Source organism: Pseudaestuariivita sp. (assembly GCF_052825805.1).
Genome location: NZ_JBRBVB010000015.1, coordinates 1 through 112,203, shown reverse-complemented (window position 1 = coordinate 112,203; position 112,203 = coordinate 1). Strand labels below are relative to the sequence as shown.

Annotated in this window: 102 protein-coding genes, 1 tRNA gene and 1 other RNA gene (1 of these 104 only partly in view); 39 read left to right on the top strand and 65 right to left on the bottom strand. The window is 64.3% G+C overall.

Annotation, left to right across the window (positions count from 1 at the left end):
* Positions 1–691, top strand: partial view of a 1-acyl-sn-glycerol-3-phosphate acyltransferase gene (locus ACU0B3_RS16580; protein ID WP_446261988.1) — the 3' portion only. 203 nt of this gene lie to the left of the window's left edge; 691 of the gene's 894 nt are visible here — the last part of the coding sequence; its start codon lies off the left edge, out of view; the stop codon is at positions 689–691.
* A 78-nt stretch (positions 692–769) separates the two neighbouring features.
* On the opposite strand, the gene ACU0B3_RS16575 is transcribed toward ACU0B3_RS16580, so the two are convergent.
* The 7 genes from ACU0B3_RS16575 to phnC all read right to left on the bottom strand — a co-directional run bounded on the left by ACU0B3_RS16575 (position 770) and on the right by phnC (position 7,219).
* On the bottom strand, positions 770–1,984 hold the full coding sequence (locus ACU0B3_RS16575) for a glycerophosphodiester phosphodiesterase family protein (RefSeq protein ID WP_446261987.1): 1,215 nt from the start codon (positions 1,982–1,984) through the stop codon (positions 770–772).
* A 67-nt stretch (positions 1,985–2,051) separates the two neighbouring features.
* A complete protein-coding gene (locus tag ACU0B3_RS16570; RefSeq protein WP_446261986.1) occupies positions 2,052–2,540 on the bottom strand; it encodes a GNAT family N-acetyltransferase in 489 nt (162 codons plus the stop codon).
* 4 nt (positions 2,541–2,544) lie between these two features.
* Positions 2,545–3,159: a chloramphenicol acetyltransferase gene (locus ACU0B3_RS16565; RefSeq protein ID WP_446261985.1), complete on the bottom strand. Its 615-nt coding sequence runs from the start codon at positions 3,157–3,159 to the stop codon at positions 2,545–2,547.
* The gene (gene phnE / locus ACU0B3_RS16560; RefSeq protein WP_446261984.1) at positions 3,159–4,484 is read right to left on the bottom strand and encodes a phosphonate ABC transporter, permease protein PhnE; all 1,326 of its coding nucleotides are present in this window, start codon (positions 4,482–4,484) and stop codon (positions 3,159–3,161) included. The genes ACU0B3_RS16565 and phnE (ACU0B3_RS16560) overlap by 1 nt, the downstream gene beginning before the upstream one ends.
* Positions 4,481–5,356: a phosphonate ABC transporter, permease protein PhnE gene (gene phnE / locus ACU0B3_RS16555; RefSeq protein ID WP_446261983.1), complete on the bottom strand. Its 876-nt coding sequence runs from the start codon at positions 5,354–5,356 to the stop codon at positions 4,481–4,483. The genes phnE (ACU0B3_RS16560) and phnE (ACU0B3_RS16555) overlap by 4 nt, the downstream gene beginning before the upstream one ends.
* Positions 5,357–5,426: 70 nt before the next feature.
* A complete protein-coding gene (gene phnD / locus ACU0B3_RS16550; RefSeq protein ID WP_446261982.1) occupies positions 5,427–6,344 on the bottom strand; it encodes a phosphonate ABC transporter substrate-binding protein in 918 nt (305 codons plus the stop codon).
* A gap of 59 nt (positions 6,345–6,403) precedes the next feature.
* Entirely contained in the window at positions 6,404–7,219 is an 816-nt protein-coding gene (gene phnC, locus ACU0B3_RS16545; protein WP_446261981.1) for a phosphonate ABC transporter ATP-binding protein, read from the bottom strand.
* A 278-nt stretch (positions 7,220–7,497) separates the two neighbouring features.
* On the opposite strand from phnC, the gene ACU0B3_RS16540 reads away from it, so the two are divergent.
* From ACU0B3_RS16540 to ACU0B3_RS16530, 3 genes are all read left to right on the top strand, one after another.
* Positions 7,498–7,725 carry a hypothetical protein gene (locus tag ACU0B3_RS16540; protein WP_446261980.1) on the top strand — a complete coding sequence of 76 codons (228 nt, stop codon included), beginning with the start codon at positions 7,498–7,500 and terminating at the stop codon, positions 7,723–7,725.
* A gap of 636 nt (positions 7,726–8,361) precedes the next feature.
* Entirely contained in the window at positions 8,362–9,693 is a 1,332-nt protein-coding gene (locus tag ACU0B3_RS16535) for a DUF6538 domain-containing protein (RefSeq protein WP_446261979.1), read from the top strand.
* A 255-nt stretch (positions 9,694–9,948) separates the two neighbouring features.
* On the top strand, positions 9,949–10,833 hold the full coding sequence (locus ACU0B3_RS16530) for a DNA adenine methylase (RefSeq protein WP_446261978.1): 885 nt from the start codon (positions 9,949–9,951) through the stop codon (positions 10,831–10,833).
* Here ACU0B3_RS16530 and ACU0B3_RS16525 read toward each other — a convergent pair.
* The 4 genes from ACU0B3_RS16525 to ACU0B3_RS16510 form a co-directional block, all read right to left on the bottom strand.
* Positions 10,830–11,855 (bottom strand): hypothetical protein, encoded by a 1,026-nt coding sequence (locus ACU0B3_RS16525; RefSeq protein WP_446261977.1) that lies wholly within the window; start codon positions 11,853–11,855, stop codon positions 10,830–10,832. The two genes, ACU0B3_RS16530 and ACU0B3_RS16525, sit on opposite strands and share 4 nt — an antisense overlap.
* A 1-nt stretch (position 11,856) precedes the next feature.
* Positions 11,857–12,999: a hypothetical protein gene (locus ACU0B3_RS16520; protein ID WP_446261976.1), complete on the bottom strand. Its 1,143-nt coding sequence runs from the start codon at positions 12,997–12,999 to the stop codon at positions 11,857–11,859.
* Positions 13,000–13,802: 803 nt separating this feature from the next.
* Positions 13,803–15,212: a hypothetical protein gene (locus ACU0B3_RS16515; protein ID WP_446261975.1), complete on the bottom strand. Its 1,410-nt coding sequence runs from the start codon at positions 15,210–15,212 to the stop codon at positions 13,803–13,805.
* Positions 15,213–15,224: 12 nt separating this feature from the next.
* The gene (locus tag ACU0B3_RS16510) at positions 15,225–17,591 is read right to left on the bottom strand and encodes a hypothetical protein (protein ID WP_446261974.1); all 2,367 of its coding nucleotides are present in this window, start codon (positions 17,589–17,591) and stop codon (positions 15,225–15,227) included.
* A gap of 686 nt (positions 17,592–18,277) precedes the next feature.
* Here ACU0B3_RS16510 and ACU0B3_RS16505 point away from each other — a divergent pair.
* Positions 18,278–21,349, top strand: coding sequence for a hypothetical protein (locus ACU0B3_RS16505; RefSeq protein ID WP_446261973.1), 3,072 nt, complete (start codon positions 18,278–18,280; stop codon positions 21,347–21,349).
* 285 nt (positions 21,350–21,634) lie between these two features.
* Here the strand turns inward: ACU0B3_RS16505 and ACU0B3_RS16500 are convergent, their stop codons facing one another.
* The 5 genes from ACU0B3_RS16500 to ACU0B3_RS16480 form a co-directional block, all read right to left on the bottom strand.
* A complete protein-coding gene (locus tag ACU0B3_RS16500) occupies positions 21,635–22,048 on the bottom strand; it encodes a DUF6634 family protein (RefSeq protein ID WP_446261972.1) in 414 nt (137 codons plus the stop codon).
* Positions 22,048–24,162 (bottom strand): AAA family ATPase, encoded by a 2,115-nt coding sequence (locus tag ACU0B3_RS16495; RefSeq protein WP_446261971.1) that lies wholly within the window; start codon positions 24,160–24,162, stop codon positions 22,048–22,050. The genes ACU0B3_RS16500 and ACU0B3_RS16495 overlap by 1 nt, the downstream gene beginning before the upstream one ends.
* 126 nt (positions 24,163–24,288) lie before the next feature.
* Positions 24,289–25,251, bottom strand: coding sequence for a hypothetical protein (locus ACU0B3_RS16490; protein WP_446261970.1), 963 nt, complete (start codon positions 25,249–25,251; stop codon positions 24,289–24,291).
* A gap of 133 nt (positions 25,252–25,384) precedes the next feature.
* Complete coding sequence (locus ACU0B3_RS16485; RefSeq protein WP_446261969.1) at positions 25,385–25,843, bottom strand: hypothetical protein; 459 nt, start codon at positions 25,841–25,843, stop codon at positions 25,385–25,387.
* A gap of 354 nt (positions 25,844–26,197) precedes the next feature.
* Positions 26,198–27,403 carry a plasmid recombination protein gene (locus ACU0B3_RS16480; RefSeq protein ID WP_446261968.1) on the bottom strand — a complete coding sequence of 402 codons (1,206 nt, stop codon included), beginning with the start codon at positions 27,401–27,403 and terminating at the stop codon, positions 26,198–26,200.
* A gap of 743 nt (positions 27,404–28,146) precedes the next feature.
* Here ACU0B3_RS16480 and ACU0B3_RS16475 point away from each other — a divergent pair.
* A complete protein-coding gene (locus tag ACU0B3_RS16475; protein ID WP_446261967.1) occupies positions 28,147–28,347 on the top strand; it encodes a hypothetical protein in 201 nt (66 codons plus the stop codon).
* Between the two features lie 233 nt (positions 28,348–28,580).
* Here the strand turns inward: ACU0B3_RS16475 and ACU0B3_RS16470 are convergent.
* The 6 genes from ACU0B3_RS16470 to mgtE all read right to left on the bottom strand — a co-directional run bounded on the left by ACU0B3_RS16470 (position 28,581) and on the right by mgtE (position 33,488).
* A tRNA-Ser gene (locus ACU0B3_RS16470) sits at positions 28,581–28,670 on the bottom strand.
* A 199-nt stretch (positions 28,671–28,869) separates the two neighbouring features.
* Positions 28,870–29,724 (bottom strand): glutathione-dependent disulfide-bond oxidoreductase, encoded by an 855-nt coding sequence (gene yghU / locus ACU0B3_RS16465; RefSeq protein ID WP_446261966.1) that lies wholly within the window; start codon positions 29,722–29,724, stop codon positions 28,870–28,872.
* Between the two features lie 64 nt (positions 29,725–29,788).
* Complete coding sequence (locus tag ACU0B3_RS16460) at positions 29,789–30,154, bottom strand: hypothetical protein (protein WP_446261965.1); 366 nt, start codon at positions 30,152–30,154, stop codon at positions 29,789–29,791.
* An 86-nt stretch (positions 30,155–30,240) separates the two neighbouring features.
* Positions 30,241–31,338: a redox-regulated ATPase YchF gene (gene ychF / locus ACU0B3_RS16455; RefSeq protein WP_446261964.1), complete on the bottom strand. Its 1,098-nt coding sequence runs from the start codon at positions 31,336–31,338 to the stop codon at positions 30,241–30,243.
* Between the two features lie 198 nt (positions 31,339–31,536).
* Positions 31,537–32,097, bottom strand: a complete 561-nt coding sequence (locus ACU0B3_RS16450) for a 5-formyltetrahydrofolate cyclo-ligase (RefSeq protein ID WP_446261963.1) — start codon at positions 32,095–32,097, stop codon at positions 31,537–31,539.
* On the bottom strand, positions 32,094–33,488 hold the full coding sequence (gene mgtE, locus ACU0B3_RS16445; RefSeq protein WP_446261962.1) for a magnesium transporter: 1,395 nt from the start codon (positions 33,486–33,488) through the stop codon (positions 32,094–32,096). Before mgtE ends, ACU0B3_RS16450 begins: the two co-directional genes overlap by 4 nt.
* Positions 33,489–33,543: 55 nt before the next feature.
* Here mgtE and guaD point away from each other — a divergent pair, with 55 nt between their 5' ends.
* The gene (gene guaD / locus ACU0B3_RS16440) at positions 33,544–34,857 is read left to right on the top strand and encodes a guanine deaminase (protein WP_446261961.1); all 1,314 of its coding nucleotides are present in this window, start codon (positions 33,544–33,546) and stop codon (positions 34,855–34,857) included.
* 254 nt (positions 34,858–35,111) lie between these two features.
* Here guaD and ACU0B3_RS16435 read toward each other — a convergent pair whose 3' ends face one another.
* From ACU0B3_RS16435 to ACU0B3_RS16425, 3 genes are read right to left on the bottom strand one after another with little or no spacing between them, the layout of a single operon-like run.
* Positions 35,112–35,552: a CAP domain-containing protein gene (locus ACU0B3_RS16435; RefSeq protein WP_446261960.1), complete on the bottom strand. Its 441-nt coding sequence runs from the start codon at positions 35,550–35,552 to the stop codon at positions 35,112–35,114.
* 14 nt (positions 35,553–35,566) lie between these two features.
* Positions 35,567–36,364, bottom strand: coding sequence for a histidinol-phosphatase (hisN, locus tag ACU0B3_RS16430; protein ID WP_446261959.1), 798 nt, complete (start codon positions 36,362–36,364; stop codon positions 35,567–35,569).
* A 30-nt stretch (positions 36,365–36,394) separates the two neighbouring features.
* A complete protein-coding gene (locus ACU0B3_RS16425; RefSeq protein WP_446261958.1) occupies positions 36,395–36,763 on the bottom strand; it encodes a helix-turn-helix domain-containing protein in 369 nt (122 codons plus the stop codon).
* Between the two features lie 279 nt (positions 36,764–37,042).
* Here ACU0B3_RS16425 and ACU0B3_RS16420 point away from each other — a divergent pair, with 279 nt between their 5' ends.
* Positions 37,043–38,005, top strand: a complete 963-nt coding sequence (locus ACU0B3_RS16420; protein ID WP_446261957.1) for an NADPH:quinone oxidoreductase family protein — start codon at positions 37,043–37,045, stop codon at positions 38,003–38,005.
* Positions 38,006–38,322: 317 nt separating this feature from the next.
* Here the strand turns inward: ACU0B3_RS16420 and ACU0B3_RS16415 are convergent, their stop codons facing one another.
* Positions 38,323–39,201, bottom strand: coding sequence for a LysR family transcriptional regulator (locus ACU0B3_RS16415; RefSeq protein ID WP_446261956.1), 879 nt, complete (start codon positions 39,199–39,201; stop codon positions 38,323–38,325).
* A gap of 125 nt (positions 39,202–39,326) precedes the next feature.
* Between ACU0B3_RS16415 and ACU0B3_RS16410 the strand changes: the two genes are divergently transcribed.
* The gene (locus ACU0B3_RS16410) at positions 39,327–39,542 is read left to right on the top strand and encodes a DUF1127 domain-containing protein (protein WP_446261955.1); all 216 of its coding nucleotides are present in this window, start codon (positions 39,327–39,329) and stop codon (positions 39,540–39,542) included.
* A 253-nt stretch (positions 39,543–39,795) separates the two neighbouring features.
* Entirely contained in the window at positions 39,796–40,578 is a 783-nt protein-coding gene (locus tag ACU0B3_RS16405) for a Bax inhibitor-1/YccA family protein (RefSeq protein WP_446261954.1), read from the top strand.
* 153 nt (positions 40,579–40,731) lie between these two features.
* Here ACU0B3_RS16405 and ACU0B3_RS16400 read toward each other — a convergent pair whose 3' ends face one another.
* From ACU0B3_RS16400 to ACU0B3_RS16355, 10 genes are all read right to left on the bottom strand, one after another.
* Positions 40,732–41,226, bottom strand: a complete 495-nt coding sequence (locus ACU0B3_RS16400; RefSeq protein ID WP_446261953.1) for a GNAT family N-acetyltransferase — start codon at positions 41,224–41,226, stop codon at positions 40,732–40,734.
* Between the two features lie 139 nt (positions 41,227–41,365).
* On the bottom strand, positions 41,366–41,533 hold the full coding sequence (gene rpmG / locus ACU0B3_RS16395) for a 50S ribosomal protein L33 (RefSeq protein WP_446261952.1): 168 nt from the start codon (positions 41,531–41,533) through the stop codon (positions 41,366–41,368).
* Positions 41,534–41,660: 127 nt separating this feature from the next.
* Positions 41,661–42,051, bottom strand: an RNA gene (gene rnpB, locus ACU0B3_RS16390) — RNase P RNA component class A.
* Between the two features lie 11 nt (positions 42,052–42,062).
* Complete coding sequence (locus ACU0B3_RS16385; RefSeq protein ID WP_446261951.1) at positions 42,063–42,680, bottom strand: N-acetylmuramoyl-L-alanine amidase; 618 nt, start codon at positions 42,678–42,680, stop codon at positions 42,063–42,065.
* Positions 42,681–42,760: 80 nt separating this feature from the next.
* On the bottom strand, positions 42,761–43,477 hold the full coding sequence (locus ACU0B3_RS16380) for a hypothetical protein (RefSeq protein ID WP_446261950.1): 717 nt from the start codon (positions 43,475–43,477) through the stop codon (positions 42,761–42,763).
* A gap of 66 nt (positions 43,478–43,543) precedes the next feature.
* Complete coding sequence (gene gatA, locus ACU0B3_RS16375; RefSeq protein ID WP_446261949.1) at positions 43,544–45,028, bottom strand: Asp-tRNA(Asn)/Glu-tRNA(Gln) amidotransferase subunit GatA; 1,485 nt, start codon at positions 45,026–45,028, stop codon at positions 43,544–43,546.
* Positions 45,028–45,315 (bottom strand): Asp-tRNA(Asn)/Glu-tRNA(Gln) amidotransferase subunit GatC, encoded by a 288-nt coding sequence (gatC, locus tag ACU0B3_RS16370; protein ID WP_446261948.1) that lies wholly within the window; start codon positions 45,313–45,315, stop codon positions 45,028–45,030. The genes gatA and gatC overlap by 1 nt, the downstream gene beginning before the upstream one ends.
* Positions 45,316–45,353: 38 nt before the next feature.
* Positions 45,354–45,992, bottom strand: a complete 639-nt coding sequence (locus ACU0B3_RS16365; protein WP_446262267.1) for a ceramidase domain-containing protein — start codon at positions 45,990–45,992, stop codon at positions 45,354–45,356.
* A 95-nt stretch (positions 45,993–46,087) separates the two neighbouring features.
* Positions 46,088–46,957, bottom strand: a complete 870-nt coding sequence (locus ACU0B3_RS16360) for an SMP-30/gluconolactonase/LRE family protein (RefSeq protein ID WP_446261947.1) — start codon at positions 46,955–46,957, stop codon at positions 46,088–46,090.
* 47 nt (positions 46,958–47,004) lie between these two features.
* Entirely contained in the window at positions 47,005–47,676 is a 672-nt protein-coding gene (locus tag ACU0B3_RS16355) for an HAD-IA family hydrolase (protein WP_446261946.1), read from the bottom strand.
* Between the two features lie 122 nt (positions 47,677–47,798).
* Here ACU0B3_RS16355 and glmU point away from each other — a divergent pair, with 122 nt between their 5' ends.
* From glmU to ACU0B3_RS16335, 4 genes are read left to right on the top strand one after another with little or no spacing between them, the layout of a single operon-like run.
* Positions 47,799–49,178 (top strand): bifunctional UDP-N-acetylglucosamine diphosphorylase/glucosamine-1-phosphate N-acetyltransferase GlmU, encoded by a 1,380-nt coding sequence (glmU, locus tag ACU0B3_RS16350; RefSeq protein ID WP_446261945.1) that lies wholly within the window; start codon positions 47,799–47,801, stop codon positions 49,176–49,178.
* Positions 49,178–50,995 (top strand): glutamine--fructose-6-phosphate transaminase (isomerizing), encoded by a 1,818-nt coding sequence (gene glmS, locus ACU0B3_RS16345; protein WP_446261944.1) that lies wholly within the window; start codon positions 49,178–49,180, stop codon positions 50,993–50,995. Before glmU ends, glmS begins: the two co-directional genes overlap by 1 nt.
* Positions 50,996–51,005: 10 nt before the next feature.
* A complete protein-coding gene (locus ACU0B3_RS16340) occupies positions 51,006–51,560 on the top strand; it encodes a pyridoxamine 5'-phosphate oxidase family protein (protein ID WP_446261943.1) in 555 nt (184 codons plus the stop codon).
* Entirely contained in the window at positions 51,557–52,231 is a 675-nt protein-coding gene (locus tag ACU0B3_RS16335) for a DNA alkylation repair protein (RefSeq protein WP_446261942.1), read from the top strand. The genes ACU0B3_RS16340 and ACU0B3_RS16335 overlap by 4 nt, the downstream gene beginning before the upstream one ends.
* A gap of 136 nt (positions 52,232–52,367) precedes the next feature.
* On the opposite strand, the gene ACU0B3_RS16330 is transcribed toward ACU0B3_RS16335, so the two are convergent.
* Complete coding sequence (locus ACU0B3_RS16330) at positions 52,368–52,925, bottom strand: hypothetical protein (protein WP_446261941.1); 558 nt, start codon at positions 52,923–52,925, stop codon at positions 52,368–52,370.
* 75 nt (positions 52,926–53,000) lie between these two features.
* Here ACU0B3_RS16330 and moaA point away from each other — a divergent pair, with 75 nt between their 5' ends.
* On the top strand, positions 53,001–54,017 hold the full coding sequence (gene moaA / locus ACU0B3_RS16325; protein ID WP_446261940.1) for a GTP 3',8-cyclase MoaA: 1,017 nt from the start codon (positions 53,001–53,003) through the stop codon (positions 54,015–54,017).
* Positions 54,018–54,246: 229 nt separating this feature from the next.
* Here the strand turns inward: moaA and ACU0B3_RS16320 are convergent, their stop codons facing one another.
* The 6 genes from ACU0B3_RS16320 to ACU0B3_RS16295 form a co-directional block, all read right to left on the bottom strand.
* The gene (locus ACU0B3_RS16320) at positions 54,247–54,930 is read right to left on the bottom strand and encodes a glycosyl transferase (protein ID WP_446261939.1); all 684 of its coding nucleotides are present in this window, start codon (positions 54,928–54,930) and stop codon (positions 54,247–54,249) included.
* Positions 54,931–55,136: 206 nt separating this feature from the next.
* Entirely contained in the window at positions 55,137–56,300 is a 1,164-nt protein-coding gene (locus ACU0B3_RS16315; RefSeq protein WP_446261938.1) for a M20 aminoacylase family protein, read from the bottom strand.
* Positions 56,301–56,303: 3 nt separating this feature from the next.
* A complete protein-coding gene (gene argE / locus ACU0B3_RS16310) occupies positions 56,304–57,473 on the bottom strand; it encodes an acetylornithine deacetylase (protein ID WP_446261937.1) in 1,170 nt (389 codons plus the stop codon).
* Entirely contained in the window at positions 57,470–57,850 is a 381-nt protein-coding gene (locus ACU0B3_RS16305; RefSeq protein WP_446261936.1) for a bleomycin resistance protein, read from the bottom strand. The genes argE and ACU0B3_RS16305 overlap by 4 nt, the downstream gene beginning before the upstream one ends.
* Positions 57,851–57,856: 6 nt before the next feature.
* Positions 57,857–59,689, bottom strand: a complete 1,833-nt coding sequence (locus tag ACU0B3_RS16300) for an ABC transporter ATP-binding protein (protein WP_446261935.1) — start codon at positions 59,687–59,689, stop codon at positions 57,857–57,859.
* Between the two features lie 69 nt (positions 59,690–59,758).
* Positions 59,759–60,376 (bottom strand): glutathione S-transferase family protein, encoded by a 618-nt coding sequence (locus ACU0B3_RS16295; protein ID WP_446261934.1) that lies wholly within the window; start codon positions 60,374–60,376, stop codon positions 59,759–59,761.
* Between the two features lie 318 nt (positions 60,377–60,694).
* Here ACU0B3_RS16295 and ACU0B3_RS16290 point away from each other — a divergent pair, with 318 nt between their 5' ends.
* The 4 genes from ACU0B3_RS16290 to ACU0B3_RS16275 all read left to right on the top strand — a co-directional run bounded on the left by ACU0B3_RS16290 (position 60,695) and on the right by ACU0B3_RS16275 (position 65,214).
* Positions 60,695–62,419 carry a peptide ABC transporter substrate-binding protein gene (locus tag ACU0B3_RS16290; RefSeq protein WP_446261933.1) on the top strand — a complete coding sequence of 575 codons (1,725 nt, stop codon included), beginning with the start codon at positions 60,695–60,697 and terminating at the stop codon, positions 62,417–62,419.
* 86 nt (positions 62,420–62,505) lie between these two features.
* Positions 62,506–63,132: a LysE family translocator gene (locus ACU0B3_RS16285; RefSeq protein ID WP_446261932.1), complete on the top strand. Its 627-nt coding sequence runs from the start codon at positions 62,506–62,508 to the stop codon at positions 63,130–63,132.
* Between the two features lie 5 nt (positions 63,133–63,137).
* Positions 63,138–64,205, top strand: a complete 1,068-nt coding sequence (locus tag ACU0B3_RS16280) for an ABC transporter permease (protein ID WP_446261931.1) — start codon at positions 63,138–63,140, stop codon at positions 64,203–64,205.
* Positions 64,198–65,214, top strand: a complete 1,017-nt coding sequence (locus tag ACU0B3_RS16275) for an ABC transporter permease (RefSeq protein WP_446261930.1) — start codon at positions 64,198–64,200, stop codon at positions 65,212–65,214. Before ACU0B3_RS16280 ends, ACU0B3_RS16275 begins: the two co-directional genes overlap by 8 nt.
* Before the next feature lie 159 nt (positions 65,215–65,373).
* Here ACU0B3_RS16275 and ACU0B3_RS16270 read toward each other — a convergent pair whose 3' ends face one another.
* The 3 genes from ACU0B3_RS16270 to ACU0B3_RS16260 all read right to left on the bottom strand — a co-directional run bounded on the left by ACU0B3_RS16270 (position 65,374) and on the right by ACU0B3_RS16260 (position 69,957).
* The gene (locus ACU0B3_RS16270) at positions 65,374–66,666 is read right to left on the bottom strand and encodes a DUF3422 family protein (protein WP_446261929.1); all 1,293 of its coding nucleotides are present in this window, start codon (positions 66,664–66,666) and stop codon (positions 65,374–65,376) included.
* Positions 66,667–66,846: 180 nt separating this feature from the next.
* Positions 66,847–68,364, bottom strand: coding sequence for an NAD(P)(+) transhydrogenase (Re/Si-specific) subunit beta (locus ACU0B3_RS16265; protein ID WP_446261928.1), 1,518 nt, complete (start codon positions 68,362–68,364; stop codon positions 66,847–66,849).
* 12 nt (positions 68,365–68,376) lie between these two features.
* The gene (locus ACU0B3_RS16260) at positions 68,377–69,957 is read right to left on the bottom strand and encodes a Re/Si-specific NAD(P)(+) transhydrogenase subunit alpha (RefSeq protein WP_446261927.1); all 1,581 of its coding nucleotides are present in this window, start codon (positions 69,955–69,957) and stop codon (positions 68,377–68,379) included.
* A 194-nt stretch (positions 69,958–70,151) separates the two neighbouring features.
* Here ACU0B3_RS16260 and ACU0B3_RS16255 point away from each other — a divergent pair, with 194 nt between their 5' ends.
* Positions 70,152–70,904: an SDR family NAD(P)-dependent oxidoreductase gene (locus tag ACU0B3_RS16255; RefSeq protein WP_446261926.1), complete on the top strand. Its 753-nt coding sequence runs from the start codon at positions 70,152–70,154 to the stop codon at positions 70,902–70,904.
* A 503-nt stretch (positions 70,905–71,407) separates the two neighbouring features.
* Here ACU0B3_RS16255 and ACU0B3_RS16250 read toward each other — a convergent pair.
* Together ACU0B3_RS16250 and ACU0B3_RS16245 are read right to left on the bottom strand one after the other, a co-directional pair.
* Entirely contained in the window at positions 71,408–72,196 is a 789-nt protein-coding gene (locus ACU0B3_RS16250) for a gamma-glutamyl-gamma-aminobutyrate hydrolase family protein (RefSeq protein ID WP_446261925.1), read from the bottom strand.
* A gap of 128 nt (positions 72,197–72,324) precedes the next feature.
* Positions 72,325–74,454 carry a malate synthase G gene (locus ACU0B3_RS16245; RefSeq protein ID WP_446261924.1) on the bottom strand — a complete coding sequence of 710 codons (2,130 nt, stop codon included), beginning with the start codon at positions 74,452–74,454 and terminating at the stop codon, positions 72,325–72,327.
* A 246-nt stretch (positions 74,455–74,700) separates the two neighbouring features.
* Here ACU0B3_RS16245 and ACU0B3_RS16240 point away from each other — a divergent pair, with 246 nt between their 5' ends.
* The gene (locus tag ACU0B3_RS16240; protein ID WP_446261923.1) at positions 74,701–75,990 is read left to right on the top strand and encodes an O-acetylhomoserine aminocarboxypropyltransferase/cysteine synthase family protein; all 1,290 of its coding nucleotides are present in this window, start codon (positions 74,701–74,703) and stop codon (positions 75,988–75,990) included.
* Between the two features lie 53 nt (positions 75,991–76,043).
* Here the strand turns inward: ACU0B3_RS16240 and ACU0B3_RS16235 are convergent, their stop codons facing one another.
* A complete protein-coding gene (locus tag ACU0B3_RS16235) occupies positions 76,044–76,715 on the bottom strand; it encodes an SIMPL domain-containing protein (RefSeq protein WP_446261922.1) in 672 nt (223 codons plus the stop codon).
* Between the two features lie 191 nt (positions 76,716–76,906).
* Between ACU0B3_RS16235 and ACU0B3_RS16230 the strand changes: the two genes are divergently transcribed.
* Positions 76,907–79,696 (top strand): hypothetical protein, encoded by a 2,790-nt coding sequence (locus tag ACU0B3_RS16230; protein WP_446261921.1) that lies wholly within the window; start codon positions 76,907–76,909, stop codon positions 79,694–79,696.
* Between the two features lie 111 nt (positions 79,697–79,807).
* Here ACU0B3_RS16230 and hppD read toward each other — a convergent pair whose 3' ends face one another.
* Complete coding sequence (hppD, locus tag ACU0B3_RS16225; protein WP_446261920.1) at positions 79,808–80,911, bottom strand: 4-hydroxyphenylpyruvate dioxygenase; 1,104 nt, start codon at positions 80,909–80,911, stop codon at positions 79,808–79,810.
* A gap of 130 nt (positions 80,912–81,041) precedes the next feature.
* Here hppD and ACU0B3_RS16220 point away from each other — a divergent pair, with 130 nt between their 5' ends.
* Together ACU0B3_RS16220 and ACU0B3_RS16215 are read left to right on the top strand one after the other, a co-directional pair.
* On the top strand, positions 81,042–81,497 hold the full coding sequence (locus tag ACU0B3_RS16220; RefSeq protein WP_446261919.1) for an Lrp/AsnC family transcriptional regulator: 456 nt from the start codon (positions 81,042–81,044) through the stop codon (positions 81,495–81,497).
* 15 nt (positions 81,498–81,512) lie between these two features.
* Positions 81,513–83,444 (top strand): cation:proton antiporter domain-containing protein, encoded by a 1,932-nt coding sequence (locus tag ACU0B3_RS16215; protein ID WP_446261918.1) that lies wholly within the window; start codon positions 81,513–81,515, stop codon positions 83,442–83,444.
* 281 nt (positions 83,445–83,725) lie between these two features.
* Here ACU0B3_RS16215 and ACU0B3_RS16210 read toward each other — a convergent pair whose 3' ends face one another.
* The 5 genes from ACU0B3_RS16210 to ACU0B3_RS16190 all read right to left on the bottom strand — a co-directional run bounded on the left by ACU0B3_RS16210 (position 83,726) and on the right by ACU0B3_RS16190 (position 88,717).
* Entirely contained in the window at positions 83,726–84,238 is a 513-nt protein-coding gene (locus tag ACU0B3_RS16210) for a CarD family transcriptional regulator (protein ID WP_446261917.1), read from the bottom strand.
* Between the two features lie 236 nt (positions 84,239–84,474).
* Positions 84,475–84,813, bottom strand: a complete 339-nt coding sequence (gene fdxA, locus ACU0B3_RS16205; protein WP_446261916.1) for a ferredoxin FdxA — start codon at positions 84,811–84,813, stop codon at positions 84,475–84,477.
* A 36-nt stretch (positions 84,814–84,849) separates the two neighbouring features.
* A complete protein-coding gene (locus ACU0B3_RS16200) occupies positions 84,850–85,251 on the bottom strand; it encodes an RNA-binding S4 domain-containing protein (protein WP_446261915.1) in 402 nt (133 codons plus the stop codon).
* 3 nt (positions 85,252–85,254) lie between these two features.
* Positions 85,255–88,158 carry a helicase-related protein gene (locus tag ACU0B3_RS16195; protein ID WP_446261914.1) on the bottom strand — a complete coding sequence of 968 codons (2,904 nt, stop codon included), beginning with the start codon at positions 88,156–88,158 and terminating at the stop codon, positions 85,255–85,257.
* A gap of 22 nt (positions 88,159–88,180) precedes the next feature.
* Positions 88,181–88,717 (bottom strand): tetratricopeptide repeat protein, encoded by a 537-nt coding sequence (locus ACU0B3_RS16190; protein WP_446261913.1) that lies wholly within the window; start codon positions 88,715–88,717, stop codon positions 88,181–88,183.
* 121 nt (positions 88,718–88,838) lie between these two features.
* On the opposite strand from ACU0B3_RS16190, the gene ACU0B3_RS16185 reads away from it, so the two are divergent.
* From ACU0B3_RS16185 to ACU0B3_RS16150, 8 genes are all read left to right on the top strand, one after another.
* Positions 88,839–89,129 (top strand): SCP2 sterol-binding domain-containing protein, encoded by a 291-nt coding sequence (locus ACU0B3_RS16185; protein WP_446261912.1) that lies wholly within the window; start codon positions 88,839–88,841, stop codon positions 89,127–89,129.
* Positions 89,129–90,112: an alpha/beta fold hydrolase gene (locus ACU0B3_RS16180; RefSeq protein ID WP_446261911.1), complete on the top strand. Its 984-nt coding sequence runs from the start codon at positions 89,129–89,131 to the stop codon at positions 90,110–90,112. Before ACU0B3_RS16185 ends, ACU0B3_RS16180 begins: the two co-directional genes overlap by 1 nt.
* A 47-nt stretch (positions 90,113–90,159) precedes the next feature.
* Positions 90,160–91,164, top strand: a complete 1,005-nt coding sequence (locus tag ACU0B3_RS16175; RefSeq protein ID WP_446261910.1) for a ligase-associated DNA damage response exonuclease — start codon at positions 90,160–90,162, stop codon at positions 91,162–91,164.
* Entirely contained in the window at positions 91,161–92,048 is an 888-nt protein-coding gene (locus ACU0B3_RS16170; protein WP_446261909.1) for an alpha/beta hydrolase, read from the top strand. The genes ACU0B3_RS16175 and ACU0B3_RS16170 overlap by 4 nt, the downstream gene beginning before the upstream one ends.
* Positions 92,045–93,634, top strand: coding sequence for an ATP-dependent DNA ligase (locus tag ACU0B3_RS16165; RefSeq protein ID WP_446261908.1), 1,590 nt, complete (start codon positions 92,045–92,047; stop codon positions 93,632–93,634). The genes ACU0B3_RS16170 and ACU0B3_RS16165 overlap by 4 nt, the downstream gene beginning before the upstream one ends.
* A gap of 36 nt (positions 93,635–93,670) precedes the next feature.
* Entirely contained in the window at positions 93,671–94,090 is a 420-nt protein-coding gene (gene fosX, locus ACU0B3_RS16160; RefSeq protein WP_446261907.1) for a FosX/FosE/FosI family fosfomycin resistance hydrolase, read from the top strand.
* A complete protein-coding gene (locus ACU0B3_RS16155; protein WP_446261906.1) occupies positions 94,087–94,896 on the top strand; it encodes an amidohydrolase family protein in 810 nt (269 codons plus the stop codon). The genes fosX and ACU0B3_RS16155 overlap by 4 nt, the downstream gene beginning before the upstream one ends.
* Positions 94,897–95,145: 249 nt before the next feature.
* On the top strand, positions 95,146–96,978 hold the full coding sequence (locus ACU0B3_RS16150; RefSeq protein WP_446261905.1) for a M3 family oligoendopeptidase: 1,833 nt from the start codon (positions 95,146–95,148) through the stop codon (positions 96,976–96,978).
* A gap of 148 nt (positions 96,979–97,126) precedes the next feature.
* On the opposite strand, the gene ACU0B3_RS16145 is transcribed toward ACU0B3_RS16150, so the two are convergent.
* The 5 genes from ACU0B3_RS16145 to ACU0B3_RS16125 form a co-directional block, all read right to left on the bottom strand.
* Complete coding sequence (locus ACU0B3_RS16145; RefSeq protein ID WP_446261904.1) at positions 97,127–97,840, bottom strand: alpha/beta fold hydrolase; 714 nt, start codon at positions 97,838–97,840, stop codon at positions 97,127–97,129.
* Between the two features lie 112 nt (positions 97,841–97,952).
* Positions 97,953–98,570: a hypothetical protein gene (locus ACU0B3_RS16140; RefSeq protein WP_446261903.1), complete on the bottom strand. Its 618-nt coding sequence runs from the start codon at positions 98,568–98,570 to the stop codon at positions 97,953–97,955.
* Between the two features lie 564 nt (positions 98,571–99,134).
* A complete protein-coding gene (locus tag ACU0B3_RS16135; RefSeq protein ID WP_446261902.1) occupies positions 99,135–100,013 on the bottom strand; it encodes an alpha/beta hydrolase in 879 nt (292 codons plus the stop codon).
* The gene (locus ACU0B3_RS16130) at positions 100,013–101,356 is read right to left on the bottom strand and encodes an MFS transporter (RefSeq protein WP_446261901.1); all 1,344 of its coding nucleotides are present in this window, start codon (positions 101,354–101,356) and stop codon (positions 100,013–100,015) included. Before ACU0B3_RS16130 ends, ACU0B3_RS16135 begins: the two co-directional genes overlap by 1 nt.
* 328 nt (positions 101,357–101,684) lie before the next feature.
* On the bottom strand, positions 101,685–102,425 hold the full coding sequence (locus ACU0B3_RS16125; RefSeq protein ID WP_446261900.1) for an alpha/beta hydrolase: 741 nt from the start codon (positions 102,423–102,425) through the stop codon (positions 101,685–101,687).
* Between the two features lie 136 nt (positions 102,426–102,561).
* Here ACU0B3_RS16125 and ACU0B3_RS16120 point away from each other — a divergent pair, with 136 nt between their 5' ends.
* The 3 genes from ACU0B3_RS16120 to ACU0B3_RS16110 are packed head-to-tail and all read left to right on the top strand — an operon-like array spanning position 102,562 to position 104,282.
* Positions 102,562–103,380: an ArsR/SmtB family transcription factor gene (locus tag ACU0B3_RS16120; protein ID WP_446261899.1), complete on the top strand. Its 819-nt coding sequence runs from the start codon at positions 102,562–102,564 to the stop codon at positions 103,378–103,380.
* Between the two features lie 55 nt (positions 103,381–103,435).
* A complete protein-coding gene (locus ACU0B3_RS16115) occupies positions 103,436–103,879 on the top strand; it encodes an SRPBCC domain-containing protein (protein WP_446261898.1) in 444 nt (147 codons plus the stop codon).
* Between the two features lie 4 nt (positions 103,880–103,883).
* Positions 103,884–104,282, top strand: coding sequence for an MAPEG family protein (locus tag ACU0B3_RS16110; protein WP_446261897.1), 399 nt, complete (start codon positions 103,884–103,886; stop codon positions 104,280–104,282).
* A 254-nt stretch (positions 104,283–104,536) separates the two neighbouring features.
* Here the strand turns inward: ACU0B3_RS16110 and ACU0B3_RS16105 are convergent, their stop codons facing one another.
* Positions 104,537–104,782 (bottom strand): hypothetical protein, encoded by a 246-nt coding sequence (locus tag ACU0B3_RS16105; RefSeq protein ID WP_446261896.1) that lies wholly within the window; start codon positions 104,780–104,782, stop codon positions 104,537–104,539.
* A 146-nt stretch (positions 104,783–104,928) separates the two neighbouring features.
* Between ACU0B3_RS16105 and ACU0B3_RS16100 the strand changes: the two genes are divergently transcribed.
* On the top strand, positions 104,929–106,086 hold the full coding sequence (locus tag ACU0B3_RS16100; protein WP_446261895.1) for an MFS transporter: 1,158 nt from the start codon (positions 104,929–104,931) through the stop codon (positions 106,084–106,086).
* A 103-nt stretch (positions 106,087–106,189) separates the two neighbouring features.
* Complete coding sequence (thrS, locus tag ACU0B3_RS16095) at positions 106,190–108,172, top strand: threonine--tRNA ligase (protein WP_446261894.1); 1,983 nt, start codon at positions 106,190–106,192, stop codon at positions 108,170–108,172.
* A 46-nt stretch (positions 108,173–108,218) separates the two neighbouring features.
* Here the strand turns inward: thrS and ACU0B3_RS16090 are convergent, their stop codons facing one another.
* A complete protein-coding gene (locus ACU0B3_RS16090; protein ID WP_446261893.1) occupies positions 108,219–108,533 on the bottom strand; it encodes an ArsC/Spx/MgsR family protein in 315 nt (104 codons plus the stop codon).
* A gap of 213 nt (positions 108,534–108,746) precedes the next feature.
* Here ACU0B3_RS16090 and ACU0B3_RS16085 point away from each other — a divergent pair, with 213 nt between their 5' ends.
* Positions 108,747–108,953: a cold-shock protein gene (locus tag ACU0B3_RS16085; protein WP_446261892.1), complete on the top strand. Its 207-nt coding sequence runs from the start codon at positions 108,747–108,749 to the stop codon at positions 108,951–108,953.
* 26 nt (positions 108,954–108,979) lie between these two features.
* Here ACU0B3_RS16085 and ACU0B3_RS16080 read toward each other — a convergent pair whose 3' ends face one another.
* A complete protein-coding gene (locus ACU0B3_RS16080) occupies positions 108,980–109,888 on the bottom strand; it encodes a LysR family transcriptional regulator (RefSeq protein ID WP_446262266.1) in 909 nt (302 codons plus the stop codon).
* A gap of 94 nt (positions 109,889–109,982) precedes the next feature.
* Here ACU0B3_RS16080 and metF point away from each other — a divergent pair, with 94 nt between their 5' ends.
* Positions 109,983–110,855, top strand: a complete 873-nt coding sequence (metF, locus tag ACU0B3_RS16075) for a methylenetetrahydrofolate reductase [NAD(P)H] (RefSeq protein WP_446261891.1) — start codon at positions 109,983–109,985, stop codon at positions 110,853–110,855.
* Positions 110,856–111,021: 166 nt separating this feature from the next.
* Here metF and cobS read toward each other — a convergent pair whose 3' ends face one another.
* A complete protein-coding gene (cobS, locus tag ACU0B3_RS16070; protein WP_446261890.1) occupies positions 111,022–111,777 on the bottom strand; it encodes an adenosylcobinamide-GDP ribazoletransferase in 756 nt (251 codons plus the stop codon).
* On the bottom strand, positions 111,774–112,203 hold a 430-nt coding region (locus ACU0B3_RS16065), incomplete at its 5' end, for a nicotinate-nucleotide--dimethylbenzimidazole phosphoribosyltransferase (RefSeq protein ID WP_446261889.1). The genes ACU0B3_RS16065 and cobS, both read right to left, overlap by 4 nt.

Here is a 112,203-nt window from a genome sequence, read left to right as displayed (position 1 = left end):
ATCCGGCTTGTCCCGGATCCCGACGGCCGGTCCCGCGCTGATCGTGGCCAACCACCCGACGGGGATCGCGGATGGGATCGTGCTCCACACCCTCATTTCTGCGCGCCGCAAGGACGCGTTCTTCTTCGCAAACCACGATATCCTGCGCCTATTTCCGCAGATGGCGGACATGATCGCGCCCGTCGAGTGGCGCCGGGAGAAACGCAGCCACGGCAAGACACGGCAAACCATGGCGTTCACGCGGCGCGCCATCGAGGCTGAGCGCATCGGCGTCATCTTCCCGTCGGGCCGACTGGCCAAGCGGCGCGGGACGCACCTCGAAGAGCGGCCTTGGATGGCTTCGGCGGCGATGATCGCGCGCAAGTTCGACCTGCCTGTGATCCCCGTGCGCATCAGCGCGCACAATTCCGCGCTGTTTTACGCGTTTGACAAGCTGCACCCGACGCTGCGGGACATCACCCTGTTCCACGAGACAATGAACAAGCGCCGACACCACTTCTCGGTCACCATCGGGGAGCCCGTCGCGGCGTGTGATCTTCCGCGGTCTTCGGAGGCCGCAATCGCCGAATTGAAGGCCCGCGTGCTGAGCCTTGGCGGCGACGCGTCGCGGATCGCGGCCTTTGGCGGCGTGCGGCGTGACACAGCGCCTCGCGAGCCGCTGTCGATCAGAGCGCGCAGGGGCTGGGCGTAATCGTCTTCTCGCGTTTCGGCACGAAAACGCCCCCATCCCGCGCGGGATGAGGGCGCCTGTAACTGGGTAGCCTGGGGCTTACTCGAGACCCATGCAGTTGGCGTAATAGGTCACGGTTGCGGGCCAGTCGGAGAAAATCCCCTCGACACCGACGTCCTGAGCGAGCGCATCGATGTAGTCGTACATCACGCCGTCGCTGGAGGTGATGTCGCCGATGGACTGGTAATACCAGCCGCCGCCGCGCACGAGTGGGCCGGAGCGTTCGATGGTCCAGGTGACGATCTTTAGGTCTGCCGCCTTGGCCTGCACGGCCAGCTCGGAGGGAACGATCTCTTCGCCATCGAGCGTCACGAGCATCCAGGTCGGCGGGGCAATGTAGTTCACGCCCATCGCCTTGAGCTCTTCCATGGTGTTCGGCCAGGTGGCCGGGTCCATGGGCGAGTAGCCCTCGATGTTGTATTCGTCCATCAGGTAGACGGCCTGCGCGCCGAACTCGGGCTCGGCCTCGATCCAGTAGAGGACGTCCTCGAGGTTGAAGCTCTGCAGCCAGACGTCCGCTGCCGGGATGCCGGCGGCCTTGTATTCGTCCACCAGCTTTTGCGCGTAGTCTTCCTGGCTGAACCCGTTGAAGGGCATCTCGACCGAAGGAGACTTGAGCTCGGGGGTGAACTTGGCACCCAGCGATTTGAAGAGCTCGATGGACTCGGCGTGGGTCATGATCGTGGCCGGCTCGGCGGAATAGAGGTCCGTGCGCCAATCCGCGGTGCCGCCAAGATAGGCGTCCACGGTGGTGGCCGAGCGGTCGGCCGCGTCCATCTTGGGCGTCAGCGTGCGGTATTCGTCGAGGGTGATCTCGGAGGTGCGGCACTCGGCGCCGGCCTGCGTGTCACCCTCCGCCGGCGTAAAGGGCGTGACACAGGTCGAGGCCAGCGGCGTGGCAAGGATGTCGGTGGTCGTGTGCAGATCGTTCTGCGCGTGGCGGCAGACCAGCTCGAGATCCTTGGTAAAGGTCACGTCACATTCGAGGATGCCTGCGCCCATCCGCGCGGCCGCGACGTTGGATTCGACGGTGTGCTCGGGGAATTGCATCGGTGCGCCCCGGTGCCCGATGGAAAAGAGCGACGGTGCAGCCTCCTGCGCCGAGCAGGACATCAGTTTGTCCTTGAGCGGGCCATCGGCCATGCGGTCGATCAGGTAGAGCGGGCGCGGGCCGTAATCGACACGGTCGATGGATTGCGCGAAAACGGGTGCGGCGGCCAGCGCGGCCGTCGCAATCAGACAAGTGCGAAGCATTGGAAAGTCCCCAGGTTACGGATGCGCTCACAGTCGCGTGAAAGTGCAAAGCCTGCATGACGCGGGCTCAAAGCTTTTGTGACGGCGCCCTTGCCTTGGACCCGGTTTGGCCAGTCTCGGGGGACCACTGCCAGAACCAGCGCTCGGCGGTCTCGTCCACAAGGCGGAACCCGGCACGCTCGTAGAAGCGGCGCGCCGCGACGTTGGTCGTCAGCCCCCGCACCCGCAGCGGCAGCTCGGCCTTGCGCGCCGCGTCTTGCCTGAGGCGCAACAGCGCCGTTCCGACGCCTTGGCCCTGGGCTTCGGGATCGAGGTAGAGCTTGGCAATTTGGTGGTGGTTCGGCGCGCGGACGGTCTGAATGACGCCGAGCGCGGCGCCGTCCCGCATGACCATCTCGTGACCTGCGAGGTCGAGCGTCTCGGGGCATGCCGAGGGGCGCCAGTTGCCCCAGAGCGCTTCGGCGTGCGCGCGGATGCCGATCTCTTCGAGCTCGAGGATGCGGCGCCGATCACCGTCGGCAGCGCGCCTGAGGTGGAACTCTGGCGAAATTGGCACCGCGTCACCCCCCATATCTGTCGAGGAAGACTTTGGCCTCCAGCGTGCGAAAGTCCTCCAGCGCTGCGCGCAACGCATCGTGCGGCCAGTCCCACCAAGCCAGTGCGATCAGGCGCTCGGCGATCTCGGGAGGCTGGCGCAGGCGCAGCACCTTGGCCGGCGTTCCGGCGACGATGGTGTAGGGCGCGACGTCCTTTGTCACGACCGCGCCCGCCGCGACGACGGCACCGTGGCCCAGCGTCACCTCAGGCTTGATCATCGCGCCCGCGCCGATCCAGGTGTCGTGCCCGATATGGGCGGTACGTGAGCGGCGGTGCGCAAAGAAGGCCGCATCGCGCGCGGCATCGTCCCAGTAGTCGTCGGAGCGGTAGAGGAAGTGGTGGCAGGAAGCCGTGTGCAGCGGGTGATCCGTTGCGCCGATGCGGGCGAAGGCGGCGATGTTGGAGAATTTGCCGATCTGCGCGTTGGCGATGTCGGCATAGCGGTCGCAGTAGGAATAGTCGCCGAAGGCCGAATTGTTCACCCGGCTGCCCTTCCCGATCTCTACGTAGGCGCCAAACGAGCTGTCGGTGATCTCACACTCGGCGTGGACAAAGGGCTCCGGGCCAAGCCGTGCCATCACTCCTTGCGCCCGATGAGCTTGCCCCGCAGCCAGCCCGAGAACCAGTCCATGAACATCACCATCAGGACGATGAGCACGATGTAATAGGCGACCTCCTCCCAGTCCTTCTGGGTCTGGATCGCCTGCGTCAGCATCAGGCCGATGCCGCCGCCTGTGATCGCGCCGATGATCGTGGCCGAGCGGGTGTTGGATTCCAAGAAATAGAGGATTTGCGCCAGGAGCACCGGCACCACCTGCGGGATCACGCCAAAACGGTAGCGTTGCAGCGGCTTGGCGCCGGTGCTTTCCACGCCCTCGATCTGCTTGCCATCGACGTTTTCCAGCGCTTCGGAAAAGATCTTGCCGAAAGTGCCGGTGTCGGTGATCAGGATGGCGAGCGTGCCGGTCAGGGGACCGGGGCCAAAGGCGCGGGCCAGCACCACCGTCCAGATCAGCGCATCCACACCGCGTACGAAGTCGAACACCCGCCGCGTCGCCGCGCGCAAGAGCATCAGCGGCGAGAAGCGCTTGGCCGCCAGAAACGCCAGCGGCAGGGCCAGCATCGCCGCGCCCATCGTGCCGAGGAAGGCCATGAGCAGCGTCTCCCCGATCGCCCAGACCACATCGTTGTGGCGCCACATGGCGTTGTTCCACCAGTCATAAATGGCGCCCGTGACGTTGCTGCGCGCCGGATCCAGCCGCTCGCCAAAGAGGATCGTGCCCATCCCGTGGCCGTGATAGGGGCTGTCGAGCGTGAACCAGAAGAGCTCCCATCCCGGGAAGTAGTTGAACACTTCGGTCCGCGCGCCCGTCAGGGTGATGCGGCCTTCGGGTGTGGTGATGCCGATACGGCGGTTCGAGGCGCTGATCCAGTCAGGTACATCCTCGGGCAGGTTGCTGACCACGCTGCGGCCCTCGGCCTGCACCTCGATCAGGGGGAAATCGGGAAGTTCGATCTCGGTCCGGTTCTCCGGCAGGTAGCGCACGATGTGGCCGCCGCCGAGGTCGATGGTGAGGATGTCGTCGCCGCTCACCCATGCGGGGCGCTGGCCTTCGGGATAGCGGCCCTTGCGCTCGCCCTCGACGGCATAGCTGATCTCGCCCGAGCGGTTGTCGCGGGTCACGTGCACCTTGTGGGACCAGCTGTCCGACACCAGCGTGACGGCGTTCTCCATGCTGGCCCGCTGCGCCAGACCCGGCAGGTCGAACGCAAAGAAGATGTAGACCAGGTAAGCGAGGATCACTGTGGGGATGGCAAAGCCGAAGAAACGCTTGCGCGCGAAGAGCCTCGTGGCCTCGTCCTTGGTCGTGTCGAGATCGCGGCTCAGATCAGCGGTTGTCATTGTGCCTGCCCCTCGGTCAGTCGGTTGCGGTAGTGGCTCGAGAGCTGGTCAAAGAAGACGATGGTCCCGAACAAGAGGATGAAGATCGCGGCGGCCTCGTCAAAACGTCCCGGCCCCCAGGCCATCGCGTTGCGCAGCTCGTAGCCGATGCCCCCTGCCCCGACAAAGCCGAGGATGGCCGAGGCGCGGATGTTGATCTCGAAGCGCAAGAGCGCGTAGCTGACAAAATTGGGCGCCACCTGCGGCAACACGCCCAGCAGCATCCTCTGCGACCATCGGGCTCCGGTCGAGCCCAGCCCTTCGATGGGCTTGAGGTCGGCGTTTTCGGAGACTTCGGAAAAGAGCTTGCCGAGCGCGCCGGCGGTGTGGATCGCGATGGCGATCATCGCGGGCACCGGCCCGCCGCCGAGGACAAAGATCAGCACCAGCGCGATCACGATTTCAGGCACCGCGCGCATGATGTCCGAGATGCGCCGGAAAAGCGGGATCAGGCGCGGCCATCTGGCCAGCCCCCGCGTGCTTAAGAGCGCCAGAAACAGCCCGCCGATGGCCCCGATCAGGGTGGAGACGGCCGCGATGTTGATGGTCTCGAAGAGCGCGGGAAAGTATTTCACGATCAGCCCGGGCAGATCGGCGCGTTTCTCCCACGCCTCGGACAGGACATCGGCTGGATAGTCGCCGATCTGGTGGATGCCGTCCCAGAACCCGCCCGCGTTGCGGTCGTCGGCGATGTTGAAACCCGACACCATCAGCACGACAAAGATCAAAAGCGCCAGACCGCTGTAAAGCCACCGGCGCTGCACCTGCGCCATGTAGCTCGATTGAATCGCGCCCACATCCTGCGGCGCCGTGCCAAGCGTTGCGTCAGCCATGCCCCATTCCCCCGAATGCAAAAAATCCGGCAGCCCCAAGGGGAGCTGCCGGAGACGTCATGAAAATGGCTTAGCCGCCGATCTTGGCCTTGCGGGCCTCGACGATGGAAACGTAGGTGTCGTGGGTGACGGGCTGGAAGCCGAGCGTTTCGCCAGCGGCGACCGCATAGGCGCAGTCTTCGTCGCGCTCGTGCAGGGTGTCCATCAGCTCGGTCATGGTGGCGCGCACGTCTTCGGGCAGCGCCTTGCGCAGAACGATGGGGCCCTCGGGGATGACCTTGGATTTCCAGATCTGCTGGAGCTCGTTCATGTCGATCAGGCCGGCATCCACGGCCTTGCGCAGCGCGCCCGAGTTGTAGCCGTCTTCCCAGTTGCCCTGGCCGTCGGCCCAGGTCACGCCGGCGTCGATGTCACCGTTGTTGACCGCGACGATGGTCTGCTCGTGGCCGCCGGTGAACTTCACTTCGCCGAAATACTCACCGGAGTCCATGGTCACGCCGTCTTTGTACTGCGGGATCTCGATAGACGGGATCAGGTAGCCCGAGGTCGAGTTCGGATCGCCAAAGCCAAACACTTTGCCTTCCATGTCGTCGAGCGAGGTGATGCCGCTGTCGACGCGCGCAAAACCAATCGAGTGATAGCCGACGGAGCCGTCGAGGTTGACCTTGATCAGCACCGGCTCGACCGCGTCCTCGTCTTGCAGGAAGGTCGCGGCATAGGCGGACGCGCCGAGCCATGCCATGTCGATGGAGCCGCCAAGGAGGCCCTGGATCACGCCGTTGTAGTCAGCCGGGGCAAACAGCTTGGTTTCCACGCCGAGCGCCTCGCTGGTGTAGTCCTGCAGGCAGGAATAGGCGTTCAGACGGTCTTGCGCGTTCTCACCGCCCAGGATGCCGATGCGGAATTCGGTGATGGCGTGGCCGTCGGCCAGCGCGGCGGAGCTCAGGGCAGTCGAGGCGGCAAGCGCCAGGGCGAGGGTCTTTTTCATCGTCATCTCCCATGGATATGATGAAGGTGGCCCGCGGGACCCGCGGGTGGGTAACTGGCTCAGACGAAGGCTTCGGCTTTGCGAACCTCGGGTCTGTCCAGCGTTTCAATTTCGGTGGAGGTGGCGGCCTCGGAGAAATCCGCGCCCGCGCCGTAGATGTCGCGCGCCACGCCGGTGGTCAGCTGCGCGGGCGTGCCGTCGAACACGATCCGCCCGTCGCGCATCCCGATCACCCGGTCGCAATAGCGCCGCGCTGTATCGAGCGTGTGCAGGTTGGCGATGACCATACGCCCGTCCTGCTCGTGGATGTCGCGCAGGCTCTGCATCACCACCTGCGCGTTCATCGGATCGAGGGAGGCGATGGGCTCGTCTGCCAGGATGATCTTGGGGTCCTGCATCAACGCCCGCGCAATCGCCACGCGCTGCTGTTGCCCGCCCGAAAGCGCCTCTGCGCGTTTAGGGGCCTGCTCGGCGATGCCGAGTCGATCGAGGATCTCGATGGCCTTGTGGATGTCTGCCTGCGGGTAGAGATTGAACATCGTCGCAAGCGTCGAGCGCTTGTTCAGCGTGCCGTGCAACACGTTGGAGACGACGTCCATGCGCGGCACCAGATTGAATTGCTGGAAGATCATCGCACAGCGTGACTGCCAGTCCCGCTTGGCCGCGCCCTTGAGCGCCGTGATCTCTTCACCATCGAAGGTGATCGAGCCGTCCGATGCGTCCGTCAGCCGGTTGAGCATCCGCAGAAGCGTGGATTTACCAGCACCCGACCGCCCGATGATCCCGATCATCGTCGGTCTGTCTACCGAGACATTGGCCGTATCCACAGCCGTCTTGTCTCCGAACCGCTTTGTCAGCGCGTCGATCGTCAGCATATCGCCCCCATGTTTGGAGGCCCGATTAAGCCGGGTGCGCTACAGCTTTGTGACCGTTACGATTCAAGTTTTTTGCAATCTCACGACGTTTTTGTGACAGCGCGCATGTTTCGGGCATTTGGCACCAGGCGGGATTTTTTCGCGGCTCATGTCATAAAACCGTTACAAAGCGACTCTCTCAACTCTAGGCTGGAGGCATGATTCCACGTCGCGTCCTTACTTTGGCCCTTGCGGTTCTCGCACTCTCAAGCGTCTTGCCGATCCAAGCGCGCGCCAAGATGTCCGACGTGAGCTGCGATGACAGCGCACGCATGATGTCGATGCTGACCGACGTTCTGAATGCCGAGCGGCAAGGCATGGGCTTGCGCGATCCCGAGACGATGCTGGAAGTCTGGGTCTCGCGCAAAAACGGCGAATGGCTGATCGTGCAGACCTATGCCAACGGCACATCCTGCATCGTCGCCATGGGGGAACACTGGGAAGCCATCCCAGCCGGCCCTGCCTGAAGCCCCCCCCACGAAGTTGCCGCAGATCATGCAAGGGTGTCCGCCATTCACGCACGGCGACCGTTGGTGTCTTACAAGCAACGCACTAATCCTCGCTGACGGCAAAGACGATCGCCACGCCCGTTTGGCCATCGCAAGGTCGCCGCGCTGGTGGAACGGAAAGAGCGATATCACCCGATCCTGGAGCGCCCTTTCCCCAAAAGGCAGGCCCATGCCTAACGCGATGCTTTGGTGAACGCCGCCAAGACGGGTGCGAGCCGGTCCAGCCATCGACCACAATAGGGTCCACGCTGTCTGCACACTATGATGGTTACGACCGTACCTGCTGTCGTCGCAGTAGCTGTATCAGAGCCACCGCGGGTTCATGTAAGTCTGACGGTGCATCAGGAAGTTATCGAAACCTCAGGGAAAAGGCTGATTTTTAACAATCAGATGCTCGAAGCAGGTCGCTCGATGAAATTGTGGCGGAGACGAAGGGATTCGAAAGCACATCTGCAAATCTATATAAATCCTATGATAACAGATGCTTATGGTATTTTCAGCAAACGCTGTTCTTCTGAATGTGTGTAGCAAAATGTGGAGCACGATTTGGCACTTTCAGAAACCTGACATAGCTCGGCTTGGAAGGAGATTTCCATGGCCGGGCTCGTATTGCGGAATGACAAATGCTGGCATCTCAGGATGCGCGTCCCTCGCCGGTATAGGACGGTCGAGAAACGCGGCGAGATCACCCGCTCGTTGAAGACGGGCTGTCGCAAAGAAGCCCTCGTACGGATGCCCGCAGCCGAAGCAATTGTCCTAGCGGATTTGGATGCGCGCCTTGCTGTTGGTACGGCCCGTAACGATTACGACACGGAACTTTTCTCTGCCGCTGTGGCCATGGCCGCCACGCGGGGCGTTCAGTACAAGCCGGCCGTGGAGGTTGCTCAGGAGCCGCTCGAGCAAATCCTGTCACGCCTGGATCAGATCGGATCGAAAGACGGACAGGAGGTCGCCAAGGCGCTTCTCGGCGGGGTCGAGGCACCGAGTCTGATGCTCTCCGAACTCGTCGCCGAGATCGAACGCATCTCCGCCCATGATAACCGTTTCAAAAGCGTAGAACAGATGCGTCTCTGGCGAAATCCGCGGCTGCGCGCGGTCGCCAACTTGACAACCGCAATTGGAGAAGACCGACCCGTCCTCTCAATCGATGCCGCTGCCGCACGCCGTCACAAGCAATGGTGGCAGGCGCGCCGCGCGAAGGAGGGCCAATCTCATGAGACGGCGAACAAGGACTTTTCTAACATGGGTTCGATGCTCGCTCGATACTATGACAGCCTCGATTTTCCGGATCCGCCGCAACCCTATTCGCGTATCTCGATCGTCGACAAGCATGCCCCTAAGAAACGCAAATCTGAGATCCCGGTCGCATGGATCCGTGACCGATGGCTGAAACCTGGGGCATTCGACGGGCTCGAGCCCGAAGCTCGTGACGTCCTTCTGATCTCACTCGAAACAGGGTGTCGTCAGTCAGAGATCTACAATCTCCCACCGGCTGGAATTGTACTAGATGCGCCGGTCCCACACATTGAAATTGCGTTCGAGACAGGTCCGCATCGGAGAGAGGTAAAAAATGTCGCCTCCCTGCGGCAAATGCCGCTGGTCGGCCTCGCACTCGCCGCAGCGCGCAGGCACCCACAAGGCTTCCCGAAGTACCGCGGGAAGAGTAGCTACTCGGCAGAGGTGAACGGGTTCCTCCACGACAACGGCCTGGTGCCGCCCAAAGGCTATACGGCAGGTGGTCTACGGCATACTTGGGAGAGTCGCTGGAAGATGCAAGACCTGCCTTCCGATGACCGCGCTGAAATGATGGGCCATTCTGTCGGCGCAGCAAGAAACCGTGAGGTCTACGGTGATTCTATGAGCCTTGTGAGGAAGCGGGTGCTAATGCTGCGAGTGGCATTCGAAGTGCCCGAACATCTCGCTTGATGGGCGGAGAGCAGTCGTTCGCTGCGCAAGACATGAACGTCGGTCAGACGCAGGAAGCAGTCATGCAAAGTGAGGCCAGCAGAACTCAGCGAACCTGAGAGTTGGTCAGACGCAAAGTGACCTTTGGTGTGTGCGAACTTGCACTGAGGCTTTAGGGAGTTTTTGATCAGAGCCCCGTAGACCTTTCGAGGCCAAGCGGAGGCGTCATCCACGTGAGAGCTTTCGCACGAACGTTGCAGTCGATAAGAGAACGAAATGTCAAGGCTTCCAGTCACCAAGATCCCAAAGGACCCTAACCGCTCAACGCAAAACGCGGTTTCCCCGTTCCGTTACCCGGGCGGCAAGGGTTTCATGTCGGCCTTCTTGAAGCAGCGAATGCAGTTACTCGAAGCGCCGACAAATCGGGTTTTGGCAGAACCGTTCTGTGGTGGAGCAGGCGCAGCCTTGATACTACTAGCGGACGGTTTCGCGGACCAAATCATGCTTAATGACGCCGATTTGCGTATCTTCTCGGCATGGCATGCAATCTTGGAAGAGCCTGAGCGCTTCGTCGCAAAGCTGCGAAAAGTGAGCCTCGATATGCAAGAATGGTATCGGCATCGCGACTTGGTTGCTGGATTCTCTGACAACAAATACGACTTCGATGTGGGGTTCTCAACGTTCTACATGAATCGCACAACCCGGTCTGGGATCATTATGAATGCTGGACCTATCGGCGGGTACGATCAGCGCGGAAAATGGAAGCTGGACGCACGATTCAACGTCGAGCGCCTAGCCAACCAAGTGGAATGGCTTGCCGCGAACCGGAACCGGCTTGAACTGTCGAACATGGACGCTTTGTCTTTCATCGACCGTGTGCGGCGCAAACCCACATCGGATAACACAATGTTCTTCATCGACCCCCCATATGTCAAAGCTGGTGGTCGCCTCTATTTCGACGGCATGAGTGAAGCGAAGCATGTCGCCTTGTCCGATATCCTGACGAGCGGAACCGTCAAGCGTTGGGTTCTCACCTACGACGATGCACCACTGATCAGGCAGTTGTACAGGTCGCAGACATGTTCAAATATATCAGTTAATTACAGCCTTCAATCGAAGCGCCGCGAGAATGAAATACTTGTAGAGCCGAATTACCTTTAAGCGAGAGCGGTTGCGCGGAAATCGCTCAACCAAGCAAGAACTTGTGGCATGTTCTCGGACTCATCGATTTCGACACCGTCTCTGGCAAGGGCTTGTCCAAGAACTGCGTTTTTTGGCAAACGTGTACGGTCGAGAAGCGCGCCGTGTATCACGTGCTCATTGTTCCACTGATCCTCGTCTGCGACACGGAATGGAATCAAGGTTGCATAACTGACGTTGCCGCGATGCGGGTCGTCCATATAGTGCCTTTCAAATAGTTTTGAGTGCGTACTTACTGGTTTGCCTGGCCAATTATGGCCGCTGGCAACTTGCGCAAAATAGAACAGAATCGGTGGTGGGCGAACGTCGATCTGCCAAGAAATCACGTCGACACCCCCATCCTTTTCTTTCGGTGGTGTGTACCTTCCTGGAGCGTCTCTCGTCTGGAATCCAGCGCCTCGCGCCTCCGCTCTTTTGAGAGTAGCAATGATATCGGCTTTGTCAGTGCGCGGCCATCCAATGCTTGCGGCGCTTCCACTGGCTAAACCGGCCATCGCAAAGGTCGAGAGAACCTGAAAAACCCTATTCCGGAGCCGCTGTATCAACTCGTCTGTAACTTCGAAATCAAAGAGACTTTTCTTGGTCAAATGAGTTGTGACCAGGCAGGTTAGGTAGGGCGTAAATCTGTCATCCTGCCAATCTTCTACCAAGACCAACTCCTCCGCGTCGTCTCCCAGACGAAAGGGATATGCACTGTCACAGTCCTTGAGCCGAAAATCGACTTCATTTTCAATACGCTCTCGAACTCTCTCTTTTTCCGCGTCAATTCTTGCGATGTTTCCGGCATCATCGTATCCGAGATCATCGGTGTCGTCGTCAGGTTGATCATCTTCAAGGGCCTCAAATTGCTCTTCGATGGCCGCATCAAGCTCGTCCAGTCTTGCGGTACGAAACTCGTTGAAGAAAGCAACAAGCTCCAACCAGTCCACCAAGACATGATCATCGGCGTTCAAGCCGGGCGTCACTACGGGTTCAATCGCCATGTCATTCTTCACTAAAGTCTTCAAAATCAGCCATTTGGCTATCAACTGTAGCCTTGATGACCTGAATCCGTTTCGATGCCGACGCAACTATTTCCTGAAGCTCAGATTGGGTTCCGGGGTCAAAGCCATCTAAGGTTTCTAAAGCCAAACGAAGTTGGCCATTCGCTTCAACAACGTGTTTTGAGAACCGTAAGTCCTTTGGTGTTGCAGTGATCAACGCATCTTCAAGGTGGCTAGTTTGTTCAAGCACCTTGGTTCCGGACTTGGACTTCAGGACTTCCCGCACTCGACCCAGATCAGGGTTCTGGCTGCGCACCACAGGTTGGACTTCACGTTCTTTCGAGCCGTACAGCCAAGTCAGGACATAGCCCAGTTTTTCGTGGTATTCTGGAGTGACTGGGTTTTTTGAAGGGTCTTGATCCCTCTGCGGCCGAGGCATGCCGAGGTAGTCGGTGAACTCACTATACGACAAGCCCGTGTACAGGTGGGAAAAGCTGAAAGCTCGTTTGTACCGGTCGTCCATGTGGAAGACTTCGAGATCTTCTGCCTGCATCAATACATAGTAAGCCGTTACCATCCTGTGAATGGTTGCGTGTTTGTCACCCATTCGCGCCGCTATATCGACAAGCTTCAATGGCCTCTCTTCGTTGGCCTGAGAATCCAGCCACCTTGCCGCAAAAGTAGCTTTTGCAAAAGCGTCCCAAGCCTGCGGGCCGTTGATATGTTTGAACCCAATTAGTTCACGGGCGTCCTCTTCGTGCTCCACACGATAAACTAGGATGTTGTCCATGGTGGCCCGAACCTCGTCGTCGAATTCCGGTGCCGTTAGTTTTGCGTGCAGTGCCAACTCTTCATTTCGAAGAGCTTTGAGTGCGGCTAGCCTTCGATTTCCCTCAAGGACGACCAGTTTGCCGTCTCGAACAACAACCACAAGCGGTTCAATATTTATGTAACCGCTCGTGCCGATTGATTGAACCAATTCGGAAAGATCTGCAGTTCGGGCCAACTCAGCCACAATAGCAAGGTCAGTATCTTTGTCGGGGCGCTTGTCGGGTGTGAAGCGTGGATTTTTCGTGTCGAAATCTAAAAGTTCGACGTCAACCAGTTCTGTCTTTTTGACACCTACGATTTGATCCCAGTCCATAGAGCTTCCGTCCCTTATACCGGTTCGTTATGCCGAATCTCGGTGCGCGCACCAGCTTTAGTGAGCTTAAGGACGGGCGTCTAGCAGCGCGTGTCCGCGGGAACGGGCAAGAGCCATGCATCATGCAGCGAGATTGCCGCCGACGACCGCCGCTTAAGGGCAAACTACCTGACGGAGAAGGCGTTGCCGAAACCTGTGTCGTGCTGCCTCTTGTCGGGTCGTGGCGGAAGTCGGCTTCCCGCATGATACGCAGGTGGACCATGTCAGCTTCAGAGCCCGTTGCTGACATTGAGGCTAAGAGCCCACTTCGATCGATGCTGCAGAAAGCACAAACTTCCGCTTCGAGTGTTTCATATGGGGCTGGCCCCTCTGCTTGCCCCCGTTCCAAGTCGCAATAAAACGGCCGTGATAAGATAGGCAGCCTCTTCCGAGGGACTATTCTGGATGAGTGCACCATGTGCCACGACCTGAGGCGTCCCGCTATCGCTTGTGATCGCTCCGACAAAGAGATGCCTTCCCGCGCTCGGCGCCGTTAGTCCCCCCGTGACGTAAGCTTGCGCCATGCGAAGAGCTGGTTCGACTGACTGCCGTGTCAGCGACTGCTTTGAGGCTCGGTCAACAGCTCGGGCCTGAGGATAAGATCAGAAATTATTAGAACAATACTCCTACCACTTGTCGAAGTGGTAGACACTGTCCGGTCAATTCGGGGCAACGTCACTTTGCCGCGCTGGCGGTGTTGGACTGGTTCTAAGCTCATCTGTTCGCACGGAACGCCCGCAACCCGGAGGCTGTAAGCGCTGGCGTCAGGCGGACCGCAGGCTATCTTGCAGGTCCACAGCAGCCTGGCGGTACCAAGCGGTAGCGCGGCGCGGCACCACGTAGGCGCGGAAGCGGCGCGCACCGGTCAGGTTCTGCAACTCAGCATGGGCGTCGGGCGCTTGCATGGCGAAATCCACGGCGACCTCGTCGGCCAGTGGCGGCATGCGCCAGCGGTAGACCTCGGCCTCCGCCATGCGCGTGGCCTCGGGTTTGCCGCCCACGGGCACCAGAAAGGCCGGCGTCCGCCCGGGCATGTAGAGCACTGTCCAGGCGGTGACCCGGGCCAGCGTCTCTTCCCGCTGGGTCGGGGTCATCTCGTTGCCGCCGGGCGCCTGTGGAGATTGCCGCCCGCGCAACAGCCCCAACAGGATCGCGCATAGGATAATCAACGCTTCGTTGGTCAGCGCAAAGCCCACTGCGGGACCGGTAACGTCCAGGATGTCCTGGTCGGGCTCGTCCCAACCTAGGGCCAGCCAGCCCAGGATCTGCCAGGACTGGCGGAAGGATGACCGCACAGCCGTGTCCAACCCATCCTCCGTCGCTATCGGAGAGACGGTTGGCAACCCGGGTGGCGCGTCGATCATCGCCACGATGGCCCGCAGGTCGGTCACCACGGCACTGGACGGGCAGGTGAAAACCGCTCCGGTGCTGGGATCAGTGAATTCCCCTTCAAACTGCGCAACCAAGCCGTTGGCCCAGCCTCGCAAGTCGCGCGCCCGGCGGTCGCGAGTCAGGGCGTCTGCGTCGCGCAGCAAGGTGCGCAGCATCGCGTCGTCGGCCCCTGCGGGTACCACGGCCATGTCGAAAGCATCATCGGCCAGCGCCTGGGCAATATCGCGCCGGGTCGCGGCTTCCCCCTGAAGGCGATCGGCCAGGCGTGTGCGCGGGCCTGGCCCGGTCTGCACCGCAGGACCGTCGCAGGAATCGCCATTGTCGTATTCGGTCTGACGCCGTTCGATCATCGTCACGGACAGGTCGTCGAAGCCCGTACTGATCTGCGCATAACGATCCGCGAAGTCTCTCAACGGGCCGGTCACAGTGGTCGCGGACTGGGCAGTCCGCACGCGCGCGACCTCTTCGTCCAGACCCAACGTCCAAGTCCAGAAACCGGTGGCGAGCGTCGCCGACAGCAGCGTCATCGATAGCCCCAGCGACAGCCAGAGCATGCGCCGCAGGGTGCCCTCAATTCGGTCGCTGGCTTGCATCCAGAACCCACTCAGCAAGGCTTGGATCATGGAGGAAATGAGGAAGGCCACGGCATAGGCCACCCGAGGATCCTGATCCCATGCGGCGTTGAGGATGAACCCTAGCCCGAGCCCGGTACCGACGAAGCTCGCAAGGTTAGTCAGAACGAAGGCACCCCAAAGCGCTGGCTTGAAGAACGTCTTTGTCATGATCGGGCCCTTTCAATTGGCGTCACTAGAAGCGTTGAGACCGGCGCGGAAGCTGGTCAGGATCAGGCGTTCGACGTCCCGCGCGTGCGTGCCGTCGGCGGGCCGGTCGATATCGGGGCTGCCGATTACAACCATAGCGACTTGCGACACGCCTCCGCAGGTCGCGTGCACAATTGCCATCCGGTCGCGCACCCCAGTGGGAGTCGTCGCCTCGGACGTTCCGGTCTTGCCGAACAGGCTATGCGCGTCGCAGCCCATCTCGATCAGGGGCTCACGCAGGCGGTAGAGCGTCCCGCCTGACCGGTGGATCGCAGCGCCCAGCGCTTCGGCCAAGCGGACGCGCTCGTTGCCGCTGAAGCCAGTTTCCGGGGCGGGCAGCGACGGCAGGTCGACCGAGGCTGCGTGCAGCGACGGGCCGGGGACGGACCCGCTATCTTCGGCCGCGGCCACCAGGGTCGCGAAGGCGCGCATCGCGCCTTCAGGGCTCATGCCCAAGGCAGTTCCCGTGGCAAGCGCGCGGCGCAGCTGCGCCTCGGTGCCGTAGGATGGGACATGTCCGCCCAGCGCTTCAAGCCCCGCGACGACGGTGTCTGTCCCGGCCACTCGGATCGCTTCGGCGAAGGCGGTGTTGAGGCTGCGGCCCACAATCACCGGTAAGGTCACCATCGCGCCCGGGGCGTCGCATGCCATGCCACGCTGGCCCCGGTCGCGAATATTCGCCCAGTCTCGGCGGCAGATCAGATCAACGCCGCTATGGATAAGCGCGGGCAGGGCCAACGCTTTGGCAAGGCTCGCGATCGCACGTTTGGGCGTGCCGCGCACAGCGTCCCCTGGCGCCGCCCCAGCTGCGGCCACCAGCGGACCGTGCCACAACCCGTGACGCGAGGCAGAGAAGGCAGTGATCGGCATCGCATTCGCGTCGATGCGTGCGATCGCAGCCAGGACGTCCAACCTCTCTTCGCCCTCAATGCAGTTGGTCGCGCAGAGACCCGTGGCCAGGCGGGGGGCGATGTCACGCCGAAGCGCTCCGATTTCGGCTACTAGCAGATCTTGGCCGTCGCGCGACATCTGCGTGCGGATCGGGCCAGTCGCCGCGGACAGACCCGCGGCATCCGCCAGCACAATCCCGAGCCCGGGGGGCGATATCAGCGCCTGAGTGCCGACGGGAAGTTTGTAGGCGTCGATCTCGGCTAGCGCGACCGTCGCCTGGGCTGGGGTCAGGACGCCGTCATGCAGCCCAGCTTGGACGCAGCGATTGCGTGCCCTCTGTTTCACCCATTCTAGGCGATCTTCCGCTTGGATCTGGTGCGCTTGCGTCGCATCCGGGCCCGGCAGGATAATATGCTTCTTCGCAGCCGCGGCGAGCAAGCACAGGTGGCCATCGCCAAGATCTTCGAACCCGTCGACCCCGAATACGGCCTGCGGCAGGATACCCCCTGCCAGCGCGAGGCCGGCCCTTGGACCGGAGAACTCGATCGCGGCGGGCAGGCCGCGAGTGACGAAATCCCGGATCTGGGCATCCGACAGCGTGCCGGTGGCGAGAAGGGCAGCATCGCGCAGCGTGGCAAGCTTGTCGCCTACACCACGGCTTAGTGCCTGTTCATCGCCGGCGACTTCGTAGGCACTTACGAAGCCGCTGGAACCGCCGATGCGGTCGCCCGTGGCAGCGCCCTTCGCGGCGCGTGCAAGGCCTGTGAGGTTGATCCCCCCGAGCGTCCCGCCCCCCGTCGATGCCCCCTCGACCACGGCGATGATTCGCGCATAGCGATCCACCTGATCGGGCGGCAGAGCCGCAGTTACCAGGCTGGGCGTAAAGCGGTTTGCGGTTCGGTCACCGGGCGCGCCGCATCCAGCCTTCTTGGGGCCGTAGCCGAGCAGCGCGTCGTTCCTGTCGAGAACCGGCACAAAGGTCGCACAGTCGAGACTGTCGAGCCGTGTACGCGGCCCTTCGTCTGCGAGCGGAGCGCTGGTCACGATGGCCGCGAAGATACGCCCGGTCGTCCCCGGCGCAACGTAAGCGCCCGCCGCGAGAGCAGTTGAACCCACCATAAGAGACAGCGCCGCGACCCGAACAGGATTACGGGAAAGGCGCAGGATACCCCGCGCAGTCCCGTCCACTAGCCGCAATGGGCCGGTCAGCGCGGCGCGGACGCCACCCAGCCGGGGCATGGCAGGGCGCGTGAAAAGGCCGCGCCTCCTAGCGCGCCTGCTGCGCCGGGCTTCGCGGCGGATCCTTTTTTCCTCGTGGCGCAGAAACTGGGCGAAGATCTGGTAGATCCGTACGAGCTCCGTGTCGGGCCTATTTCGCGAGATCGCGTCCCGGAGTTCTGCTGCGACACGGGCTTGCGCGCGCAGGTTCTTGATCATGTCATCGTCCATCAAGGATCACCTCCGGGCATGGTTGGTGAGTTGCCGCTGACGGGGTGGTGGAGTTGCGCAATGCGCGACTTGCAGAGAGTGTTCGTTGCGCCACCTTCGGCTCCGGCAGAGCCCCGCAGGATCGCGACTGCGACAGCCTCGGTTGCCTGGGGTGCAACGAAGCTGCCAGTGACCTTTCCGGCGACAGGTAGAGCCGCGACCGCAAGAGCAGTAGCAACCGCCGCGGCGCGGGCGCCCCCCGAAGAGGCCAGCTTGCCAGCCCCAGCCCGGCCGCGATCTCGAAAGACAGGATCTTCCCTGCAATGTCTTTGCGATAAAACGCGCGATACACCTCGGCCGCGTCCCGGGCAGCCTCATCGCCGTGCCGGAAAGTGTCAGGGTTGATGTCCCTCGGCGGGCTCCACGCTTCCGCAGTGGTGAAGAAGGTCTTTTTCGGACTTGCCATGACTTCCCCCTCGTCATCGGGCACCGCCGGAGCGCGGCACCCTTACAAAGGAAACAGTCTTGGGGAGAATGACCTATAGGCCTCGGATATCGAACGGTTCTTCACGACAGCGAAAGGCTGTTGTGAACGTGAGGACCGAAGCCTAATGTTTTGCAAGAAAGGTGAACGACAGCGGAGCTAATGCGACGTACCGAGGTTGGAAGTCTCGTACAGCTAATGCTTAATAAATCGTTAAGATCAGATGAGTTACGTCGAAGTATTTTTGTACCATATCGCAGTTGTGAAAAACGTGCGAACCAAGATACCTACAAGGCTGGCGGCGAAGCTCCGTTGTTCACCGAGCCAGATCACAAACCTTCGCACGAATAAAAGGCCAGAAAGTAAACTCCGCGAGCAACTGAACTCTATGAAGTGTGAAGATTTCGTGGCAGTTATGGGCTACGAGGATCTGCTCGGTGAACCACTCCCACCTAATCCCCGCGAAGATGCGCGAATCGCCTGCCTTCTCGATGCCGCTGACCAGCAGTCCTACGCCCGCCAGATCCGTGCCATTGGCGTCGCGCTGAAACCCGAAATCGAGACGGAGGTCAACTGCTTTCTTGAGAAGATAGCTCGCGAAGAAAGAAGCGCCCAGGCACTGCGGCTTGTCCACCATAAAGATGAGCTCTCGCGCGAGGTTGTCCTTCACGAGACTGAGATGGCCAAGCTACGAGAGATCGTGGCCGCGCTCGCGCCCAAGCGCGGCCGCGCCCGCGGCGTCGTCGTGGAGTCGCGTGCCCATTTCGGAGGCCGCTTCCTTATTCATCATCTGCCCGCCGTCAAAGATTTCCAGGCGCTCTATCCCGGTGGCGTCTGGCACGTCAGGGCGGACCGTTTGTTGACCCTCGACGAGCCCGCTGACGCGCCACGCCTAGCCGATGAACTGGAGGGACTGCTCCGCGAAGTCCAAGATCCCATCTCCGGATCCGGGAGCTACAACCCCCGGGTACTTCTCAAAAGCTTGGCCAGCCAACGCCAACTGCTCGTCGTACACAATCTCTCGGCCCTTCCGCCCATCGAGGGAAGGCCACACTCGGCCTTCGCCGTGATCGAACGCCTCTCGAGCCTAATTTCCTCGGAATTGCCCAACACAAGTCCCGTCCCATTGCTAGTCAACGAATGGCCCCGGAGCATCCGCCTCGCGGCGGATCGATTCAATACCCTGAAGCTCGACCCCCGGATCACCTCAGGCGAAGCCCGAGACTACTTCGACAAGATGCTGAATCACTACCGGGGCGAACGCAGAATGGCTGGCGAAGGGCCACTCTGCGACGAATTGCTGTCGAACGACTGGCCGCGGAAAAAGCGCATCGACTGGCACTACCATGAGATCGGCAGGTTGCCGGATCCCGAGAATAGTGGCACGGGGGAGCGTGCCGTCACGCCTGCTTCAGTCCGCTTCAGGGCAATCTGCCTGTCAAATGCCCGCAACTTCAGCTGCCACGACGCCACACAGGGGTTTAATCGCATGGTGGGGCCTGGATTGCTCGGCAAAGTCCCGGAGGTCGAGACCATCAATGAAGACATCGTGGCTTTGCTGCAGTCCGGCACGCTAACTGAACCCGAGGTGGACGCGCTCCGCCTAATCTCAACTGGCGTATACTTTTTCTCCAAGGGAATGCTTGAGCGTCTTTGGGTTGCTCGCGGGGACGACAAACGGCTTCACGCTATTAAGATACACGGTTCGCTCGATTTCGTTTCCCACATGAGCGGGCGCGACGACGCATTCGTTATGTCACAAATAGTACGCGCAGCGATCCAAGACGAATGGATTCAGACGGATTCCCACACGCGTACGCAATGGCATGCTGCCATCGCTCACGATCTGGCCAAGGCATTTCACGACGATCAATCGCTTCGGTATGGGCCAGCTGATCCCCGCGACGAATTTCCAGTTCAACCGCCTTGGAATGATGGTCGCATACTCTTTGCTACAGAGGCGGTCCGGCACTACGTACGTGCTTTTCAATCCCACCCGGATGGTGAACCTGACCATGTCCACTCAGCCCACAAAATTTATAGGGAGTTAGGCGAGTCCTTCGATACGGACCGGTCTGACGATCCAAAGCCTCGGAGTCTGAAGACTTTGTCGCGCGCTACCGGGCAGTACCGCTTAAAGATCGAACTGCTTGGTCTACTATCGAAAAACGGCGACGCGATGAATCCTGAACCTGCGCTTGGGCTCAATCCGATCAACGTAGCGTATTATCACCTTGAGGTCGGTAAGACCTATGCCGTCCTCCTCAACCTTCAGAATTCGCAGAAAGCCTTTGAGCGCGGCCTTGAGATCGTCGGCGAAGACCAATGCCTGACTTGCGCTAGGGCTAGGCTCATGTTGTTCAGTCATCAAATCACGTCTTTTCTTGAGGCTGGTGCCTTCAAACAAGCGCTTGCAGTGCAATTGAGAATGCGCGGCGATATCGAGCGACTTAAAAATATGGGCGGTGATCCAAACGTGCTATCACGTGAGAGGGCGCGCCGAATAGCTCGCCTCGCAGCCATCCTTACTGCGAAGTCACGCAGTGCCCAGAGTATTGTGACTGGTAAGACGTTCCGCGCCTGGGCGATCCAGCTCTTTCGCGTGCTATGTGATGACGAGATGGTTCCGCGCTTGCAAGGCGAACGGGCGCTAGGCTTCCTCGATGCCCTTATCGAGCCGGCGGCGGCCGAGTTGGCCCGCAGTTCGACTATAGATATCATGGAGCAGACCGAAGCTTGGATCCTATGCGAGCAGCTCCAGTCCACCTCTTTAGATGTAGGAAATCAGTTCCAGAACTTGGCCTTCGAGACGCGGCGCGCCCGCATCGTGCGTCGCTCGGCCGTCAGCACCGGAGGGCCACAAGTGGCAGAGGCCATCCTCGACCGGGTCGGAATCGCGCTGGGACGGTTTGGAGGAAGCGAAAAGGAGTTCAAGGAATTTCAGATAGAGAGCGCAGCGACACTGATCTCCCTCGGTCGGCCACGATACGCCCTTGCAGCCTACGCTCTGCCGGCGCGCGACCAACTCGAAGGAACCTCTGCGGAGGCGCTTAAACGTCGGTTGCAAGCAGTGATTGACCGCGCCAGTTCCGAGCTCGATCGAAACTCTGGGGATGCGGCCCCGTTTGTTGGGGCCCCCAATTACCGGGAGCTCTACATAAAGACGACTAATGGGCAGGATCCATTCTATTCCCTACCTCTTCTACCCCCCGAGCGGATACTCGCGATGCGGTTGGCCGAGATCGTCGCCCACTCTGCAGAATCTAATCCGAGCCATGCGCTGGGGGAAGACTAAAGGTTTGGCGCCCGAATTAGGTGCAGCTGGGTATAGCCCAACGAAATGAGCGGAGGTTCAAAGCTTGAGACCGAAGGGCGGCTTCGTTCCACAGATCATGAGTTCGAACTACCTCGGGTTTTTGACTTGCAGCGAATGTCAGTATTGCGTGTGCTACCGCAGAAATAGCGGCCATTAGCGGAGGGCAGCTCTAAGCAATTCCTGCTTTGGGGGGCAGGACAGACAGTCGATGTTCTGCGGTTGATCTAATGGTGCCAGGGAGCCCGTGGGCTCACCTGTCCTTCATCAATGAGCTTGTTTTCCAAGTTCCCGTTCGACGATTAATCGGATGTGGCCCAAATGGGCGATGGCATCGGCTGGCGACAGGAATTGCTCGGCCATCACGGCAGCCTTCGGGTTTGCTTCGGTTTCAAGGCTGTCTCGGAACCCCGCTGCCAGTCGGTACCAACGGCTGGACGTCCTTGCGCGGGTGCCTTGCAGATCGATCTGCCAGATCGGGCTCGTGGTGATCCATCGCCTACCGAGGCGCGGATGGCCGGAGACCTGACCAACGAGGCGCAGCAGGCCCATTGGGTCGACCGCGATGGTGTAGTCCGACAGCTGCGGTGCGGAGGATGGATCGTCGGGGACCGGATCGATGAGCCAGCCGTGCATGCGGACGAGATGGTCGTAGCTTTGGAATAGGCGCGGGTCGAGCATCAAGGCGCCTCCAGGATAGGGCGATCTACCTCATCGCGTTTGAGGAGCCTTAGCAGTTCGTCACCGTCGAGTTCCCGGTGCTCGATAAGTGCGTCGGCAACGCGCTCGACGAGGTCTCGGTTGGCTTCAACAACGGAGATTGCGCATTCCTCGGCCTCCCGCAGACGCCGTTCGACACGGTCCCGCAGTTCGTCCGGCATCCGGTGGCGATCCCCGGGGGCCACTTGGCTGTAAAGTAGAGACGGGCCAAATCCGTACTTCTGCTCCAAGTCGATTGCGAGGTCGGTGGCGCCGCCGAGATCAGAGTGTTCGCTTCCGCCCGAACCCGTCGAGAACGTACCAAGGATAACCAGTTCTGCCGCGCGCCCGCCAAACCGCATGGCGAGTTCGCGATCAGCCATGTCCGGGGTCATGACCGGGGGGACTGGCGAGTCGTAGCCTCCGCCAATCGCGCCCACGAAGATCCGATGTCCGGGTTTGAGTCCGAGCATATGTGCCACAACGGCGTGACCAGCCTCGTGGATTGCCTTCCTTCGGATATGCTCGAGGTCGGGCTTTGACACGCGTTGATCGACAGCGGAGAGCACATGGCAGAGCGCGAGCGGTTCCCGCGCCCGCCGCGCTACACCTTTAGCATCGCGGGCGATGGCCGCGATGTCCGCCCCCGACAGGCCGACAAGCCGAGGAGCCAGGTCGCGAAGTGGGTGCTTGTCCGTTCCGAGATGTCCAGCCAGGATGGCTGAGATACCGTTCTTGTCCGGGAAGCCGATTGCAAACTTCCTGTCGAACCGACCTGCGCGGATAAGGGCGGGATCAATGACGCTGAGATGGTTGGTGGCGGCCACAACGATGACGCCTGGCGCATCATTTAGCTTGGTCAGCTGTTCCAGAAGTCCGTTGACCACCGAATGCATGTAAGTCGAGAAGTTTCTTTCGGCCCCCCGTCGTGTAACGAAGCTGTCGATCTCATCGATAAAGAAAACGGAAGGCGCGTTGGCGATGGCGCGGTTCACATTCGCGTTCATTACCCGGAGATAATCGCCCAGATGTCCGGCCTGCTGGGCCTCGGCGTAGGAGGTGGCTACGAAGGTCGCGCCCGCGCTCCCGGCGAGGGCTTCCGCGATCATAGTCTTGCCCGTGCCGGGCGGCCCATGGAGAAGAATACTGGCGGAGACGTCAGCCCAGTCAAGTTGGTCGGCCTGCCACTCCCGGACATCCTCGACGAGGTGCCTTAGCTCGCCAGTGACCTCGGGCAGCCCGCAGACGTCGTCCAGAGTGCGGCGCAGTGCAGGCAGCGCGGGGACGCGAGCGGCGGCGATGCGGTCCGCGACGTCCAGCGTCGTTGACCCGTGGAAAGCATGATTGACGACCGGCCATGGTAGCCCGCCAATCCCGCCGTTACCGGACAGTCGGGCCCGGATTTCCGCCTCCGCAACCTCGCCGGTCGCGCTGTGGGTCGCAGCAAGGAGAGCAATGACGGTATCGCTGTCGAGTTCCGGCCAAGTGACGTCATTGACCGTAAGCATGCGGCCGCCCTCGGAGAGGTCCGATGGATCCGTTGCAAGGGCGACGACGCCGAGGCCTTTCGCCAGCGCCTCGTCGAGGCCTTCCCGAAACTTCTCCCTCGGGTCGGTCTTGACGAACGCACTTGCTGACTCGACGCAAACGAGTGCGACATGGTCCGGATATTTTTCGCTCCCTGGCATGAGCGCTTCCCAGACAAACGGCAGCACGAAGCCCAATGGATCCTCCAGCCGCTCCCGCAGTGCGGAGTCCGCCACGCGGATGAGAGTAACGCCCGGTGGATAGGGACCGATGTCCGGGTCGCAGTCCGGGAACCAACGCGCGAGTTGGATGGCGCAGAGGAGGTCCGTCAGCGGTGGGTGCAACGCCTGGCGCACGGCGGTGCCGTCGATGGCCGTGGCGTAAGGATCGACGCCGGATTTGATCGTGTCTGCGATGTCCTCCGGCGTCATGTTGGACGCCGTCGGTACACCTCGTCCAGAGATCGCGACCAGGCGCGCGATGTCGGGAAGCCGTGCCGGGCGCGGCGCGTTGTCCGCGCCCCAGGATTTCGCAAGCGCGTCGCAGTGATCTTCGCGATGGCGATCCATGATCGCCTTAGTCAGGCGATGGGTGAGGGCCCGGGTCCGGGCATGCGAAGAGAACGTGCTGGCGCACGTGTTCAATGATGATGGAGACATGGAGACGGGTTCCGAGAGAAGGGTGGAGGTGATGGATTAGTCGGAATTGTCCGGGATCGTAGCGGGGGCCGGATGCCGCTCAGCGATATCGTCGAGGAGACGATGGATCGTCGGCAGAGCTTCAGGCCGGTATATTTCCGATTTGACGGCAATGGCGTCGCCGAAGAGGTGTTTCGGCACGACCCACTCCGGGTGCCGAGTCTTCAGGAAATCATGCGCGGTTTGTTCCTGCGTCCGGGCGAGGTACTTGGTCCGCATGGGGTGATACCGCAGAACCTCCGTGTGGACATCGGGCTCGATCTTCAAGTCGCGGCGAAGGCGATCAAGGTGCCGATGGCTGTGCCCGAGTTTGACAACGGGAAGTCCGGGCAGGTCGATCCGAAAGACGTAGATCCCGGATGATACCGGGCCTTTCTTAGGCCCGCATTCCGGACACGCGCATTGGCCGACGCGCATATTGCCGATGTGTGCTTCGTGTTCGACCCCGCACTCGTGGCGGTAGATTGCGTAGCCTTGCTGGCTCGGTGAAGTCTCTAGGAAACTCCAGCCGTGGGCTTCGGCTTCATTCGCATATCGACTATGTCGGCACTGGACGCAGTCGACGTCGACAAGCCCTTGTTCCACCTTGAGCATCTGGCCAAGTTGCAACCGCACTGTGTGGCCGCAGGAGAGCTGCCAGATACGGTAATGCCGATCTCCCTCGGGATCGTTTGAAATCATTCGGGCACCGATACGCTCGGCCGCAATTTTATAGGGTTTTTGGACGCAAGAACGGCATTCGATGCGGTTTCCGAGAACGACATTGGTCCGGCGGAGAAGAGGTTCGCCGCACGTCCGGCATCCCAGCACGAGTGTCTGCCTTTTCTCGCCGCCTAGGCCCAACACGACGAACCCCTTCTGATCCGCGGCCTCGCGACAGTTGTCTTGGATGTCGCCCAAAGTAAGCGGTGGATAGGTCCCTTTGATCTTGAAGGGATAAGTCATGGTAGTCTTTGGCATGCAGGGGCCTCACGTAGAAGGCAGTGATCGTCGTTCTGAGCCGGAACGACGGCACTTGTTCGAGGATGGGTTCGGGTTTGAGGTCAGCCGCCTCGCTAGGGCTCGGCCGACCTCATCGGATCGTTGACCGGCGTCAGGCTGCCTTGCGCACCGACATCAGCTCCAGGTTGGCGGCATGGACGTGCAGGAGGCACCCCGTTTGCTGTAGGATTTCCGCCAGCTCCAGGTCCTGCTTCCACACCGGCTTGGTGTCCTGCAACAGGGTCGCGGACCGCATGCGGATGTCGGACACTTCCGGCATAGCAGGGGGCAACATCGCCTGCAGATGATGTCCCGCCACGACGATCCGGTCATCAACATCCGTCATCAGCTCGAGGTCCTGCAAGGCCTCTGCACAGCTCGCCCAAGCACAGGCCGCCTCATGGGCAAGGTCTGCTCCCTCAGCATTGTCCTGGGACAACCGGCTCGCGTGCAGCTCCCAATCTGCCCGCAAGGCAACTTCGAACAGCCCGTTGGCCGTTTTAAGCGCGACGCGGTCCGACGCTTCGAGTTTTGCCGAACCGGACAAAGTGGTAGTGACTTTCTCAGCCATAGTGATCTCCTGATAGATCGTTGTGGTCAGCGTGAGGGATGGAGTTGCCGCTCCGTCCCTCACGTGATATACAATTAATTTATAAACCTATAAAGTCAAGGCCCTCTCAGTGGGAAAAGTTGGACGACCAGCAAAAGAGACCGAGCAGATGTCGCTGAGGCTGCATGTGGACACCATAGCTGCATTGGATGATCTGCGAAAAATGGAACCGGACCTACCGTCCCGGCCTGAAATGGTTCGGCGGATCATCGATCTGCATCTGAAGACAGTTTCACAGAACGCATCCGCTGAATAACCATCTGACGACGATGCGGGTCTGAGGCCCTGAGGCCCGACTTCTGCTTCAGCAATCGTCTATGACTGATCCATCTGAGTGCCGTCGACGATGATGGATTTTGCTTCCTCGCGAGCCGCCTTCGGCAGATCTGGACGACGCAACCAAGTGCTCATCTTCTTAATCATGACGTCGAACTTTCGGAGCCTCTCAGTAAGGAAGGCCTCGCGTCTAAGGTATCTTGTAAGCACCTTCCTTAGCTGTGAGACCACCGGTTGCGGTGCAAGCTGGGTCCAACGACTGTTGTTCATCGTGATCACCCCGTCTTCAAGCCGGGCAGTCCCCTGGGCGATCTCGTCCAGAACGGATGCGACGGCTTCCAGGCTAGCCTCTGCCTCGGCTGATTTTGCCGAAGCTGCGGACGCCGCTTTTTCTACCAGCTGTTCGCGCGTCTCCACGGCCTTGGTCCGACTCTGCAGATGAGCCCGTGCTTCCTTTAACTTCCCCGCCAGCTCGGACTGTGCCGCTTTCTTCTTTGCCAACCGGATCTCGTAAGTCGCGAGCCTCTTGGTCTCGCGTTCGTTCAACTCCTCCCGATCGCGGAGCTTCTGGATGTGGTGCTCCGTCTTCTCGATGGACGCCTTGAGATCGACCGCCTTCAGCTCAAGCGCCTCAATAGCGGCCTCCCGCTCCGCAATCTCCCGCGGAAGATCCTCATGTAACTGCTTCACCGATCGATTTAGCGTGTCCGCATAGTCCGCCCCGGCGGCAATCCGATCCCACTTCCGATGACCACGCTCGATCTCCGGGCAGACGGCACTCATCACCTCAGCTGTCAGGTCCTGAAGATCGGACAGCACCGTGGACGTCGCAACCTTGCTGACGGGCACGCCATCATCCGTGTAGGCCCGCAGCTCGAAATGGGCGTGGATCGTGGTTTCGTCCAGGTGAACGACGAGTCCTTCCAGCGTCGTGCCCAGCTTCCGCGCGATGGCATCGGCAAGCTCATGGAACGCGCCGTCCTGATCAATCGCGGGCAGGAGGTCGAAGACCTTCGCGGCCTCGAAACCGAACGTGATGATCCCGGTCGTCACGATGGCGGCATTGGATTTCAACGCACGCTTCGCGTCGGCACTTTCTCGAAGGCGTTCGATTTCGTTGCGGATCTCTGGTAGCGGTCGAGGCTCGACCAGCGCGCGATTGAAGACGGTCCGCTCGCAGTCGACATAGTTGGGCTGGCGCCCAATACGGTAGTCATGTCGACGCTGCCCATAGGCTCGGGACATTGATTTCGCCTTGATCCGGACGGAGGCCGCCCAGGGGTTCGAGTCTGCCGTTTCGCTCTTTGAGTCTGTCATAGACTGAGGATCGATGATCGACTTGAAAGTCCCGCTAGCCAAGTCGGACCGGATACGCGTTCTGATGTGGATAACCCCGGCATCGTTGCTGCGTGGTGGAGCGGCGCAACGCTCCCCGGACGGGATTGTCTTCTGCCTTGGGCCTCCCGCCAAGGGTGTCTCCAACCCTGCTCAATCCCGTCCGGTTTCGATGAGGATTACGTGACCCTGCAGAACGACGCTCAAACAACGCTTGAACCTACTAGCCATAACCAAATTTCCGAGTGGAAATTTGGTTATGGCTCTCCGGCGAAGGGGCCCGCTGCGCGCCCCTTTCGAAACCCCCGACCGAAGGGGAACACCCCTTTCGAAACCCCTCGGAGGACCTCGGTCACCTTTGTTCCCGAAGCCCCCGACCAGCAGCCTGCTGAACCCTTTCGCCTCCGGCCTTGATTTTGTTTTTTGTTTATTTTTGCAGGAGCGAGAGAGGTTGCGGCAGGCGCGGCGCCCCATCGGCACCCTACATTGCGCGGCCCCACCATTCCGCAAACGCCGTCGCCCGGTTTAGGCTTCCCGACAACGTCTCCTTGGGTCGGGGCCAATACATGTGGATAACCCGGCGCATCTCCGAATCCGGCGCATAGGTCAGCTGAAACACGGCACTCTCGCCGCGGCTGGAACCGACACGACGCATGACCTCACGCGACCAAATCAGGGCGGACACCCTCACTCTCGCCAGGGTCGAGGACGGTTTGCGCAAGGTCGCCATCCTGGTGGAAGCTGATCAGACCTACATCCCGATCTTCGAGCGGCTTCTTCAAGAGAGAGATGCCCTGCTCAAACACCGTGATCTGATAGCTGCCGCAAAACTTTGGGCTGGACGTTCAGCGTAAGCGCCACAACCGGACCCATGTTCTCCACGCATACCGTCCCACCAAACACGACGGGGGGGCTCATCAAACGCGCAGCGTGTCCTGTTTGCTACAGGAAGACGTGGCGGCCTTGGTAGAAAGACATGTGTAGCAAAATGTGTAGCAAAATTCCTGAATTCGCGGGGCCACAGAACGTGAAGTCCTGGAAAATTCATATACGTCAATGGCTTGATGGAATTCGGCCTGTGCCATGGTGGCGGAGACGAAGGGATTCGAACCCTCGAGACGGTTTCCCGCCTACTCCCTTAGCAGGGGAGCGCCTTCGACCACTCGGCCACGTCTCCACCTGCGGAAATATCTGCTAAGCCTATGACATGCAACAGGTTTACTGTACCCGCAACTGCGGAGCCCTAAATCCCTGTTTTCGTTGGTTTTCGCAGGCAATTGCGCCGGTTCGTTGGCGTGTTGACACCAAACGGACGCAGCGCGTGTCACGCTGTGTCCGTTTTACGTCCTGCCAAGTCGAAGGACACACGGTGCAACTCAGCCGCCGATCTTGTCCTGCGTTTGCGTGTCGAAATCGGAGGCGGCGTGGCGTTCGTGGAGTTGCGTCGAAGGCTCCCCGGAGACGCGGTTGACCATGCGGCCGCGCTGGACGGCGGGGCGGGCGTCGATGGTCTTGGCCCAGCGCATGACGTGGGTGTAGCTGGTCACGTCGAGGAATTCCGCGGCCTCGTAGAGCCGTCCCAGCACGAGCTGCCCGTACCAGGCCCAGATCGCCATGTCGGCAATGGAATAACTGCCGGCCATCCACTCGTTTTCGGCCAGATGTCGGTCGAGAACGTCGAGCTGGCGCTTGGTCTCCATCGCGAAGCGGTTGATGGGATATTCCCACTTTTCAGGGGCATAGGCGTAGAAATGACCAAAGCCGCCGCCCAGATAAGGCGCGCTGCCCATCTGCCAGAAGAGCCAGTTCATCATCTCGGTCCGGTCCCGGCCTTCGGGGATGAAGGCGCCAAACTTCTCGCCCAGATGCAGCAGGATCGAGGCGCTTTCAAAGACGCGCAGCGGCTCTGCGCCGGAGCGGTCCATCAGCGCGGGGATTTTCGAGTTCGGATTCACCGCGACAAACCCGGAGCCAAACTGCGCGCCCTCGTTGATGCGGATCAGCCATGCGTCGTATTCGGCGTCGTGCCCTGCAGCGAGCAGCTCTTCGAGGAGCACCGTCACCTTGACCCCGTTCGGGGTCGCCAGCGAGTAGAGCTGGAACGGGTGCGCGCCCACCGGCAGCTCGGCATCGTGCGTCGCGCCCGCGATGGGGCGGTTGATGCTGGCAAAGGTGCCGCCGGAGTCGGCCTCCCAGGTCCAGACCTTGGGCGGGGTGTAGGTGTCGGTCATCGGGCGCTCCTTTTGCTTGGGTAAGACTATAGGTCACCTGTGGGCGAAAGGAACGCCCCGCCCGTCACACATGCGGCACGCCGCGCCCCTGGATCATGCCCATCCGGCGGAGCAGGCCAAAGACGGCCCACCAGGCATCCGTCTGCGCCTCTTCGAGCGCGTCGTCCTCGGCATAGCCGAGAAAGATCACCTCGTCGGCCTGCGTGGCATCGAGCAGCGCGCAAGGCATGTCGGCGCGGGTCAGGAGCAGGGTGCCGTTCAGGAACACCAGCGCGTCGACAGCGGCGATCCGATCATAGAGCGGACCGATCAGCGGGTCGAAACCCGAAACAATCACGGTCGGTCCGGGCTTTTTACCGCCAATACGGTGAACAATCGCGGGGCGCAGCGGGATGCAATCCATCGCGGCGTCGATCTGAATGCCCATCATCTTGGGTCCTCCTTCTATCTCAAAGGAGGTGTACGCCAGACCCGTTAATCAAGCATAACGAGTAATAATAAGCGTTAAGGCAAGTTTTAGTTATTGAATAGGAAGTGCAGGACGTCGCCGTCCTTGACGATGTAGCTCTTGCCTTCGGCGCGCATCTTGCCGGCCTCTTTGGCGCCCTGCTCGCCGTTCAGAGCGACGTAGTCGTCGTAGGCGATGGTCTCGGCGCGGATGAAGCCTTTTTCGAAATCGCCGTGGATCACGCCCGCGGCTTGCGGGGCGGCGGTGCCGGCGCGGATGGTCCAGGCGCGGGCCTCCTTGGGACCGGCGGTGAAGTAGGTCTCAAGTTTGAGCAGCTGGTAGCCCGCGCGGATCAGACGGTCGAGGCCGGGCTCTTCGAGGCCCATCTCGCCGAGGAACATCTCCTGTTCGTCGGCGTCGAGCTGGCTGATCTCTTCCTCGATGCGGGCGGAGATGATGACGTGGGCGTTGCCTTGCGCGGCGGCCATCTCGGCCACGGCGGCGGAGTGGGCGTTGCCCTCCCCCGCCTCTTCCTCGGAGACGTTGCAGACATAGAGGACGGGCTTGGTCGTCAGAAGTTGCAGCATTTTCCACTGCTTGGCGTCTTCGGCATCGACCTCAACGGTGCGGGCGGGCTCGCCGTTCTCGAGCGCGGCCATCGCCGCCTTCATCAGGCGTTCCTGCTGGACGGCCTCCTTGTCGCCGCCGCGCACCTTGCGGACGATGTTCTGCAGACGCTTTTCGAGGCTCTCTATGTCGGCGAGCATCAGCTCGGTTTCGATGGTTTCGGCGTCCGCGACGGGGTCTACGCGGCCTTCGACGTGAGTGACGTCGCCGTCCTCGAAGCAGCGCAGGACGTGGGCGATGGCGTCGACCTCGCGGATGTTGGCGAGGAACTGGTTGCCGAGGCCCTCGCCCTTGGACGCGCCTTTCACGAGGCCGGCGATGTCGACGAAGGTCATGCGCGTGGGGATGACCTCGCGGCTCTTGGCGATCTCGGCCAGCGTGTCGAGGCGGGCGTCGGGGACGGCCACGTCGCCCACGTTGGGTTCGATGGTGCAGAACGGGAAGTTGGCGGCCTGCGCTGCAGCCGTTTTGGTCAGTGCGTTGAAAAGCGTGGATTTTCCGACATTCGGAAGTCCAACGATGCCCATTTTGAAACCCATGACCGGTCTCCCGTTATGCCTGCGCTCGGCTCCTAAAGGGCCGGGGCGCAAGGTGCAAGGGTGGGGGTTGGTCCGGTGGTTTTTGACCCGACACGCGCTCGCTTCAATCACTGGCGCCGCCTGACGGGAAACGTCAGACCGCGCCGTCCCACCCCCCTGGGGCGGCGCGATTGCGCCACGCCGCGGGACGGCGCGTGCTCAGCGCGGCAGGTCCAGCACCCGCACTTCAGTCACGATCATGTCGAGGGGCTGGTCGGTGGGCTCCATCGGCAAGGCAGTGGCCTCTTGCGCATCCCAGGCAAATCCGATGGCGAGGACGTGGCCGCGAGAGCGGAGCCCTTCGAGCGTGCGGTCGTAGAAGCCGCCGCCATAGCCGAGGCGGTCGCCGGATGCGGTGAAAGCCACCAGCGGAACAACTACGATTTGAGGCGTCAGCCAATCGTCGACCTCAGGCACTTGCGCACCGAAGGGGCCGTCGCGGAGCGCGCCGTCCGGGGTCCAGCGGCTGAATTTGAGCGGCTTGCCTTCGGCTTCGATCACCGGGACGGCAACGGGGCCGTGCGCGGCGTGCTCGGCCATGGCCGGCAGCGGGTCGATTTCCGCGCGGATGGGCATGTAGCCCGCGAGCGGCACGGACCGGTGACCGGCCAGCACTTCGGAGAGGCGCGCGGCGGGTGACGGGTGGCCGGCATCGCGCGCGGCCTTGCGCCGGACAAAGGCGGCTTTGCGCGCGGCGGCTTTGGCCTCTGCGAGGCTCACAGCAGCACGATTACCGCAAGGCCGAGGAATGCGAAGAAGCCGACAACATCCGTCACGGTCGTCACGAAAGCGCCGGAGGCAAGCGCCGGGTCGACTTTCAGCTTTTCGAGGATGATCGGGATGCCGGTGCCGGCAAGGCCCGCGACGACAAGGTTAATGACCATGGCCGTCGCGATCACATAGCCAAGGGCCGGAGAGCCGAACCAGACCATGCCCACGATTCCCATGACGACCGCAAAGACGACGCCGTTCAGGAGGCCCACGATGCACTCTCTTCGGATAACCCGCCAGACGTTGGCCCCGGTGAGGTCCTTGGTCGCGAGCGCGCGCACGGCCACGGTCAGCGACTGTGTGCCGGCGTTGCCCCCCATCGACGCGACGATTGGCATGAGCACGGCAAGTGCAACGACCTGCGCGATGGCGGCCTCGAACTGGGCGATCACGAGGCTGGCGAGGATGGCCGTGACCAGGTTGACCGCCAGCCAGGGCAGACGCTGCTTGGTCGTTTCCATCACGTTGTCCGACAGGCTCGATTCCTCTCCCACCCCGGCGAGGCGCAGGATGTCCTCCTCGTGCTCCTCGTCGAGGACGATCATCGCGTCGTCGATGGTGATGGTACCGACGAGCCGCTCTTCCTCATCGACCACTGGCGCGGAGATCAGGTGGTACTGGTTAAAGGCATAGGCCACGTCGGCCTCGTCCTGCGTCACGCTCATCACGTGGAACGTGCCCTCGACGATGTCTTTCAGGAGGACCTCGCGGCGGGAACCCATGAGCTTGCCCAGGGTGACGTTGGCCACGGGCTTCATCCGCGGATCGACCAGCGTGATGTGGTAGAACTGCTCGGGCAGATCGTCCGAGGCGCGCAGAAAGTCGATCGCCTCCCCCACGGTCCAGTGGTCGGGCGCCATGACAACCTCGCGCTGCATCAGGCGGCCGGCAGAGGTCTCGGGGTAGCTGAGCGATTGCTCGACCACCGCCCGGTCGTCGTCATCGAGCGCATCGAGGATGGCCTCCTGCTGCGGCTCCTCGAGGTCTTCGAGCAGGTCCACGACGTCGTCGCTGTCAAGATCGCGCACCGCCTCGACCAGCACTTGCGGCGACAGGACCGCGAGCACTTCCTCGCGGATGTTCTCGTCGAGCTCGGTCAGGATCTCGCCATCGAACTCCTTGCCATAAAGCGCGATCACCTTTTCGCGTTTCGGCGCGTCGATCTGCTCGAGGAGGTCGGCGATGTCGGCTGCGTGCAGGTCCTCCATCGCGGTGACGAGGCTGTCGCGGTCGCCCGCCTCGACGCAGGCCAGGATCGTGCCGACGTCCTCGCGCGAGAGGGCGTAGTCCTGTTCGGGGGTCTCGGTCTCTGCCTCGGTCTGCAGCTTTGTCTCGGCCATCTTGCCCCCCTTACGGTGCCTCGCGTATGCCTCGATCAGCATGCGAGGGACAGATATGTCGAAGCTCCTGATCGGTCAAACGCTCGAAGCGCTGGCGGACCCATTCGAGGTGCCGCCCGAGGCGGCGTTCCGCCATCGCGCCCGCGGCGGCGTGCTGATTTCAGAAGGCCGGATCGCGGCGGTGGACGAGGCCGATGCTCTGCGCGCGCGCGCCTCCGAGGTGGTCGATCACGGCGACGCGCTGATCCTGCCGGGCTTTGTCGACGCGCATGTACACTATCCCCAGACGCGGATCATCGCGAGTTGGGGCAAGCGCCTGATCGACTGGTTGGAGAGTTATACCTTTCCCGAGGAGGCGCGGTTCGGCGATTCCGCCTATGCGCGGGCGGTGGCGGGCGATTACCTGGACCTCGCATTGGCGCACGGGACGACGACGATGTGTTCCTACGGCACGATCCATCCGGGCAGTGTCGAGGCGCTGTTCGAGGCTGCGGATGCGCGCGGGATGCGGGTGCTGGCGGGCAAGACCTGCATGGATCGCAACGCGCCCGAGGACCTGCGGGACACGGCGCTGAGCGCGTATGACGACAGCAAGGCGCTGCTCGAGCGGTGGCATGGCGTCGGTCGGCTGGGATACGTGATCACGCCGCGGTTTGCGCCGACCTCGACGCCGGAGCAGCTGGAGGCGCTTGGCGCGCTCTGGGCGGAGCACCCGGGCTGCCTGATGCAGACGCATCTGAGCGAGCAGGTGGAAGAGATCGCCTGGGTGCGGGAGCTTTACCCCGAGGCGCGAGACTACCTCGATGTCTACGAGCGGTTCGGTCTTTTGGGCGCGCGCGGCGTTTACGGTCATGCGATCCATCTGGAGCCTCGCGAGGTCGACCGGCTGGCGGAGGTGGGCGCGGGGCTGGCGCATTGTCCGACCTCGAACACGTTCATCGGCTCGGGGCTGATGCGCGTCGCGGCCCTCAAGGCGCGCGGGATCGGCATGGGGCTGGCGACGGACACCGGGGGCGGCTCGTCCTTCTCGATGCTGCGCACGATGGCGGCGGCTTACGAAGTGGGTCAGCTGGGAGGCACCGCACTGCACCCGGCGCAGCTGGTCTGGCTGGCGACAGCCGGGGCGGCGGATGTGCTGCATCTGGCCGACAAGATCGGGCGGCTGGCGCCGGGGCGGGAGGCGGATCTTTGCGTGCTCGACCTCGCCTCTACGCATGCGATCGCGCAACGGGCCGCGCGGGCGGAAGACCTGTGGCAGACGCTTTTCCCGACGCTGATGATGGGTGATGATCGGGCCATCGCGCGGGTTTATGTGGGCGGTGAGGCTGCGGAGGTGGCTTCTGGGCAAGCGCAGGTGGACGACCGTTAGGCTGATTCAGTCGAAACGTAAGTTTACGCGCCGTCCCGCGGGGTGGCGCAGTCGCGCCGCCCGTTTTGCCGGAGGCAAACCTTTGGTTTGACGGGGGCGGGTCATGCCGGAGGCATGACGCGGCCTGACAGTGCCTGTCAGGCAGGGGCTTTGGTTTGAGCGGGATTACAGAGTGCTAAGGGGCGCGTCGGTCCGAGCACCGACTTCTGTCGAGCTGGTCCTCGGCCTTTATCTCAGGTCGTCCGACAGGCGACCTACGGCCGGCAGCCCTTGGCACCAACCACCATCACCCAGACGTCTCCGGCCACGGCGAGGCCGTATTCGTTGACGCGCGGTTGGACCATGTTGGCGCGGTGCGCGCGGGAGCGGGTCCAGTCGCCCATCACCTGAGCGACGCTGGTCTGGCCCTTGGCGATGTTCTCGGCAGCAAAGCAGAAATTGCGGTAGCGCACGCGATTGAGGCGCTGCGGCAGCCGGCGGCCTTGCGGGTCGGCGTGGCTGAAATAGCCGCGCTTGGCCATGTCCTTGGCGTGCATTTCAGCGGCGCGTTGCAGCGTGCGCGACCAGGTCACCGGCCCGAGGCCCTGCGACGTGCGCAGCGCGTTAAAGGCAGCCGTGCCGCCGGTCAGGGTTTCCGCCTGGACCGGGAGCGCCAGTACAAAAAACATCGCAAGGAGTGAGAGAAGACGGGTCATGCGGGGCATCTCACCTAGCCCGCCGTTCCGTTCAAGAGCGCCATTGCCGCCGCGTGCAGCTCTGGGCTGGAAGCTGCCAGCGCGGTGCCGCCGTTGTGCGCTTTTCCGCCGGTCCATGTGGTGACGATGCCGCCGGCCGCCTCGATGACCGCGATGGGCGCCTGGATGTCATACGGCTGCAGACCCGCTTCGATCACCAGATCGACCTGCCCGGCGGCAAGAAGCGCGTAGGCGTAGCAGTCCATTCCGTAGCGTGTGAGCTTGCACCGCGCCGCGACACGGCGGAAAGCTGCCGCGTCGGTTGTGCTGCCGACCTCGGGGAACGTGGTAAAGACGACGGCGTCGGAAAGCGCGGTCGTGCCTTTGACAGAAAGTTCCCGGCTCCCCTGCGGGCCCTGCATTTCCGCGATCCCCGGTCCGCCCTCGAAACGCTCGCCAATATAGGGCTGGTCGATCAGGCCGTAGACGGGGCCATCCGCGTTCGACAGGGCGATGAGGACGCCCCAGGTGGGCGTGCCGGAGACAAATCCGCGCGTGCCGTCGATCGGGTCGAGCACCCAGGTCCAGCCGGACGTGCCGGGGCGCGTGCCGAACTCTTCGCCGAGGATGGCGTCTTGCGGACGCTCCTCAAGCAGGATGGCGCGCATCGCTTCTTCGGCGGCGCGGTCGGCGATTGTGACGGGGTCATAGCCTTGGACGAGCTTGTTTTCGTCGACAAGGCCAGAAGCGCGAAAGTGCGGAAGAATTGCGGTGCGCGCGGCGTCTGCGATCGCGTGAGCGACGGCTTGCGTCCCTTCGGGAAACTCTTTCACTGCTGAGTCCCTTGCCGCAGGCCCGAAAGCCTAGGCGACGTCGCTGAGAACGCGCGCGAGCTCAAAGAGGCGGCGACGCTGATTCTCGGGGATGGCGTAATAGGAGCGCACGAGATCAAGCGCTTCCTTGTCGCCCATCAGATCGGACGGCACGGCCTCCTTGGGGTTGGCCGGTGCCTCCTGTTCTAGCCCCTCAAAGAAGAAAGCCACATCCACATCGAGGTTCTCGGCAATTTCCCAAAGCCGCGACGCGCTCACACGGTTGGCGCCGGTCTCGTACTTTTGGATTTGTTGAAACTTGATTCCAACTTTTTCAGCCAGTTGTTGTTGCGTCATGCCGACGAGCCACCGCCTGTGCCGGATCCGCTTCCCGACATGCACATCAACTGGGTGGGTCATCTATAATTTCCTCTTTGGAGTGCGAGTGGCGCACAAAATCCGGCGGCGCCGCGACGATTCCCCAAGGGTCTAGGACCTAATCGTTATCAAATGTGCAACGCGTGCTGGACACTTCGCTATCAGAGAAAGGCAAAATTGCAAGATTTTTCAAGTCTGGCGGGAATTCTCCGCGCTTCTTCGCCCTTGCCACGAACAGTGCCGCTTGACCTTGACCATTGTCGCGCGTTCAAGGGCGCGGGTGCGGAGCGCCCCCGTGTCCGCTTGCCTGAGGAGCCCGAGATGAAAGCAATCACGATCAGCGGCGACGCGCGCGACCTGACGCTCACCGAGATGGCGGCGCCCGAACCCGGCGCGGGTGAAATACAGCTGAGCATCCGGGCGTGCGGTCTCAATTTTGCGGATCTCCTGATGATAAAGGGGACCTATCAGGACACGCCGCCCCTGCCCTTTGTGCTCGGGATGGAGGTCGCGGGCGAGATCACAGCGCTTGGCGCAGGTGTCGAAGGGCTCAAGGTGGGCGACCGTGTCGCGGTGTTCGGCGGTCAGGGCGGTCTGGCGGAGGTCGGCTGCTTTCCGGCGGACCGGGCCGTGCCGCTCCCCGAGGGGATGTCGATGGTCGACGCGGCGGCCTTTCAGATCGCCTATGGCACCAGCCACGTGGCGCTTGCCCACCGGGCCAAGCTGCAGGCGGGCGAGACGCTCTGCGTGCTCGGTGCGGCGGGTGGCGTCGGCCTGACGGCGGTGGAGCTGGGCAAGCTGATGGGAGCGACGGTGATCGCGGTTGCGCGCGGGGCGGACAAGCTGGAGGCGGCCAAGGCGGCGGGCGCCGATCACCTGCTCGATGCCACATCCTGCGATCTGCGCGCCGAACTCAAGGCGCTTGGCGGGATCGACGTGCTTTATGACCCGGTGGGCGGTGATCAGTGGAAAGACGCCTTTCGCGCGGCCAAGCCCGAGGCGCGCCTCTTGCCGATCGGCTTTGCGAGCGGAGAGGTGCCGCAAGTGCCGACGAACCACCTTTTGGTCAAGAACATCAGTGTGTTGGGTGTTTACTGGGGTGGCTACATGGCGTTTCGCCCCACAGTGATCACCGACAGTCTGAGGGAGCTTTTGGGCTGGTACGCCAAAGGGGACCTCAAGCCGCATGTGAGCCACGTGCTGCCGCTGGAGCGCACTGAAGAAGGGCTCGAGCTAATGCGCAACCGGGCGTCGACCGGGAAGGTTGTGATCGAGATCGGGTAGGTACTGCTAGGCTTTGTCAGCGAGGTCCCGGGTTAAGCCCGGGACGCGGTGGTGAAAAGCGTAGCACACCTAGTCGAGTGATAACCACCTAACTCAAAGCACCCGCCTGACAGGCACTGTCAGGCCGCGTCATGCTGACGGCATGCCTCTGGCATGACCCGCCCCCTTCAAACCAAAGGTTTGCCTCTGGCAAAACGGGCGGCGCGATTGCGCCACCCCGCGGGTCGGCGCGAGCACATCTGTTTCCAATAGTACAGGTCATGTAAGTCCGGTTTCGGTCCCGGGTCAGGCCCGGGACGCGTGCGCTTGTTGCTTGCCTAACCGACGGATTTCAAACGCGGTTGCGGTTTGTGTGCGGCGTAGCCCTGGCGGATCATCTCGGCCAGAGCGGAGACCACGTGGCCGCCGGTTTCGCCGACGTACATGTTGATCTTTTGCTCGGGCAGGGTCGGCAGGCCGCACCCCAGAGGCAGCGCCTCGAGCTGCGGCGGCTCGGTCCCGGCCAGCATCGCGCCGACGGCGAGATCGGCGCTGATCGTCGCCTCCACCGTGCGGTCGCTGCCGGTGTCGACGGCGTTCTCCCACGCGATCCCCTCGGCCTGTAGGACGCGCTGCGCGAGCGGGCGGAACTTGCAGTGCTGCGAAAACGCGATGCGCAGTGGGCGCGTCTTGTGCGCGGTCCCGCCGGGCGCGCCGTTCCAGAGGAGCGGCAGGCTCGCCAGGCACTCGCCACCGGCGGTTGTCGTGTCTTCGGTCGTCAGGATCAGGTCCACGTCACCCCTGCCGAAATCCTCGATCAGGCGGGTGGTAAAGAGCGACAGGAGCTGCACGCGCACCTTGGGAAATTCCACCGCAAAGCGTTGCAAAACCTGCGGAATCACCGGGTAGATGATGTCGTGCGGCACGCCGAGACTGATCTCGCCTTCGAAGGCGTGCTCGGTCAGCTTGGCAAAGATCTCGTCGTTCATCTCGACCATGCGGCGGGCATAGGCGAGGAGTTGCTCCCCGGCAGAGGTCAGCGCAACGCGCCGCCCGGCCCGGTCAAAGAGCTGTTCCCCCAACAATTCTTCGAGCCGCTTGAGCTGCATCGACACCGCCGATTGCGTCAGGTTGAGAAAGCCCGCGGCGCGCGTGACGCCGCCCACATCGGCAACCGCGACGAAGGACCGGAGCGTGGTGATATCGAGATTGCGCATACATCACACCTTCTGATGGTAGCGTTCAAGAACATTCGTTTCACTAATGTACATACATCCGCCATATCGATCAACATCAATGATGTTCACGCAAGGTTGCATGACCAGATCAAAAGGATAGACCAATGGCTCGCGTGCTCTCCCACTCCCGCGTTACCCCGACCCGCCGCACCTCCGGGACGCTGCTGCAGCGCCTCTTTGCCTTCGACGCGCTCTTCCGGCAGCGCCGCGCGCTCGCGACGCTCGACCGGGCCGCGCTGGAGGACCTGGGGCTGACGCATGCGGATGTGGCGCGCGAGGCCAAGCGTCCGGTCTGGGATGCGCCGCACCACTGGCGTTGATCTGACGAGGCGATCCCTCGGTCTCTATTGATCTCTGCGCTTAGTCGCGGGCGGTTTGTGCGCACACAACATGTGCGCCGGCCGCCCTTTGCCCTGCAAAATGCGCTCTGCAAGCAGGTGATGGTCAAAGCGTCGCATTTTCAGCAAAGCACCGCTGAGGCCGCTTGAAAAACAGGGGGTCTGTGCCAATATCCTCGCATGACGCAGGCCATGCGGGCCTGCACGTATCACGCTATCTGATGGAGGCACTTTGATGGCTGAATACTCGACGATACGGACGACCGCGGCCGGCGCCCGCGCCGCCGAGATCGACGCCGGGCTCAAAGCCCACATGAACAAGGTCTACGGCACGATGTCCGTCGGCATGCTCATCACCGCAGCTGCGGCCTGGGCCATCGCCGGCCTCGCCGTGACGTCGGACCCGACCGGCGCGACCGTTGCGCTGCGTGAAGGGCAGTATCTGACGGGCCTTGGCGAGTTGATCTACACCACGCCGCTGCGCTGGGTGATCATGTTCGCGCCGCTTGCGTTCCTCCTTTTCGGCTGGGGCGCCCTGATGCGCCGCGGGTCGGCAGCCACCGTGCAGCTGGGCTTCTTTGCCTTTGCAGCGGTGATGGGTCTGTCGATGAGCTCTATCTTCCTCGTGTTTACGTCGTTCTCGATCGTGCAGACGTTCCTTGTGACGGCCATCGCGTTCGCGGGTCTGAGCCTCTACGGGTACACGACCAAGCGCGACCTGTCTGGCATGGGCACGTTCCTCGTGATGGGCGTGATCGGTTTGCTGGTGGCGATGGTCATCAACATCTTCCTGCAGTCGCCTGCGATGATGTTCGCCATCTCGGCCATCGGTATCCTGATCTTTGCCGGTCTGACCGCGTTTTACACGCAGGAGATCAAGTCGACCTACGTGGCGCATGCAGCACACGGAGACACCGAGTGGCTCGACAAAGCCGCCTATGACGGTGCGCTGTCGCTCTACATCTCGTTCCTGAACATGTTCCAGTTCCTGCTGATGTTCATGGGACAACAAGAGTAAGTCGCACGCCTTTCACACATCGAGCCGGTCCTTTGAGGGGCCGGCTTTTTTTGTTTCGGTGTGTGCCAGTGTGGGCCTTAGGCATTTGGGGGCCAGCCCCCAAACCCCCGAGGTATTTTCGAACCAGAGAAGAGACCTTGCCTGCGCGCCGTCTCAAAGCTTTCGTGTGAGATGCACGGCGGGGAAGCTGATGCCTTGGTCCAGTGGGACGTCGATGGGGCCGACTTGGGCGAAGCCCATCGCCTCGTAGAAGGGGACGGCGGTGAAGGTAGACCAGCATGTCATGCGGGTCATGCCTTTGGATTTGGCTGAGGCGAAGATGTGGGTCAGGAGGGCTTTGGCGTGGCCCTGACGCAAGACGCGGTCGTCGGTGACGACGTGGCGGACGTGGGCCATGAGCGGGTCGCTCCGGTCGCGGGTCCAGCCTCCGGCGGTGACGATGCCGAGGGGTGCCTGTTCTCCGACGAAGTACGTGCCGGAGGTCAGGAGCGGCATCTGCGCGCGGCTGATGCGGGGCAGGACGAGAACGCGCACCGAGGGGGCGTAGTCGTCCTTGAGCAGCTTGGGGTAGACGCGGGACAGGAGGGCGTCGACGGCGTCGAAGTCCTCGGCAGTGGCAGTGCGGAGTGTAAGGGCTGGGTGCGACATTATCAGTGCCGGTTCGGATTGGGGTTGCCTGCGGGCGGATGGCAACTTGAGAGTAATGCGTGCGCTGCATCGCACGCCGCCAAAACGCAAAAGGCCGCGCAGGGGGCGCGGCCTTGGTTCAAGATCAGTGCGGGTGCGCTTACTTGATCTTGCCTTCCTTGTACTCGACGTGCTTGCGCGCGACGGGGTCATACTTCCGGCACGCGAACTTTTCAGTCATCGTACGCGCGTTTTTCTTGGTCACGTAGAAGTGGCCGGTGCCGGCGGTCGAGTTGAGCCGGATTTTGATGGTGGTCGGTTTTGCCATGGTCGGGTCCTCGCGTCTGATCGCGGCCCCGTAGGGTGGGCGCGGGTCAAGTGTTCTGAGCCTCGCCTTCTACAAGCAGCTAGGCCCAAGTCAACCCGAATCCGCGCCCACCTCTTTGGCGTGGAGAAAGCGCGGAGAGCCTATAAGCCGGATCCTGTTCAGGGCGCGCGCGCCCGTCGGTGACCATTCCTCTGCCCCGCCTGTTGCCAGGCGGGATCAAGCTGCCAACCCGGACCTGCTGGGGCCAAGGCAGCCCCCTGCCCGAAGGCAGACGCGGTCCCTATTCGGCATTGCTCCCGGTGGGGCTTGCCATGCGGCCAACGTTGCCGCCAGCCCGGTGGGCCACTACCCCACCGTTTCACCATTGCCACGACTTGCGTGGCTGTCTCATCTCTGTGGCGCTGTCCGTCGGGTTGCCCCGCCCGGGAGTTACCCGGCACCGTTGCCTTGTGGAGTCCGGACTTTCCTCCAAGCGGATCCCGCAAGGGATCTGCGTTGGCGGCCACCCGGCCCTCCGCGCGCTGCGGGCCTACGAGGTCAGCGGCGCAGCGTCAACGGGATAGCGCGCGGCGAGCGCCTCGATCAGGGCCATGTCGCGCGGCGTGAGTGTGCCGGTCGCTTGGGCGTTGTGGCGGAGGCGGAAGGCGGCAAGGCGTGTGGCGGTGTCCGTCTCGGCGGTGTAGCCGGCAGTTTGCAGGAGTGCGTCGGCGCGGGCCTCGTCGGGCTCTGCCGTTCCCGCCTCGAGCTGAATAGCAAGCCCTTGCCGCGCGAGGCGGCGCCAGTCGAAGCGTGGACCGGGGTCGATCTTGCGCCCCGGCGCGAGGCAGGAATGCGCGATCACCCTTTCGGGGCGGATCGCCCAGCGCTGGAGGATGCCGGCGAGCAGAACTTCGACGGCGTCCATCTGCGGCGCGGCAAAGGGCGTTCCGCCGGTGTTCGCGATTTCGATCCCGATGGAGCGGGAGTTGACATCCGTGACCGCTCCCCAGCCTCCCTTGCCTGCGTGCCAGGCGCGCTGCGCCTCGTCTACGAGCTGCCACGTGGTCCCGTCCGGGCCGATGACGTAGTGGGCGGAGACCTCCGCCTCGGGGTTGCAAAGCCAATCGCGCGCGGCCTCGGCTGACGCCATGGCGGTGTAATGCAGCACAACGATGTCCGGAAACGCCCCGTCCCTCCGCTCCCCAAAATTGGGTGACGGATGCCAAATCAACTCCGGCAACGCAAAGTTCAGTTCTGTGCCGGTTCGATCACACTGGTCTCGACATCGGCGGGCGGTGTCACGCCAAGGGCCGGAACGGCGGGATCAGGCGCGGCGGCGGCGCGGATGGCGCGATAGGGCGCCGGATCCCAGCTGCAGGCATAGCCATCACCATCAGGGTCGAGGCTTTGACGGTCCCGCTGCGGGCCACCTGCGGCGAGGAAGGCGATCTGCGCTTCGTCACCCGAGGCAAAGCCTGCGCAATTGCGCTGCGAGCGTGCTTCGAGGCGGAAGCCCACGCGGCGGTAGATCGACTGGCCCTTGGGGTGGCTCGTGCTGAGCGCGTATTCCACGACGTTTGGCCCGGAGGCGCCGGTGCGGCTCGGCAGTTCGGTCGGGGCGATCACCTGGTATTGTGCTGCGTTGGCCTCCACCCGGGCGGCGTCAGCCTCGATTGAGCGCTGGTTCGAGACAACATCAAAATCCTGCTCGTTCGAGATGCCGGCGTTGCCACCCGGCGCGGGCACGCTGCCCGGCACGGGGTTTGCGGGATTTGCCTCGATCGGCGCGACGCCAGAGTTGGCGGCACGCGCGGCAGCAGCAGCCTCGGCGTCTGTGGTCGGCGTGGCAAAGCTCCCCGCTCCGGCAAGCTGCGCATCCCGCGCCTCGCGCTGCGCTGCGATCCGTGCATCCGCGCCTGCAGCGCTGTCGGGGATCGCCGGATCGCACGCGGCCAGAGCCAACATTGCCGCTCCGCACAAAAGAACTTGTTTCACGCCGCGCACTCCTGCTGCCTCACCTTGGGTACCGGTTTACCACCACTGCGCAGGTTTGCCTACAAACCCGGCAGCCCGCTCCAGCGCGTAGGCGGTGTTCAGCAGATCGCCTTCTTCCCAAGGGCGTCCAATCAGTTGCAGCCCAAGAGGGAGGCCCTGCTTGTCGAGGCCTGCAGGAACAGAAATCCCGGGCAGGCCGGCGAGGTTCACGGTCACGGTAAAGACGTCGTTGAGGTACATCTGGACCGGGTCGTCGAACTCCTTGCCCAGCTCGAAGGCGGCCGACGGCGTGGCTGGCGTCAGGATCGCGTCGATCCCTTGCGCGAAGACGTCCTCAAAGTCCTTCTTGATCAGCGTCCGCACCTTGCGCGCGCGGTTGTAATAGGCGTCGTAGAAGCCCGCCGACAAAACGTAGGTGCCGATCATCACACGGCGCTGGACCTCTGACCCGAACCCTTCGGCGCGGGTCTTTTCGTACATCTCGGTGATGCCATCGCCTTGGGACAGCGCAGCCCGCCGCCCGTAGCGCACCCCGTCATACCGCGCGAGGTTCGAGGACGCCTCCGCCGGCGCGATCACGTAATAGGCCGGCAGCGCGTATTTGGTATGCGGCAGCGAAATGTCGACGATTCGAGCGCCCGCGTCCTTGAGCATCGCGGTCCCATCCGCCCAGAGCGTCTCGATCTCGGCAGGCATCCCCTCCATCCGGTATTCCTTGGGAATGCCGATGGTCTTGCCTTTGATGTCACCGGTCAGCGCCGCCTCGAAATCCGGCACCGTAAGGTCAGCCGAGGTGCTGTCCTTCGGATCATGCCCGCACATCGCCTGCAGCATGATCGCCGCGTCGCGCACGTCCTTCGTCATCGGACCCGCCTGATCGAGGGAGGAGGCAAAGGCCACGATTCCCCACCGCGAGCAGCGCCCGTAGGTCGGCTTGATCCCCGTGATCCCGGTAAAGGCGGCAGGCTGGCGGATCGACCCGCCGGTGTCGGTGCCCGTCGCCGCCAGACAGAGGTCCGCCGCAACGGCGCTCGCCGAGCCACCCGACGAGCCACCGGGCGTCAGCGCCGCCTCGGAATTGCCCGCCCGCCAGGGGTTGACCGCGTTGCCATAGACCGACGTCTCGTTCGACGAGCCCATCGCGAACTCGTCCATATTGAGCTTGCCCAGCATGACCGCGCCCGCATCGGCAAGGTTCTGGGAGACGGTCGATTCGTACTCCGGCGTGAACCCTTCAAGGATGCGCGAGGCCGCCTGGCTCGGCACGCCCATGGTGCAAAAAAGGTCTTTGATCCCCACGGGTATACCGCACAGCGCCGGCGCATCCCCAGCCTTGATCCGCGCATCCGCAGCCGCAGCCCGCTCCCGCGCGATCTCGGGTGTCTTGTGCACAAACGCGCCCAGCGCATCTGCGCCGTCGATGGCTGTCAAGCACGCCTCGGTCAGCTCGGCACTGGTCACCTCACCCGCCCGCAGGGCGTCACGCGCGGCGGCAATCGTCAACCTGGTCAACTCGCTCATCACTCAACCACCTTCGGCACGGCAAAGAACCCCTCGCGCGCGTCCGGCGCATTCGACAGGACCTTGGCCTGCTGGTCGCCGTCCGTCACACCATCCGTGCGCCGTTTCAGCCGCATCGGCGTGACCGACACCATCGGCTCCACGCCCTCCACATCGACCTCACCGAGCTGCTCGATGAACCCGAGGATGGCGCTGAACTCGCCGGCGAGCGCCGGAAGCTGATCGTCCTCGACCTTGATCCGGGCAAGCTTGGCCACCCGCGCCGCAGTGCTTTGATCTATGGACATGCGCCGACCTCGCCTTTGTCTCTTGTTCAATCGCGCGTTTAGCCCGCAGCGCCGCGCCTCGCAAGCATGTGCCGGCGATAGACCTCGATCATCCACGGCAGCATGATCGCATTGAGCGTGTGCCAGAAAATATGCGTGCCAATCGGCCAGACGTCACACAGCATCAGATCGACCGAGCGCAGGCAGATCGACACCGACAAGAGCGCCGCACCCATCAGCATCCCCCGCGCCGTCTCTCGCCGGAACCGCGCCACAAACGGCGCAAAGGCCACCAGCGCCAAAGGCACCGTCCAGTAAAAGCTCGAGTTGCTCAGAAACGGCACCGCGCCCAGCGCAAACACAACCACCCCGGCATACGGCAGAAACGCCGCCGTCATCAGCCCAGCCTGCCAGGCCGGCCGCTCCAGCACATCGCGGCAGACCGCAAACAAATACAGCAGGATAAAGAGCGCAATCGGCGTCACATCCGAGAGCGACGCCCACCCCGTCGCATGCGTGTGAAAAAGGAACGAACCCACCGCGATAAAGCCCAGGAGCACGCCCAGACCCGTCGCAATCGGCAGCCCGTCGCGCCGGCAGCGCCACAACATCCAGAGCGCCCCGATCAGGTAAAACCCGTTCGTCAGCGCGTTGAGCGGCTCGGACCAGAACGTGAAATCCGTCCGTTCGCAATAAATGTCGATCTGCTCAAACAGCGCAAAGCTCCAGCTTCATCTTCCCAAATAAACTCCCCCCGGAGGGCCGGTCCCCACCGGAGGGCCGGCCTGCCATCTCAGAACCCATATCCGCCGACATAGACTCCATGCGCGACGCCGGGCACCTCGACATCGATGGCAAAGAGCGATCCCGCCGTAGGGTGGGCTGCCAGCCCACCCGCATCCATCCCCTGCCGCGCCGTGGTGATGAAAAGGCGCCTCCGCTCCACGCCGCCCAGGGCCACACATGTGACATGCGGCACCGGCACCTCGACCGTCCCGATCACGCGGCCCGACCCGTCGCGCAGCTCCACGCAGGACCCGCCCCAGATCGCCGTCCACAGATGCCCTTCGGCATTCACCGTGGACCCGTCCGGCCCGCCGCGCGTAACCGTGGCAAAGCGCTCCGCCGCGCCGGTGACCCCGGCCGCCTGATCGTAGGCAAACTGCCAAATCTCCCCCGTCGGCGTGTCGGCGAAATACATCGTGCCGCCATCGGGCGAAAAGGTCATGCTGTTGGCAATCTCGGCGCGTCTCGCGATTTCCACCACGTCGCTTCCGACCCGCCAGGTCGGACAGATCGCGCCGCCCCCGCCCTTCTCGACCCCGCCCACCACGAACCGACCCTGCCGGTCGAGCGTGCCGTCGTTCATGCGGCTGCTGCCGGTCTCCGGCATGTAGCGCCGCAGCATTTCGCGCGCGCCCGTCTCCGGGTCGAACCGGCAGAGTCCGTCCTTGAACGCGCCCAGCGCCGCGCCCTCCGCGTCAAAGGCAAAGGCACAAAGCCCCGTCTTCAACGGCACCCGGCGCACCGCGCGCCCGTCCGCGTCACAGGACCAGAGCGCATCGCCTTCGATGTCCGTCCAGTAGACCCGCGCGTCCGCATCACGCCACTGCACGCCCTCGCCGAGAAAGCACCGGCAATCCATCAACATCTCAGCCTTCACGCCGAACTCCCTCTTCCAAAAACAGCCGCGCCGCGGGACCCGCGCGGCTACGGCGCTCCGATCAGACGCTCCACAAGCGCCGGCAAGTCTTCAAACTGATCGAGCAGGGCGTCAGGGTCCAGCGCCTTCACCGGCGCCGGCCCATCGGGCGCGAAGGTGACCAGCACCGACGGCACGCCCGCGGCACGCGCTGTCTTGTGGTCCGTCACTGTGTCGCCGATCATCACCGCCCTCGCCGGATCGCCGCCACAGCCCTCGACGCAGGCCAAAAATGGCGCCGGGTCCGGCTTGCGCACCGGCAACGTGTCTGCCCCGATGAGGCATCCAAACGCATCGAGCACCCCGAGCTGGGCAAACAGCTTGACCGCCAGCGCCTCCGGCTTGTTCGTGCAGATGCCGACGCGATGCCCGTTTGCCTTGAGCGCCTCCACGGCCTCCATCGCACCGGGATACATATGCGTATGCACCGCAATCGCCTGATCGTAGGCGCTGAGAAGGGCGGGATACTGCCGATCCACTTCCTCCTCATCGCAGTCGCGCTCCACGCGGGAGAGGCCCAGCCGCAGCATCGCCTTCCCGCCGCGCAGCGCCGTCCCGGCATCCGAAGACGACAAGAGGTCCCCGTATCCCATTGACCGGAAACAGGCATTCGCCGCCGCCAGCAAGTCTCCGGACGTGTCCGCCAACGTTCCGTCGAGGTCGAAAACTACCGTGCCCATGTGCCCTGCCCTTCCGGTAACATCTCGCAATATCGTTTGATTGCGCGTATCTTTCGACATAACGCCGCGCGCGATACAGACGCGATAAAGAACGGCCGAGCAGAAGGAAAGACGCCCGCCCCATGTCCACCGCCACATCCACCGCCCTGATCATTCTGGCCGCGGGCCAGGGATCGCGCATGTTGTCGGATTTGCCGAAGGTCCTGCACAAGGTCGCCGGTGCGCCCCTGCTCTGGCACGCGATGCGCGCAGGCGCTGCGCTGGAGCCTGCCCGGCAGATCGTCGTGACCGGGCATGGCGGCGAAGAAGTTGCAGCCTCCGCCATGGCCTACGACGCAAGTGCCGAGATCGTCACCCAGTCCGAGCAGCTCGGCACCGGCCACGCCGTCGCGCAGGCCAAGGACCTGCTCGCGGACTTCGATGGCGACGTGATCGTGCTATACGGCGACACGCCTTTCATCTCCCCAGAAACCCTCGCTTGCATGGCCAAGGCGCGCCGGTCCCACGACATCGTCGTGCTGGGGTTCGAGGCCGCCGACCCCGGCCGCTACGGCCGGCTTGTCATGCAGGGCGTGACCTTGCAAAAGATCGTCGAGTTCAAGGACGCGAGCGAAGCCGAACGCACCATCACGCTCTGCAATTCAGGCGTGATCGCCGCGGAGGCCAAAACGCTCTTTGCCCTGCTCGAGAAAGTCTCGAACGACAACGCCTCGGGCGAGTATTACCTGACCGATGTGCCTGGTCTCGGCGCTGCCGAGGGGCTGACCGCAACCGCCGTGACCTGCGACGAGGCAGAGACACTGGGCGTCAACACCCGCGCGCAGCTGGCGGAGGCGGAGGCGGCCTTTCAAGCGCGCACCCGGGCGCAGATGCTCGAGGACGGCGTGACGCTCACCGCCCCTGACACGGTGCATTTCGCCTTTGACACCTATGTCGGGCGCGACGCGATCATCGAGCCGAACGTAGTCTTTGGCCCCGGCACAACCATCGAGACCGGCGCCACCATCCGGGCCTTCAGCCACGTCGAAGGCGCCCACGTCTCCCGCGGATCAATTGTCGGCCCCTACGCCCGCCTGCGCCCTGGCGCCGAGCTGGCCGAAGACTCGAGGGTCGGCAATTTCTGCGAGGTCAAAAACGCCGAGATCGGCGAAAGGGCCAAGGTCAACCACCTGTCGTACATCGGCGACGCCGAGATCGGCGCGCGTGCAAACATCGGCGCCGGCACGATCACTTGCAACTACGACGGCGTCTTCAAGCACCGCACTGTGGTGGGGCGGGACGCCTTTATCGGATCGAACACGATGCTGGTGGCACCGGTGAGCGTCGGCGCCGAGGCCATGACCGGCTCAGGCTCGGTGATCACCCAAGACGTCGAGGCCGAGGCGCTCGCGCTCGGACGGGCCAAACAGGTCACCAAACCCGGTCTCGCCGCGCGGCTGATGGAGCGTCTGCGCACGCTCAAGGCAAACCAGAAGAGCGCAAAACAAGAGGGCAAAGTCTGATGTGTGGGATCGTTGGTGTGCTGGGCGATCACGAGGTCGCGCCCATTCTGGTCGAGGCTCTGAAACGGCTCGAGTACCGCGGCTACGACAGTGCAGGCATCGCGACGGTGAACGGCACTACGCTGGGTCGCCGCCGGGCGGTGGGCAAGCTGGTGAACCTCAGCGACCTCCTCGTGCATGATCCGCTGCCCGGCAAATCCGGCATCGGCCACACCCGCTGGGCGACCCACGGCGCCCCGAACGAGGGCAACGCCCACCCGCACCGCGCCGGTCCCGTGGCCGTCGTCCACAACGGGATCATCGAGAACTTCAAGGAGCTGCGCGCCGAGCTTGCCACCCACGGCATCACGCCCGAAACGGATACCGACACCGAGACCGTCGCGCTCATGGCCGCGCATTTCATCGCGCAGGGCCTCTCGCCCAGGGACGCCGCCGAGCAAACCGTCGCGCGGCTCGAGGGCGCCTACGCGCTTTGCTTTCTCTTCGACCAGGAGCCGGACCTGCTGATCGCCGCCCGCAAAGGCTCGCCGCTCGCCATCGGGCATGGCGATGGAGAGATGTTCGTCGGCTCGGACGCCATCGCGCTGGCGCCGCTCACGGACCGGATCACCTACCTCGACGAGGGCGACATCGCCGTCATCACCCGCAATTCCTGCGAAATCCGCGATGGTGAAGGGCGGCTGGCAAACCGCCCCATGCGCACGATCCAGCTCGACACAACGTCGGTGGACAAGGGCGGCCACAAGCACTTCATGGCCAAGGAGATCGCCGAGCAGCCCGCCGTGATCGACCGAGCGCTGGCGCATTACCTGCAGGCCGGTGAGATCGCGATCCCCACCGACGCGCTTGATTTCACCAAGGTCGAACGCCTGACGATGGTCGCCTGCGGCACCGCCTTCTACGCCTGCCTGACGGCCAAGTACTGGTTCGAACAGCTCGCCCGCCTGCCGGTAGAAGTCGATGTCGCCTCCGAATTCCGCTACCGCGAGCCGCCGATCACGCGCGGCACGGTGGCGCTTTTCGTGAGCCAATCGGGGGAGACCGCCGACACGCTCGCCGCGCTCCGCTATTGCGCCGAGAAGGCCGACCGGATCGTGTCGGTGGTGAACGTGCCCGAAAGCTCCATCGCCCGCGAATCGGACCTCGCGCTGCCGATCCTCGCCGGGACCGAGATCGGCGTCGCCTCGACCAAGGCGTTCACGTGCCAGCTGACGGTACTCTTCCTCCTCGCGCTGAAGGCCGCTCAAGCGCGGGGCACCCTGAGCGAGGCACAGATCGCGGAGCATCTGGCAAACCTGCAGACCCTGCCGGGCCTCATCCAGCAAGCGATGGACCTCTCGGCACCGGTCAAAACCGCCGCGCAAAAGCTGGCCGAGGCGCGCGACATCCTCTTCCTCGGGCGTGGCCTCATGTATCCCTTGGCGCTCGAAGGCGCGCTGAAACTCAAGGAAATCAGCTACATCCACGCCGAAGCCTACGCCTCCGGCGAGCTCAAGCACGGCCCCATCGCCCTCATCGACAAGCATGTGCCCGTGGTGGTGATGGCCCCGCGCGACACCCTTTTCGACAAGACGGTCTCGAACATGCAGGAGGTCATGGCGCGCTCGGGCAAGGTGCTCCTGATCACCGACCGGCAGGGTGCGGCGGAGGCCGCCGACGGCACGTGGAAAGTGCTGCAAATGCCTCCCGTCTCGAACGTGCTGGCGCCGATTCTCTACGCGATCCCGGCGCAGATGCTCGCCTACCACACGGCCATCGCCAAAGGCACGGACGTGGACCAGCCGCGCAATCTCGCCAAGTCGGTCACGGTGGAGTAGCGGAGGCACCATGGGCAAGCAATTCGACGCACTTTCCGAGCAGCACATCGCGTTTATCAAGGCACAGCCGCTCTTCTTTTCCGGCTCAGCCGCCCGCGAGGGCAAAGTCAACGTCTCCCCCAAAGGCATGGATTGTCTGCGCGTCCTCAGCCCCACCCGCATCCTCTGGCGCAACCTCACAGGGAGCGGCAACGAGACCGCGACGCACCTCTCAGACAGCCCCCGCATGACGCTGATGTGGTGCTCCTTCGACCGCAAACCGATGATCCTACGCACCTACGGCACCGCCTGCGCGATCCACCGGCAAGACGCCGACTGGACGAGCCTAGACGGGCATTTCGCACCGGACTTCGCCGCACGCCAACTGTTCGATCTGAGCATCGAGATGGTGCAGACTTCCTGCGGCTACGCCGTGCCTTTCATGGACAATCCCCGCCCCCGCGACACACTCGTCAAATGGGCGGAGGACAAAGGCCCTGAAGGCGTCGAGACCTACTGGCAAGAGCGCAACACCACCACCCTCGACGGCATCCCCACCAGGATCGCGGAAAAGTCGCTGCCGTGACCGCCCCGCTCGACCGGATCAAAGCGCTCGGTGATCCGCAAAAGGCCGCCGAGATGGCCGCCTACCACAAAGCCCCGCGCACTTATCTCGGCGTGCCGAACCCAATCCTCGACGACATCGCGCGCGAGATGCGCCAGACCCTGACACTCGACACGCGGATCGCCGAAGCACAGACGCTTTGGGAAACCGACGTGCACGAGTCCCGGGTGCTCGCGGCCAAACTCTTCACCCAGGCGCGCATCCGCCCCGACGACGCGGTGTGGGAGACGATCTGCAACTGGGTCCCAACCTTCGACGCCTGGGCGGTCGCTGATCATGCCTGCATGGCAGGCCAGCGGCGCCTGATCGCAGACCCCACGCGCCTCGACATTGTCGAGACCTGGACCACGTCTGGGCACATGTGGGCCCGCCGCGCCGCGCTGGTGATGACGCTGCCCTGGACCAAGCAAAACCAACCCAAACCCGCCGAAGAAGAGGCCCGCGACCGCATCCTCGGCTGGGCGGCAATCTACGTGAACGACCCCGATTGGTTCATCCAAAAGGCCGTCGCCTGGTGGCTCCGCGAACTCTCCAAACACGACGCCCCCCGCGTCCGGTCGTTCCTCACCGCCCACGGCGACACGATGAAGCCCTTCGCCCGCAAGGAAGCCGCCCGCAAACTACCGGACTAGCCCTTGGCCCTCACAAGCCAGGTCCTTCTCTGGTTCCAAAATACCTCGGGGTCTGGGGCAGCGCCCCAGAGACCTGCCACCCATCCCACGGCAAGACCCTCTCGCGCGTAAGGTGGGCTGCAGCCCACCCTACCGCTCAATTCGACCGGTACACCTCGATCGTCGGCAACTCCGTCAGCGGCGCCTCGATCAGGCGCATCGCGGCCAGCGAAATCCGGCTGCCCGCAGTGGGCGCCCCGTCCAGCGGGATCAGGTCCACCGCCGAAGACTTGCCCGACACCTTGAAGACCACCCGTCCCTTGCCCGGCTCCTTGACCAGTGGCGTCTCGAGCCAGAACCCGGCGCGCGACGGATCCCCCAGCGACGCCACCGTCGTGCCAAGCAGCGTCTCACCGGTCGCCTGCGGAACCGCGGCGGCAACCTGACGCTCTTTCTCGGTGGTCACATCGAACTGCTCGGCCGTGCGCGCCTGCGCCGGCACGGCCCGCTCCACGGGGGGCACCACCGTCGTTTCGATCTCCTCGGGCGCCGGCAAGGCGGCGTCCGCCTCCTCCGGTGTCACCGTTGGCGCAGGCGCGGTCGCGACCGGCACCTCCGTCCTGTTGCGAAAGTCCGGCATCATCGCGCCTAGGTCGAGATTGGAGCAGCCCGCGGTCGCAAGGACGAGGGCGCACGGAAGAGCAAAACGTGTCATGCCGTAACCATACGCCCTGCTTGACACGCCCGCAATTGCCCCGATGCTGCACCCACGCCACTTGCGAGATTTTGCATGACCCGAGCCACCACCGTCCCGCTCATCGACCCGTTCGCACGCGCGATCACCTACCTGCGCGTCTCCGTCACCGACCGGTGCGATTTCCGCTGCGTCTACTGCATGACCGAAAACATGCAGTTCCTCCCCAAAAGGGAGCTTTTGACGCTCGAAGAGCTGGACCGCCTCTGCTCCGCCTTCGTACGCATGGGCGTGCGCAAGCTGCGCATCACCGGCGGAGAACCGCTCGTGCGCCGCAACATCCTGACGTTCTTCCAGGGCATGTCGCGCCATCTCGAAAGCGGCGCACTCGAAGAGCTAACGCTGACGACCAACGGCTCCCAACTGGCGCGCTTTGCCGGCGATCTCTATGCCGCCGGCGTGCGCCGGGTGAACGTCTCTCTCGACACGCTCGATGAGGAGAAATTCGCCCGCGTCACCCGCTGGGGACGCCTCGCACAAGTGCTCAAGGGGATCGAAGCGGCACAGGCAGCGGGCCTGCGCGTCAAACTCAACGCGGTCGCGCTCAAGGGCTTCAACGAGGACGAACTCTTCACCCTTACCGAATGGTGCCACACCCACGATTGCGACCTCACCTGGATCGAGGTCATGCCCATGGGCGACATGGGCGAGGAGGACCGCGTCGGCCAGTACTGGGCGCTCTCGGACGTGCGCTGCCAGCTGGCGCAGAACTACACCCTGACCGAACTCTCGGAGCGTACCGGCGGCCCCGCCCGCTACGTTCAGCTCGAGGAAACCGGCCAAAAGATCGGCTTCATCACGCCGCTCACGCACAATTTCTGCGAAAGCTGCAACCGCGTGCGGGTGACCTGCACAGGCGAGCTTTACATGTGCCTCGGTCAAGAAGACCGCGCCGACCTCCGCGCCCCTCTAAGAGCCTCGGAAAGCGACGGCCAGCTCGAAGACGCCATTCGCGCCGCCATCGACCGCAAGCCCAAGGGCCACGATTTCGACTACTCCCGTAATGAGGCCGGCGGCCAAATGACCCGCCACATGTCGCACACGGGGGGGTAAAAACCGGCCCACGCTCTGCGTGGCAATCGCTCCGGTGGAGCGATTGAGGTTTTTTACGGGCGGAGCCCAGGATACGACTGAACGTGCCTCCGGCATGGCAAACGCTCCGGGGGGAGCGTTTGTTGCGTTTTCGGGCGGAGCCCCGGAAAGCCTATCCATGCCCTCCCAATGGCAAACGCTCCAGCAGAGCGCTTGTTTCATCCACGGGTCGAACCCCGGACGTGACAAATCACGCGTACGCAGCTCCGAGGTCTTCCCGCGCCGCATCGATCCAATGATGCTGCAACCAGGCGCAAGGCCGCGAATACCTGATCCAGGACCCGCGATACCCCGCCACCGCCTCCGGCATCTTCGGCCGCCCGTGAAAACAGACCACCCGCGCATCCTCCGGCAAAACAGGATCGCGCAGGTAATTCACCGGAGGCAGCCCCAGGCAATCGTGCTTGAACGAGACGACCCACGGCTCCGGGATATAGGCGAAAGCCCCATTATCCATCGCCTTGTGCGACGTATACCGCTGCTCCGACCCGCGCGCCTTCTCGACCTCCTTGTAGGGATTCGCCGCCAGATCCTCGTACAAAAACCCGTGCTCTGCCGGATCATAGCGAAAGACAGACCCGTGCCCCGTCGGCCTGCCCTTACGCTTTTCCACCCAATCGTGACGCATCGCGACCTTGCCGGGTGCCATCTCCCAAATCTCATCGAGACTGCCGGTGATCACGACATCCAGGTCAAACCCCAGCACCGGCCCTGCCAAATCCGGGATCACCCCGCGCCGGAACAGCGACACCTTCCGCATCGCCCCCTGCCGGTTGGCAACCGCAAGAGCTGCCGCCATCGGCTCGGCAAAAGGCTCCACCGGCAGGTCCAGCACTTCAACCTCCGGGTGAAGCCCCCCCGCCACATCCGTCATGCACAAGAACCGCAAAGGCCCGGACAAGTGCCGCCGCACCCCCGAATAAAGCCGGTTTACGTACTCCGGCCCAAAGGCCGTGCCCCACTTGATACAGACGACAGTTGGCACAGGCCCAGCCTCTTCTCTAACCAGTCTCTTCTTCTGGCTAAAAATATCCCCGCTGGAGGCTCCAGCCCCCGGGCGCAAGCGCAAACGGACGAATACTAGGACGCCGCCGGCATCCGCATCTCCACAAGCTCCGCCCACCATGAGGCGCCCGCCGGGATCGCATCGTCGTTGAAGTTGTACTTGGGGTGGTGCACCGGCGCGCTGTCGCCGTTCCCGACGAGGATGTAGGCCCCCGGCCGCTCCTCGAGCATGAAGGCAAAGTCCTCGCCGCCCATCACCAAAGGCGCCTCCTCGCAGTCGCCGGCCACCTTCCTGGCCGCATCGATGGCATAACCGGTCTCGACCTCGTGGTTCGACATGACCGGGTAGCTGCGCTTGTAGTCGACCTTGGCCGTCGCGCCGAAGGCGGCGCAGGTGCTCTCGCAGATCGCCTTGATCCGGTCCTCGACGAGATCGCGGACTTCCGGCGCCATGGTGCGCACTGTGCCTTTCAAGGTCGCGGTCTGCGGGATCACGTTGAACGCCTTGGACGAGCTTTCGCAGGACGTCACCGACAGCACTGCCTGCTTGACCGGGTCGACGTTGCGCGAAACGACCGATTGCAGGGCGAGGATGATGTGGCTCGTGACCACTAGAGTGTCGACGGTCTCCTGCGGCTTTGCGGCGTGGCCGCCCTTGCCTTCGATCACGATCTCGAACTGGTCGGTGGCGGCAAAGAAGGCGCCCGAGCGGATCGCAAACGATCCGACCGGACGGCCCGGCCAGTTGTGCATGCCGTAGACTTCGTCGATGCCAAAGCGCTCCATCATCCCGTCGCCGCACATCTCCTTGCCGCCGCCGCCGCCCTCTTCGGCAGGCTGAAAGATCACCACGACCGTGCCGTCGAAATTGCGCGTCTCGGCGAGGTACTTTGCCGCTCCCAGAAGCATCGCGGTGTGGCCGTCGTGGCCGCAGGCGTGCATGGCGCCGTCCGTCTTGGAGGCGTAGTCGAGCCCGGTTTCCTCGTGGATCGGCAGGGCGTCCATGTCGGCGCGGAGGCCAATGACCTTGCCCGAGTCCGTCTTGCCCTTGATCACGCCCACCACGCCCGTGCGGCCAATGCCGCCGACAACCTCGTCGCAGCCAAAGCCCTTGAGCTTGTCCTCAACGATGGCACTCGTACGGTGCGTCTCGAAGAGGATCTCCGGGTTCTCGTGCAGGTCGCGGCGCCATTCGGCGACCTCGGTTTGCAGTTCGGCAAGGCGGTTGCGGACGGGCATGGGCTACTCCTTGAGGATGTCGATCAGGCGGCGCATGAAGGCTTCGCCCTCGTTTAGCTGCGCCACGGAGAGGTATTCGTTGGGCTGGTGGGCCTGGGCGATGTCGCCGGGGCCGCAGACGACGGCGCTCATCCCGGCGGCCTGGAAGTGTCCGGCTTCGGTGCCGTAGGACACGACGCCGCGTCCGTTGTCGCCGGTGATCTGGCGCACCAGCGCCTCGGCGCTGCCGTCCTCTTCGGGCTTGAGGCCGGGGACGGAGAACTTTTCAGTGAGCGTCACGCACGCCTCGGGGCGGATGGTCTGCATCTCGGCCTCGAGCTCAGCCACACGCGCCAGATACCGCTGCTTGGCCGCCGCCGCGTCGTCGCCCGGCACAAAGCGCCAGTCCATGGCGAAGCGGCAGTCCTTGGCGGTGATGTTGTGCGCGGTGCCGCCCTGGATCATGCCGACGTGCAGCGTCGTGTAGGGCGGATCAAAAACCGCGTCGATCTCGGACGGGGTCGCAGCGGCATAGGCCGCGTTCTCGCCATTCGCCCAGTCGATGAGCTTGGCGCCCGACATGATGGCCGACACACCCGTGTGCAGGAGCGAGGAGTGGACCTCGAAGCCCTGCACGTGGGTGTTGTAGCCAAAGCCGCCCTTGTGGCCGGTGATCGTCTTCATCATCGAGGGCTCGCCGATGATCGCGGTGGAAGCCTTGGGCACCGTTTCGGCCATTGCCTCGATCAGCGGTGGGGCGCCCGCGCAGCCGATTTCCTCGTCATAGCTGAGCGCGATCTGCAGGGGTCTCGTCACGCCGGAGCGGCGGGCCTCGACAAGCGCCCAGATGGCGAGCGCGTCGAAGCCTTTCATGTCGCAGGTGCCGCGTCCGTAGAGGAGGCCGTCTTTTTCGACGATGGTGAAGGGATCGGTGTCCCACGCCTGGCCGTCGATCGGCACCACGTCGGTGTGACCGGAGAGGACCACGCCGCCCGTCACTTCCGGGCCGACATGGGCAAAAAGGCCCTGCTTGATCGGCTCGTCCGCTTTGACGTGGCGGTGGGCGGGGATGTCGTGGCTTCCGAGGTAGTCTGCGACCCAATCGATCAGGGTGATGTTGGTGTCGCGGCTGACCGTGGGAAAGCTGACGAGGCGCTCGAGGATGGCGCGGGGGGTGAGGACTTCGGCGCTCATGCGGCGTCTCGGATTGCTTCGCCAAAAAAGATGAGCGTGCAATCCTCGTCGATCACGTGGAACTCGCGTTGGTTATAGTCCTGGTCGAAGGGCGCGCGGACACGGCCTTCGGGCAATGCGTCGAGGGCGGGCTTCATGGCGGCGTAGACGCCGTCGATGTCTGTTACGTCGATGTAAAAGGAGCCCTGTCGCTCGGGGTGCGTCAGATCGACCGTGGCGTCGACCTGCACCAGGCGCACGGCGACGTCGTCACGGCGCAGGAACGCGTAGTTGTCGGCCTCAAACCCAACTGTGAACCCCAGGCAGTCACGATAGAACGCGATCTGGGTGGCGAGCCGTGTGCAGGGCACAAAAGGCGTGATCTGGGTGAGACGCATGCGCGCTCAGTACCCGCTTTCGCTGGTGAGTACAAAGTGGCCGGGCGAGACTTCGCGGAATTCCGTCGGGGCGGGCTCATGGCCAACCGGGTGGATGGGCGACGGGATCGGTTTGAACTTGAGGTCCGATTCGGACTTGCGCCGGAGCGGATCTGCAATCGGCACCGCTTGCATCAGCGCCTTGGTGTAGGCGTGCTGGGGGTTCTCGAAGACCGCCGCGCGGGGACCGATCTCGACGATCCTGCCGAGGTACATGACGCCCACCTGGTGGGAGACGCGCTCCACCACCGCCATGTCGTGCGAGATGAAGAGGTAGCTGACGCCCAGCTCTGCCTGCAGCTCGAGCATCAGGTTCAGCACTTGCGCCTGCACTGACACGTCAAGCGCGGAGACCGCCTCGTCCGCCACGATCAGCTTGGGGTTGAGTGCAAGGGCGCGCGCGATGGCGATGCGCTGGCGCTGACCGCCCGAAAGCTCGTGCGGGTAGCGCCGCATAAAGGAGCGCGGCAGCTCCACCCGGTCGAACAGCATCTCGACGCGGTCCATGATCTCCGCGTTCGAGCGCCCGCCAAAGTTGCGCATGGGTTCGGCAACCTGGTCGCTCAGCTGCATCTGCGGGTTGAGGGAGGCGAAGGGGTCTTGGAACACCATCTGCATATCCGCACGGGCGCGGCGCAGCCTCTCGGGCGAAAGTGCCATGACGTCGGTGCCGTCTAGGTTTATTTTGCCTGACAGAGGCTCCACCAGTCGCAGGATGGACCGACCGGCGGTGGACTTCCCGCAGCCCGATTCGCCGACGAGGCTCAGCGTCTGCCCCTTGTTGACCGTGAACGAGATGTCCTCGACGGCGTGCACGTTGGCGACCTTGCGGCGGAAGAAGCCGCCCAGCACCGGAAAGCGCGTCGTCAGGTTTTGCACTGTGAGGAGCGGCTGATCGGTGCCGGGGATCGGCGCGTCGGATTTGAGGTCCTTGCCCAGCAGCTTCATCGGTTCGGGATGCGCCTTGCCGCGCATCTCGCCGAGCTTGGGGACCGCCGCCAAAAGCGCCTTGGTGTAGGCGTGCTGGGGGTTTTCGAAGATCTCCTCGACAGTGCCTTCCTCGACCTTGTTGCCGCGGAACATGACGACGACGCGGTCGGCCATCTGCGCGACCACGGCCATGTCGTGGGTGATGAACATCACCGCCGTGCCGGTCTCGCGCTTTAGGCGGTTCATCAGGGCGAGGATCTCGGCCTGGATCGTCACGTCGAGCGCGGTGGTCGGCTCGTCCGCGATCAAAAGGCGCGGCTCGCAAGCAAGCGCCATGGCGATCACGACACGCTGGCGCATGCCACCCGACAGCTCGTGCGGGTACTGCTCCATCCGGCGTTCCGGCTCGGGGATCCGCACTTGCCGCAGCAGCTCGGTGGCGCGGGCGTCCGCCGCTTTCTGGCTGAGGCCCTTGTGGAGGCGCAGCCCTTCGGTCAGTTGACGGCCGACGGTGAAGACGGGGTTGAGCGCAGTCATCGGCTCCTGGAAGATCATGCCGATCTCGTTGCCCCGGATGCCGCGCATGGCGCCGATGCTTTTGGTTGCGAGATCCTCAGGGCCAGCGCCACCCCGGTCAAAGAGCAGCGCGCCGTTGGCGATGGTGCCGCCCCCGAACTCGATCAGGCGCATGAGCGAGAGCGAAGAGACCGACTTGCCCGATCCCGATTCGCCCACGACGCACACGGTCTCGCCGGGATGCACGTCAAAGGAGACGTCCTTGACCCCCGCCACCGGGCCGTCCTTGGTCTGGAACTCCACCCGCAGCGATTTGAATTGCGCGAGCGGAGCAGAAGAAGGGGCGTCGAGCATGTCAGGAGCCTTGCGCGGGAAAGTCCATGCAAGCGTAGGGGCGTTCTTCGGAGGGTGTCAAATCATTGGTCAGGCACACGCGGCGTCCCGCATCTCCTCTGCCGTGATCTGCTGCACCGACGGGCGGGTGTTCACGCGCTGCACCCAGTCCCGCACCGCCGGGCGGTCCGGCGTCGCGTCCGGCATCCAGGCAAAGGGCGAGGCGAGCAGGAGGTCGGCCACGGTGAACCCGCAAGGCAAAAGGTAAGGCTGGCCGCCTGCAAGCGCGGCTTCGAGCCGGTCTGCCATCTCTTCGGGGCCACGGAACGTCGCGTGCAGCATCGGGTGCGTGAGCCCGGCGGCGTGGTTTACCAGCACCGGCTCCATCACTGCGCTGTAGTAGCTGAGCCAAGACAAAAAGGACCCACGGTCCGCGTGGCCGGGCGGGCAGATCGCAGGCGCGTCCGGAAACATCTCTGACAGGGCGATCAGGATCGCGGGGCGTTCCCAGATCAGCTGGCCATCAACGTCGAGCAGCGGCACCTTTCCCTCGGGATGCGAGTTCGCAGGGTCGGCCGCGCCGCTGCCGTCGCCCCGTTTGACCGAGACTTGCCTGAGCGTCACGTGCTCCGTCACCTCCATTTCGAGCAAGGCAGAGCGGATCGTGGAGGCGCGCGTGAGCGGCGCGTAATAGAGAATCGGCGGCATGAAAGGTCCTGTCTGGGGTGGCGTTGTGACCTGCAAACTAGCATGCGCCCCTGTCAGTTTCTTGCAGGACCAGCCGACCGTCGACACACGCACCACCGCCCTGCCCCAAGGAAGGCACTGGCAGAGCTGCGTTCTGCTTTCCCCGGCGCAAGGCTTGCTTTTTTCCCAAACTCTGTTTGTCTGGAAGGCAGGGGGTGCTGCGCCGGGCCATGGTCCGGGTCACGTATCACGCGTGGTAGCGCAGGAATCCACCCGACAAAAACGAACGCTTTGCCAATGGCTCATGTGGCTTGCGGCGGGCACCACTGGGAGACATTCATGACTTTGAAGTCAGTTCTGATGACCTCGGCAGCTGCCGCGGTATCGCTTGCGGGGATGGCCGCGGCCGAGCGTGGCTCGGATGGCGAGGTCAAGATCATCTATTGGCAGGCGCCGTCGATCCTCAACCCGTTCCTGTCGGGCGGCACGAAGGACGTCGAGAGCTCCTCGATGATCATCGAGCCGCTGGCGCGTTACAACGAGAAGGGCGAGCTGGTGCCTTGGCTCGTCGAAGAGATCCCCACGGTCGACAACGGCGGCGTGAGCGAGGACCTCACCCAGATCACCTGGAACATCACGCCGGGTCTGATGTGGTCGGACGGCACGCCCTTCACCTCGGCGGACGTCAAGTTCACCTACGAGTACTGCACCGATCCCGAAGGCGGCTGCGGTCAGATCACCAAGTTCGAGGGTGTCGAGAGCGTAGAGACGCCTGACGAGACCACCGTCGTGGTGACCTTTGCCGGCGCCACGCCGAACCCGTACGGCCCGTTTGTGGGCGGTGAGAGCCCGATCCTGCAGATGGCGCAGTTCGCAGAGTGTAAGGGCGCCGCGGCGCCGACCTGCACCGACCAGAACTTTGGCCCGATCGGCACGGGTCCCTTCGTCGTGGACGAGTTCAAGCCGAACGACGTGATCGTCATGTCCGCGAACCCCAACTACCGCGACCCGGCCAAGCCTGCGTTTGCGAAAGTGACCTTCAAAGGCGGCGGTGACGCCACCGCGGCAGGCCGTGCGGTGATGGAAACGGGCGAGTTCGACTACGCCTGGAACCTGCAGCTCGCGCCCGACGTGATCGCGCAGATGCAAGAGGGCGGCCTCGGCACGCCGGTCGCGGGCTTTGGCCCTCTGGTCGAGCGCATCATGCTGAACAACGCCAACCCCGATCCGGCACGCGGCGAGCTGCGCTCGGTCAAGGACGACCCGACAGGCCCGTCCGAGCACCCGTTCCTCGGCGATCCGGCTGTCTTCAACGCGATGTCCATGGCGATCGACCGCCCGCTGCTGGTCGAGATCGGCTACGGCCAGGCCGGCAAGGTCACCTGCAACTGGGTGCCTGCACCTGATGCGTTCAACTCTACCTCGATGAGCTGCGACACGCAGGACCTCGACGCCGCCAAGGCGATGCTCGAAGAGGCCGGCTATGTCGACCGCGACGGCGACGGCATCCGCGAGACCCCTGACGGGGTGAAGATGTCGATCCTCTACCAGACCTCCACCAACGCCGTGCGTCAGGACTTCCAGGCGCTGATCAAAGGCTGGTGGGAAGAGATCGGGATCGAGACCGAGCTGCGCAACATCAACGCATCTGTCTTCTTCGGCGGTGACCCGGGCTCGCCCGACACCTTCCAGAAGTTCTACGCGGACGTCGAGATGTACGCCAACACGTTCAACGGCACCGACCCGCAGAGCTACCTCGGCAACGGCCTGTGCGACAAGGCTCCGCGTCCTGAGACGCAATGGCAGGGTGAGAACATCTCGCGCTTCTGCTCGCCCGAGTTCGACGCGCTGCACGCGCAGCTGCGCGACACGGCGGGGATCGACGCACGTGCAGAGCTTGGCCGCCAGATGAACGATCTCGCAGTGCAGCAGGGTCAAATGATCCCGCTGGTGCACCGTGGCCGCCTGTCGGCACACGCCAACACCCTTGGCGGCGTTGTCCTCAACGTCTGGGACAGCGAGCTGTGGAACGTGGCGGACTGGTACCGCATCGACTCCAACTGACTCGCAACCGCGAGGCTTGCGTAGGGTGGGCATCGTGCCCACCCTACCTTTTTTGAAGATCGGCAGGGCGCAGGCAGGGGCAGCTGATGAGCATCGAGACCTATCTGCTTTACCTCGCCACTGTGGCGGTGTTCTTCGCCACCCCGCCCGGCACCAGCCAAATCCTGATCATGTCGACTGCGCTTCGTGTCGGCGCGCGGCGGGCCTGGATCACCGCGGCCGGCGATCTGTCCGCAAACACCCTTCAGATGCTGATCGCCGGCTTGGGTCTTGCAGCCCTCATCGCAAGTTCCGCCACGGCGCTGACGGTCATCAAGTGGGTCGGCGTGGCGTACCTCTTGGTCTACGGAATACGCATGTTTCTGTCAGACGCGCCCGATCTCTCGGCGTCTGCCTCGCCTGTCCCTGCGCGGCGGCTCTTCCTTCAGGGCTTTGTCACGTCCGGTGCAAACCCCGAGGCCGTATTCTTTTTCGCCGCGCTCTTTCCGCAGTTCATCGATCCCGGCGCTCCGCTGGCACCGCAGCTTTTGATCCTTGGCGCGACCTATCTGGTGATTGACGGCGCCGTGCTTGCAATCATGGCGGTGGCATCGGAAAGGCTGCTCTCCGGGCTGCGAAACCGCGGAAAAGCCTTGAACCGTATTGCCGGGGCGATGATGGTCGGGGCTGCAGTCCTGCTGGGTTTCAAAGACCCGGTACAACGAGAAAGCTGAAGGCGATGCTCACCTACACGATCCGCCGGTTGATCCTGTCGATCCCGACGCTTCTCTTTATCGCCCTGGTCATCTTCATGCTGCTCGAGCTGGCGCCGAGCGACCCGATGGCCCAGGTCCCGCTCACCATTCCCGCCGAAGTCAAGGAGCAGATGCGCGTCGCGCTAGGGCTCGACCAGCCGTCCTACATCCGGTTCTGGAAGTGGCTGGTGCAGATTTTCTGGATCGAGCCAAAGGTCTTTGTCGACTGGCTGACCAATTCCTCGACCCTCTTTGGCTGGCTGCCGGACACGTCCGTTTACGAGCGCTGCGTGGGCCTGTCGAACCTCGACACCTGCGATTACCGCGCGCTGAGCTGGCAGACGCGCTCGCCGGTCATCGACATCGTGCTGCAGCGCATCCCGCAGACGCTCTGGGTGGTCGGCACGGCCTACGTCGTCGGCATCCTGATCGCACTGCCCATCGGCATCTACTCGGCCTACCGCCAGTACAGCTGGTTCGACCAGGCCGGCACATTCGTCTCGATGGTCGGCTTTTCGGTCCCGCCCTTCTTTTCGGGCGTGCTGGTCATCATCATCTTTTCCGTCGGGCTCGGCTGGTTCCCGTCGATCTACGACACCACCCACGAGGTCACCGATTGGGCGAGCTTTAAGGTGCAGATAAACCAGATGATCCTGCCGGTCATGGTGCTGGCGCTGCAGATCACCGCGCAGATCAGCCGCTTCATGCGGGCCTCGATGCTCGACAACCTCAACCAGGACTACGTGCGCACCGCCCGGGCCAAGGGGCTGGGGGAGCGCACCGTCGTCATGCTGCACGTCCTGCGCAACTCGATGATCCCTGTGGTCACGGTGATCGCGCTCGGCATCCCGTCGATCTTTGGCGGCGCCATCATCACCGAACAGGTGTTCAAGGTGAACGGGATCGGCCAGATGCTGATCGGCGCGATCCAGGCCAACGACTTGCCGACGGTGCAGACGCTGACGTTCGTCTTTGCCTTCCTCATCGTGATGTTCAACCTGATCGCGGACGTGCTCTACGGCATCCTCGATCCGAGGATCCGCTATGACTGAGCCCGTGCCGTCCTCCCCGCTGCAAGACCCCGTCCCTGGTCCGGTCTCCGTCGATGGCGAAAGTGCCGTCCTGACCAAGCCGCCCCGCAGCCAGTGGTCCGAAGTGTGGGACCAGTTCAAGACGCACAAGGGCGCGCTCTTCGGCGCGTTCATCTTTCTGTTCATATCGCTGGGTGTCTTTATCGGCCCGCTGCTCTGGCGCGTCGATCCGACGTTCCTGCCGCAGGGGCGCGACTTTCTGAACCTGCGCGACACGCGGCCGATCTACGTGGCGCTCTGGGACAGCGGCGCCAAGGTCAACTGGGCGCATCCGCTCGGCACCGACAACCTTGGCCGCGATACCCTTGCGCGGCTCATGTTCGGCGGGCGTGTGTCGATCGCCGTGGGTCTCACGGCGATGGTCCTCGCGCTCTTTCTCGGCACCGCCGTGGGCGTGCTCGCCGGCTACTTCCGGCGGCTCGACGGGCCTTTGATGCGGCTCACCGACCTCTTCCTCGCGTTGCCGCTCTTGCCGCTCATCCTCGTCGCGTCACTGCTCTTCCGTGATCCGCTGGCAGCTTCGTTCGGCACCGAAGGCGGCATCTTTATCCTGATCGTGGCGCTGATCGGGATCACATCCTGGATGCAGACTGCTCGCATCGTGCGCGGCGACGTGCTCGCCTTGAAAGAACGCGAGTTCGTGCTCGCCGCCAAGTCCATCGGCACGAAGCCCGGCGCGCTGATCTCGCGCCACATGCTGCCGAACATCCTGTCGCCCATCATGGTTTCCGCCACGCTCGGCATCGCAACCGCCATCATCACCGAGTCCGCACTATCCTTCCTCGGGTTCGGCTTCCCGCCCGACTTCCCGACCTGGGGGCGTCTCCTCAACGACGGCGTCGACCGGCTCGTCAGCTACCCCGAGCGCTCGGTGCTGCCGGGCATCCTGATCAGCCTCGTGGTGCTTTCGGTCAACTACCTCGGCGACGGCCTACGCGACGCGCTCGATCCACGTATCCGCGGGCGTTGAACTTACGACTTGGAGGGGCCAGCCCCTCTCGCCGAAAATAGGATTTTCGACGTCCTCCCCGGGATATTTCTGGCCAGAAGAAGACACAGGACTGGCTCCAGCTTCTCTGGTTCGAAAATACCTCGGGGGTTTGGGGGCAGCGCCCCCATCATGCAACGGTCAGTCGCCGTCGATCTGGCGGCGGATGCGGCGCACCAGCAACCATACGAGAAGGACCACAGGCGGCGCGGCGAGGGCGGTGATGAGGCCCTTGGACATGCCCGTCATTTCTCCAAGAGGATAGAGCAGATACCCGGCGAGGCTCACCGCGTAGTAGCTGATCGCGACGATGGAGAGGCCCTCGACGGTCTTCTGCAGGCGCAGCTGGAGGTCCGCGCGGCGGTCCATGCTTTCGAGGAGCGACTGGTTCTGGGCGGAGCGTTCGACCTCGACGCGGGTGCGCAAGAGGTTGCCGGCGCGTTCGGCGCGCTCGGCCAGCTGGCGCATGCGGCGTTCGGTGGACTTCACCGTGCGCATGGCCGGGTCGAACCGGCGCATCATGAATTCCTGAAAGGTTTGGCGCCCGGCGAAGCGTTCCTCGCGCAGCACATCGATGCGTTGCGAGACGATGGCCTCGTAGGCGCCCGTCGCGCCGAAGCGGAAGGAGGTCTGGGCGACCATGCTTTCAAGATCGGCCGAAACGGCGAGGAGCGATTTGAGCGTGCCCTCGTGCGCGCCCGTGGGGCGGCTGTCGTCGGCCATGCCGGTGACCAGCTCGGTCAGCTGCGCCTCGAGGCCGCCCAGTTCGGGACCGATGTTGCGCACCTTGGCAAGGCCGAGCATGGACATCGTCTTGTAGGTCTCGATCTCGCAGAGACGCTGCACGATCCGCCCGACCCGCTGCGCGCCGGTCTCGGGCGCGGCAAAGACGGCGAGGCGCATGTGGCCAGCTGGGTCGATGCGGAAGTCGCCCGCGATAATCGCGCTTTTGTCCAGGATGCGGCTCACGGCGAGGCTTTCCGGCACGAACCAGTCGGTGATCTTGCGGCGGATGACGCTGTCGTCGGTCTCCACCTCGATGCGGATCAGCGCGGATGTGATACGCACGCCGGGTGCCTCGGCCAGCCAGTCCTCGGAAAAGAGCGCAAAGGTCGCGGCATCGAAGGGCGTCTCGGCCACCCCCTCGCCAAAGAGCGTGTAGGTCACGAACTCGGTGTGGCTCTCCCATTTCAGGAGGTGCTTGCCGATCTGGCCAAAGTAGTGCGTGGCTCCGGGCTGCGGGTGCGGCGCGCCGTGGCGGTCGAGCAGCTTGATGAGGTGCGCCAGGTCCTTGGACTTGTCCCGCGCAGGCGCGCCTTCCTCGGGTTTGATCGCCAGAAAGGCCGCGCGGCAGGGTGCGTTGAGCGAGGGGAACGGGCGCGCGTGCAGCTCGTTGGCGAGGGCATACCTGTTCGACAGATCGGCAAGGGGCATGGGCGCGGTCCTCAGCGGGGATGCGTTGCAGATAGAGGACTGGCGAGACGTGTAAAGGAATACATATGTATTCACAGAGCCTTAGAGCGAACGTGCCACGCAAACGAAAAAGGGCGGCGCGCAGATCGGCACACCGCCCTTTGTTTGTGCGTAAGGTGGGCACTGCCCACCCTACTTTTCTCAGCTGATCTTCGACAAAAGCGCGTCGAGCGATGCCTTGGCATCCCCGTAGAACATGCGCGTGTTGTCCTTGAAGAAGAGCGGGTTCTCGATGCCCGAGTAGCCTGTCCCCTGCCCGCGTTTCGACACGAACACCTGCTTGGACTTCCAGCACTCCAGCACCGGCATCCCGGCGATGGGGGAGTTCGGGTCGTCCTGCGCCGCAGGGTTCACGATGTCGTTCGAGCCGATGACGATCGAGACGTCCGTTTCGGGGAAGTCCTCGTTGATCTCGTCCATCTCGAGCACGATGTCGTAAGGCACTTTTGCCTCGGCGAGGAGCACGTTCATGTGCCCCGGCAGACGGCCTGCCACGGGGTGGATCGCGAAGCGCACTTCCTTGCCCTTGGCACGCAGGCGGCGTGTGAGCTCGGCGACGTTCTGCTGCGCTTGCGCCACCGCCATGCCGTAGCCCGGGATGATGATGATGCTGTCCGCATCTTCAAGCGCCTGCGCCACACCGTCGGCGTCGATGGCGACTTGCTCGCCCTCGACGGCCATCTGCTCACCCGCAGGGCCGCCAAAGCCGCCCAGAATCACGGAGACAAACGAGCGGTTCATCGCCTTACACATGATGTAGGACAGGATCGCACCGGACGAGCCAACGAGCGCGCCCACAACGATCAAGAGGTCATTGCCGAGGGAGAAGCCAATCGCCGCCGCCGCCCAGCCCGAGTACGAGTTGAGCATCGAGACCACGACCGGCATGTCCGCGCCGCCGATCCCCATGATCAGGTGGTACCCGATGAAAAGGCCCGCCAGCGTCAGCAGCACCAGCGCCCAGGAGCCCGAGCCGCTGAGGTACATGATCAAGAGGACCACCGACAGCACAGCTGCGCCCGCGTTGAGGAAGTGCCCGCCGGGCAGCTTCTTCGCGCCCGTGTCGACCTCGAACGGCAGCTTGGAGGAGGAGCCCGCAAGCTTGGCATAGGCGATGACGGATCCGGTGAAGGTCACGGCACCGATCCAAATGCCAAGTACCAGTTCGACGCGAAGGATGCCGATCTCGACAGAGGACTTCTTGGCGATCAGCTGGCCAAAGGCGGAGAGGCCGTTATAGACCTCCTTCGGCAGGCCGATAGCGGCAATGCCGTCCTCTTTGACGGCGCCCAGCACCAGCTCGTTCGCCTCGTAGATACCGCCGATGTAGTTGATCATGATGTCGGCGTTGAAGCCCACAAAGACCGCGGCCAGGCCAACCATCGAGTGCATTATGGCGACAAGCTCGGGCATTTCGGTCATCTCGACCTTGGTGGCGAGCTGGTAGCCCACCGCCGCACCGCCCGCGATCAGCACGAGCGAGGCGAGCCACAGGCCCGAGCCGGGGCCGAACAGCGTCGCCAGAACCGCAATCGCCATGCCGACGATGCCGTACCACACCGCGCGTTTCGCGCTCTCCTGCCCCGACAACCCGCCAAGCGACAGGATGAAGAGGACGCCCGCGACCACATAGGCCGCAATCGTGAATGCGTTTTCCATTGCCCTGCCCCTTTAGGATTTCTGGAACATGGCGAGCATGCGCCGTGTCACGAGGAAGCCGCCGAAGATGTTCACCGACGCCATAAAGATACCAAGCCCCGCGAGCAGCGTGATCAGCAAACTCGACGAGCCGATCTGAATGAGCGCGCCCAGGATGATGATCGAGGAGATCGCGTTGGTCACCGCCATGAGCGGCGTGTGTAGCGAATGCGCCACGTTCCAGATCACCTGGAAGCCGATAAAGACCGACAGCACGAACACGATGAAGTGCTGCATAAAGCTGGCCGGCATGCCCGGGATCAGGCCCACGCCCAGCACCAGCGCCGCACCGATGGCCAGAAGCGCCACCTGGTTCTTGGTCTGCGCCTTGAACGCGGCGACCTCGGCCTCGCGCTTTTCTTCAGGCGTCAGCTCCTTGGGCGCTTCTTTCTTGGGCTGCGCGGCGATGGCGGCCACTTTTGGCGGTGGCGGCGGGAAGGTGACTTCCTTGTCGAAGGTCACCGTCGCGCCGCGGATCACGTCATCTTCCATGTTGTGGTCGATGACGCCGTCTTTCTCGGGCGTCAGATCCGTCAGCATGTGCCGGATGTTGGTCGCATAAAGCGTCGAGGATTGCGTCGCCATGCGGGAGACGAGGTCGGTGTAGCCGATCACCGTCACGCCGTTGTCGCTGACGATCTTCTCGTCCTTGACGGTCAGCTCGCAGTTGCCGCCACGCTCCGCCGCGAGGTCGACGATGACAGAGCCCGGCTTTTGCATCTCGACCATGTCCTTGGTCCAGAGCACCGGCGCGTCGCGGCCGGGGATGAGCGCGGTCGTGATGACGATGTCCATCTCGGGCGCCAGCTCGCGGAACTTGGCGAGCTGTGCTTCGCGGAACTCAGGGGAGGACGGGGCCGCATAGCCGCCCGTCGCTGCGCCGTCCTGCGCTGCCTCTTCGAACTCGAGGAAGACGAACTCGGCGCCCATGGACTCGATCTGCTCGGCCACTTCGGGACGCACGTCGAAGGCGTAGGTGATGGCGCCGAGCGAGGTGGATGTGCCGATGGCGGCAAGACCTGCAACGCCCGCGCCGACGACGAGGACCTTGGCAGGCGGGACCTTACCCGCAGCAGTCACCTGACCGGTGAAGAAGCGGCCAAAGTTGTTGCCCGCCTCGATCACCGCGCGGTAGCCGCCGATGTTGGCCATGGAGCTGAGCGCGTCCATTTTTTGCGCGCGCGAGATGCGCGGGACCATGTCCATCGCGATGGTGCGCACGCCTTTGTCCGCGAGCTCCTTCATCAGCGCTTCGTTCTGGGCGGGCCAGAAGAAGGAAATGATCGTCTGCCCTTCGGAGAGCATCTTGACCTCGGCGGGCTCGGGGCCGCGCACCTTGGTGATGATCTCGGAGCCGGCGTAGAGCGCCTTGGCGTCCTTGACGACCTCGACGCCCGCCTCTTCGTAGGCGGCGTCAGTGAAGCCGGCCTTGATCCCGGCGCCCGATTGCACGAGGCAGTCATGCCCCAGCTTCTGCAGCTGTTTGGCGCTGTCCGGTGTCAGCGCGACTCGCGCCTCACCCTCGAACAGCTCTGTTGGAGTCCCGATCTTCACGTGGCTCGCCCCCTTTTCATCGTCCGCTGTGGTTGCGACGGTTTGCGCAACATTATTACCCGCGCACGTAGCGCGGTGCGGCAAAAAGTACAATCCACCCGCGGCAAAGGCCGCGCAGGTGGGGCGGATTTGTGTAAATGTTGAGCAGCACGCGATAATTTGGCTTTGTAGGCCGCGGGAGGAGACAAAAGTCCATGGTATTCAATGGCATACACGCGCTTGTCACCGGCGGCGGCACGGGAATCGGCCTTGGCATCGCCCGGGCGCTTGCGGCGGAAGGCGCGGAGGTCACCATCACCGGGCGCCGGCTCGAGGTCTTGGAAGAGATTGCCGGCAAAGGGCTGCACCCGCTGCAGATGGACGTGACGGACGAGGCAGGCACGGTCGCCGCGATCAAAGCCGCCGTCGCTGCGCGCGGGCCGATCCAGATTTGCGTGGCCAATGCCGGGATCGCCGAGGGACGCGCGCTGCACAAGACCGATACGGAGTTCTGGCGGCGCATCATGGCGACCAACCTTGACGGGGCGATGGTGACGATCCGGGAGAGTCTGGCCTCGATGCGGCAGGCGGAGTGGGGGCGGGTCATCGCCGTCAGCTCCATCGCCGGGCTTCGAGGACTGAAGGGCGCGAGCGCCTATACGGCGTCGAAACACGGGCTCATCGGGCTGATCCGGGGCCTGAGCGAAGATTATGCGGGCAGCGCCATCACGTTCAACGCGCTCTGTCCGGGATATGTCGACACCGACATCGTGGCGCGCAATGTCACGGCAATCTCAGAGCGCGCGGGCGTCAGCACCGAGGACGCGCTGGGGCTCATGGTCAACGAGAACAAGCACCGCAGGTTGATCGCGGTGGACGAGGTCGCACAGGCCGCGCTCTGGCTATGCCATCCAAATTCGGCCAGCGTAAATGGTCAGGCAATTGAAATTTTTGGTGGACAAACATGACGTTACGCGAATTGTCTCATGTATCGCATCAATTGCCTTATTTCTGCCATAATTGACTACGATACAGTGACGATCCAGCCACACTGGCAGATGCGGGGTTTCGATTTCCCTCGGCACGTACCAGCCCGCATCGCCCATGAGGCCACCATAACAAAAAAATCGGGCACAAGACTTCAGGCGGTTTTCAACCGCCTGCCCTGCCCCGGTTTGTTTGCTCTTGCCGGTTTGCTGGGACTTTTCAGCTATCGTTGGACTACCTGTTCTAGCTTACTTGAGACCTCGAGATACGTCGGGCATCGTCAACATGTTATCCAGAGACGGAAGTGCACGCGCCGTCTCGCGGGGTGGCGCAATCGCGCCGCCCGTTTTGCTGGAGGCAAAACTTCGGTTTGACGGGGGCGGGTCATGCCGGAGGCATGCCTTCGGCATGACGCGGCCTGACGGTGCCCGTCAGGCGGACGCTTTGAATTGAGCGGTTTGTATTGGGCTGCAGGTCGTTCGCCTCAGCCCGCCTCTTTCAGCTTAACGGCCGCTCCTGCCAGCTTTCCAGCGGACCACGCGCGCGCTGCATCGCCAAAAGCCGCAAAGAGCGGGCGGGAGACCGGGTCCTCGGCGGCGCGGTACTCGGGATGCCATTGCACCGAAATCGCAAAGCCCCGCGCGCCCTCGATGTAGGTGGCCTCCGGCGTGCCGTCGGGCGCCCATCCGTCGATCACCACCCGCGCGCCGGGTGTGTCGATCCCCTGCCCGTGCAGCGTGTTGGTCATCACCTTTTCGGCGCCCAACATCCGGTGAAAGATGCCGCCCGGCGTGAAGCGCACCGCATGGCGTAGGGCGAACTTTTCCTCGAGCGTGCCGTCGGGCGGCATCCGGTGGTTGTCGCGTCCCGGCAGGTCGCGGATTTCGGGGTGCAGCGTGCCACCCATGGCGACGTTGACCTCCTGAAAGCCCCGGCAGATCGCGAGGAAGGGCTGGCCGCGCTCCACCAGCGCCCGCACCAGGGGCAGCGCGATCGCGTCGCGTGCCCGGTCGAACTCTCCGTGCGCGGGCGTCTCGGCCTGTCCGTATTCCTCCGGGTGCACGTTGGGGCGTCCGCCGGTGAAGAGAACGCCGTCACAGCAGTCGAGCAGCTCGCCCACTTGCGTGAACCGCGGATCGGACGGGATGATGAGCGGCATGCACCCGGCGGCCTCGGCGACGGCGGCGCAATTCATCTCGCCCGCGGACTGCGCGGGGTACTGATCGTTGATCAGGTATTGGTTCCCGATGATACCGACGACAGGCCGCGACATGGGCTCCTCCGACTTGGGGCTGGCTGCGAGATGCGTGCAGCTAGCATATCGGGGGTTTTCGCGGGGTAAAGCGGATGGTGCCGCGAGGGGTAAGGTGGGCGCCGCCCACCCTGCGCATCGCGCGGGGGTTATGCCTCTTTCTTTTGCAGGCGGCGGCGGTGCAGGACCGGCTCGGTGTAGCCCGAGGGCTGGCCCCGCCAGTCGAAGACCAGATCGCAGGCCGCCTGAAACGCGAGCCCCTCAAAGCCGGGCGCCATGGGCGTGTAGGCTGGATCATCCGCGTTCTGCTGATCGACGACCGCGGCCATCTTGCGCAGGGCGGCCATGACCGCGTCCCGCTCGATCACGCCGTGGTGCAGCCAGTTGGCGAGCGCCTGCGAGGAGATGCGGCAGGTTGCCCGGTCCTCCATCAACCCGACGTCGTTGATGTCGGGCACCTTGGAGCAGCCGACGCCCTGGTCGACCCAGCGCACCACGTAGCCGAGGATGCCCTGCGCGTTATTCTCGATCTCGCGGGTGATCTCGTCGGCGCTCAGGTTGCGGCCGGCAAGTAGCGGCAAGGTCAGGAGATCCTCGAGCGTGCCGCGAGCGCCGCCCTTCGCGATCTCGTCCTGCCGGGCCAGCACATCGACCTTGTGGTAATGCGTGGCGTGCAGCGTGGCGGCGGTGGGCGACGGCACCCAGGCGCAGGTCGCGCCGGACTGCGGGTGGCCGATCTTGGCTTTGAGCATCTCGCCCATGCGGTCAGGCATTGCCCACATGCCCTTGCCGATCTGCGCTTTGCCTTTGAGCCCGCAGGCGAGACCGATGTCGACGTTGCGGTCCTCGTAGGCGTTGATCCAGGGCGTGGCCTTCATCGCGCCTTTCGGCAGCATCGGACCCGCCTCCATCCCGGTGTGGATTTCGTCGCCGGTGCGGTCGAGGAACCCGGTGTTGATGAAGGCGACGCGGTGTTTGGCGGCGGCGATGCAGGCGGTGAGGTTGGCCGACGTGCGGCGCTCTTCGTCCATGATGCCGAGCTTGACGGTGTGGCGCGGCAGGCCGAGCAGGTCCTCGACGGCGCCGAACATCTCGTTCGTGAGCGCCACCTCGTCCGGGCCGTGCATCTTGGGTTTCACCACGTAGACAGAGCCTGCGCGCGAGTTCTTGCGCCCCTCCTTACGGCTGAGGTCGTGCAGCGCGATGGTCACGGTCATCAGCGCGTCGAGCAGACCCTCGCTGATCTCGGCGCCCTCCTCGTCCAGCACGGCGGGCGTGGTCATCAGGTGACCCACATTCCGCACGAGCATCAGCGCGCGCCCCGGCACGGTGATCTCACCGCCATCCGGCGCGGTATAGCTGCGGTCATCAGCAAGCACGCGGGTCACCTCCATCCCGCCCTTGGAAAAAGTTTCGGAGAGGGTTCCCTGCATCAGGCCCAGCCAGTTGGTATAAGCCTGCACCTTTTCGGCGGCATCGACGGAGGTCACGCTGTCCTCGCAATCCATGATCGTCGACACGGCGGATTCGAGGATGACGTCGGCGAGGTGCGCCGGGTCGTCCTTGCCGATGTGGTGGCCTGCGTCGATCACCAGTTCGATGCCGAGCCCGTTGTGGCGGAGCAGCACGTGGAGCGCGTCGCCGTCTTTGCGCCAGCCGGCCAGCTGCGCCGGATCGGCAAGCGCGGGGACCAGCGCGCCGTCCTCGATGGCGTAGCCGGTTGCGTCCGCGTGGGACCCTTCGGCAAGCGGCGCGGCAGTGTCGAGGAACCCCTTAGCCCAGGCGATCACGCGCGCGCCGCGCTCGGGATCGTAACCCTTGCCGGACGGCAAGTCGCCCAGCGCGTCGGTCCCGTAAAGTGCATCATAAAGCGAGCCCCACCGCGCGTTGGCGGCGTTCAGCGCGAAGCGCGCGTTGGTGACCGGCACCACCAGCTGTGGCCCGGGCAGGCTTGCGATCTCCGGGTCGACGTTCACCGTCTCGACGGTGACCGCCTCGGGCTCCGGCACAAGATAGCCGATGTCCTTGAGAAACGCGGTGTAAGCGTCAGCATCATGCGCGGTGCCACGGCGTTCGAGGTGCCAGGCGTCGATCTGAGCCTGCATGTCGGCCCGGGTCTGCAGCGCGGTCGCAATGCGCGGGCCAAACGTGCCATGCAAGTCGCTCAGCCCGGACCAGAAGGCGTCCTTGGACATGTCCAGACCTGGCAAGACTTCGTCCTCGACAAAGGACACAAGGCGTGGATCGACGGTGAGCGCAGCGCGGGGCTCGAAAGGCATGAGAGAGGCTCCATTAGGCAGATGGCCAACAGGGATGACTTGCGAAAGTTTCCGTTGCGAAACGACGTTTCCTAATTTTGGTCAAGTCGCCTAACCAATTTAGACAAGGTGTGCAACGGCATACGCTGCCGATTTGCGCAACACTCCGAATTGCGCGGCGGGTTGGTTCGGCTTGTGGCGCTCCCGGCGCCCGTCTACTCTGCCGCGAAAACGCGCGCAGAGCGCCAGGACAACCGGAGAGACCCCATGCCCGAAGGCCCCACCTACGGCTTTGACACGTTGCAAATCCACGCGGGCGCCCGGCCCGACCCGGCCACGGGCGCGCGGCAGACGCCGATCTACGCCTCCACGGCCTACGTGTTCCGCGACGCCGAGCACGCCGCGGCGCTCTTCAACCTGCAGGAGGTCGGTTACATCTACTCGCGGCTCACGAACCCCACGGTGGCGGTGCTGCAAGAGCGGATCGCCACGCTCGAGGGCGGCGTCGGCGCGGTCTGCTGCTCCTCGGGACACGCGGCGCAGATCATGGCGCTCTTCCCGCTGATGAGCCCGGGCTGCAACGTGGTGGTCTCGACCCGCCTCTACGGCGGCACGATCACCCAATTCAGCCAGACCATCAAACGGTTCGGCTGGTCGGCCAAGTTCGTGGACTTCGACGATCTGGACGCGGTCAAGGCGGCGATTGACGACGACACCCGCGCCGTCTTCTGCGAGGCGATTGCGAACCCCGGCGGCTACATCACCGATCTGGGCGCGATTGCCAAGATCGCCGACGGCGCGGGCCTGCCGATGATCGTCGACAACACCTCGGCCACGCCCTATCTCTGCCGCCCGATCGAGCATGGCGCGACGTTGGTCGTGCACTCGACCACCAAGTACCTGACCGGCAACGGCACTGTCACGGGCGGCTGCGTGGTCGATTCCGGCACGTTCGACTGGTCCGCCTCGGACAAGTTCCCGTCGCTCAGCGAGGCGGAACCTGCCTACCACGGTCTCAAGTTCCACGAGACGTTTGGCCCGCTCGCCTTTACCTTCCACGGGATTGCCATCGGCCTGCGTGACCTCGGCATGACCATGAACCCGCAAGGCGCACACTACACGCTGATGGGGATCGAGACGCTGTCGTTGCGGATGCAGAAACATGTCGAGAACGCTGCCGAGATCGCCCAGTGGCTCGAAAAGCACGAGGCGGTCGAGGCGGTCACCTACGCCGGGCTCAAATCCTCGCCCTATTTCGACCGGGTCAAGACGATCTGCCCGAAGGGCGCCGGCGCGCTCTTCACCGTGGCGCTCAAGGCCGGCTACGACGGCTGCGTCAAGTTCGTGAACGCGCTCGAGATTTTCAGCCACGTCGCCAACCTCGGCGACACGCGCAGCCTGGTGATCCACTCTGCCTCCACGACTCACCGGCAGCTGACACCAGAGCAGCAGACCGCAGCAGGCGCCGCCCCCAACGTCGTGCGCCTGTCGATCGGGACCGAGGACGCCGAGGACCTCAAGACCGACCTCGACCGGGCGCTCAAGGCGTCGATGTAAAGGTCGATATAAAGAAAGCGGGCGGGCGCCTCACGTGCCCGGCCTTTTCGGCCTCATGGCGCGATGGCAAAGACCATCGACACGGTGGCCGTGAACGTCAGCTCACCCGCCGCCACCGGGACACCGGCGTCCGAGGCCATCTCCATCCGGGCCATCTTGGGGGCTGCAAACCCGCCCCCACCCAGCGACATCGACAAAACCTCGCCCAGCGTCAGTCCAGCCGTATCCGTCAGCAACCCCGCCGTGCGCATCGCCTCCCGCACCGCCGCCTGCCGCGCCGCGTCTTCCAGCGGCTGCGGGTCCTGCACGCCGAACGTGAGCCCGCCGAACTCGTTGGCGCCATCGGTCAAAAGCGCGTCGAGGAGTGGGCCAAGGTTCTCCAGATCGCGCACCCGCAAGGTCAGCTGATTGCGCGCGGTATACCCGGTGATCTTGCGCCGGTTTCCATTGTCGTCATAGCGCGACCACTCCGGGTTCAGCTGCACCGAGCCGGTCTGCACATCGCGCGGCTCAAGGCCAAAGGCCGCCACCCGCTCCAGCATCGCCCGCGCGCTTTCCGAGGTCTTGCGCATGGCCTCCTGCGCCGCGGCATCGGTGTGCACCACCGAGACCGAGACCGTCGCCATATCCGGCACTGCCGTCACCTGACCCTGCCCCGTCACCGCGATCTGCGGCACGTCCTCGGCCGCAGCCGTGTTTGCGACCCATAGGCCGAAGACTGCCACCAAAGTCCAAATTCCTGCTCTCAGGCGCATTTCTTAATCTCCCGCTTACCAAGCGTCCGTAGGACTAGCAGAGAACCGCCCCCCGCCGGGGGCCTTTTTCTTTCACTCGGCGGGATGCTGCTATAAGTTAACGCCCATGCGCCGGGACGACGTCCGCCTCCGGCTCCACAAGCACGAGACCCGCACGCCGCATGTCGCCACCTTTGCTCAAGATCGACTTTGCCCTGTCGCTGTCCTTCGAGGGCATCCGGCTGCTCGAACGGGCCGCTGACGGATGGCACCTGCTTGGGGATGTGCCGCTTGATTCGCCCGACCTGCGGGCTGCGCTGGCCGAAGTCCGCTTCCGCGCCGAGGCGCGGGGAACGGCGCCCGTCACGGTCAAGCTGATCATCCCGAACGAGCAGATCCGCTACCTCGACACGGACATGCCAGCCGGCGACGAAGCAATCGACGAGGCGGTGCGCACAGCGCTCGACGGGGCAACGCCCTACCCCGTGGCTGAACTCGCCTACGACTACGTGGCCGCCGACGGGCGCCTTCACATCGCCGCGGTCGCGCGCGAGACGTTGCAGGAGGCCGTCGGCTTTGCCCGCGACCACGCCTTCGATCCCGCCGCCCACGTCGCCATCGCGCCGGACGGCACGTTCGACCGTGAGGTCCTCTTCGGCGCCGTCGACAGCTCGCGCAAGGTGGTCCCGGACCCTAAACCGATCGCCGTGACAGGCACGGTTGGCGTCACACCAAGCGAGCACGACACCGGCTTCACCGCCTCCGCGTCAGCGTCCATCGGGCACGCCCCGGCAGAGACCGACCCGGAGCTCGTCGACGCGCTCGCGCCCGCAGGCGAGCGCGACGGTCAAGACCACGCAGCCGCGGCAGGTGACGCCAAGAACGCTGCGCCAGAACCAGCGCCCCTGGCGGCAGCGCCCACGATCACCATCGACGAGGCGCAGCGGGAGCCTCTGGCCTCGACGGAAAGCGCCTCGGACGCGCCCGCATCTGTGGCCTTTACCTCCGCCCGCGCGGCAGAGCCGTCCGAACTGCCGGAACCCACCGCTCCCGAGGCCGCCGCGCCAGAAGCCGCACTTGAAGCCGACACCGAAGAGCCCGCCGTCACGGCACCGGTCGCACCACCTCCGCCTCTGCCTGACGGCGCAGCGCGTCCTGATGTCCCGGTCCCGACCAAGGCACCCACCGGCCTTGGACCTGCACCCAAGGCACCGATCAATTCCAAGCTGACGACGCCGGGCGGGTTCACCTCAATCCGCGGCGCGCAAGCCAAGGCGCGTGCTGCGGCCCCTGCGGTCAAGGCGCCCGCGCCAGCCAAAACGCCGGAGCCGCCGGCAACAACCGCCAGCGTCAGCGCGCCCGTCATTCCCATCGACGGCCCTTCTGCACCTACAACAGCTTGGCCGGACCAAGGCAAACCGCCGCCCATCGCAGCCACCGACGGAGCCAAGTCAGGTGGCTTCTTCAGCCGCAGCCTGCGCGCCTCGAAAACCGAGCCGGAGGCAAAACCCGCACCGACCCCGCCCCTGCCGGCGCCGTCGCAGTCCGTGCCGTCTGCGGCAACGGTGGACGAGTCCGAGCGGATGACCGTCTTTGGCGCGCGGAACGACACGGGGCGCGGCAAGTCGCGCTATCTGGGTCTGCTGCTTACGGTTCTGCTGCTGGTGGTGCTCGTGGGCGTTGCGGCGATGGCCGCCGTGTTCGTCGACGAGCGCATCGCACGTTTCTTTGCGCCCAAGCCCGACGTGCCGACTGCCGCCGAACTGGCCGAGGACGACATCCCGCTCATTCCCGCACCGACCGCGCCTGCCGGCGAGGCGCCCGTCGAACTCGCGGCGCTGTCGAGTGTGACATCGGACTCTGGCCCCGACACGCCTGGCCTGCGGGAGACGCTCAGCACGCCTGCGCCCGCCGCGCCGCCGCTCTCCGAAGACGAGGCGCGGGAGCAATACGCGGTGACGGGGATTTGGCAGATCGCGCCCGAAGCGCCTGGCGAACCGCAGCGCGTGCCCCTTGGCGATGTATATGAGCCGAGCCTCGACCCGACGGTCCCGGCCCAGGACGCGGTTGCCCTGCCGGATGCCAAGACGCTGGACCACGACACCGCGCTTGGACCCGTGAGCGCGCCGGCACCCGCCGGTACCTTGTTCGACCTAGATGCGCGGGGGCTGGTGCGCGCGACACCCGAGGGGGCGCTCAGCCCCGATGGCGTGCCGGTCTATGCCGGGCGTCCGCCGCTGGTGCCGCCGATCATCACGCGCGACGGCGCGGCGGTCGAGGCCGACACCGACGCCAATGCGGCAGCTGCCGCAGCCGAGGAGCAGCGCAGGCTGGCTGCGGTGCGGCCCTCGACGCGGCCTGAAGGATTGATCGACGCCTTTGATCGGGCGCAACTCGGCGGACGTACGCGGGCAGAGCTGGCCGCTCTACGCCCGAAACTGCGCCCGGCCTCCGCGCAGCAAGCGGCGCTTGCGCGGATCGAGGCGGAGCGCGCCGCCGCCGAAGTGGCCGAAGAGCTGGCCCAGACCGAAGAAGAGCGCGCGGCGCGCGAGCTGGCCTCGGCCAGCGCCTTTGCCGTCGCCGCGTCGCGTGAGCCGCAGACGCGGCCGCGCAACTTTTCCCGGATCGTCGCCCGCGCCGTCCGGCAGGCTCCGCAGGCCGAGCCCGAGGAGACCACGCGCGTCGTTGCGCAAGTCAAGCCCAAGACGGTCAAGCCGCCCGCGCCCTCGCGCAACTCGGTGACGCGCAATGCGACGGTCAAGAACGCCATCCGCCTCAACCGGATCAACCTGATCGGGGTCTATGGCAAGCCGTCCTCTCGCCGGGCGCTCGTGCGCATGGCCAACGGGCGGTACAAGAAGGTGAAGGTCGGAGATCGGCTCGACGGTGGGCGGATCAGCGCGATTGGCGAGGACCAGCTGCGCTACACCAAGAGTGGGCGCGCCGTGACGCTCAAGCTGCCGAAGACGTGAGGCGTCCTGGCCGAGCGCGGGCTGCCAGTGATGCTAATTTAGGTATTTGAAAACCGGAGAAGGACGCAGGTTGGCGCCCTTCTCGTATGTTGTGCGCGGGATAGCCGGGGTCTATTCCGCGGCGGTATCGTAGGCGCCTTCGGCCATTTCTTCGGCCTCGATCGACTCGAAGAGCGCCTTGAAGTTGCCCTCGCCAAAGCCGTCGTCGCCCTTGCGTTCGATGAACTCGAAGAAGATCGGGCCGATGACCGTTTTCGAGAAGATCTGCAGGAGGATCTTGGTCTCGCCGCCATCGACGACGCCTTCACCGTCGATCAGGATGCCGTGGGTCTTCATGCGGCCGAGCGGTTCTTCGTGGCCCGCAACGCGGGTTTTCGACAGCTCGTAATAGGCGTCCGGCGGACCGGGCATGAAGGTGACACCCTTTTCGGCGATCGCGTCGACACTGTCGTAGATGTCGCGCGCGCCGACGGCGATGTGCTGGATGCCTTCGCCCTTGTACCGCTTGAGGTAGTTGACGATCTGGCCGGTCTCGCCGCGGTCCTCGTTGATCGGGATGCGGATGCGGCCGCAGGGCGAGGTCAGCGCGCGGGAAAAGAGCCCGGTGTATTTGCCCTCGATGTCGAAGAACCGGATTTCGCGGAAGTTGAAGAGCCGCTCGTAAAAGCGGAACCACGTGTCCATATTGCCCTTGAAGACGTTGTGCGTGAGGTGGTCGAGGTAGTAGAAACCGACGCCCTCGGGTTTGGAGGTGGCGAGCCACTCGAATTCGCCGTTGTAGGGTGAGGTGTCGTGGTATTGGTCGATGAAGTAGATCAGCGAGCCGCCGATGCCCACGATGGCCGGGACATCCATGGTCTTGTCTTCGCCGGTGTAGGGCTCTGCGCCTTGTGCGACGGCGTGGTCAAAGGCGTGCTGGGCATCTGCAACGCGCCAGGCCATCGACGGGGCGCAGGGGCCGTGTTCCTCGACAAAGCGGGCGGCAAAGCTGCCAGGTTCTGCGTTCAGCACGTAGGTGATGTCGCCCTGTTGCCAAAGCTCGATCCCCGGTTTGGATTTGTGCCGCGCGGTCAGCGCGTAGCCCATGTTGCGGAACGTCTCGCGCAGCGCCTCGGGCTCGGGGTGGGCGAATTCCACAAACTCGAACCCGTCGGTGCCGGCGGGATTGGCTTCGGTGATGGTGGATTGCGGTGCGTCGTGCGGGAAGGGACCCATGGAGCTCTCCTCAGTTGGTTAGTGCAAAGATAGAGCGACCGGCGTGCGGGGTTTGCGCATTGGATGAGCTGTTCGCGCGCTTCGAAGCGCGTTTCTTGCGTTTTTTAGCTCACACGTGCACAGTACTCGCATGATTGACGAGACAGACCGCAAATTACTCGCATTGCTCCAGCGGGACGCGACGCTGACCGCGCAGCAGATCGGAGAGGTGCTGAACCTCTCGGCCAGCCAGATCGGGCGGCGGCGGACCCGGCTCGAAGAGGCGGGCGTGATCGCCGGCTATCGCGCACGGCTCGAGCCGCAGGCGCTCGATCTCAACGTGCAGGCGTTCGTGCAGGTGATCCTGACGAGCCATCGCCCGGAGGTCGCCAAGGACTTTACCCGGCTGGTCACGCTACAGCCGTCGATCCTGAGCGTCTGGACGCTGACCGGGGAGGCAGATTACCTGCTGCGCGTGATTTGTGCGGACCTTGCGGCACTCAACGGGTTGATCCACGAGATCCTCCTGCCGCATGCTGCGGTGGCGCGGGTGCACAGCCAGATCGTGATGAACCAGCTCAAGGCGGACGCGCCCCTGCCGATCTAAACTTGGAAGACCACCATGATCTCGTTCCTGTCCCAAGCCGTCATCTACCTGGGCGCGGCGGTGATCTTTGTCCCGCTGGCGACGCGGCTGGGGCTTGGGTCGGTGCTGGGCTACCTGGCGGCGGGGATCATGGTCGGGCCGGTGCTCGGCCTGGTGGGATCGGAGACAGTGGAGCTGCAGCACTTTGCCGAGTTCGGCGTCGTGATGATGCTGTTCCTGATCGGGCTCGAGCTGGAGCCGCGCGCGGTCTGGAACATGCGGCACCGCCTGCTGGGGCTGGGTGTGACGCAGGTCGTGCTGACGACCGTGCTGATCGCGGCGGCGGCACAGATGCTGGGCCTGCCCTTCGCGACGGCGCTGGCGGTCGGCATGATCTTTGCCCTGTCCTCGACGGCGATCGTGCTGCAGACGCTGAGCGAAAAGGGCCTGATGGCGAGCCAGGGCGGCCGGTCGACCTTTTCGGTGCTGCTGACGCAGGACGTGGCGGTGATCCCGATCCTGGCGTTCCTGCCGCTGCTGGCGCTGCCGGCGATTGCGACGCTGAACCCGGACGGCTCGATCAAGCGTGCGGGGGAGGATCACCACGACGATCACCATGCGGCGATGTCGCTGGTCGAGGGGCTGCCAGGCTGGGGCGTAACGCTGGTCACCATCGGCGCGGTGTTGGTGGTGATCCTGGCCGGGCGCTACCTGGCCGGGCCGCTTTTTGCCTACATCCACCAGACGCGGCTGCGCGAGATGTACGTCGCGCTGAGCCTGGCGCTGGTGGTCGGGATCGCGTTCCTGATGACGCTGGTGGGCTTGTCCCCGGCGCTCGGCACGTTCCTGGCGGGTGTGGTGCTGGCCAATTCCGAGTTCAAGCACGAGATCGAGAGTGACCTCGAGCCGTTCAAGGGCCTGCTCCTCGGGCTCTTTTTCATGACCGTCGGGGCGGGCATCCAGTTCGACGTGCTGCTTGGCGCGCCGCTGCAGATCATCGGCGCAACGCTCGGAATCATGGTCATCAAGGGGATCGTGCTCTACGGCCTTGGCCGCGCGTTCAAGCTCAAACGGCGCGATCAGTGGCTCTTTACCCTGGGGCTGGCACAGGCCGGCGAGTTCGGCTTCGTGCTGATCTCCTTTGCGATCCAGCAATCGGTCTTGCCGGGTCCCTTGAGCGAGCAGCTCTTGCTGATCGTGGCGCTGTCGATGCTGATTACGCCGCTGCTCTTTATCCTCTGCGACGCTTTGTCACGGCGGATGGTGGACGAGGCCGAAGCTGTCGAGGAGGACGAGGTCGACGAGACCGGGCCGGTCATCATCGCGGGCGTCGGGCGTTTCGGGCAGATCGTGAACCGGCTGGTGCGCTCCTCGGGGCTCGAGACGGTGGTGATCGACAATTCTGTCAAGACGATCCAGCTGATGCGGCGGTTCGGCTTCAAGGGGTTCTTTGGCGATCCCACGCGGCTCGACATCCTGCGCTCGGCAGGGATCGACGACGCCCGCGTGCTGGCGGTCTGCATCGACGACGCGGACGCCGCTGTGCGGCTGGTGGCGGTCGCTCGCAAGGAGCGTCCCGACCTGCACATCGTGGCGCGGGCGCGGGACCGCAACCACGTCTACCGGCTCTACCGGGCGGGTGCGGACGACATCGTGCGGGAGACCTTCGACAGTTCGCTGCGCGCCGGGCGCTATGTGCTCGAGCATGCGGGGCTTAACGAGTATGAAGCGCACCGCGCGCAGGAGACGTTCTACGCGCACGACCGGCACGCTTTACTGGAGCTGGCGGAGCTCTGGCGGCCGGATGTGCCGCCGTCGGAAAACAAGCCCTACATCCAGCGCGTGCGCGAGCTGGAAGAGGAGTTGCAGACAGCCCTGCTCAACCAGATCGAAGTGGGCGACGCGCGGGATGCGGATGCCGAGGCGCACACGGACGCGCGGTCCAAGACGATGCCGGGGCGGCGGTAGGGTTGGGGATTCTTGACTTAAATAGCTCGAAACCGCTGTTCACGCGCGGATCCGGGGTGGCGCAATCGCGCCGCCCGTTTTGCCAGAGGCAAACCTACGGTTTGACGCGGGCGGGTCATGCCGGAGGCATGCCTTTGGCATGACGCGGCCTGACAGTGCCTGTCAGGCGGGAGCTTCGAGATAGGCCTAGGCTTATCTGGCAAGCGTCCGCAACTTTGGGACCTCTCGCAAAGAAACCGGCCTGCAGCGCAGACCGGTCCATTTGTGTAGCGAGAACAGGCTCAGGCCGCAGCGCGGGACATCAGCACTTCGTCGACCTTCTTGGCCGCGGTCACGTCATCTCCACCCGAAACCGCCGATACTTCCCGCGTCAGACGCTCTAGCGCCGCCTCGTAAAGCTGCCGTTCGGAGTAGCTTTGCTCGCGCTGGTCGTCGCTGCGGTGGAGGTCGCGGACCACCTCGGCAATCGAAATCAAATCGCCCGAGTTGATCTTTTGCTCGTATTCCTGCGCGCGGCGCGACCACATGGCGCGTTTCACGCGGGCCTTGCCCTTGAGCGTCTTCATCGCCTGATCGACCACGTCGGGCGGAGAAAGCGAGCGCATGCCGACCTCGACCACCTTGTTGGTGGGCACCCGCAGCGTCATCTTGTCCTTTTCGAAGGCGATCACGAAGAGCTCGAGCGACATGCCCGCGACCTCCTGCTCTTCGATCGAGACGATCTTGCCGACGCCGTGCGCGGGATAGACGACAAAGTCGTCGGGGCGGAAGGCGTAGGATTTCGCTTTGCTCATGTGGGGCCTTTCTCAGGTCGTGGCGGCGCTGGACGGACCAAAAACCAACCCCGCCGGGGTGTGCCCTGGCGCGTCAGTGCCGGAATCTGGTGCAGGACCGGAATGTGCAGACAAGGCGTCCGGCCAGCGCGTGAACTGGATCAATTATGTAAATAGCACAAAAATGGGGCAGTTTCCAGAGGTTACGCCGCAACGTCCTGCGAACAGAGTGTTGCTGCGTCCGCGGACGCGCCGGTTCAACCGCCCTCGCCGGCGGCCTCGCTGAAGTACTTCTCGAGCTTGCCAGCCTCGCCGTCGCGCTCTTCGGCTTCGGGCAGCGGGTCTTTCTTGGTGATGATGACCGGCCACTTTTCCGCGTATTTGCGGTTGAAATCGACCCATTCCTCGGCGCCCGGATCGGTGTCGGGCTTGATCGCCTCGGCGGGGCACTCGGGCTCGCAGACGCCGCAGTCGATGCACTCGTCGGGGTGGATCACCAGCATGTTCTCGCCCTCGTAGAAGCAGTCCACGGGGCAGACTTCGACGCAGTCGGTGTATTTGCAGGCGATGCAGGCGTCGTTGACGATGTAAGTCATGGGTGACCTTTGGGAGTGTCCAACAGGGTGGCGGTGTCAGTCGGGTTCGGCATAGCCCAGCCCCGCATCGCCTTCAAGATGCGCGTTGCGCACACGGTCGTGAGTGCGGCGGTCGCGCTTGGTGGGCCTGCCCTTGCCCTTGAACGCAGGCGCCCTCTCCTCTTTCGGAGGCGGCGGGGGCGTCAGGTCATCGTAGAGCGCTTGAGCCTCCGGCGCAGGACCGCGCCGCGTCGCAAGTGCGGTGATCGTCACGACGCGGATGATGCGCCCTTGGGGGAAAGTGAGGGTCTGGCCGGGGGTAATGCTTTGCGAGGGTTTCTTGGCATGCACGCCGTCGATGCGCACCTTGCCGTCGCTGATCATCCGGGCGGCGAGCGCGCGGGTCTTGAAGAACCGCGCGTACCAGAGCCATTTGTCGAGCCGAAGTTTCGCCTCCAAGCGTCAGCTCTTCTTCAAAGCGGCCAGGGCGGCAAAGGGGTTGTCGGGATCGACGGCCTTGTCCTTCTTCGGCGGGCGGGCCTCGAAGGATTTGGCACCTTGCGGCTTGCCGCCGCCGGGTTTGCCGCGCGGCTTGCCTTTGCCCTTGCCGCCGCCACGGTTCCGGTCGCCCTTCCCGCCACCCGCGCCGCCGCGACGGCCCTGCTGATTGGGCGGTTTGCGACCCCAGGTGAAGGTGTAGACCACTTCCATTTCGGGACCGGCGGCATCGGCGTCGATTACAGTGCCGGGCAGCACTTCGGTCGCTGCCACTTCAGGCACCGCAGGCGCATCGGCAGCGTCCGGCAGCGTTTCGGCCACGGGCGCGATACCATCGTCGACGATCTCTTCGACGGCCTCGACCGGATCGCTTGCCGGCGGCTCGTCGATCGGAGCGCCGTCCACGGGGGGCAACGCCGGTGCCATGTCGCCGGCATCCATCACGGGCGTGTCGCCATCCGGCGCGCCCGAGATGACGGCATCGACCGGTTTGACTTTTTCACGCTCGGTGCGTTCGGCCTTGTAGCCCATGCCCTGCATGAGGTCGGCAAATTGCTCGAGCGTCATGCCGGTGATGGAGAGCATGTCGGGCTTGGCCTCGAAGCCGCCGCGGCTGTCTTCGGAGCGAAGCTGGTCGGCGAGGCGTTCAAGCATGTCGATGCGGATCGCGCGCTCGCCCGAGATGCGGTAGCCGGCCACGGTATCCACGCCCTGCGGCGTGAGCGAATTCGCCGGAACCGTCACCAGACCCGGCGGCGGGGCGGAGGGGAAGTCGTCAAGACCAGCTGCGAGCGACCACAGCACCAAGCGCAGACGGGTCGGCGCGGGTTTGAGCAGCAGCGGCATAAAGATGGTGTATTGCCCGAACCGCAGCCCGTGCTTGCGCAGCGCGCCGCGCGCGTCCTGATCGAGCGACTTGACTTCGTCTGCAACGGAAGTGCGCTGAAGGACGCCCATTGCCTCGACCATGCGGAAGGCAAAGCCGCGCGCCAGACCCGTCAGCGCCTCGTCGTTCTTGAGACCCAGAAGCGGCTCGAAGAGCGCAGCGATCTTGCGATCCATGAAGTGCTGGAGGCGGCGCTCGACCTTTTGCTGCACGTCCGGCCCGGCGGCCTCGTCCACGAAGGCGACGATGCGCGGCTTCAGGGGATCATCGCCCGCAGCCAGACGGCCCACCGCCTGATCGCCCCACATAAGGCCACCCTGGTCGGTAAAGTCGATCTCGGTATCGGGGGCGTTGTAGAACCTGTCGGCGCGCAAATGGAAATGCGGCGCGAGCGCCTGCAGCGAGGCGGCCTTGAGCGTCTTGGCCTCCTGGCCTTGCGCGGACTTGTCCTGGTTGAACCGGAACCCTTCAAGACGGCCGGCGAACTCGCCCTCAACCGTCACTTCACCTTGATCGTTCACTTCGGCCAAAAGGGCCTCCTTCTGTTTCAACCGCCGGAGCAAGACGGATGTCCGCCGGTCGACAAATCTCTGCGTCAGCGCGCCATGGAGGGCGTCTGACAAGCGGTCTTCTACAGCCCGGGTCTCCCCGCGCCAATGCTTTTCGTCGCGCAGCCAATCGGCGCGCTGCGCCACATAGGTCCAGGTCCGCACAAAGGCGAGGCGCTTGGACAGGGTGTCGATGTCGCCGTCGCTGCGGTCGATCCGTTTCACCTGACGCGCGAGCCAGTCTTCGGCGATCTCGCCATGCTGGTGCAGGTCGGTGAATATACGCTCAAGGAGGCTCGCATGTTCCCCCGAGGAGATGCCGCGAAAGTCCGGGACGCGGCAGACATCCCACAAAAGCTGTACCGAGGCGGGGTCGCTGGCGCGGGCAAAGACGTCGGGGATTTCCGAGAGCGTCTTGAGTGCGCGCAGGTCGTCGGCCTCGCGGGCACGCACGAGCGTGAGGTCGTTTGGCCCTTCTTCAAGGGACGAGATGAGGCTGTCGATCGTGCCGAAGCGTAGCTTGGAGTTGCGCCACTGGAGCTTGGCGATGGGGGTGAAGCGGTGGTTCACGATGGCGTCGGCGGTTTCGTCATCGAGGGCGCGCGCCTCGCCCGTGACGCCGAAGGTGCCGTGCTTCATGCCCCGGCCCGCGCGGCCTGCGATCTGCGCGAGCTCGTTGGGAGCAAGGGGACGCATGCGCCGCCCGTCGAACTTGGTCAGGGATGAGAAGGCGACGTGGTCGATGTCGAGGTTCAGCCCCATGCCAATGGCGTCCGTGGCGACGAGGTAGTCGACCTCCCCTGACTGGTACATGTCGACCTGGGCATTGCGCGTGCGCGGGCTGAGCGCGCCCATGACGACGGCAGCGCCGCCCTTTTGGCGGCGGATGAGCTCGGCGATGGCGTAGACGTTCTCGACGGAGAACCCGACGATGGCGGAGCGCGGCGCGAGGCCGCGGACCTTCTTGGAGCCGGTATATGTGAGTTGCGACATGCGCTCGCGGGAGATGAACTCGACCCCCGGCACTTGTGCGGCGATGGGTCCGCGCATGGTGCCTGCGCCGAGGAAGAGCGTCTCCTTGAGCCCGCGCGCGTTCAGCAGCCGGTCGGTAAAGACATGGCCCCGCTCGGGATCGGCGCAGAGCTGGATTTCATCCACCGCCAGAAAATCGCAGCCCATGGCGGGCGGCATCGCCTCGACCGTGCAGACCCAGTATTGCGTGCGGGGCGGCACGATGCGCTCCTCTCCGGTGACCAGCGCCACAACCGAGGGACCCCGCGCCGCAACCAGCCGGTCATAGACCTCCCGCGCCAAGAGGCGCAGCGGCAGGCCGATGATCCCGGTGCGATAGCCCAGCATCCGCTCGAGCGCGTAGGTCGTCTTGCCGGTGTTGGTGGGGCCGAGGACCGCGATGGTCCGGGCGCGCTCGGACATGGCCTGAGCTCCGAAAGGACTTTTAGAGGTCCACGCCTACCGCGCGGCCTTGCAGCCTTTTGAGCGCATCGGCGATTTCAGAGTCAAACGGATAATAGGTCTCGGCCAGCTTGTAGGCGCGCCAGGCGAGTAAAGGACGGCCGAGGTTCTCGTAGATCGCGCCGATCCCGCGGATGGCGCCGAAATGGTCGGGGTTCAGCTCGAGCGTGCGCTCGAGGTCGGCCACCGCGAGGCCAAACCGCTCTTGCCGGTAAAAGGCCATGGCGCGGGAGTGCCAGCCCTCGGCGAATTCCGGCGCGTGATCGGTGAGCGCGGTGAAGTGCTCGATGGCCTCCGTCAGCTCCCCGTCCTCCATCGCGTCGCGCCCGCGTTTCAGCAAAAGGTCCATCGCAGCGGAGCCCGACTTGGACCATTCCAGCTGAATGCGGCGCAGCACTTGGGTGGCGGTCTGCGGATCGGGCGCCTCCTTGAGCTCGGCCAGAAGGCCCTGCATCTCGATCACTTCGGCGGGGGTCTGCGCCTGGGCCAGCGCCACCCCGGACCAAGGTAAGGAAAACATGACTGTGGCCATCAGTGCCGCAACGGTACGTTTGATTGACTTCGCTCGAATACGCATAAGTCGGAGTGTAACCCCTTTGGCGGTGATTTCCACCGCACAAGTCTGTCATAAGGATACACCCATGAGCGACACGATGGACCAGGCGGTCTCCGTCCTTTCCGAGAAATTTGCCGGCGCCGACATCGGCGGCACGGTCAAGTTCGACATCGAGGGCGAAGGCGCGATCATGGTCGATGACGCCGGCGTGCGCCGGGGCGACGAGGAGGCCGACGTGACGCTCAAGGCGGACGCCGACACGTTTCAGGAAATCCTCGAGGGCTCGCTCAACCCTACGTCCGCCTTCATGGGTGGCCGGCTGACGGTGGATGGCGACATGGGCCTGGCGATGAAGCTTGCGAGCGTGCTCGCCTGATGCTGCGGGAGGCACCCCTCTTTGCCGATGTTGCGGACGGGCCGGAGGGCGGTCGCGCGTTCTGGCTGACCGCCTCGGACGGGGTGCAACTGCGCGCAGGTGTCTGGCTGCACAGCACGCCCGAGCCATCGGGCACCGTGCTGATGTTCCCTGGTCGCACCGAGTATGTCGAGAAATACGGACGTGTCGCCAAGCACTTGACCGCCGCGGGCTACTCAACGCTGGTGATGGACTGGCGCGGGCAGGGCCTCGCGGACCGGCTGCATGCCGACCCGCAGGCGGGCCATGTGGAGCGCTTCACCGACTACCAGCTCGACGTGGCAGAGGCCGTCAAGCTGGCCCGTGCCGAGGGCCTGCCGGAGCCTTACATGCTGATCGGGCACTCCATGGGCGGCTGCATCGGGCTGCGGGCGGCGATGGAGGGACTGCCGGTCACGGCCTGCGCCTTTACCGGACCGATGTGGGGCATCTACCTCTCCGCGCCCCTGCGACCCGCCGCCTGGGTCATCAGCTGGGGGTCCGGGAAGATCGGGCTTGGCCACACCTTCGCCCCCAGCACCAAACGCGAGGCACTGGTCGTCGCCGAGCCCTTCGAGGGCAACACGCTGACCACCAGCCCCGAGATGTTTCACCACATGCAGCGCCAGATCGGGCGCTACCCGCAGCTGGCGCTTGGCGGACCCTCGCTCACGTGGCTGCACGAGGCGCTGCGCGAGTGCCGGACGCTGATGCGCCGTCCGGCGCCGGATCTGCCGTGCGTGGCGTTTGTCGGCAGCAACGAGCGAATCGTCGACGTTCCGCGGATCGAGCAGCGCATGGCCGCCTGGCCCGGGGCGCAGCTGCATTACGCACAGGACGCCGAGCACGAAGTGCTGATGGAGCGCGCGGCCGTGCGCACGGAAATCCTCGACACGATCGTCGTGCATTTCGACGCCGCGCGGCAGGCGCAGCCCACCGCTCGGAACATTGCCTCACAAGGCTAGGTGCCTGCGCCGCTGGACGGCTCCCCGCGTCCCTCTATACTCGCCTCATGGCAGTGCTGACCCACACCGACCGCGGCATCTACTGCGCCGCCGGCGACTTCTTCATCGACCCCTGGCGCCCGGTGCCCCGCGCGCTGATCACCCACGGACATGCGGACCACGCGCGCCCGGGAATGCAGAGCTATCTGGCCACCCATGCCGCCCTGCCCGTCCTACGCCACCGGCTCGGCACCATCGACGCCGAAGGGATCGGCTATGGCGAGACACGCCGCATCGGCGGGGCGAGCGTGTCCTTTTATCCCGCAGGCCATGTCCCGGGCTCGGCGCAAATCCGGGTCGAGGTGGACGGCGAGGTCTGGGTCGTTTCGGGTGACTACAAGGTCGAGGCTGACGGCCTCTCCGAGCCGTTCGAGCCGGTGCGGTGCCACCATTTCATCACCGAATGCACCTTCGGCCTGCCGGTCTTCCGATGGCAGCCTCAGCCAGCGGTCATGGACCAAGTCAACGGTTGGTGGCGCGCCAATGCCGCCGCGGGCGTGGTGTCGATGCTCGGCGCCTATTCGCTTGGCAAGGCGCAGAGGTTGATCGCCAACGTGGACGCTTCCATCGGCCCGGTCCTCACCCACGGTGCGGTCGAGGCCACCAACGCCGTTCTCCGAAATCAAGGCGTGGACCTGCCCGACACGACCCACTGGACCGGCGAGGACGGGAAGCCGCCGCGCGATGCGCTGGTGATCGCCCCGCCCGGAGCTCTCGAAGGCACCTGGGCGCGCGCCTTCGGCCAGCGCTCCACCGCGTTTGCCTCCGGCTGGATGGGTCTGCGTGGCATCCGCCGCAGGCGGGCAGGAGACCGGGGGTTCGTGATCTCGGACCATGCCGACTGGCCCGGCCTCCTCTCGGCCATTGCCGAGACCGGCGCCGAGCACGTCTACGCCACACACGGCTACACCGATGTCTTTGCCCGGTACCTGCGCGAAGAGCGCGGCCTCGACGCGCAGGTCTGGGAGGCTGACTACGGCGGCGACGAGACCGAGGAGGCGGACGCCGCATGACCTCGCGCACTCAGCACCTCTTCAACCTCAACGCGCGCTATCTGCAAAAGCCGATGCTGGCCCGGGTCGCGAACCAGCCGCTGTTGCGGTGCATGTTCGCCGCGACCGCCTTCAGCGCCAAGCCGCTGCGCGGCACCCGCACGATGCGCGCGGATAAGAACGGCGTCGAGGTGCAGGTGCAGACGCCGCCCTCGGCAGGCAGCGCGCTGCTGATCTACATCCACGGCGGGGGCTTCACGATCGGCTCGTCCTTCACCCACCGCTGGCTCGGCGCGTGGCTGGGGGAGGCCATCGGCGCCAAGGTCTGGCTGCCCGACTACCGCATGGCGCCCGAGACGCCCTACCCTGCCGCGCCGGAGGATTGCCTCGCCGTCTACAAAGCGGCACTCGCCGAATACGCGCCCGAGCAGATCGTGATCGCGGGTGACAGCGCCGGCGGGTGCCTCACCCTCACCACTGCGCTCCGCGCACGTGACGCCGGATTGCCCCAGCCCGCGGCGCTCGGATTGCTGTCCCCGGCCACCGACCTCGACATGGCCTCCCCCGCGAATACCGAGGCGCTGGCGCGCGACGACGACATGCTGCTGCCCGCCGCCTGGGCGCATCGCGCGATCCCGCTCTACCTCGCGGGGCATGATCCCAAGGACCCCGGCGTCTCGCCGCTCTATGCCGACCTCTCGGACTTGCCCCCCACGCTGCTGCATGTGGGGCGGGAGGAGCTGCTCTATTCCCACGCCACCCGCCTCGCCGCCAAAAGCCCGCAAGTGACTGTAGAGCCATGGTCGGACGTCCATCATGTCTGGCAACTCAACGTCGGACGCACGCGGGAAGCCACGGACTCTGTCACCCGCATCGGCGCCTTCCTGAAAGGCCATCTGGGGTGAAGGACTTCGCCCGCCTCTTCACCCGCATCGACGAGACCAACAAAACAAGCGCCAAGACGGCAGCGCTCGCCGAATATTTCCGCACCGCGCCAGATGACGACAAGCTCTGGACCGTCGCGCTTTTCTCGGGTCGCAGGCCGAAACGCGCGGTCACCACCACGCAGCTGCGGGAATGGGCGGCAGAGGTGGCCGGCATCCCGCTCTGGCTCTTTGAGGAAGCCTACCCCATCGTGGGCGATCTCAGCGAGACCATCGCGCTAGTCCTGCCCCGCGCCACCGCCAGCTCGGACCACTCTCTGACGCATTGGATTACCGCGCTGAAAGCGCTGCAGGCGGTCGAGATCGAGGCCCGCCGCGCCGCAATCCTCGAGGCTTGGGACGGGCTAGAGACCACCGAGCGCTTTGTCTTCAACAAGCTCCTGACGGGCGGATTTCGCATGGGAGTGAGCCAAAAGCTGATGACCCGCGCGCTGGCGCAGGCGACGGGGCAGGAGGAGACCGACCTGGCGCACCGGCTGATGGGTGATTGGACGCCTGAGACGACCTCCTTTCACGCTCTGATCGAAGCGGATGACCCGGCGGCGGCAGGATCGCGTCCCTACCCGTTCTACCTCGCCTACGCGCTTGAGGGGGAGCCGCAGGATCTCGGCCCGCCCGAGGACTGGCAGGCGGAGTGGAAATGGGACGGCATCCGGGGTCAACTCATCGTGCGCGACCGGCAGGTGCATGTCTGGTCGCGCGGCGAGGAGCTGGTGACGGACCGCTACCCCGAGTTCCACGCTGCGCCAGACTGGCTGCCGGACGGCACCGTGCTCGACGGGGAGATCCTCGCCTGGCAGGACGGCCCCCTCCCCTTCAACGCGCTCCAAAAGCGGATCGGTCGCAAGACGGTCTCGAAGAAGATGCTGGCCGAGATCCCCGTGGTGCTCGCCGCCTATGACCTCCTCGAAGGGGAGGGGCAGGACTTACGCGAGACGCCGATGGCTGAGCGGCGCGCGCTCCTCGAGGCGCTCATCGCGCCGTTGCCGCCGGCTGCGCCGTTGCGGCTGCCCGCGCGCCTCGCATTCGACAGCTGGGACGACCTTGCCGATATTCGAAGCACCGCCCGCGAAAACGCCGCCGAAGGGCTCATGCTCAAGTCCAAGGCGGGCGCCTACCAGGTGGGCCGCAAGAAGGGCGATTGGTGGAAGTGGAAGCTCGACCCGCTCACCATTGACGCGGTGATGATCTACGCGCAGTCGGGCTCGGGGCGGCGGGCGAACCTCTTTACCGACTTTACCTTTGCGGTGCGGAACGGCGACGCACTGGTGCCGTTCACCAAGGCCTATTCCGGGCTGACCGACGCGGAGTTCCGGGAGATCACCGCATGGGTGCGCAAGAACACGCTGCAAAAGTTCGGCCCCGTCCGGCAGGTCACACCGCACCACGTCTTCGAGATCGCCTTCGAGGGCATCCAGGCGTCGACCCGGCACAAATCCGGCGTCGCTTTGCGCTTTCCCCGCATGAGCCGCTGGCGCAAGGACAAGCCGTTGGCGGAGGCAAATACGCTCGATGATCTCAACGAGATGCTGCGGGTCTACGGGTAGGATGGGTGATATCACCCATCCTACGGAGGCGCGTCGATGGTGACCGGGCTGAGCCACATGAGCTTTATCGCGCAGGACCTTGACCGGATGGAGGAGGTCCTCACGCAGGTTCTGGACGCGCGGAAGATCTATGACAGCGGAGAGGAAACCTTCTCCCTGTCGCCCGAGCGCTTCTACAACATCGCGGGGCTCTGGGTCGCGGTGATGCAAGGTGAGCCGCTGCCGAGCCGCACCTACAACCACATCGCCTTCAAGATCGACGAGACCGACTTTGACGCCAAGCGTGCCGCCATCGAGCGTCTGGACCTCGACCTGCGCGAGAGCCGTCCGAGGGTGCCGGGCGAAGGGCGCTCGCTTTACTTTCACGACCACGACACTCACCTCTTCGAGCTGCATACCGGGACTTTGGAAACCGGGCTTACACGCTACGCGAAGGGACAGAAGGAGACGCCATGATCCCCGAGAACGCCGCCAACTGCCATGTGCACCTGATTGGAGATGACTACGCGCTGTCTCCCAAAGCCGTCGAGACGCCCGCGGCAGGGACTTTGGACGATTGGCTGGCAAAGTACCGGGCCCATCAGGCGGAGCTAGGCTGCACCAAAGGCGTCATCGTGCATTCGATCCTCTACGGCACGGACAACAGCATCACGCTCGACGCGGTGGCGGCGATGGGCGCGGGCTATGCCGCCGTGGTGCTCGTGCCGGACGATGTGGAGGATGCCGAGCTTGACCGGCTCCGCGCGGCGGGCGCCAAGGCGGTGCGGCTCAACTACGTGCACGGCGGAGTGTTGACCTGGGACGGGGCAAAAGCTCTGGCGCCGAGGCTGGCCGGGCGCGGAATGCACATCGAGATGCTCGCCCATTCGCACCTGCACCTTGCCGAGCTGGCGGACGACGTGCGCGCGATGCCCTGCGATGTGGTCTTCGACCATTGCGCCTGGCCGGATACGACGCTCGGCGTTGAGGATGCAGGCCATCAGGCTTTGCGTGCGTTGTTGTCCGAAGGGAAAGCCTGGACCAAGCTCTCCGCCCCGCATCGCTGGTCGAAAGGGCCTGAAGACGCTTTGGCTGTTCTGACGAGCCTTGCCGAGGCCAACTCCGAGCGCTGCCTTTGGGGGTCGGACTGGCCGCACCTGATGCTGGGTGGCGTGTCTGTACCGGACCCGATGGCGCAGCGCGATGCTTTAGTTGCGGCTTTGCCGGGGGAAGTGATTCCGAAGGTCTTTGCCGAGAACCCGGCCCGGCTTTACGGCATTTGAGACCATGCAAAACCAATACAGTGAGCGATTTGCGTCGCTCGCATTTGGTACAATAGTTCACGCGCCGTCCCGCGGGGTGGCGCAATCGCGCCGCCCCAGGGGGGGGCGGGACGGCGCGGCTTAACAGTATCTGTTAAGCGGGTGCTTTGATCTACGCGCGCGGCCAAGAAGTCAAAGAACCTACCCTCCAGCCTGTACTTCACCCCCACGCCTGCCTATCTCAGAGCAAACACAACACACGGAGTTCCCATGCGCCCCACAGATCTGCGCTTCCCCTTTCCCGTCCGCGATGCCAACGCCTCCTCCGGGACGGACGGGCTGGGTGATCTGCCGGAATGGGACCTGACGGACCTCTACCCCGCGCCGGATGCGCCCGAGCTGAAACGCGACCTCGATTGGCTCGAGGCGGAATGCGCGTCCTTCGCCAGCGACTACGAGAACAAGCTCGCAGATCTCGATGCCGACGCCTTCCTCACCTGTATCCAGCGGAACGAAAAGATCTCGACCGTCTCGGGGCGCATCATGTCCTACGCGGGCCTCCGCTACTACCAGCTGACCACCGACGCCGACCGGGCCAAGGCGCTCTCGGACTTGCAGGAGAAAGTCACCGTCTATTCGACGCCGCTCGTCTTCTTCTCGCTCGAGCTGAACCGGCTCGAGGATGACGTGCTGGACGGCCACTTTGCCCGCAACGCCGAGCTCGCGCGCTACAAGCCTGCCTTCGACCGCCTGCGCGCGATGAAGCCCTATCAGCTGAGCGACGAGCTGGAGAAATTCCTGCACGATCTGGGTGTGGTGGGCGATGCCTGGGAGCGTCTCTTTGACGAGACGATTGCCTGGCTGACATTCGAAGTGGACGGCGAAGAGCTGAACATCGAAGGCACGCTGAACCTTTTGACCGAGCAGGACCGGAGCAAGCGTGAGGCGGCGGCGCATGAGCTGGCAAAGGTGCTGGGCGAGAACGTCAAGACCTTCGCCCGGGTGCACAACACCCAAGCCAAGGAGAAGGAGATCCTCGACCGCTGGCGCGGGATGGAGACGCCGCAAACCGGCCGTCACCTCTCGAACGACGTCGAGCCGGAGGTGGTCGAGGCCCTGCGCAACGCGGTGGTCAAAGCCTACCCGCGCCTGTCGCACCGCTACTATGAGCTCAAGCGCAAGTGGCTGGGCCTCGACACGCTGGAAGTCTGGGACCGCAACGCGCCGCTCCCGATGGAGGACACGCGCATTGTCGACTGGACCGAGGCGACGCGCACGGTGATGGACGCCTACAACGCCTTTGATCCGCGCATGGGCGAGCTGGCCCAGCCCTTCTTCGAGAAAGGCTGGATCGACGCGGCGGTGAAACCCGGCAAAGCCCCGGGCGCCTTTGCGCATCCCACGGTGGTCGATGTGCACCCCTACGTGATGCTCAACTACCTCGGCAAACCGCGCGACGTGATGACGCTTGCGCACGAGTTGGGGCATGGCGTTCATCAGGTGCTTGCGGCGGATCAGGGGGAGATGCTCTCCTCGACGCCGCTGACGCTGGCCGAGACCGCGTCGGTATTCGGGGAGATGCTGACCTTCCGCAAGATGCTGGACGCTGCGCCCGACAATGCCACCCGCAAGGTGCTGCTCGCGGGCAAGGTCGAGGACATGATCAACACCGTTGTGCGGCAGATCGCCTTCTACGATTTCGAGTGCAAGCTGCACGAGGCGCGCCGCGCCGGGGAGCTGACGCCAGACGACATCAACGCGCTCTGGATGTCGGTGCAGGCCGAAAGCCTTGGGCCCGCGTTTACCTTCATGGACGGGTACGAGACCTTCTGGGCCTACATCCCGCACTTCGTGCACTCGCCCTTCTACGTCTACGCCTACGCCTTTGGCGACGGGCTGGTGAACGCGCTTTATGCCAACTACCAGGACACCCCCGAGGGCTTCGAGGAAAAGTATTTCGACATGCTCAAGGCGGGCGGGTCCAAGCACCATTCGGAGCTTTTGAAGCCCTTTGGCCTCGATGCCACGGACCCTGCCTTCTGGGACAAGGGGCTGAGCATGATCGAAGGGTTCATCGACGAGTTGGAAGCGCTGGAGGAGTAGGCGCAGAGGCAGTCGCCGCGGAACCTGAATGAACATCGCTTAGAATTGAGCACCCGCCTGACCGGCACGGTCAGGCCGCGCCGTCCCGCCCCCATGGGGCGGCGCGTGAACTTCTGTTTCTCTATTGTCGACCTAGGAACTGCCCGCCTCAGCTCAGCACCAAAGGCGCTCTCAGCCACTCCGATAACACTTGCGTCAGCGCATCAGGCGTCTCCAAACTCGGAAAATGCCCCGCGCCGTCGATCACCTTGAGCTCGGAAAAGGGCGTGAACTCGGCGAGGAACTCCATGCGCTTGACCGGGACCAGCGGGTCCTCGGAGCCCGCGATCATCCACGCAGGCGCCTTGCAGCGGCGCATCGCCGCCTGCATGTCGCGGCGCCTTTGCAGCATGCGCATCTGCCGGACAAAGACGTCCGTGCCGAGGAAATCCGCCATGTCGTCCACCAGAGCCCGCACGTCGCCAGCCTGCGGCCCCGGCGCGATGGCGCCTTGCGGCACGGCAGAGGCCATGACATCCCCGAGCCGCCCCGAGCGCGCTCCGACGATCCAATCCTCTCGCGCCGCTGCGTCCTGCGGCGTGTCGGGCAGCGCATCGGTCGCGACAAATGCGACACGGGACACGCGATCCGGCGCGCGTTTGATGAGGTCGAGCGCCACGATCCCGCCCAGCCCCTGACCGCAGAGCGCGAAGTGGCTCGGAAGGTGGTCAAGCAGCGACGAGGCGACCTCCTCGATCCGCTCGCCGCGGGTCAGGGGCGCTGTGATGACCACGTGCTCGGGCGCCAGCGCAAACATCTGCGGCGCAAAGAGCCGCGCGTCGCACATCACGTCAGGCAGAAACACAATCGGATCACGCGGCACGGGTCACTGTCCTCGGCAAAGCCGCGACAAAGGCGGCGACACTCGTGGGGGTTGTGGCGCAGGCTCTCCGGCCCCGCAACCCTTTCGGGCTCCCGCCTGGGTCAGGTCCCGCTCAGGGCAGGTCGAGACCGCGAAACTTGGGGAAATCGGCGTACCGCTTTTGCCGCCGCGCGAGTGGCTCATCCGGCATCTCACCGGGCCTCAGCAAGCTGCCACGCGGGGCGATGTAGCTGTCGATCCGCTTGATCGGTGTCGCGCGCCACGAGATGTTGAAGGCGCAGAGTTTGGGGAAAAACCACAGGTCCGAATAGCCCGGCAGGTGGTCGTGCAGCCACCACGCCAGGTCACGCCAGTCGCGCCCCGCCGCGTAGCGGTCCGCGAACCACGGGATCACCACCGACGCGCCAGCCACCGCGCGGCTGTCGCCGTAGTAATCCCAGATGTGGCACTCGAGCGGGTAGTCGTTGCGCGCGCAGTTCAGCTTTTCGCGGTTGCCAAAGGCGTTGAGCTCGGCCGAGCGATACCCTGAGCGGATGGCGATCCGGCCAAACGTCTCGGTCAGCGGGTCCAGCAGTTCATGCGCGAGCCGCGTGCCATGGCGGATCACGAGGTTCGGATCGTCCGGCACGTTCTGGATCTGGTGAAAATTGCCGATCTCGGAATAGAGGAAGTCGCGCAGGTAGAAATGCCGCGAGAGGCGCACACGCCCGAGCGTCTCGAGGCTCCACATGGAGCGCGGCGTGCGGAACCGACCTGCAAGTTCAGTGCTATAGGCCAAAGGCGACCTCGAAAGCGTTGACAGCTGCCACGGTGAGGTCCCACGCCCGCGCGGCATATAAAATGTGCGGACCGGCGCTTCAGAAGCCGGTCCCGTGAAATGCCCCTTCGCCCCCCGAGGGAGCGATGCGGAGACCTGGCGTTTTGCCGGCCAGACCTATCTGGACTGCAAACCTGCCGGGGCCCCGCCCCTTAATTCCCCGCCCCTTGTTTCATCGTGCAGAGCTCTCACCTCCTGAGATCCCGCAGATATGTTTCGGCCCGGGCCGAACCCGGAACCGCAGCAGGCGCGACGCCAAAAGTCTGCGCGCCCTGCCTGTGACCACCCAAGCGTAGGGGGATCCCTATCACTCTGGCGTTAAGGCTATCTTTTTTGGGGCCTTTATCAATCTCTGCCACTCCGGGCAGGGCAACGGCTGGCCGATAAACCACAGTCTTGCGCGCGCTCCACAACCTAAGGGCTGCATTGTGTCAGTCTTATGACGCGCCATCGTCTGGTGCGCCTTGTGCGCCCTGTTCACAGCACCGTTTCGCCCAACCATTCCACGACGCGCGCGATCGTCTTGGGTGTCTGATTCGGGGACAGGATGTCGCCCGTGATGCAATGCGCGCCCGGATCGTCGCCGGGATCGAGTGTGACCCAATCGAGGGTCCTGGAGCCACCCCACCGCGCTACGGCCGCTTCGGTTTTGGCCGCGCTGACAACTTCATCGTGGCGCGACTGGAAGACGAGGAGCGGCACGCGCGCCCGGCCAAGGTCCGACCGCCAGACGTCGCGCACAAGCTCTGCAACGGGGACAACCGCCAGCGAAGGATAGCTCGTCGTCCAATAGGTGCCGTGCAGCGGCGCGCGCGGCTCGAAGGTGCGCGTCTCGCCAAAGAGGTACGGCCCCCAGCGGCGCACCCCCGGCCATGTCAGGATGCGCGCCATCGGGTTCCGGATCCCGAAGTTGGGCGACACAAACACCATGCCTGCGACGTCCCGCACCCGCGCAGGATCGCACGCCGCCAAAGTCGCCAAAGTCGCCCCGGTCGAGGTCGCCATGACGATCACCCGGCGCCCGATGCGGCACGCGGTCTCCAGCGCTTCGCCCGTGTCGCGCGTCCACGCCGCCACGCTGCCGTCCGCCATCGCGTCACCATCCCGCCCGTGCCCGGTGAGCCGTGTGAGAAAAAGGTTTGCGCCCAGCGCCTTGGCCACCTCCGTCGGGACCGGCTGGATCTCCTGCGAGGTTGCGGAAAAGCCGTGCAGGTAGACGATCGACAGGTCTGTGACCGCGCCGGGCGCGCCCGCCCAGACGATGCGCTTGGCGCATTCGGGGTGACGGATGTCGGGGAACCGCGCTTCATCGGTGGCAAAGTAGGCGTCGAGCGCAGAGGGATCGTCGGGCAGCATCAGCTGGCACGCGCGGCGGGACGGTAGACCAGCACCAGCCCCAGGATCGAAACCGCCATTATCGCCGCCGGGATCAACGTCACCGTCCAGTGCAGCATCTCGAGCGCCGCGCCGGTCTGCACGGTCGTGCCCTCCGTCGTCTCCTGCCACCCGGCAGAGGCCAGGAGCAGCCCCAGCACCAGCGGCGCAATCGCGTTGGCCACTTTTTGACCCAAGAGCCAGAGCGCAGAGAACGCGCCCTCGATCGCCTCGCCCGACTGCGCGCGGGTGCGGTCCATCAGGTCGGGATAGATCGCCCAGGGGATTTGCTGGTAGGCGCCGTTGGTCATGCCCGCCAGCACGAACATCCCCGAGATCAGGGTCACATTAGCCGAGGGCAACATGGAAAAGAGGGTGAGCAGCAGCGCGATATAGAGGCTGAGCCCGACCACCAGCGCCCAGAGCTTGCCGATGCGCGCGGACACCAGCACCCAGATCGCCTGGCTCAGGATCGATCCGACGACAAAGGTGGCGAACATCAGCGACAGCACCGTCAGCGTCTCGGCTGCACCCGAGAGCAGAGTGCTGCCGTCGTCGGTGATCAGGTAGAGCGCCGCAAAGGGCAGCCCTGCCGTGATCAGCGCCACCGCGAGCGTCATCACGCCGTAGCAACCCACCAGCACCATAAAGGCGCGGTTGGCCAGCACAAGCCGGAGCGTGTCACCAAACCGCGTCTGCGCCGGCACCAGAATGCGCGGCGCCTTGCGCGTGGCAAAGACCGAGAGCCACACCGGCAGCACCACCAGCGGCGCGGCGATGAGGGCGGCAGTGGCGTGGCCCAAATCCTTGGCCAGGCCAGGGAACACCGCGCCGCCGATCAGGATGCCGATGGAGGCAAATACCATGCGCCACGCCGTAAGCGTCGAACGGGTGCGCGGGTCCTGCGTGATCTCGCCGGCGGAGGCGCCGTAGGGGATTGCAACCATGGTGAACCCGATGGTGGCCAGGACGAAGAACCCGGTGACCCACACGAGCGACGCCGTGGGTGTGCCGTCCAAGGGCGCGGAAAAGAGCCCCACCATCGCGCCCGCCAGCAACACCGCGCCGCCCACCATCCAGGGCGCGCGCCGCCCCCAGCGGGTTGAGGTCCGATCACTGAGGTACCCCACCAGCGGATCGGTCACGATGTCGAACACCAACACCAGCGTCGCGACAAGGCCCGCCGTCTCCACGGGGACGCCCAGCACGGTGTTAAGAAAGGCGACGATCAAAAGCTGCTTGATCACGACAAAGACGACGATGCCCATGTCGGCGAGCCCCCAGCCGATCTTCTGCCCCTGCGTGAGTTTCGATGCGCGCGCCATGGTCTTCTCCCCCGTGCTGCGGCTCCTATGACGCAGCACAGGCGCTTTGCCCTAGCGTTACCTGACGTCAGAGGGCGCTCCATCTTTTATGGCGGGGTGCCGTATAACTGAAACACTGATACGCAACGGCTTAAATCACTGCTCCTGCCTGACGGCCACCGTCAGGCCGCGTCATGCCAAAGGCATGCCTCTGGCATGACCCGCCCCCGTCAAACCGAAGGTTTGCCTTCGGCAAAACGGGCGGCGCGATTGCGCCACCCCGCGGGACGGCGCGTGCACAACCGTTTCCAACGTATCAGGTTTAAGCTCGCCTTATTGGGCCAACGCATCAAACCCGATGCACCACCTTTTCCACCGACTTCTCGATCAGCGTCAGACACTCGGGCGTGGAGAACCTGTGATCCGCGCCCTTGACTAGCGTCAAACGCAGGTCCGGCCCCTCGGCATGCTCCAAAAGGCGCAGCGCCACCGACATGTCGACATCCGCGTCCGCCGTGCCTTGCAGCATGCGCACTGGCATCGGCAGATTCAGCGGGCTGCGGAGCACGAGGTTCTTCCGCCCGTCCTCGATCATGCGCCTGGTGATCGGATATGGCTCCCCGTAGTCCGATGGCAGATGCACGATGCCGGCCTCCGCGAGCTCCGCCTTCTGCGCATCAGAGAACCCCGCCCACATGCTGTCCTCGGTGAAATCCGGCGCGGCGGCGATGGTTACGAGACCCGCGACGCGCTGAGGGCTTGCCCGCGCGAGGAGCAGCGCCTGCCAGCCGCCCATCGACGAGCCGACGAGCACCTGCGGCCCCTCGGTCAGCGCCTCCAGCACCGCCACCGCGTCCTCGTGCCAATCGCCGATGCAGCCCTCGGTAAAGGTGCCCGACGACTGCCCGTGCCCGGAATAATCGAACCGCAAAAACGCCCTGCCCTGCCGCCGCGCCCAGTCCTCGAGATGCACCGCCTTGGTGCCCGTCATGTCCGACATCAGCCCGCCGAGGAAGACCACACCCGGCCCCGTGCCCTCGGTCCGGTGGTAGGCGATTCGCCGCCCCTGCGGTGTTTCTAGCATCTGCATGTCGTGATCTCCCATGCGCCTATCTCGTGGTGCGCCGTTGATCCTAAACGATTTTTGACCACGCTCCAGCCCTCTCAATGCACCCTTATAAGTGACCATGTTGACACGTGACTATATACTCACCTATTGAAGACCCATGGATGCGATCTTCAAAGCCCTGAACGACCCGACCCGCCGCGCGCTGCTGGATGCGTTGCGGATGCGGGACGGACAGACCCTGACCGATCTCGAGGCCAACCTCGAGATGACGCGGTTCGGCGTGATGAAGCACCTCAAGCTTTTGGAGGCCGCGCACCTCGTGACCACCAAGAAGCAGGGGCGGTTCAAGTATCACTACCTCAACGCCGTGCCGCTGCAGGAGGTCATCGACCGCTGGATCGAACCTCTCCTCGCCAAACCCGTGGCGCGTGGGATGCTCGACCTCAAGGCGCATCTGGAAACCCGGGACGCTCCCACCTCAGGCGGCGACGCCTCAACCCAAGGAGATCACATGCTGGACAGCACCAAGAAACCCGATCACGTCATGCAGACGTTCATCCGCACCACGCGCGACGCGCTATGGGACGCGTTGACCGACCCGGGCATGATGTCCCAGTGGCATTTCATGTGCCCCGACGTGCGGCTGGAAGACGACACCTACCATTTCGCCCTCGCCGGCGGCACGCAGATCATGCGCGCCCGTACCCTCACCGCCGAACCCAAATCGCGGATCGAGGCGACGTTCGAGATCCTGGACGATGCCACATCGCGGCCATCCGTCACCGTCTTCCTGTTGGACCAGGAAGGTCCTGTGATGCGTCTGACGGTCGAGCACTACGACCTCACGCATCCGGTTGTGCCGGGCGAGGGGGTGCACGACGGCTGGGCGCGCTGGGCGGCCGGGCTGAAAAGCTGGCTCGAAACGGGCGAGACACTGCGCCTGCCCGATCCAGTTCCCGAACCGTCGGACGCCTGACACTCCTGATCACCTTCCCCAGCGCTTGCGCACACCCTTCAAGACGGAGACCTCGATGCTCGACCAAAACCCCAAACCCGACTTCATCCACCAGACATTGATACGCTGCACGCAGGACGCGCTTTGGGATGCGCTGACCCAGGCGGACCAGATCGCGCAGTACCACTTTGCCTGCGACGCCGCCGAAGGAGACGCAGCGCTTGGCGCGCCGACGTGCATCCTGCGCAAGGACGGCTCGACGATGCTCACGCAGACCACCACGGCGCTCGAGCCGAAGACGCGGATCGAGCAGAGCTTTGAGCCGAACTGGATCGACGGGAACACCGCCCACTCGCGCATCGTCTTCATGATCCAGCCAGAGGGTGCGCATTGCCTGCTGACCTGCGAGCATTACGACATTCCGGCCGGCCAGGAGGGCGTCAAGGAAGGCTGGGCGCGCCACGTCGCCTCGCTCAAGTCCTGGCTGGAAACCGGGCAACCGATCAAGATGGAGGGCTGAGCCGATGACCCTCGAACTCACGTACCTGTTGATGACCGCCCTGCTGGCCGGGTCGCTCTGGATCCCGTTTATCGTGGGCGTCACGTCCGAGCGGGAGGACTTCACCGACTTCACCACGCCCCCCGACCACCGCAAGATGCGCCCCTGGGTGCAACGCGCTTTCCGGGCGCACCAGAACCTGCTCGAGACGTTGATCCCCTTCGGCATCGCCCTGCTCGTGGCGCATGTCGCGGGCATCTCGACGAGCGTGACGGTCTGGGCGGCGATCGTCTTTTTCTGGGTACGGGTGGTGCATGCGGCGGGGATGATCAGCGGGCTGGCGGTGTTCCCGATCCGCCCGATCATCTTTACCGTAAGCTACCTCTGCACGCTGGCGGTGGTGGCGGCGATCCTGCTGGCGTAAGACTGGCGACTTTGAACTTGATGCCTTCGATGCGGAAGTTCACGCGCCGTCCCGAGGGGTGGCGCAATCGCGCCGCCCCATTGGGGCGGGTCACGCCGCAGGCATGCCTTTGGCATGACGCGGCCTGACGTAAACGTCGGGCAGGTGATTTGATTTAGGCGGGGTTCGTCCGGTTTAAGATCGCTGTCTCAGCGAACCCCGCACACAAAAAAGCGCCCTCCAAAGCGGGGGCGCTTTTGCCGTGTCAGATCGCGTTAACCGCCGACATAAGGCGCGCCAGACGGACGGTAAAAGACCTTCTGGTTGTGAAGGCGTCCCAGCAGATCGTGGATCGTGCGCTTCTCGTCCACGCTGGTGTCGCAGGTCTCGCCATGCAGCGCCTGCTTGCGCGCTCTGAGGGCGGCCTCGATCGTGTCCAGATCGTCGACGCTCAGCTCGAAGTTTGTGTTCGCCTTTGCCATCGCCGCACCCTTTTCTGCACCTGCATTCATCTGTTTCATATCGGAAACTACAGGCTGCCAAAAAAAGTGTCAAAGTATTCATAGGCATACAAGCATGCAACGGTATACCACTGCCCATTTATGCGGCAGTTGCGAAATGCCGATCCGCGCTGTTCACGGCCCCGGACCCGTGGCACAGTCTTGATATGACAGAGCTTTCCCGGATCATCACCGTCCTTTCGGCGGCCAATTTCGTGATCGGCATGGGCGCCTTCATGGTGGTCGGCCTGATCGAGCCTGTGGCGCGGGACCTCGCCATCTCCGACGCCGCCGCTGGCACGATGCTGACTTCCTACGCGCTCGGATACGCGGTGCTGTCGCCTCTCCTGGTGGCGCTGACGGGCAAGGCGGGGCGGCGCCGGGTGATCGCGGCAGGGCTCACGATCTTTGCACTGGCCGCAATTGTCGCCTCGCTCTCCACCGGGCTGGCCGGCATGAGCGCCGCGCGCGTGCTGGCCGCGGCAGGCGCCGGCATCGTCACGCCGGTCGCCTCCGCCGTCGCGGCAGGTCTCGCCCCGCCACAGGACCGGGCCAAGGTGCTGGCCTATGTCTTTTTCGGGCTCACGCTGGCGCAGGTGCTGGGCGTGCCGGCGGGCAGCTGGATGGGCTACACCTTTGGCTGGCAGGTGGCGTTCTGGATCGTGGCGCTGCTCGCGGTGCCGACGGTGTGGCTGGTGTGGACGCAAGTGCCGGCGGGCCTGCGGTTCCAACCCGTCACGCTCGGGGACCTCGGCCAGTCGCTCGGCAACCTGCCGATGATGGGCGCGACGCTCTTTACCGGCTCGTTTCTCGGGGCGATCTACGTGCTTTACACCTACCTTGCGCCACTCCTCTCCGAACTCATGGGGTTCGGGCGAGACGGGATCACCATCGTCCTTTTGACCTTCGGAGGGGCGGCGGTCGCCGGCAACCTGATCGGCGGCTGGATGGGAGACCGGCTCGGCCTCGGGCGCACGCTCACGCTGGTGTGCATCGCGCAAGTCGCGCTGATGCCGCTCTTTTCCGCGCTGCCCTTCGCGCCGTGGCTGGTGGTTCTGCTGACGTTCGTGTGGTCGCTTTGCGGGTGGAGCTTTGCGGCGCCGCAACAGGCGCGGCTGGTGCAGCTTGCCGGCCCGCGCGCGCCGGTGGTGCTCGCCCTCAATGCCGCCGCCATCTACATCGGCGCAGCGCTCGGCTCGGTGATCGGTGCCGCCGTCCTGCAGGCGCTGGGACCCGGCGCGCTTGGCGCCTCGGCGGGAGGCATGGCGCTCCTCGCCCTGATCCATTTGCGTCTCAGCCTTGCGCGCCCGCCCGTTCCGGCCTGACCATTCAGGCTTGACCTGACCCCGGCGCGGCGCGATACCGCGCGCACGACATAACCCGCAACCGGGCGTTCCGTGGGCGCCAAACCGACGAGGAGCATGGGCCATGACCCAGATTTCCCTGACCTTTCCCGATGGCAATGCGCGTGACTTCGAGGCCGGCGTGACCGCTGGCGAGGTCGCCGCCAGCATCTCCAAAAGCCTGGCCAAGAAAGCCATCAGTGCCAGCGTCGACGGCGCGCACTGGGACCTGCAGTGGCCGATCGAGGCGGACGCCAGCATCGCCATCCACACGATGCAAGACGACGCCCAGGCGCTCGAGCTGATCCGGCACGATCTCGCGCATATCATGGCGCGCGCCGTGCAGGCGATCTGGCCGGACACCAAGGTCACCATCGGCCCGGTCATCAAGGACGGCTGGTACTACGATTTCGACCGCGCCGAGCCGTTTACGCCCGAAGACCTCGGCGCCATCGAGAAGAAGATGAAGGAGATCATCAACGCCCGCGACCCGGTCCGCACCGAAGTCTGGGAGCGCGCGCGTGCGATCGCGCACTACGAGGCCAATGGTGAGCCCTACAAGGTCGAGCTGATCGAGAGCATCCCCGGCGACGAGCCCCTGCGCATGTACTGGCACGGCGACTGGCAGGACCTCTGCCGCGGCCCGCACCTTCAGCACACCGGCCAGGTGCCGGGCGACGCGTTCAAGCTGATGTCGATTGCCGGCGCCTACTGGCGGGGCGATTCGGACCGGGCCATGCTGCAGCGCATCTACGGCGTCGCGTTCAAGAACCGGGACGATCTGAAAAAGCACCTCAATATGCTCGAGGAAGCCGCCAAGCGCGACCACCGCAAGCTGGGGCGCGAGATGGACCTTTTTCACATGCAGGAGGAGGCGCCCGGCCAGGTCTTCTGGCACCCGAACGGCTGGACCATCTACACGCAACTGCAGGACTACATGCGCCGCAAGCAACGCGCAGGCGGGTATCAGGAGATCAACACGCCTCAGGTCGTGGACCGCAAGCTCTGGGAGGCGTCGGGCCACTGGGACAAGTACCAGCACCACATGTTCCTCGTGGAGGTCGACGAGTCGCGTGACGGTGAGAACGACGACGCGGAGGCCAAGAAGAACCGGGCGCAGACCAAGATCAACGCGCTGAAACCGATGAACTGCCCGTGCCACGTGCAGGTCTTCAACCAGGGGCTCAAAAGCTATCGCGACCTGCCGCTGCGGCTTGCGGAGTTCGGCTCCTGCGCGCGGTTCGAGCCCTCGGGCGCGCTGCACGGCATCATGCGCGTGCGCGGCTTCACACAGGACGACGCGCACATCTTTTGCCGCGAGGACCAGATCGAGGCGGAATGCGCCAAGTTCATCGATTTCCTCGCGGACATCTACCGCGAGCTCGGCTTCGCCGAGTTCGAGATCCGCTTCGCCACCCGCCCTGAAAAGCGGGTCGGCACCGAGGAAAGCTGGGATTACGTCGAGGGCGCGCTCGAAGCCGCGATCAAGGCGGTGGGCCGCGAGTACACGCTCGAGCCCGGTGACGGCGCGTTCTACGGACCCAAGCTCGACTTCTACCTGACCGACGCGATCGGCCGGGTCTGGCAATGCGGCACCTTCCAGGTGGACCCGAACCTGCCCGAGCGGCTCGACGCGAGCTACATCACGCCCGAGGGCGACAAGGCGCGCCCCTTCATGCTGCACCGCGCCTGCCTCGGCTCGTTCGAGCGGTTCATCGGGATCCTGATCGAGGAACACGCAGGCAAACTGCCGTTCTGGCTCGCGCCTCGTCAGGTGGTCGTGGCGTCGATCACATCAGAGGCGGACGATTATGTTGCCGAGGTCGTCCAGGCGCTCACGGCGGCAGGCGTCCGGGCCGAGGCGGACATCCGCAACGAGAAGATCAACTACAAGGTGCGCGAGCATTCGGTTGGCAAGGTTCCGGTGATCCTCGCCATCGGGCACCGGGAGGTCGAGGAGCGCACAGCCTCCGTCCGGCGTCTGGGTGAAAAGCAATCGGCGGTCATGGGGCTGGACGTGGTCGTCGCCCAGCTCTCTGCCGAGGCCACGCCGCCGGACCTTCGGTGACCCGAACTTGGCCTGACACGTAGGGTGGGCATCTGCCCACCTTACCTCACGCGCCCAGCGCAGCCTGCGTCGCCCTGCTCCAACCGAGGTGCAGCGTGCCGCCGTCGTCGATCAGCGGGCGCTTCATCAGGGTCGGGTGCGTCTTGAGGAGTTCCATCGGCGCAGCGGCACGCTCCTCCTCCGAAAGCCCCCGCCACGTGGTCGAGCGTGTGTTCACCAGCGCATCCCCGAACTCAGCCAGTGCCGCCTCGAGCACCGCTTCCGGCACGCCCTCGGCGCGCACATCGACCAGCTGCGCGCCCGGCAGCGCCTTCAGCGCCTTGCGGCAGGTGTCACATGTCTTGAGCCCGTAAAGCTGCATCGCCCCCTCCATTTGTGCATAAATTCTGAGCGCCGCCGCGCCCTGCGACAGCCCGTCCCTTGATTTTTGAGACCTGGGCGCAACTTTCTAGCACAGCGATGGTTGAAGACCAGACGGGTGCGCGCCGCTCCTGGGTCTGAGAAGCGGCTGGTCGCACTTTCCAAGACCCGGCGCGCGCCGCCGGACGCAGACCAAGTCAAAAGGAGATACGTGATGCCGACAGGCACCGTAAAATGGTTTAACACCACCAAGGGCTTTGGATTTATCGAGCCCGCAGAAGGCGGCAAGGACGTTTTCGTGCACATTTCAGCCGTTGAACGAGCCGGCATGACCGGCCTCGCCGACAACCAGCAGATCGAGTATGAGTTGATCGAAGGCCGCGATGGTCGCCAGATGGCAGGCGAACTCAAGGCTGTATGAGGCCCAAGCCTGCGGCGTGACACCCGCTAGGCCGCGCTTTGAAGGCGCGTCGCTTCCTCGCGCGCCATCCTCATGAATTCACGCATGAATGGCTTGTCGCGGTCGGTGTCCCGCACCGCGGCAAAAAGCCCCCGCGTCAGACCGGCCTCGGTCAACGGACGGGTCACGTAGCCAGGCGAACTGCGCACCTCGCGCACCACCCAGTCAGGCAGCACGCTGACCCCGCGGTTCGATGCCACCAGAAACAGGATCACCGCCGTCAGCTCGGCCTGCCGCACCGCGGCGGGCTCGACTTTGGCGGGCGTCAGCAACTGGCTGAAGATGTCGAGCCGCGCGCGGTCCACCGGATAGGTGATCAGCGTCTGATCTCGGAAATCCCGCGCCTCGATCCACGGTTTTTCTGCCAGCTTGTGTCCCGCAGAGGCGACGAACACAGGCGCGTAGTCGAAAAGGTGGTCGAACGTGATCCCGCTCAGCTCTTCGGGGTCCGAGGAGACGACGAGGTCCACCTCTTCCCGCGAAAGCGCCGGCAACGCCTCGAAGGCAAGGCCGGGACGGATGTCCACGTCCACGTCGGGCCAGTTGACGCGAAACCGCTCGAGCACGGGGAACAGCCACTCGAAACAGGCGTGGCACTCGATCGCGATGTGCAGCCGCCCCGAAGAGCCGTCGCGCAGGCCGTCGAATTCCGCAAGCGCCGCCTCCACCTCCGGCAGGATCCGGTCCGCCAGCCGCAAGAGGCGCAGGCCCGCCGCCGATAGCTTCATCGGTTTGGCACGCCGCACAAAAAGCTCGACGCCCGCCTGCTCCTCAAGACCCTTCACCTGATGCGACAGCGCCGATTGCGTGATGTTGAGCGTGTCGGCAGCACGCGCCAGCCCGCCCGCCTCGTGGATCGCCTTGATCGTGCGCAAATGCCGGAACTCGAGGTGAATCTTCATGCGGAACTCATGTTGATCTTGAGAGTTATGAATTTGTTTCACGTCTCGGGGCGTGAGACAAGTGTGCATCCAAGGAGAGCCCTGTCACATGACCGCACCCGCCCCTGCCATCTCGTTCGAGTTCTTTCCGCCGCAAAACATGGCGGCGACGTTCCGGCTGTGGGACGCGGTCCAGACGCTTTCTCCGCTCGACCCTCGGTTCGTCTCGGTGACCTACGGCGCGGGGGGAACAACCCGTGACCTCACACTCGAAGCGGTGGGCGCGCTCCACGCAAGCTCCGGCCTCAAGGTCGCGGCGCACCTGACTTGCGTGTCCGCCACCAAGGCCGAGACGCTCGCCCTTGCCGACCAGTTCGCCGCCGCCGGCGTTTCGGACATCGTGGCGCTGCGCGGCGATCCTCCCAAGGGCTCGGGCGGCTTTACGCCGCATCCCGAAGGTTTCTCCGGCTCGGTGGAGCTGATCGGGGCGCTCGCCGCGAAAGGCACGTTCAACATCCGCGTCGGCGCCTACCCCGACCCGCATCCCGAGGCTGCCTACGAAGGCGCCGATGTCGACCACCTCAAAGCCAAGTTTGACGCCGGCGCGGACGAGGCGCTGACGCAGTTCTTCTTCGAGCCCGAGACGTTCCTGCGGTTCCGTGACGCCTGCGCGGCGAAGGGCATCGACAAGCCGATCGTGCCCGGCATCCTGCCGATCGAGAACTGGAAAGGCGTCAAGAGCTTTGCCCAGCGCTGCGGCGCGCCGATCCCGCAATGGCTAGACGACGCGTTTGCCACCGCCGAACGGGATGGGCGGGCCGATCTGCTGGCGGTCGCGCTGTGCACCGAGATGTGCACCAAACTGCGCGAGGAAGGCGTCGATACGCTGCACTTCTACACGCTCAACCGCCCCGAGCTGACGCGGGACGTGTGCCATGCGCTGGGTGTGACGCCGAAGGTTGCGCTGCAAGAAGTGGCGTAACTGGCCGACCAAAAGCTCAATACAGAACCCACCGTGGAGCACGCGCCGACCCGAGGGGTGGCGCAATCGCGCCGCCCCATGGAGGCGGGACGGCGCGGCCTGACAGTGCCTGTCAGGCGAGTGCTTAAAATTGAGCGAGTCTTTGTAAGGTCAAAAGCCTACTGCCTTAGACCCAAACCGCAGCCAACACACACCAGCCAACCGCTTCGGTCACCACCTGCGTTGTTCCACAGACATCTCCCGTCTGACCGCCGATCTGCCGTTTCGCAAGCGCGGTAACCGCAAGGCCCGCCACGGTCACGGCGATGAAAAGGTAAACGCCTCCAACGCCAAAACTCACCGCGGCAAGCCCCAAAGCCAGAACCGCCCCGACCAGACTCGGCACCAATGGCACCTGTGTCCGCGCGCCCAGCCCGTCCTCGCGCGCAGGCGGCAAGACGCGCAGCGGCAGGCACATGGTCTCCCGGCTGAGCGCGCCCAGCACGACGCAGCCCAACGCCAGCGACAGCATATCCGGTGCCTGCACCATCGCGGCGAGCTTGAGCGCCACCGCAAGCACGAGCGCCAGAACGCCGTAACTGCCGACGCGGCTGTCGCGCATGATCTCAAGCTTGCGCTCGCGCGTCGCGCCTCCGCCAAAGCCGTCCGCCACATCGGCCAGCCCATCCTCGTGCAACCCCCCGGTCACACCCGCCGTAACGGTCAGCGCAGCAACAGCCAGCGGCGCGAGCGGCACCCCAAGCCCCCCGAGCACCAACACCACCGCGCCGGCCAGAGCACCGACCAGCGCGCCCACCAAAGGCCAGGCCCAGACCGTCTGCCCCATCGGCGGCACGGTATCGCCCAGCTGCCCAGCCGGCAGGCGCGTGAGCAGCATCAACGCCACCTGCCCTTCGGCCACGCGGCGGCGCAAAAGACTCATCCGCCCGACACGCCCGCGTCCGCAAAGGTGGCCATGCCATTGTGACATGCGAGCGCCGCCTTGAGCACACCCAGCGCCAACGCAGCGCCCGAGCCCTCACCCAGCCGCATGCCAAGATCAAGGATCGGCGCCTTGCCCAGCGCCTCCACCATGCCGGCGTGACCCGGCTCCGCGCTTGCGTGCGCTACAAGACAATGATCGAGCAAAGCCGGGTCCGCGGCATGCAGTGGCAGGATCGCTGCAGTGCAGATGAACCCGTCGAGGATCACCGGGATGCCCGCCGCGCGTGCGGCCAGCACCGCCCCGCAGATCGCGGCCTGCTCGCGCCCGCCGAGCGTGGCCAACGCCAGGATCGAGGCTTTGCTCTCCGCGTGAAGCGCCAGCGCGGTGTCGATGGCCCGCGTCTTGCGCGCGATGCCCTCGACG

What these genes read in the sequence shown, in the direction of transcription:
- ACU0B3_RS16575 (WP_446261987.1), bottom strand. Translation starts at nt 1,984, where the DNA reads ATGCTTCGCACTTGTCTGATTGCGACGGCCGCGCTGGCCGCCGCACCC.
- ACU0B3_RS16565 (WP_446261985.1), bottom strand. Translation starts at nt 3,159, where the DNA reads ATGGCACGGCTTGGCCCGGAGCCCTTTGTCCACGCCGAGTGTGAGATC.
- phnE (WP_446261984.1), bottom strand. Translation starts at nt 4,484, where the DNA reads ATGACAACCGCTGATCTGAGCCGCGATCTCGACACGACCAAGGACGAG.
- phnE (WP_446261983.1), bottom strand. Translation starts at nt 5,356, where the DNA reads ATGGCTGACGCAACGCTTGGCACGGCGCCGCAGGATGTGGGCGCGATT.
- phnD (WP_446261982.1), bottom strand. Translation starts at nt 6,344, where the DNA reads ATGAAAAAGACCCTCGCCCTGGCGCTTGCCGCCTCGACTGCCCTGAGC.
- phnC (WP_446261981.1), bottom strand. Translation starts at nt 7,219, where the DNA reads ATGCTGACGATCGACGCGCTGACAAAGCGGTTCGGAGACAAGACGGCT.
- ACU0B3_RS16540 (WP_446261980.1), top strand. Translation starts at nt 7,498, where the DNA reads ATGTCCGACGTGAGCTGCGATGACAGCGCACGCATGATGTCGATGCTG.
- ACU0B3_RS16535 (WP_446261979.1), top strand. Translation starts at nt 8,362, where the DNA reads ATGGCCGGGCTCGTATTGCGGAATGACAAATGCTGGCATCTCAGGATG.
- ACU0B3_RS16530 (WP_446261978.1), top strand. Translation starts at nt 9,949, where the DNA reads ATGTCAAGGCTTCCAGTCACCAAGATCCCAAAGGACCCTAACCGCTCA.
- ACU0B3_RS16525 (WP_446261977.1), bottom strand. Translation starts at nt 11,855, where the DNA reads ATGGCGATTGAACCCGTAGTGACGCCCGGCTTGAACGCCGATGATCAT.
- ACU0B3_RS16520 (WP_446261976.1), bottom strand. Translation starts at nt 12,999, where the DNA reads ATGGACTGGGATCAAATCGTAGGTGTCAAAAAGACAGAACTGGTTGAC.
- ACU0B3_RS16515 (WP_446261975.1), bottom strand. Translation starts at nt 15,212, where the DNA reads ATGACAAAGACGTTCTTCAAGCCAGCGCTTTGGGGTGCCTTCGTTCTG.
- ACU0B3_RS16510 (WP_446261974.1), bottom strand. Translation starts at nt 17,591, where the DNA reads ATGGACGATGACATGATCAAGAACCTGCGCGCGCAAGCCCGTGTCGCA.
- ACU0B3_RS16505 (WP_446261973.1), top strand. Translation starts at nt 18,278, where the DNA reads ATGAGTTACGTCGAAGTATTTTTGTACCATATCGCAGTTGTGAAAAAC.
- ACU0B3_RS16500 (WP_446261972.1), bottom strand. Translation starts at nt 22,048, where the DNA reads ATGCTCGACCCGCGCCTATTCCAAAGCTACGACCATCTCGTCCGCATG.
- ACU0B3_RS16495 (WP_446261971.1), bottom strand. Translation starts at nt 24,162, where the DNA reads ATGGATCGCCATCGCGAAGATCACTGCGACGCGCTTGCGAAATCCTGG.
- ACU0B3_RS16490 (WP_446261970.1), bottom strand. Translation starts at nt 25,251, where the DNA reads ATGCCAAAGACTACCATGACTTATCCCTTCAAGATCAAAGGGACCTAT.
- ACU0B3_RS16485 (WP_446261969.1), bottom strand. Translation starts at nt 25,843, where the DNA reads ATGGCTGAGAAAGTCACTACCACTTTGTCCGGTTCGGCAAAACTCGAA.
- ACU0B3_RS16480 (WP_446261968.1), bottom strand. Translation starts at nt 27,403, where the DNA reads ATGTCCCGAGCCTATGGGCAGCGTCGACATGACTACCGTATTGGGCGC.
- ACU0B3_RS16475 (WP_446261967.1), top strand. Translation starts at nt 28,147, where the DNA reads ATGACCTCACGCGACCAAATCAGGGCGGACACCCTCACTCTCGCCAGG.
- yghU (WP_446261966.1), bottom strand. Translation starts at nt 29,724, where the DNA reads ATGACCGACACCTACACCCCGCCCAAGGTCTGGACCTGGGAGGCCGAC.
- ACU0B3_RS16460 (WP_446261965.1), bottom strand. Translation starts at nt 30,154, where the DNA reads ATGATGGGCATTCAGATCGACGCCGCGATGGATTGCATCCCGCTGCGC.
- ychF (WP_446261964.1), bottom strand. Translation starts at nt 31,338, where the DNA reads ATGGGTTTCAAAATGGGCATCGTTGGACTTCCGAATGTCGGAAAATCC.
- mgtE (WP_446261962.1), bottom strand. Translation starts at nt 33,488, where the DNA reads ATGGCCGAGACAAAGCTGCAGACCGAGGCAGAGACCGAGACCCCCGAA.
- guaD (WP_446261961.1), top strand. Translation starts at nt 33,544, where the DNA reads ATGTCGAAGCTCCTGATCGGTCAAACGCTCGAAGCGCTGGCGGACCCA.
- ACU0B3_RS16435 (WP_446261960.1), bottom strand. Translation starts at nt 35,552, where the DNA reads ATGACCCGTCTTCTCTCACTCCTTGCGATGTTTTTTGTACTGGCGCTC.
- ACU0B3_RS16425 (WP_446261958.1), bottom strand. Translation starts at nt 36,763, where the DNA reads ATGACCCACCCAGTTGATGTGCATGTCGGGAAGCGGATCCGGCACAGG.
- ACU0B3_RS16420 (WP_446261957.1), top strand. Translation starts at nt 37,043, where the DNA reads ATGAAAGCAATCACGATCAGCGGCGACGCGCGCGACCTGACGCTCACC.
- ACU0B3_RS16415 (WP_446261956.1), bottom strand. Translation starts at nt 39,201, where the DNA reads ATGCGCAATCTCGATATCACCACGCTCCGGTCCTTCGTCGCGGTTGCC.
- ACU0B3_RS16410 (WP_446261955.1), top strand. Translation starts at nt 39,327, where the DNA reads ATGGCTCGCGTGCTCTCCCACTCCCGCGTTACCCCGACCCGCCGCACC.
- ACU0B3_RS16405 (WP_446261954.1), top strand. Translation starts at nt 39,796, where the DNA reads ATGGCTGAATACTCGACGATACGGACGACCGCGGCCGGCGCCCGCGCC.
- ACU0B3_RS16400 (WP_446261953.1), bottom strand. Translation starts at nt 41,226, where the DNA reads ATGTCGCACCCAGCCCTTACACTCCGCACTGCCACTGCCGAGGACTTC.
- rpmG (WP_446261952.1), bottom strand. Translation starts at nt 41,533, where the DNA reads ATGGCAAAACCGACCACCATCAAAATCCGGCTCAACTCGACCGCCGGC.
- ACU0B3_RS16380 (WP_446261950.1), bottom strand. Translation starts at nt 43,477, where the DNA reads ATGTTGGCTCTGGCCGCGTGCGATCCGGCGATCCCCGACAGCGCTGCA.
- gatA (WP_446261949.1), bottom strand. Translation starts at nt 45,028, where the DNA reads ATGAGCGAGTTGACCAGGTTGACGATTGCCGCCGCGCGTGACGCCCTG.
- gatC (WP_446261948.1), bottom strand. Translation starts at nt 45,315, where the DNA reads ATGTCCATAGATCAAAGCACTGCGGCGCGGGTGGCCAAGCTTGCCCGG.
- ACU0B3_RS16355 (WP_446261946.1), bottom strand. Translation starts at nt 47,676, where the DNA reads ATGGGCACGGTAGTTTTCGACCTCGACGGAACGTTGGCGGACACGTCC.
- glmU (WP_446261945.1), top strand. Translation starts at nt 47,799, where the DNA reads ATGTCCACCGCCACATCCACCGCCCTGATCATTCTGGCCGCGGGCCAG.
- glmS (WP_446261944.1), top strand. Translation starts at nt 49,178, where the DNA reads ATGTGTGGGATCGTTGGTGTGCTGGGCGATCACGAGGTCGCGCCCATT.
- ACU0B3_RS16340 (WP_446261943.1), top strand. Translation starts at nt 51,006, where the DNA reads ATGGGCAAGCAATTCGACGCACTTTCCGAGCAGCACATCGCGTTTATC.
- ACU0B3_RS16330 (WP_446261941.1), bottom strand. Translation starts at nt 52,925, where the DNA reads ATGACACGTTTTGCTCTTCCGTGCGCCCTCGTCCTTGCGACCGCGGGC.
- moaA (WP_446261940.1), top strand. Translation starts at nt 53,001, where the DNA reads ATGACCCGAGCCACCACCGTCCCGCTCATCGACCCGTTCGCACGCGCG.
- ACU0B3_RS16320 (WP_446261939.1), bottom strand. Translation starts at nt 54,930, where the DNA reads ATGACGGATGTGGCGGGGGGGCTTCACCCGGAGGTTGAAGTGCTGGAC.
- ACU0B3_RS16315 (WP_446261938.1), bottom strand. Translation starts at nt 56,300, where the DNA reads ATGCCCGTCCGCAACCGCCTTGCCGAACTGCAAACCGAGGTCGCCGAA.
- argE (WP_446261937.1), bottom strand. Translation starts at nt 57,473, where the DNA reads ATGAGCGCCGAAGTCCTCACCCCCCGCGCCATCCTCGAGCGCCTCGTC.
- ACU0B3_RS16305 (WP_446261936.1), bottom strand. Translation starts at nt 57,850, where the DNA reads ATGCGTCTCACCCAGATCACGCCTTTTGTGCCCTGCACACGGCTCGCC.
- ACU0B3_RS16300 (WP_446261935.1), bottom strand. Translation starts at nt 59,689, where the DNA reads ATGCTCGACGCCCCTTCTTCTGCTCCGCTCGCGCAATTCAAATCGCTG.
- ACU0B3_RS16295 (WP_446261934.1), bottom strand. Translation starts at nt 60,376, where the DNA reads ATGCCGCCGATTCTCTATTACGCGCCGCTCACGCGCGCCTCCACGATC.
- ACU0B3_RS16290 (WP_446261933.1), top strand. Translation starts at nt 60,695, where the DNA reads ATGACTTTGAAGTCAGTTCTGATGACCTCGGCAGCTGCCGCGGTATCG.
- ACU0B3_RS16285 (WP_446261932.1), top strand. Translation starts at nt 62,506, where the DNA reads ATGAGCATCGAGACCTATCTGCTTTACCTCGCCACTGTGGCGGTGTTC.
- ACU0B3_RS16280 (WP_446261931.1), top strand. Translation starts at nt 63,138, where the DNA reads ATGCTCACCTACACGATCCGCCGGTTGATCCTGTCGATCCCGACGCTT.
- ACU0B3_RS16275 (WP_446261930.1), top strand. Translation starts at nt 64,198, where the DNA reads ATGACTGAGCCCGTGCCGTCCTCCCCGCTGCAAGACCCCGTCCCTGGT.
- ACU0B3_RS16270 (WP_446261929.1), bottom strand. Translation starts at nt 66,666, where the DNA reads ATGCCCCTTGCCGATCTGTCGAACAGGTATGCCCTCGCCAACGAGCTG.
- ACU0B3_RS16265 (WP_446261928.1), bottom strand. Translation starts at nt 68,364, where the DNA reads ATGGAAAACGCATTCACGATTGCGGCCTATGTGGTCGCGGGCGTCCTC.
- ACU0B3_RS16255 (WP_446261926.1), top strand. Translation starts at nt 70,152, where the DNA reads ATGGTATTCAATGGCATACACGCGCTTGTCACCGGCGGCGGCACGGGA.
- ACU0B3_RS16250 (WP_446261925.1), bottom strand. Translation starts at nt 72,196, where the DNA reads ATGTCGCGGCCTGTCGTCGGTATCATCGGGAACCAATACCTGATCAAC.
- ACU0B3_RS16245 (WP_446261924.1), bottom strand. Translation starts at nt 74,454, where the DNA reads ATGCCTTTCGAGCCCCGCGCTGCGCTCACCGTCGATCCACGCCTTGTG.
- ACU0B3_RS16240 (WP_446261923.1), top strand. Translation starts at nt 74,701, where the DNA reads ATGCCCGAAGGCCCCACCTACGGCTTTGACACGTTGCAAATCCACGCG.
- ACU0B3_RS16230 (WP_446261921.1), top strand. Translation starts at nt 76,907, where the DNA reads ATGTCGCCACCTTTGCTCAAGATCGACTTTGCCCTGTCGCTGTCCTTC.
- hppD (WP_446261920.1), bottom strand. Translation starts at nt 80,911, where the DNA reads ATGGGTCCCTTCCCGCACGACGCACCGCAATCCACCATCACCGAAGCC.
- ACU0B3_RS16220 (WP_446261919.1), top strand. Translation starts at nt 81,042, where the DNA reads ATGATTGACGAGACAGACCGCAAATTACTCGCATTGCTCCAGCGGGAC.
- ACU0B3_RS16215 (WP_446261918.1), top strand. Translation starts at nt 81,513, where the DNA reads ATGATCTCGTTCCTGTCCCAAGCCGTCATCTACCTGGGCGCGGCGGTG.
- ACU0B3_RS16210 (WP_446261917.1), bottom strand. Translation starts at nt 84,238, where the DNA reads ATGAGCAAAGCGAAATCCTACGCCTTCCGCCCCGACGACTTTGTCGTC.
- fdxA (WP_446261916.1), bottom strand. Translation starts at nt 84,813, where the DNA reads ATGACTTACATCGTCAACGACGCCTGCATCGCCTGCAAATACACCGAC.
- ACU0B3_RS16195 (WP_446261914.1), bottom strand. Translation starts at nt 88,158, where the DNA reads ATGTCCGAGCGCGCCCGGACCATCGCGGTCCTCGGCCCCACCAACACC.
- ACU0B3_RS16190 (WP_446261913.1), bottom strand. Translation starts at nt 88,717, where the DNA reads ATGTTTTCCTTACCTTGGTCCGGGGTGGCGCTGGCCCAGGCGCAGACC.
- ACU0B3_RS16185 (WP_446261912.1), top strand. Translation starts at nt 88,839, where the DNA reads ATGAGCGACACGATGGACCAGGCGGTCTCCGTCCTTTCCGAGAAATTT.
- ACU0B3_RS16180 (WP_446261911.1), top strand. Translation starts at nt 89,129, where the DNA reads ATGCTGCGGGAGGCACCCCTCTTTGCCGATGTTGCGGACGGGCCGGAG.
- ACU0B3_RS16175 (WP_446261910.1), top strand. Translation starts at nt 90,160, where the DNA reads ATGGCAGTGCTGACCCACACCGACCGCGGCATCTACTGCGCCGCCGGC.
- ACU0B3_RS16170 (WP_446261909.1), top strand. Translation starts at nt 91,161, where the DNA reads ATGACCTCGCGCACTCAGCACCTCTTCAACCTCAACGCGCGCTATCTG.
- fosX (WP_446261907.1), top strand. Translation starts at nt 93,671, where the DNA reads ATGGTGACCGGGCTGAGCCACATGAGCTTTATCGCGCAGGACCTTGAC.
- ACU0B3_RS16155 (WP_446261906.1), top strand. Translation starts at nt 94,087, where the DNA reads ATGATCCCCGAGAACGCCGCCAACTGCCATGTGCACCTGATTGGAGAT.
- ACU0B3_RS16150 (WP_446261905.1), top strand. Translation starts at nt 95,146, where the DNA reads ATGCGCCCCACAGATCTGCGCTTCCCCTTTCCCGTCCGCGATGCCAAC.
- ACU0B3_RS16140 (WP_446261903.1), bottom strand. Translation starts at nt 98,570, where the DNA reads ATGTGGAGCCTCGAGACGCTCGGGCGTGTGCGCCTCTCGCGGCATTTC.
- ACU0B3_RS16135 (WP_446261902.1), bottom strand. Translation starts at nt 100,013, where the DNA reads ATGCTGCCCGACGATCCCTCTGCGCTCGACGCCTACTTTGCCACCGAT.
- ACU0B3_RS16130 (WP_446261901.1), bottom strand. Translation starts at nt 101,356, where the DNA reads ATGGCGCGCGCATCGAAACTCACGCAGGGGCAGAAGATCGGCTGGGGG.
- ACU0B3_RS16125 (WP_446261900.1), bottom strand. Translation starts at nt 102,425, where the DNA reads ATGCAGATGCTAGAAACACCGCAGGGGCGGCGAATCGCCTACCACCGG.
- ACU0B3_RS16120 (WP_446261899.1), top strand. Translation starts at nt 102,562, where the DNA reads ATGGATGCGATCTTCAAAGCCCTGAACGACCCGACCCGCCGCGCGCTG.
- ACU0B3_RS16115 (WP_446261898.1), top strand. Translation starts at nt 103,436, where the DNA reads ATGCTCGACCAAAACCCCAAACCCGACTTCATCCACCAGACATTGATA.
- ACU0B3_RS16110 (WP_446261897.1), top strand. Translation starts at nt 103,884, where the DNA reads ATGACCCTCGAACTCACGTACCTGTTGATGACCGCCCTGCTGGCCGGG.
- ACU0B3_RS16105 (WP_446261896.1), bottom strand. Translation starts at nt 104,782, where the DNA reads ATGAAACAGATGAATGCAGGTGCAGAAAAGGGTGCGGCGATGGCAAAG.
- ACU0B3_RS16100 (WP_446261895.1), top strand. Translation starts at nt 104,929, where the DNA reads ATGACAGAGCTTTCCCGGATCATCACCGTCCTTTCGGCGGCCAATTTC.
- thrS (WP_446261894.1), top strand. Translation starts at nt 106,190, where the DNA reads ATGACCCAGATTTCCCTGACCTTTCCCGATGGCAATGCGCGTGACTTC.
- ACU0B3_RS16090 (WP_446261893.1), bottom strand. Translation starts at nt 108,533, where the DNA reads ATGCAGCTTTACGGGCTCAAGACATGTGACACCTGCCGCAAGGCGCTG.
- ACU0B3_RS16085 (WP_446261892.1), top strand. Translation starts at nt 108,747, where the DNA reads ATGCCGACAGGCACCGTAAAATGGTTTAACACCACCAAGGGCTTTGGA.
- metF (WP_446261891.1), top strand. Translation starts at nt 109,983, where the DNA reads ATGACCGCACCCGCCCCTGCCATCTCGTTCGAGTTCTTTCCGCCGCAA.
- cobS (WP_446261890.1), bottom strand. Translation starts at nt 111,777, where the DNA reads ATGAGTCTTTTGCGCCGCCGCGTGGCCGAAGGGCAGGTGGCGTTGATG.